General features: G+C 56.4%; 102 protein-coding genes, 3 tRNA genes and 3 pseudogenes. 49 read left to right on the top strand and 59 right to left on the bottom strand.

All coding sequences use genetic code 11. From position 1 onward, the window contains the following. Positions 1-620: 620 nt before the first annotated feature. Positions 621-2,582 carry an ATP-binding protein gene (locus ACRBB0_RS25195; protein ID WP_431377235.1) on the top strand — a complete coding sequence of 654 codons (1,962 nt, stop codon included), beginning with the start codon at positions 621-623 and terminating at the stop codon, positions 2,580-2,582. After that, positions 2,583-2,774 carry a hypothetical protein gene (locus tag ACRBB0_RS25190; protein WP_431377234.1) on the top strand — a complete coding sequence of 64 codons (192 nt, stop codon included), beginning with the start codon at positions 2,583-2,585 and terminating at the stop codon, positions 2,772-2,774. Between the two features lie 20 nt (positions 2,775-2,794). On the opposite strand, the gene hutU is transcribed toward ACRBB0_RS25190, so the two are convergent. Genes hutU through hutI form a run of 4 tightly spaced genes read right to left on the bottom strand, consistent with a single transcriptional unit; the run spans position 2,795 to position 7,969 of the window. Further along, entirely contained in the window at positions 2,795-4,459 is a 1,665-nt protein-coding gene (hutU, locus tag ACRBB0_RS25185; protein WP_431377233.1) for a urocanate hydratase, read from the bottom strand. Further along, the gene (gene hutG / locus ACRBB0_RS25180; RefSeq protein ID WP_431377232.1) at positions 4,456-5,256 is read right to left on the bottom strand and encodes an N-formylglutamate deformylase; all 801 of its coding nucleotides are present in this window, start codon (positions 5,254-5,256) and stop codon (positions 4,456-4,458) included. Before hutG ends, hutU begins: the two co-directional genes overlap by 4 nt. Continuing rightward, entirely contained in the window at positions 5,253-6,788 is a 1,536-nt protein-coding gene (gene hutH, locus ACRBB0_RS25175) for a histidine ammonia-lyase (RefSeq protein WP_431377231.1), read from the bottom strand. Before hutH ends, hutG begins: the two co-directional genes overlap by 4 nt. Further along, complete coding sequence (hutI, locus tag ACRBB0_RS25170; protein ID WP_431377230.1) at positions 6,785-7,969, bottom strand: imidazolonepropionase; 1,185 nt, start codon at positions 7,967-7,969, stop codon at positions 6,785-6,787. The genes hutH and hutI overlap by 4 nt, the downstream gene beginning before the upstream one ends. Positions 7,970-8,051: 82 nt before the next feature. Here hutI and ACRBB0_RS25165 point away from each other — a divergent pair, with 82 nt between their 5' ends. Beyond that, complete coding sequence (locus ACRBB0_RS25165; protein WP_431377229.1) at positions 8,052-9,443, top strand: formimidoylglutamate deiminase; 1,392 nt, start codon at positions 8,052-8,054, stop codon at positions 9,441-9,443. On the opposite strand, the gene ACRBB0_RS25160 is transcribed toward ACRBB0_RS25165, so the two are convergent. The 10 genes from ACRBB0_RS25160 to ACRBB0_RS25115 form a co-directional block, all read right to left on the bottom strand. Next, on the bottom strand, positions 9,440-10,123 hold the full coding sequence (locus tag ACRBB0_RS25160) for a UTRA domain-containing protein (RefSeq protein ID WP_431377228.1): 684 nt from the start codon (positions 10,121-10,123) through the stop codon (positions 9,440-9,442). The genes ACRBB0_RS25165 and ACRBB0_RS25160 overlap by 4 nt on opposite strands. Positions 10,124-10,180: 57 nt before the next feature. Then, positions 10,181-11,317 carry a M56 family metallopeptidase gene (locus ACRBB0_RS25155; protein WP_431377227.1) on the bottom strand — a complete coding sequence of 379 codons (1,137 nt, stop codon included), beginning with the start codon at positions 11,315-11,317 and terminating at the stop codon, positions 10,181-10,183. Beyond that, entirely contained in the window at positions 11,307-11,705 is a 399-nt protein-coding gene (locus ACRBB0_RS25150) for a BlaI/MecI/CopY family transcriptional regulator (protein ID WP_431377226.1), read from the bottom strand. Before ACRBB0_RS25150 ends, ACRBB0_RS25155 begins: the two co-directional genes overlap by 11 nt. 204 nt (positions 11,706-11,909) lie before the next feature. After that, entirely contained in the window at positions 11,910-12,188 is a 279-nt protein-coding gene (locus tag ACRBB0_RS25145) for a DUF2160 domain-containing protein (protein ID WP_431377239.1), read from the bottom strand. Continuing rightward, positions 12,188-12,985: a carbohydrate ABC transporter permease gene (locus ACRBB0_RS25140; RefSeq protein ID WP_431377225.1), complete on the bottom strand. Its 798-nt coding sequence runs from the start codon at positions 12,983-12,985 to the stop codon at positions 12,188-12,190. The genes ACRBB0_RS25145 and ACRBB0_RS25140 overlap by 1 nt, the downstream gene beginning before the upstream one ends. Before the next feature lie 11 nt (positions 12,986-12,996). Further along, the gene (locus ACRBB0_RS25135) at positions 12,997-13,860 is read right to left on the bottom strand and encodes a carbohydrate ABC transporter permease (protein WP_431377224.1); all 864 of its coding nucleotides are present in this window, start codon (positions 13,858-13,860) and stop codon (positions 12,997-12,999) included. After that, positions 13,857-14,942 (bottom strand): ABC transporter ATP-binding protein, encoded by a 1,086-nt coding sequence (locus ACRBB0_RS25130; RefSeq protein ID WP_431377223.1) that lies wholly within the window; start codon positions 14,940-14,942, stop codon positions 13,857-13,859. The genes ACRBB0_RS25135 and ACRBB0_RS25130 overlap by 4 nt, the downstream gene beginning before the upstream one ends. A 1-nt stretch (position 14,943) precedes the next feature. Continuing rightward, entirely contained in the window at positions 14,944-16,008 is a 1,065-nt protein-coding gene (locus tag ACRBB0_RS25125) for an ABC transporter ATP-binding protein (protein ID WP_431377222.1), read from the bottom strand. A 155-nt stretch (positions 16,009-16,163) separates the two neighbouring features. Further along, on the bottom strand, positions 16,164-17,897 hold the full coding sequence (locus ACRBB0_RS25120; RefSeq protein ID WP_431377221.1) for an extracellular solute-binding protein: 1,734 nt from the start codon (positions 17,895-17,897) through the stop codon (positions 16,164-16,166). Between the two features lie 254 nt (positions 17,898-18,151). Further along, positions 18,152-18,550, bottom strand: a complete 399-nt coding sequence (locus ACRBB0_RS25115; protein ID WP_431377220.1) for a DUF983 domain-containing protein — start codon at positions 18,548-18,550, stop codon at positions 18,152-18,154. A gap of 109 nt (positions 18,551-18,659) precedes the next feature. Between ACRBB0_RS25115 and ACRBB0_RS25110 the strand changes: the two genes are divergently transcribed. Continuing rightward, the gene (locus ACRBB0_RS25110) at positions 18,660-20,021 is read left to right on the top strand and encodes a PLP-dependent aminotransferase family protein (protein ID WP_431377219.1); all 1,362 of its coding nucleotides are present in this window, start codon (positions 18,660-18,662) and stop codon (positions 20,019-20,021) included. A 114-nt stretch (positions 20,022-20,135) separates the two neighbouring features. Here ACRBB0_RS25110 and ACRBB0_RS25105 read toward each other — a convergent pair. From ACRBB0_RS25105 to ACRBB0_RS25070, 8 genes are all read right to left on the bottom strand, one after another. Beyond that, positions 20,136-20,210 (bottom strand) — tRNA-Glu (locus ACRBB0_RS25105). A gap of 37 nt (positions 20,211-20,247) precedes the next feature. Next, positions 20,248-20,322: transfer RNA gene (locus tag ACRBB0_RS25100), tRNA-Glu, on the bottom strand. A gap of 227 nt (positions 20,323-20,549) precedes the next feature. Further along, complete coding sequence (gene recJ / locus ACRBB0_RS25095) at positions 20,550-22,295, bottom strand: single-stranded-DNA-specific exonuclease RecJ (protein ID WP_431377218.1); 1,746 nt, start codon at positions 22,293-22,295, stop codon at positions 20,550-20,552. A gap of 140 nt (positions 22,296-22,435) precedes the next feature. After that, on the bottom strand, positions 22,436-23,404 hold the full coding sequence (gene glpX, locus ACRBB0_RS25090) for a class II fructose-bisphosphatase (RefSeq protein WP_431377217.1): 969 nt from the start codon (positions 23,402-23,404) through the stop codon (positions 22,436-22,438). 249 nt (positions 23,405-23,653) lie between these two features. Continuing rightward, positions 23,654-24,343, bottom strand: a complete 690-nt coding sequence (locus tag ACRBB0_RS25085) for a ceramidase domain-containing protein (protein WP_431377216.1) — start codon at positions 24,341-24,343, stop codon at positions 23,654-23,656. Between the two features lie 115 nt (positions 24,344-24,458). Continuing rightward, positions 24,459-25,190, bottom strand: a complete 732-nt coding sequence (locus ACRBB0_RS25080; RefSeq protein WP_431377215.1) for a peptidase — start codon at positions 25,188-25,190, stop codon at positions 24,459-24,461. Positions 25,191-25,279: 89 nt separating this feature from the next. Then, entirely contained in the window at positions 25,280-26,263 is a 984-nt protein-coding gene (locus tag ACRBB0_RS25075; protein WP_431377214.1) for an alpha-E domain-containing protein, read from the bottom strand. Continuing rightward, on the bottom strand, positions 26,253-27,674 hold the full coding sequence (locus ACRBB0_RS25070; RefSeq protein ID WP_431377213.1) for a circularly permuted type 2 ATP-grasp protein: 1,422 nt from the start codon (positions 27,672-27,674) through the stop codon (positions 26,253-26,255). The genes ACRBB0_RS25075 and ACRBB0_RS25070 overlap by 11 nt, the downstream gene beginning before the upstream one ends. Positions 27,675-27,815: 141 nt before the next feature. On the opposite strand from ACRBB0_RS25070, the gene ACRBB0_RS25065 reads away from it, so the two are divergent. The 3 genes from ACRBB0_RS25065 (at position 27,816) to ACRBB0_RS25055 (ending at position 32,910) form a co-directional block, all read left to right on the top strand. Next, on the top strand, positions 27,816-31,184 hold the full coding sequence (locus ACRBB0_RS25065; RefSeq protein ID WP_431377212.1) for a DUF2126 domain-containing protein: 3,369 nt from the start codon (positions 27,816-27,818) through the stop codon (positions 31,182-31,184). A gap of 168 nt (positions 31,185-31,352) precedes the next feature. Continuing rightward, positions 31,353-32,183 carry an SHOCT domain-containing protein gene (locus ACRBB0_RS25060; protein ID WP_431377211.1) on the top strand — a complete coding sequence of 277 codons (831 nt, stop codon included), beginning with the start codon at positions 31,353-31,355 and terminating at the stop codon, positions 32,181-32,183. A 205-nt stretch (positions 32,184-32,388) separates the two neighbouring features. Next, positions 32,389-32,910: a hypothetical protein gene (locus ACRBB0_RS25055; RefSeq protein WP_431377210.1), complete on the top strand. Its 522-nt coding sequence runs from the start codon at positions 32,389-32,391 to the stop codon at positions 32,908-32,910. Positions 32,911-33,013: 103 nt separating this feature from the next. Here the strand turns inward: ACRBB0_RS25055 and ACRBB0_RS25050 are convergent, their stop codons facing one another. Both ACRBB0_RS25050 and ACRBB0_RS25045 read right to left on the bottom strand, forming a co-directional pair. After that, a complete protein-coding gene (locus ACRBB0_RS25050; protein WP_431377209.1) occupies positions 33,014-34,312 on the bottom strand; it encodes a homoserine dehydrogenase in 1,299 nt (432 codons plus the stop codon). Between the two features lie 117 nt (positions 34,313-34,429). Further along, positions 34,430-34,747 (bottom strand): hypothetical protein, encoded by a 318-nt coding sequence (locus ACRBB0_RS25045; protein ID WP_431377208.1) that lies wholly within the window; start codon positions 34,745-34,747, stop codon positions 34,430-34,432. 113 nt (positions 34,748-34,860) lie between these two features. On the opposite strand from ACRBB0_RS25045, the gene ACRBB0_RS25040 reads away from it, so the two are divergent. Further along, positions 34,861-35,448, top strand: coding sequence for a TetR/AcrR family transcriptional regulator (locus tag ACRBB0_RS25040; RefSeq protein ID WP_431377207.1), 588 nt, complete (start codon positions 34,861-34,863; stop codon positions 35,446-35,448). A gap of 151 nt (positions 35,449-35,599) precedes the next feature. Here the strand turns inward: ACRBB0_RS25040 and ACRBB0_RS25035 are convergent, their stop codons facing one another. Genes ACRBB0_RS25035 through ACRBB0_RS25025 form a run of 3 tightly spaced genes read right to left on the bottom strand, consistent with a single transcriptional unit; the run spans position 35,600 to position 39,883 of the window. Continuing rightward, positions 35,600-37,054: a tetratricopeptide repeat protein gene (locus ACRBB0_RS25035; protein ID WP_431377206.1), complete on the bottom strand. Its 1,455-nt coding sequence runs from the start codon at positions 37,052-37,054 to the stop codon at positions 35,600-35,602. Further along, complete coding sequence (locus tag ACRBB0_RS25030) at positions 37,044-38,150, bottom strand: tetratricopeptide repeat protein (RefSeq protein ID WP_431377205.1); 1,107 nt, start codon at positions 38,148-38,150, stop codon at positions 37,044-37,046. Before ACRBB0_RS25030 ends, ACRBB0_RS25035 begins: the two co-directional genes overlap by 11 nt. Further along, positions 38,147-39,883 (bottom strand): NB-ARC domain-containing protein, encoded by a 1,737-nt coding sequence (locus tag ACRBB0_RS25025; protein WP_431377204.1) that lies wholly within the window; start codon positions 39,881-39,883, stop codon positions 38,147-38,149. Before ACRBB0_RS25025 ends, ACRBB0_RS25030 begins: the two co-directional genes overlap by 4 nt. Before the next feature lie 474 nt (positions 39,884-40,357). Between ACRBB0_RS25025 and ACRBB0_RS25020 the strand changes: the two genes are divergently transcribed. The 3 genes from ACRBB0_RS25020 (at position 40,358) to rlmF (ending at position 42,895) form a co-directional block, all read left to right on the top strand. Further along, positions 40,358-40,969: a TetR/AcrR family transcriptional regulator gene (locus ACRBB0_RS25020; RefSeq protein WP_431377203.1), complete on the top strand. Its 612-nt coding sequence runs from the start codon at positions 40,358-40,360 to the stop codon at positions 40,967-40,969. Then, on the top strand, positions 40,966-41,736 hold the full coding sequence (locus ACRBB0_RS25015) for a CPBP family intramembrane glutamic endopeptidase (RefSeq protein WP_431377202.1): 771 nt from the start codon (positions 40,966-40,968) through the stop codon (positions 41,734-41,736). Before ACRBB0_RS25020 ends, ACRBB0_RS25015 begins: the two co-directional genes overlap by 4 nt. Positions 41,737-41,905: 169 nt before the next feature. Beyond that, entirely contained in the window at positions 41,906-42,895 is a 990-nt protein-coding gene (gene rlmF / locus ACRBB0_RS25010) for a 23S rRNA (adenine(1618)-N(6))-methyltransferase RlmF (protein WP_431377201.1), read from the top strand. Positions 42,896-42,991: 96 nt separating this feature from the next. Here the strand turns inward: rlmF and ACRBB0_RS25005 are convergent, their stop codons facing one another. Further along, entirely contained in the window at positions 42,992-44,032 is a 1,041-nt protein-coding gene (locus tag ACRBB0_RS25005) for a LacI family DNA-binding transcriptional regulator (protein ID WP_431377200.1), read from the bottom strand. A gap of 133 nt (positions 44,033-44,165) precedes the next feature. Between ACRBB0_RS25005 and ACRBB0_RS25000 the strand changes: the two genes are divergently transcribed. From ACRBB0_RS25000 to ACRBB0_RS24950, 11 genes are all read left to right on the top strand, one after another. Further along, a complete protein-coding gene (locus ACRBB0_RS25000) occupies positions 44,166-44,354 on the top strand; it encodes a hypothetical protein (protein ID WP_431377199.1) in 189 nt (62 codons plus the stop codon). A gap of 21 nt (positions 44,355-44,375) precedes the next feature. Continuing rightward, on the top strand, positions 44,376-45,521 hold the full coding sequence (locus tag ACRBB0_RS24995) for a TRAP transporter substrate-binding protein (protein ID WP_431377198.1): 1,146 nt from the start codon (positions 44,376-44,378) through the stop codon (positions 45,519-45,521). A 104-nt stretch (positions 45,522-45,625) separates the two neighbouring features. After that, entirely contained in the window at positions 45,626-46,138 is a 513-nt protein-coding gene (locus tag ACRBB0_RS24990) for a TRAP transporter small permease (protein ID WP_431377197.1), read from the top strand. Between the two features lie 11 nt (positions 46,139-46,149). After that, complete coding sequence (locus tag ACRBB0_RS24985; protein ID WP_431377196.1) at positions 46,150-47,478, top strand: TRAP transporter large permease; 1,329 nt, start codon at positions 46,150-46,152, stop codon at positions 47,476-47,478. Between the two features lie 12 nt (positions 47,479-47,490). Then, positions 47,491-48,798, top strand: a complete 1,308-nt coding sequence (gene hisD, locus ACRBB0_RS24980) for a histidinol dehydrogenase (protein ID WP_431377195.1) — start codon at positions 47,491-47,493, stop codon at positions 48,796-48,798. Further along, positions 48,791-49,552: an SDR family NAD(P)-dependent oxidoreductase gene (locus ACRBB0_RS24975; RefSeq protein WP_431377194.1), complete on the top strand. Its 762-nt coding sequence runs from the start codon at positions 48,791-48,793 to the stop codon at positions 49,550-49,552. Before hisD ends, ACRBB0_RS24975 begins: the two co-directional genes overlap by 8 nt. Next, positions 49,549-50,529 carry a zinc-dependent alcohol dehydrogenase gene (locus tag ACRBB0_RS24970; RefSeq protein WP_431377193.1) on the top strand — a complete coding sequence of 327 codons (981 nt, stop codon included), beginning with the start codon at positions 49,549-49,551 and terminating at the stop codon, positions 50,527-50,529. The genes ACRBB0_RS24975 and ACRBB0_RS24970 overlap by 4 nt, the downstream gene beginning before the upstream one ends. Before the next feature lie 48 nt (positions 50,530-50,577). Next, the gene (locus ACRBB0_RS24965) at positions 50,578-50,988 is read left to right on the top strand and encodes a universal stress protein (RefSeq protein WP_431377192.1); all 411 of its coding nucleotides are present in this window, start codon (positions 50,578-50,580) and stop codon (positions 50,986-50,988) included. A gap of 34 nt (positions 50,989-51,022) precedes the next feature. Further along, positions 51,023-51,529, top strand: coding sequence for a sulfopyruvate decarboxylase subunit alpha (gene comD / locus ACRBB0_RS24960; RefSeq protein ID WP_431377238.1), 507 nt, complete (start codon positions 51,023-51,025; stop codon positions 51,527-51,529). Then, positions 51,526-52,080, top strand: coding sequence for a sulfopyruvate decarboxylase subunit beta (comE, locus tag ACRBB0_RS24955; protein ID WP_431377191.1), 555 nt, complete (start codon positions 51,526-51,528; stop codon positions 52,078-52,080). The genes comD and comE overlap by 4 nt, the downstream gene beginning before the upstream one ends. Next, a complete protein-coding gene (locus ACRBB0_RS24950) occupies positions 52,077-53,186 on the top strand; it encodes an alpha-hydroxy acid oxidase (protein WP_431377190.1) in 1,110 nt (369 codons plus the stop codon). The genes comE and ACRBB0_RS24950 overlap by 4 nt, the downstream gene beginning before the upstream one ends. Before the next feature lie 157 nt (positions 53,187-53,343). Here the strand turns inward: ACRBB0_RS24950 and ACRBB0_RS24945 are convergent, their stop codons facing one another. Next, positions 53,344-54,147, bottom strand: coding sequence for a hypothetical protein (locus ACRBB0_RS24945; RefSeq protein ID WP_431377189.1), 804 nt, complete (start codon positions 54,145-54,147; stop codon positions 53,344-53,346). A 407-nt stretch (positions 54,148-54,554) separates the two neighbouring features. Between ACRBB0_RS24945 and ACRBB0_RS24940 the strand changes: the two genes are divergently transcribed. Continuing rightward, positions 54,555-55,013 (top strand): NUDIX hydrolase, encoded by a 459-nt coding sequence (locus ACRBB0_RS24940; protein ID WP_431377188.1) that lies wholly within the window; start codon positions 54,555-54,557, stop codon positions 55,011-55,013. A 91-nt stretch (positions 55,014-55,104) separates the two neighbouring features. Continuing rightward, positions 55,105-56,589, top strand: a complete 1,485-nt coding sequence (locus tag ACRBB0_RS24935) for an inorganic phosphate transporter (protein WP_431377187.1) — start codon at positions 55,105-55,107, stop codon at positions 56,587-56,589. 455 nt (positions 56,590-57,044) lie between these two features. Here the strand turns inward: ACRBB0_RS24935 and ACRBB0_RS24930 are convergent, their stop codons facing one another. The 3 genes from ACRBB0_RS24930 to ACRBB0_RS24920 all read right to left on the bottom strand — a co-directional run bounded on the left by ACRBB0_RS24930 (position 57,045) and on the right by ACRBB0_RS24920 (position 60,940). Next, positions 57,045-59,135: a methyl-accepting chemotaxis protein gene (locus ACRBB0_RS24930; protein WP_431377186.1), complete on the bottom strand. Its 2,091-nt coding sequence runs from the start codon at positions 59,133-59,135 to the stop codon at positions 57,045-57,047. A gap of 975 nt (positions 59,136-60,110) precedes the next feature. Then, positions 60,111-60,521: a c-type cytochrome gene (locus ACRBB0_RS24925; RefSeq protein ID WP_431377185.1), complete on the bottom strand. Its 411-nt coding sequence runs from the start codon at positions 60,519-60,521 to the stop codon at positions 60,111-60,113. A gap of 17 nt (positions 60,522-60,538) precedes the next feature. Continuing rightward, positions 60,539-60,940, bottom strand: coding sequence for a c-type cytochrome (locus ACRBB0_RS24920; protein ID WP_431377184.1), 402 nt, complete (start codon positions 60,938-60,940; stop codon positions 60,539-60,541). Positions 60,941-61,143: 203 nt separating this feature from the next. Here ACRBB0_RS24920 and ACRBB0_RS24915 point away from each other — a divergent pair, with 203 nt between their 5' ends. Beyond that, positions 61,144-61,578, top strand: a complete 435-nt coding sequence (locus ACRBB0_RS24915; protein ID WP_431377183.1) for a DMT family transporter — start codon at positions 61,144-61,146, stop codon at positions 61,576-61,578. A 9-nt stretch (positions 61,579-61,587) separates the two neighbouring features. Here the strand turns inward: ACRBB0_RS24915 and ACRBB0_RS24910 are convergent, their stop codons facing one another. Both ACRBB0_RS24910 and ACRBB0_RS24905 read right to left on the bottom strand, forming a co-directional pair. Further along, positions 61,588-62,271, bottom strand: a complete 684-nt coding sequence (locus tag ACRBB0_RS24910; protein WP_431377182.1) for an ABC transporter ATP-binding protein — start codon at positions 62,269-62,271, stop codon at positions 61,588-61,590. Between the two features lie 98 nt (positions 62,272-62,369). Next, positions 62,370-63,668 (bottom strand): lipoprotein-releasing ABC transporter permease subunit, encoded by a 1,299-nt coding sequence (locus ACRBB0_RS24905; RefSeq protein WP_431377181.1) that lies wholly within the window; start codon positions 63,666-63,668, stop codon positions 62,370-62,372. A 480-nt stretch (positions 63,669-64,148) separates the two neighbouring features. Between ACRBB0_RS24905 and ACRBB0_RS24900 the strand changes: the two genes are divergently transcribed. Next, on the top strand, positions 64,149-65,261 hold the full coding sequence (locus tag ACRBB0_RS24900) for a pyridoxal phosphate-dependent aminotransferase (RefSeq protein ID WP_431377180.1): 1,113 nt from the start codon (positions 64,149-64,151) through the stop codon (positions 65,259-65,261). A gap of 121 nt (positions 65,262-65,382) precedes the next feature. Beyond that, positions 65,383-65,655: a histidinol phosphate aminotransferase gene (locus ACRBB0_RS24895; protein ID WP_431377179.1), complete on the top strand. Its 273-nt coding sequence runs from the start codon at positions 65,383-65,385 to the stop codon at positions 65,653-65,655. Here the strand turns inward: ACRBB0_RS24895 and ACRBB0_RS24890 are convergent. Continuing rightward, a complete protein-coding gene (locus ACRBB0_RS24890) occupies positions 65,636-66,832 on the bottom strand; it encodes a pyridoxal-phosphate-dependent aminotransferase family protein (protein WP_431377178.1) in 1,197 nt (398 codons plus the stop codon). The two genes, ACRBB0_RS24895 and ACRBB0_RS24890, sit on opposite strands and share 20 nt — an antisense overlap. A 203-nt stretch (positions 66,833-67,035) precedes the next feature. On the opposite strand from ACRBB0_RS24890, the gene ACRBB0_RS24885 reads away from it, so the two are divergent. Next, entirely contained in the window at positions 67,036-67,746 is a 711-nt protein-coding gene (locus tag ACRBB0_RS24885; RefSeq protein ID WP_431377177.1) for a fused DSP-PTPase phosphatase/NAD kinase-like protein, read from the top strand. After that, entirely contained in the window at positions 67,743-69,497 is a 1,755-nt protein-coding gene (locus tag ACRBB0_RS24880) for an ABC transporter ATP-binding protein (RefSeq protein ID WP_431377176.1), read from the top strand. Before ACRBB0_RS24885 ends, ACRBB0_RS24880 begins: the two co-directional genes overlap by 4 nt. A gap of 12 nt (positions 69,498-69,509) precedes the next feature. Here the strand turns inward: ACRBB0_RS24880 and ACRBB0_RS24875 are convergent, their stop codons facing one another. Then, on the bottom strand, positions 69,510-70,187 hold the full coding sequence (locus tag ACRBB0_RS24875; protein WP_431377175.1) for a TIGR04283 family arsenosugar biosynthesis glycosyltransferase: 678 nt from the start codon (positions 70,185-70,187) through the stop codon (positions 69,510-69,512). A 61-nt stretch (positions 70,188-70,248) separates the two neighbouring features. Between ACRBB0_RS24875 and ACRBB0_RS24870 the strand changes: the two genes are divergently transcribed. Next, positions 70,249-70,986 (top strand): YgfZ/GcvT domain-containing protein, encoded by a 738-nt coding sequence (locus ACRBB0_RS24870; RefSeq protein ID WP_431377174.1) that lies wholly within the window; start codon positions 70,249-70,251, stop codon positions 70,984-70,986. Positions 70,987-70,996: 10 nt separating this feature from the next. Here the strand turns inward: ACRBB0_RS24870 and ACRBB0_RS24865 are convergent, their stop codons facing one another. Both ACRBB0_RS24865 and efp read right to left on the bottom strand, forming a co-directional pair. Then, on the bottom strand, positions 70,997-71,455 hold the full coding sequence (locus ACRBB0_RS24865) for a GNAT family N-acetyltransferase (protein WP_431377173.1): 459 nt from the start codon (positions 71,453-71,455) through the stop codon (positions 70,997-70,999). A 90-nt stretch (positions 71,456-71,545) separates the two neighbouring features. Beyond that, positions 71,546-72,109, bottom strand: a complete 564-nt coding sequence (efp, locus tag ACRBB0_RS24860) for an elongation factor P (protein WP_431377172.1) — start codon at positions 72,107-72,109, stop codon at positions 71,546-71,548. Between the two features lie 216 nt (positions 72,110-72,325). Here efp and ACRBB0_RS24855 point away from each other — a divergent pair, with 216 nt between their 5' ends. Then, positions 72,326-72,646: a DUF6280 family protein gene (locus ACRBB0_RS24855; protein WP_299924242.1), complete on the top strand. Its 321-nt coding sequence runs from the start codon at positions 72,326-72,328 to the stop codon at positions 72,644-72,646. Positions 72,647-72,778: 132 nt separating this feature from the next. Here the strand turns inward: ACRBB0_RS24855 and ACRBB0_RS24850 are convergent, their stop codons facing one another. The 3 genes from ACRBB0_RS24850 to ACRBB0_RS24840 all read right to left on the bottom strand — a co-directional run bounded on the left by ACRBB0_RS24850 (position 72,779) and on the right by ACRBB0_RS24840 (position 76,257). Continuing rightward, a complete protein-coding gene (locus ACRBB0_RS24850) occupies positions 72,779-74,080 on the bottom strand; it encodes a hypothetical protein (protein ID WP_431377171.1) in 1,302 nt (433 codons plus the stop codon). 72 nt (positions 74,081-74,152) lie between these two features. Continuing rightward, entirely contained in the window at positions 74,153-75,580 is a 1,428-nt protein-coding gene (locus tag ACRBB0_RS24845; RefSeq protein ID WP_431377170.1) for a TolC family outer membrane protein, read from the bottom strand. Between the two features lie 23 nt (positions 75,581-75,603). Continuing rightward, positions 75,604-76,257, bottom strand: a complete 654-nt coding sequence (locus tag ACRBB0_RS24840; RefSeq protein ID WP_431377169.1) for a protein-L-isoaspartate O-methyltransferase family protein — start codon at positions 76,255-76,257, stop codon at positions 75,604-75,606. Between the two features lie 184 nt (positions 76,258-76,441). On the opposite strand from ACRBB0_RS24840, the gene ACRBB0_RS24835 reads away from it, so the two are divergent. Next, positions 76,442-76,515 (top strand) — tRNA-Cys (locus ACRBB0_RS24835). 62 nt (positions 76,516-76,577) lie between these two features. On the opposite strand, the gene ACRBB0_RS24830 is transcribed toward ACRBB0_RS24835, so the two are convergent. Beyond that, the gene (locus tag ACRBB0_RS24830; protein WP_431377168.1) at positions 76,578-77,654 is read right to left on the bottom strand and encodes a tyrosine-type recombinase/integrase; all 1,077 of its coding nucleotides are present in this window, start codon (positions 77,652-77,654) and stop codon (positions 76,578-76,580) included. 240 nt (positions 77,655-77,894) lie between these two features. After that, the gene (locus tag ACRBB0_RS24825) at positions 77,895-78,056 is read right to left on the bottom strand and encodes an Arc family DNA-binding protein (RefSeq protein ID WP_431377167.1); all 162 of its coding nucleotides are present in this window, start codon (positions 78,054-78,056) and stop codon (positions 77,895-77,897) included. A gap of 69 nt (positions 78,057-78,125) precedes the next feature. On the opposite strand from ACRBB0_RS24825, the gene ACRBB0_RS24820 reads away from it, so the two are divergent. Further along, on the top strand, positions 78,126-78,440 hold the full coding sequence (locus ACRBB0_RS24820; RefSeq protein ID WP_093995765.1) for a hypothetical protein: 315 nt from the start codon (positions 78,126-78,128) through the stop codon (positions 78,438-78,440). Here the strand turns inward: ACRBB0_RS24820 and ACRBB0_RS24815 are convergent. Then, positions 78,434-79,042: a hypothetical protein gene (locus ACRBB0_RS24815; protein ID WP_431377166.1), complete on the bottom strand. Its 609-nt coding sequence runs from the start codon at positions 79,040-79,042 to the stop codon at positions 78,434-78,436. The genes ACRBB0_RS24820 and ACRBB0_RS24815 overlap by 7 nt on opposite strands. 159 nt (positions 79,043-79,201) lie before the next feature. On the opposite strand from ACRBB0_RS24815, the gene ACRBB0_RS24810 reads away from it, so the two are divergent. Further along, positions 79,202-79,552 carry a helix-turn-helix domain-containing protein gene (locus ACRBB0_RS24810; RefSeq protein WP_431377165.1) on the top strand — a complete coding sequence of 117 codons (351 nt, stop codon included), beginning with the start codon at positions 79,202-79,204 and terminating at the stop codon, positions 79,550-79,552. A 717-nt stretch (positions 79,553-80,269) separates the two neighbouring features. Here ACRBB0_RS24810 and ACRBB0_RS24805 read toward each other — a convergent pair. The 7 genes and pseudogenes from ACRBB0_RS24805 to ACRBB0_RS24775 form a co-directional block, all read right to left on the bottom strand. Beyond that, on the bottom strand, positions 80,270-81,223 hold the full coding sequence (locus ACRBB0_RS24805; RefSeq protein WP_431377164.1) for a proline dehydrogenase family protein: 954 nt from the start codon (positions 81,221-81,223) through the stop codon (positions 80,270-80,272). 83 nt (positions 81,224-81,306) lie between these two features. Beyond that, positions 81,307-82,116 (bottom strand): AraC family transcriptional regulator, encoded by an 810-nt coding sequence (locus tag ACRBB0_RS24800; protein ID WP_431377163.1) that lies wholly within the window; start codon positions 82,114-82,116, stop codon positions 81,307-81,309. 250 nt (positions 82,117-82,366) lie between these two features. Beyond that, positions 82,367-82,839 (bottom strand): annotated as a pseudogene (locus ACRBB0_RS24795) (tyrosine-type recombinase/integrase); the annotation flags it as partial. Between the two features lie 501 nt (positions 82,840-83,340). Next, positions 83,341-83,970, bottom strand: a complete 630-nt coding sequence (locus tag ACRBB0_RS24790; protein WP_431377162.1) for an isochorismatase family protein — start codon at positions 83,968-83,970, stop codon at positions 83,341-83,343. Positions 83,971-84,146: 176 nt separating this feature from the next. Continuing rightward, positions 84,147-84,887 (bottom strand): annotated as a pseudogene (locus ACRBB0_RS24785) (IS5 family transposase). 132 nt (positions 84,888-85,019) lie between these two features. Beyond that, on the bottom strand, positions 85,020-85,481 hold the full coding sequence (locus tag ACRBB0_RS24780) for a hypothetical protein (RefSeq protein WP_431377161.1): 462 nt from the start codon (positions 85,479-85,481) through the stop codon (positions 85,020-85,022). Between the two features lie 322 nt (positions 85,482-85,803). Next, positions 85,804-86,561, bottom strand: a pseudogene (locus ACRBB0_RS24775) (IS5 family transposase). 353 nt (positions 86,562-86,914) lie between these two features. Between ACRBB0_RS24775 and ACRBB0_RS24770 the strand changes: the two are divergent. The 14 genes from ACRBB0_RS24770 (at position 86,915) to ACRBB0_RS24705 (ending at position 97,754) form a co-directional block, all read left to right on the top strand. Beyond that, complete coding sequence (locus tag ACRBB0_RS24770; protein ID WP_431377160.1) at positions 86,915-87,262, top strand: hypothetical protein; 348 nt, start codon at positions 86,915-86,917, stop codon at positions 87,260-87,262. A gap of 64 nt (positions 87,263-87,326) precedes the next feature. Continuing rightward, positions 87,327-87,908, top strand: a complete 582-nt coding sequence (locus ACRBB0_RS24765) for a lytic transglycosylase domain-containing protein (RefSeq protein WP_431377237.1) — start codon at positions 87,327-87,329, stop codon at positions 87,906-87,908. After that, positions 87,908-88,198 carry a TrbC/VirB2 family protein gene (locus tag ACRBB0_RS24760; protein ID WP_298842840.1) on the top strand — a complete coding sequence of 97 codons (291 nt, stop codon included), beginning with the start codon at positions 87,908-87,910 and terminating at the stop codon, positions 88,196-88,198. Before ACRBB0_RS24765 ends, ACRBB0_RS24760 begins: the two co-directional genes overlap by 1 nt. Positions 88,199-88,205: 7 nt before the next feature. Continuing rightward, positions 88,206-88,484 (top strand): type IV secretion system protein VirB3, encoded by a 279-nt coding sequence (locus ACRBB0_RS24755; RefSeq protein WP_431377159.1) that lies wholly within the window; start codon positions 88,206-88,208, stop codon positions 88,482-88,484. Continuing rightward, on the top strand, positions 88,474-90,840 hold the full coding sequence (locus ACRBB0_RS24750) for a type IV secretion system protein B4 (RefSeq protein ID WP_431377158.1): 2,367 nt from the start codon (positions 88,474-88,476) through the stop codon (positions 90,838-90,840). Before ACRBB0_RS24755 ends, ACRBB0_RS24750 begins: the two co-directional genes overlap by 11 nt. After that, a complete protein-coding gene (locus ACRBB0_RS24745) occupies positions 90,833-90,991 on the top strand; it encodes a hypothetical protein (protein ID WP_431377157.1) in 159 nt (52 codons plus the stop codon). The genes ACRBB0_RS24750 and ACRBB0_RS24745 overlap by 8 nt, the downstream gene beginning before the upstream one ends. A gap of 46 nt (positions 90,992-91,037) precedes the next feature. Continuing rightward, on the top strand, positions 91,038-92,132 hold the full coding sequence (locus ACRBB0_RS24740) for a lytic transglycosylase domain-containing protein (RefSeq protein ID WP_431377236.1): 1,095 nt from the start codon (positions 91,038-91,040) through the stop codon (positions 92,130-92,132). After that, entirely contained in the window at positions 92,129-92,908 is a 780-nt protein-coding gene (locus ACRBB0_RS24735) for a type IV secretion system protein (protein WP_431377156.1), read from the top strand. The genes ACRBB0_RS24740 and ACRBB0_RS24735 overlap by 4 nt, the downstream gene beginning before the upstream one ends. Before the next feature lie 4 nt (positions 92,909-92,912). After that, a complete protein-coding gene (locus tag ACRBB0_RS24730) occupies positions 92,913-93,563 on the top strand; it encodes a virB8 family protein (RefSeq protein WP_431377155.1) in 651 nt (216 codons plus the stop codon). 3 nt (positions 93,564-93,566) lie between these two features. Next, on the top strand, positions 93,567-94,262 hold the full coding sequence (locus tag ACRBB0_RS24725) for a TrbG/VirB9 family P-type conjugative transfer protein (RefSeq protein ID WP_431377154.1): 696 nt from the start codon (positions 93,567-93,569) through the stop codon (positions 94,260-94,262). Then, on the top strand, positions 94,255-95,568 hold the full coding sequence (locus ACRBB0_RS24720) for a TrbI/VirB10 family protein (RefSeq protein ID WP_431377153.1): 1,314 nt from the start codon (positions 94,255-94,257) through the stop codon (positions 95,566-95,568). The genes ACRBB0_RS24725 and ACRBB0_RS24720 overlap by 8 nt, the downstream gene beginning before the upstream one ends. Positions 95,569-95,570: 2 nt before the next feature. Beyond that, positions 95,571-96,566, top strand: coding sequence for an ATPase, T2SS/T4P/T4SS family (locus ACRBB0_RS24715; protein ID WP_431377152.1), 996 nt, complete (start codon positions 95,571-95,573; stop codon positions 96,564-96,566). Further along, positions 96,559-96,735, top strand: coding sequence for a hypothetical protein (locus tag ACRBB0_RS24710; RefSeq protein ID WP_431377151.1), 177 nt, complete (start codon positions 96,559-96,561; stop codon positions 96,733-96,735). The genes ACRBB0_RS24715 and ACRBB0_RS24710 overlap by 8 nt, the downstream gene beginning before the upstream one ends. Before the next feature lie 20 nt (positions 96,736-96,755). Further along, positions 96,756-97,754 carry a type IV secretion system protein gene (locus ACRBB0_RS24705; protein ID WP_431377150.1) on the top strand — a complete coding sequence of 333 codons (999 nt, stop codon included), beginning with the start codon at positions 96,756-96,758 and terminating at the stop codon, positions 97,752-97,754. Positions 97,755-97,844: 90 nt separating this feature from the next. Here the strand turns inward: ACRBB0_RS24705 and ACRBB0_RS24700 are convergent, their stop codons facing one another. The 6 genes from ACRBB0_RS24700 to ACRBB0_RS24675 all read right to left on the bottom strand — a co-directional run bounded on the left by ACRBB0_RS24700 (position 97,845) and on the right by ACRBB0_RS24675 (position 109,287). Continuing rightward, positions 97,845-101,246 (bottom strand): AAA family ATPase, encoded by a 3,402-nt coding sequence (locus tag ACRBB0_RS24700; RefSeq protein ID WP_431377149.1) that lies wholly within the window; start codon positions 101,244-101,246, stop codon positions 97,845-97,847. Further along, positions 101,243-102,421, bottom strand: a complete 1,179-nt coding sequence (locus ACRBB0_RS24695; RefSeq protein WP_431377148.1) for a metallophosphoesterase family protein — start codon at positions 102,419-102,421, stop codon at positions 101,243-101,245. The genes ACRBB0_RS24700 and ACRBB0_RS24695 overlap by 4 nt, the downstream gene beginning before the upstream one ends. A gap of 132 nt (positions 102,422-102,553) precedes the next feature. Further along, complete coding sequence (locus tag ACRBB0_RS24690) at positions 102,554-104,794, bottom strand: AAA family ATPase (RefSeq protein WP_431377147.1); 2,241 nt, start codon at positions 104,792-104,794, stop codon at positions 102,554-102,556. Positions 104,795-105,019: 225 nt separating this feature from the next. Further along, the gene (locus ACRBB0_RS24685; protein ID WP_431377146.1) at positions 105,020-106,909 is read right to left on the bottom strand and encodes a type IV secretory system conjugative DNA transfer family protein; all 1,890 of its coding nucleotides are present in this window, start codon (positions 106,907-106,909) and stop codon (positions 105,020-105,022) included. Next, entirely contained in the window at positions 106,902-108,710 is a 1,809-nt protein-coding gene (locus ACRBB0_RS24680) for a relaxase/mobilization nuclease domain-containing protein (RefSeq protein ID WP_431377145.1), read from the bottom strand. Before ACRBB0_RS24680 ends, ACRBB0_RS24685 begins: the two co-directional genes overlap by 8 nt. Further along, a complete protein-coding gene (locus ACRBB0_RS24675) occupies positions 108,697-109,287 on the bottom strand; it encodes a hypothetical protein (RefSeq protein ID WP_431377144.1) in 591 nt (196 codons plus the stop codon). The genes ACRBB0_RS24680 and ACRBB0_RS24675 overlap by 14 nt, the downstream gene beginning before the upstream one ends. Before the next feature lie 298 nt (positions 109,288-109,585). On the opposite strand from ACRBB0_RS24675, the gene ACRBB0_RS24670 reads away from it, so the two are divergent. Continuing rightward, positions 109,586-110,404, top strand: a complete 819-nt coding sequence (locus tag ACRBB0_RS24670) for an AbiJ-NTD4 domain-containing protein (protein WP_431377143.1) — start codon at positions 109,586-109,588, stop codon at positions 110,402-110,404. Between the two features lie 14 nt (positions 110,405-110,418). Here ACRBB0_RS24670 and ACRBB0_RS24665 read toward each other — a convergent pair whose 3' ends face one another. Together ACRBB0_RS24665 and ACRBB0_RS24660 are read right to left on the bottom strand one after the other, a co-directional pair. Further along, on the bottom strand, positions 110,419-110,622 hold the full coding sequence (locus tag ACRBB0_RS24665) for a hypothetical protein (protein ID WP_431377142.1): 204 nt from the start codon (positions 110,620-110,622) through the stop codon (positions 110,419-110,421). Continuing rightward, the coding region (locus tag ACRBB0_RS24660) for a zincin-like metallopeptidase domain-containing protein (RefSeq protein ID WP_431377141.1) at positions 110,619-110,916 on the bottom strand (298 nt) is incomplete at its 5' end. The genes ACRBB0_RS24665 and ACRBB0_RS24660, both read right to left, overlap by 4 nt.

Below are 110,916 nucleotides of genomic sequence, written 5' to 3'. Positions count from 1 at the left end.
TCCTCAATAATGGCCCAGTGTTCATGTAGCGCGCATACGATTCTTCCACCATCAGGCTACTGTGGTTCAGAGATGCAATGCCACAACAGTCTGAGATAAGAACGTTTCAAATGCAACAACTTTGATCCATGGACCTCGCGCTCATTTCGACGCAGGCACCAATGCAGGTATTTTTGTTTTGTAGCAATATGTTAGAATACATCCACGCTTATGGAAGTGCCCACCCACGCCACCGAAGAAACAACCCAAAGACGAACCGCTGCCGGGAACATCGCCGAAAGGCGACGTAAAAAACAGGCCATGAGCCAAACGTTGTAACCGGCTCAAGTGTTCGACATATGGTGGGAGACCTCGGGTCAAGCCCGCCAAAAAACAATGAAATTGATGGCCGAAAACGTCCCCATCCTCCGCCGCAACCCGTTCTTGCGCCAAGGCAGCCACATCTCGAAAACAGCCCCATTCAGCAGTCGCGCCGTGATCATTCGAAGGGCGACAAACACAAAGATAGCGCTTAGATACACGGCAGAAATATTCTAAAAACGACATGACGTGTCATTTTCTCTTTGGAGATCAATCGGCTTGCGATACCTTGCGACAAAATGATTTGAGAGTAAAAGAGCATGCCAGATAATCCAGGCAGCCTCAAAGGTGATGACCTGAGAGAGGATCTGCGGGGCCATTTTGACCCGCTCTTTCGCGTCATAGCTATCGTTGCCGCCGTTGGTTTGCTCGTCAACACTTACAGAATAGCAATCGACGGCATCATGCTGCACACCGGCGTTCAGATGGTTATGATTAGCATTCTGGCTATCATGCTGGTGTTCCAAAAAAGATTACCGATCAGGGTCGCCTCAGCTATCGTTTTGGTTTTCCTCTTTCTGGGCTGTCTCGCAGGTTTGATGGTTTTGGGCATAGGCGCCGCGGCGCTGATGGTTTTCTTCGTAATACCAATGTTCATTGTCGTGTTATCGACATACAAACACGCCGTTATAGCCTTGTCGCTAATCACGGCGACCATCCTGATTGTTGGCTATTTACATGTCGCGGGGATCATCCAAACAGATCAACTGATCATAGATCGCAACAGCGATATGACCAATTGGATCATCGCGGCAATTGTCTTTGCGCAGACTGCTTATCTCGCTGTCTATTTGACACATCGACTGAGATGTTATTGGGTTGAAACCTATAGCCAACTCAAAGGGCGCCATGAAGAAGTCAACGCGCTGATCGAACACTCGCCCGGTGCTATTTTGATCTATGACTTTGATGAAAAAAGGTTTATCGACGCCAACTCTCCGGCGGCGAACCTCTTCGGATACTCTGTTGAACAGCTTTGCAACAACATGACTGTTTCGGATTTGTTTTGTAATCCGCCAGCGGGCGATCAAAAATCTGACACCGATACCAGTTTACATATGCACGTTTTGGCCGCTGTGACCGGCGATCACCAGGTTCTCGAAACTGACCTAAAACCCGCCTTTGGTCATACGATCCCTTGTGAGCTGTCTCTGAACCAACTGCCACTCGGAGAGCGTCGCTTGGTCTTGTTCACCACCGTGGATATTCGCCACCGCAAGACCGCAGAACAAGAACGCCAACTTCTGGAAGCGCAGCTTGCGCAATCTCAGCGTCTTGAGGCCGTGGGAAAATTGAGCGGCGGCGTTGCACATGATTTCAATAATTTGCTGGCTGTTATTCTGGGCAATGTCGAGCTGTTGCGGGACGGTATCGACGACCCAGATCAGCTTGAAATGATCGAAACAATTTCTGACTCGGTGCAACGCGGGTCCGATTTGACGCAAAACATGCTGAGCTTTGCCCGGCGCGCACGTCTGACGCCGCAAGTCCTCGACTTAAACGATACCGTGCGTGATATCAAAAACTGGGCTGGCCGCACATTGCCCGCCAATGTCGATGTTGAAGTTTCGCTTCTGGCCGGACTATGGCCGGTTGAAGTTGATCCAAGCGCCTTGCAAAACGCCCTCCTGAACCTGCTGATCAATGCCCGCGATGCCATGCCCGAAGGTGGTAAACTGACCATCGAAACAGCCAATCTGCGTATCGAAGACGATGACATTTCGGAACGCGGTGAAGAGGTGCCACCGGGGCGCTACACGCTTTTGGCAATTTCCGACACCGGAGCCGGTATCCCCAAACAAATTCTGGACCGCATTTTCGAACCGTTCTTTTCCACCAAACCTGCCGGCAAGGGCTCTGGCCTTGGTCTGTCGATGGTTTTGGGGTTTATGCGTCAGTCCGGCGGCACAGTACGGGTTTATTCCGAGCCGGGAAGAGGAACCACATTCAAGCTGTATTTCCGTACCAGCACAACCACAGAAGTCCTTGAAAAGCCAAGACGCTTTGGCCAAACCAAGCATATCAAAAGCGGCCATATGGTTTTGGTGGTCGAGGATGAACCAGAGCTACTGATCCTTTTGGTCACAACCCTGTCCAATGCCGGGTACAATGTCGTCTCTGCTTCATCCGGGGATGAAGCATATGAGATTTTCCAACGAAACCCATGCTTTGACCTTTTGCTGACTGACATCGTCATGCCGGGCAAGCTTCAGGGCACGTAATTGGCGCGCAGATTGCGCGCTTTGAACCCGGATTTACCGGCAGTCTTTATGTCAGGCTATGCGGGTGAAGCCTCGGTGCATGGTAACGGATTGCGTCCCGAAGATATCCGGTTGATGAAACCCGTCACCCGCAAAGCCCTTTTGGATGCGTTGGAGACTGCGCTTAAACCCGTGTTGGAACGCAGTCATTAAACCGGCCAGATAGCTCGGCTTTACAAAATCCCCGGCAATGTCAGACCGTGCTCAACAGCGCAGGCCTTGGCCAGATCATATCCGGCGTCCGCGTGGCGCATCACTCCGGTTGCTGGGTCGTTCCACAAAACATTGGCGATCCGTCGATCCGCATCCGCGCTGCCATCACAGCAAATCACCATGCCGGAATGTTGACTGAATCCCATGCCAACACCACCGCCGTGATGCAACGACACCCATGTTGCCCCCGACGCGGTGTTCAGCAAGGCATTTAACAAGGGCCAATCGCTTACCGCGTCCGATCCATCGCGCATCGCCTCGGTTTCACGGTTCGGCGACGCCACCGACCCGCTGTCCAAATGATCGCGGCCAATCACCACCGGCGCGCTCAATTCGCCAGTGCGCACCATCTCGTTGAACGCCAAGCCCAATTTGTGCCGCACCCCAAGGCCAACCCAGCAAATCCGCGCAGGAAGGCCCTGAAACGCAATCCGATCTCGCGCCATATCCAGCCAATTGTGCAAATGCGGGTCATCGACCAACTCTTTGACCTTGGCATCGGTTTTGTAAATATCCTCCGGATCCCCCGAGAGCGCACACCACCGAAACGGCCCGATACCCTTGCAAAACAAAGGGCGGATATAGGCGGGCACAAATCCGGGAAAGGCAAAGGCGTCTTGCAACCCCTCTTCTAGTGCCATCTGCCTGATGTTGTTGCCATAATCCACCGTCGGCACGCCGCGATTATGGAACCCGACCATCGCCGCGACCTGCACCTTCATGCTGGCCCGCGCCGCTGTCTCGACCTCCTTGGGTGCCGTTTCGGCCTTGGCACGCCATTCGGCCACGCTCCAACCTTGGGGCAAATATCCGTTTACCGGATCATGGGCGCTGGTCTGGTCGGTGACAATATCAGGGCGCACACCCCGCGCCAAAATCTGCGGAAAAACATCCGCAGCATTGCCGATCAACGCCACAGATTTTGCCTCTCCCGCCTTGGTCCAGCGCTCAATCAGCGCCAATGCTTCATCCAAAGAACCGGTCTTTTCATCTACATAGCCGGTGCGCAGCCGGAAATCGGCGCTCTTCTCGTCGCATTCCACCGCCAGACAACAAGCCCCCGCCATCACCGCGGCCAAGGGCTGGGCACCGCCCATACCGCCAAGGCCGCCGGTCAAAATCCACCGCCCTGCCAGGTCGCCCTTATAATGCTGACGCCCGGCCTCCATAAAGGTCTCATAGGTGCCCTGCACGATCCCCTGCGAGCCGATGTAAATCCATGACCCGGCGGTCATCTGGCCGTACATCGCCAAACCCTTTTTATCGAGTTCGTTAAAGTGATCCCAATTGGCCCAATGCGGAACCAGATTGCTGTTGGCGATGAGCACGCGCGGCGCGTCACGATGGGTGCGAAACACCCCGACAGGTTTGCCCGATTGCACCAGCAGTGTCTCGTCATCCTCAAGCCCTTTCAGGCTGTCGACGATCACGTCAAAATCCTTCCAGGTGCGCGCGGCGCGGCCAATGCCGCCATACACCACGAGCTCGTTAGGATTCTCGGCAACATCGGGATGCAAGTTGTTCATCAACATCCGGAGCGGTGCTTCGGTCAGCCAGCTTTTGGCGCTAATCTCACTCCCTGTAGGAGCAATGACGGTGCGGGAATTGTGACGCGGATCAGTCATGAAGAGCCTTTCAGAAGCGGGGCCAGCTCGGCCAAATCTTGCAATATATCAGTGAGATGGGCGCGCAGCTTGCCTGCTTTTTCGTGATCGAGTTCCCAAGGCGGGCTCTCTGCGCGCAAATAGGTGGATTGCGCCAGCTCTAGCTGAAGAGCGTGGCGATTGCGGTCCGGCTTGCCATAGTGGCGGGTGGTCCAGCCGCCTTTGAACCGGCCGTTCAAAACCGTGCGATACCCGGTCGCTGCCTCACAGCGCTGGCTGACCGCTGCCTCAACCTGAGGATCACAAGTCACCCCCAAATTGGTGCCGATGTTTAAGTCTGGCAGACACCCGTCAAACAGAAATGGGATCGTGCTGCGGATCGAATGACAGTCGAACAAAATCGCCACCCCATGGATCGCAGACACCCGCTCCATTTGCGCTTCGAGGGCGGCGTGATAGGGCGCATGAAACGCCATACGCCGCGCCTCGATCTGGGCAGAATCCGGTGGCACTTCCCAAATATCCTCCCCGTCAAAGTCCGTCATCGGCACCAGGCCCGTGGTGTTTTGACCGGGATACAGACTCACCCCGTTGGGGTCTCGGTTGGCATCAATCACGTAGCGATGGAAATTGGCCCGGACCGTTGTCGCCCCGGACAGAACCCCCTCATAAAGCTGATCCACATGCCAATCGGTGTCCGCCAAAACGCGCCCTCGGGAGTTTAACCCGGCGCGCACATCAGGGGGCAAAAACGTACCTGCATGCGGCACCCCCAAAATCACCGGCCCCGCACCTTCGATCACCGAAACCGGGGTCATGCCAGTGCCTCCAGCCTAGGCAATTCCAACCCGTGGACAAACGCGCCAGACAAAATCATCTCGCTGGCTTTTGCCAAATCAGGGGCCAAAAACCGATCCTCCGTCAAAGCCGGGATCGCGTTTCGCAGCGTCGTACAGGCCGCTTGCAAGGGCTTAGACGTCTGCAAAGGCAACCTAAATTCAATACCTTGAACCGCACAAATCGCCTCGACCCCCAAAATCCCAGCAAGGTTGTCATTCATGCGCCCTAACCGGCGCGCGGCATGGGCTGCCATGCTGACATGGTCCTCTTGGTTGGCTGAGGTCGGGGTGGAATCCGTTGTGCAAGGATTGGCGAGATGTTTGTTTTCACTCATCAACGCCGCGGTGGTCACCTCGGCGATCATCAACCCGGAATTCAGCCCAGGTTTGGGCGTCAAAAACGGCGGCAAATCAAAACTCAGGCTTGGGTCAACCATCAAGGCAATCCGCCGCTGTGCAATCGCCCCAATTTCGGACAGGGCAACCGCAATCTGATCGGCGGCAAACCCCACTGGCTCGGCATGGAAGTTCCCCCCCGAGACGATGCGCCCCTCATTGACCAAAACCAGCGGGTTATCTGTGACCGCATTGGCTTCGATCTCAAGCGTGCGGGCGGCAAAGCGCAACACGTCCATCGCCGCACCCACCACCTGTGGCTGACAGCGAATGCAATACGGATCCTGCACCCTTGTATCGCCCTCTCGGTGGCTTTCGCGGATCTCCGACCCTTCCAAAAGGGCTCGTTGTGCACGCGCAAAGGCGATTTGACCGGCATGGCCACGCAGGGTGTGAATATCATCGACCAAAGGCGCGGTTGAGCCCATAATCGCATCCGTTGACAATGCGCCGGTCACCACCGCAGCGCGTAGATTATCCCACGCGCCCCACAATCCGACCAAGGCACAAGCGGTCGAAAACTGGGTGCCATTGATCAGCGCCAAACCTTCCTTTGCCCCCAAGGTGATCGGCGTCAAACCGGCTTCTGCCAGTGCCTCGGCCCCCGGCAAGATCGCTCCGTCAAACTCGGCCTCGCCGGCCCCGATCATTACCGCCGCCATATGCGCCAACGGGGCCAAATCCCCCGATGCCCCGACAGAACCTTGCCCGGGCACAACCGGCGTGACTCCACGCTCTAGCAGCGCCTCGATCATCTCAATTGTGCTCCAGGGAACCCCGGACGCCCCACGTCCCAAAGACAGTAATTTCAGCGCCATCATGAGCCGGGTTGTTGACCTGTCCAACCGAGCCCCAACCCCGCAACAATGGCTGAGGATCAGATTGCGTTGCAGCGTCGCGGTGTCTTGGGGCGCGATCTTGATGCTGGCCAATTTGCCAAAACCAGTGTTGACGCCATAAACCGCCTCATCCCCGTCACTGGCGCGGCGCACCAAATCCGCCGCCGCCTCAACCGCAGGACGGGCATTGCGCGTCAAACGCGGCGCTTGCCCCGCACGCCACAGGGTTTCCAAGACAGTCAATCCGGTCTCACCCGGCAACAGTTCCAGCGTCACAACACGCCTCCTTTGATCCGTTTGAACAGCGGGTTAAACCCGATCCGATATGCCAACTCTGCGGGTTTCTGCACGTCCCACACCGCGAGGTCGGCGCGGTTTCCGGCAGCAATCACGCCGCGATCCAAGCGCCCCAATGCCTTGGCCGCATACCGCGTCACCCCGGCCAGAGCCTCCTCTGGTGTCATCCGAAACAGCGTGCATCCCATATTCATAGCGAGGAGAAGCGAGGTCAAAGGCGCGCTGCCCGGATTGCAATCTGTGGCCAGGGCCATGGGCACGCCATGATCCCGAAACGCTTGAACCGGCGGCAGTTGCGTCTCGCCCAGAGTATAAAACGCGCCGGGCAACAAGACCGCCACCGATCCGGCCTGAGCCATCGCCGATGCATCAGCCGCAGTTGCATATTCCAGATGATCAACCGACAGAGCACCATATCGCGCCGCAAGAGCGGTTCCGCCCTGATGGCTAAGCTGCTCGGCATGTAACTTTACCGGCAAATTCAGAGTCTTGGCGGCCTTAAACACCCGTTCAATCTGATCGGGGCCAAAGGCAATGCCCTCGCAGAACCCATCAACCGCGTCGATCAACCCTTCTTGGGCACCACGCGCCATGACTGGCAAAACCACCTCATCCAGATAGGCATCAGCCCTGTGCACATACTCCGGCGGCACCGCATGCGCTGCCAAATAACTGGTGCGGACTGTCACATCGCGATGCTCTTCCAAGGCCCGCGCCACCCGCAACATGCGCAGTTCCGTCTCGGCCTCAAGCCCATAGCCTGACTTGACTTCAACCGTTGTCACCCCTTCGGCGATCAACGCATCCAACCTCACCAGCGCCCCTTGCAACAGCTCGGCGTCTGTGGCGGCTCTTGTCGCTGTCAAAGTCGATAAAATACCGCCACCTGCACGCGCGATCTCTTCGTAACTTGCTCCATTCAGGCGCATTTCAAATTCATCGGCGCGATCGCCGCCAAACACCAAATGCGTGTGGCAATCAATCAACCCCGGCGTCACCAATCGCCCGCCCAAATCCGTCACCTCAGAAGAACGTGGGGCCTGCGAAGACGCCCCAACCCAGGTGATCAGACCGCCCTCGATCTTGATCGCCGCATCCGCAATCAAACCATAGGGCTCCTCACCGGTCAGCGTCGCCACGTGGCAGTTTGTCAAAAGCATGGTGTCTCACTTCATCGGTTTTCGCGGGTTGATTAACGCAATCATTTAATGCTTATGTATAGACATAAAGCGAGTCGAGAAAATGAGTCAAGATCAGACAACAACAGTTTGGGCCAAAACCGCGTTGGTCGGGAATGAGTGGCAAAGCAATGTTCAGCTCACCTTGAGCATGGGCAAAATCACCAGGATCATCGCGAATGCCCCAGCCGACGGTCATCTGGCCAACGGTCATCAAGCCGCGTTGCTGCTTCCCGCACCGGCCAACGGCCATAGTCATGGGTTTCAGCGCGCCATGGCAGGCCTCTCCGAGGCGCGTGGCCCTTCGGGGCAGGATAGTTTTTGGACGTGGCGCCAGCTCATGTTTCGCTTTCTAGATCACCTGACCCCGCTCCAGGTCCAAGCCATAACCGCTTATGCTCAAATGGAAATGCTTGAGGCCGGATTTGGCGCCTCGGTGGAATTCCACTACCTGCACCACCAGCCCAGCGGCCAGCCCTATGATGATCTCGCGGAATTGTCTGCGCGCATCATCGCTGCCGCCGACATCAGCGGCATCGGTCTAACTTTGCTGCCGGTCATGTATCAATACGGTGGCTGCGATGGCCGCGCTTTGGGCCGTGGGCAACGCCGGTTTGGCAATGATCTCGACCGATATTCACAGCTCATGAGCGCCGTAAGAAACGCCGTGCGCATGCTGCCCGATGATTGCCAAACCGGCACCGCGCCGCATTCGCTGCGCGCCGTTGCCGCCCGCGACGTGCAGGCCATTGCCGAACTCGCACAGGGGGGGCCGGTTCATATGCATCTCGCCGAACAGCTTCCCGAAGTTGCAGAAGTTCAAGCCGCCTATGGGGCCCGACCGGTCGAATGGGCGCTCGACAACCTTCCTATTGGCCCAAATTGGAGCCTGATCCACCTAACCCAAATGACACCACAGGAAACCTGCGACATGGCCCAAACCGGGGCGGTGGCGGGCCTTTGTCCTTTGACCGAAGCAAGCCTTGGTGACGGTATTTTTGATGGGGTGCGTTGGTTTGAAAACGGTGGGCGTATGGCCATCGGCTCTGACAGCAACATCCGCATTTCTCTGGCCGAAGAACTCCGCCAGCTCGACACCTCCCAACGCCTGCGCGATCACAGCCGTGCCGCCCTGGCAACCCGCCAGCTTTCAACCGGTCGGCGCATTTTTCAGGCCGCGGCGGCAGGTGGTGCCCAAGCCGCCGGGCGTGGTTCCGGCAGGATCGAAGTTGGGGCTTGGGCCGATCTTCTGGCACTGGACATGTCTCACCCGGATCTGGCCGACTTAAGCCCCAATACCGCGCTGGATACCTTTGTTTTTGCTGGCGGAAACGACATGGTCCGCGATGTCTGGAGCGCCGGACGCCATGTCGTGCAAGACAGACAGCATATCGCCCGCGATGCCATCACAGCCGCCTACCGCAAGGCGATCAAACCGCTGCGCGATGGGCTTTAATAGCGGGTAGTCATGCGGTAACCGGCCTGAAAACACAGGCGTACAAAGGTCACTGGCTGCCCGTCAAACCATGTCGACCGCTCGGTTTGAAACAACGCTTCGCCCGTCGTACAGCCCATAAATTCCGCCAAAGCCGCGTCGGCAACCACGGCCCCAAAACCGATTTCAACATCAGAAAACGGAATGGTCTCGACCAACCATTCATTGGGGCCAGTTTCGGTAAAATCCGAATCCTCTGCCTGTGGCAAAGCCGCGAGATTGATCCACCGATCCTCATGCTGAAACGGCGCGCCGTCCGCGTAATGCATACACGTCAGATGTAATACTTTGACCCCCGCCCCAAGTGCCATTCGCGCCCGCAACCAATCCGGCGCAAGGCACAGGTCCCGCGCCACCAAGGCATAGCGATAGGCCGCACCGCGCCCCTCAATTTCCAACCGTGTCAACGGGATATCAAAACGAGCCTGCCGCAAAGGCGCTCTGCGCACCCGCGTCCCGGACTTGCGTTTGCGGTCCAAAACACCTTCATCCGCCAGCTCGCGGAGCGCCCGGTTCACCGTCGCCCGTGCGCTGCCATATTCATCGCATAGTTCAAGCTCGCTTGGCATCAAATGCCCCGGCGGCCATTGCCCCGAGGTGATGCGGCGCAACACGTCTTCCTTGATGTCTTTATAACTCATCACACCACCCCTTTTGTCTGCACTTTACACATTAAAGCGCAGACAAAATAGAGGGTGTCAGTAAGCAGAAAAAACAAACCCGGCAGGCAAGTCGGCTTGGGCCGGGGCCGCATTGCGCGCCGCCATGCGTTCCAGATTGACGATGGTCGACAGCATCAGTCGGTCATGGCTCCAATCCGCTGGGCGCTGGATGAGCAAAGCCGTGGCAAAACTCAGCGTCAGCAACGCCGCCAACAGCATCAACCAGCCCACACGGGTGTTATCGGCCCGGCGGGTCGCCGTGGCCGCGACGATCCGGCGCTTGAGAGTTGCCCCGCGCCGGGCATTGCGCAGATCAACCAACCCGACGGTTGGCGTCGACAAATGTGCCCCGCGCCGGGCCTTGAGCGCCGTTTCGCAGGCGCGGATAAGACATTCGCAATACGCCCTCGCGTCAAACCCATGCCGACGCACCAATGCCTGATCACAGGCATATTCACGCATCGCGCGGGTCTCTTGCCGCCACATGAAAAACGCCGGATTCCAGAACAAAAAGGGGCGCAACGCCTCAAACACAAACTCAATTTCAACGTCACGATGACGGAAATGTTGAAGCTCATGCGCCACGACCAGCCGTAAATCGGCCCCCGTTTGCAACATGCCCGATGGTAAAACCACATAGCGGTTGCGCAGCCCGCGTGTCGCGAACGCCACCCGCGTTGTGTCCGAGACAAGCAATTGAACCCGGCCGATTTTGCGCAACACATAGGCCCCTTTTAAAATCCCGCGCAGCTTTGATGCAGCCCGTGCCGTGAACAGCAGCGAAAACACCGCCCCCGCCCCCAAAAGCGCCCATAACGTCAATACCAAGGGAGATTGCCCCAACAGGAAATCGCGTTCAAAAGCTTCGCGCGCGCCCAGCAGCCCCTCAAAGGCTGTCGCGCTCATCCCCACATTGCCCGATAAGTATTGAGACACCAACATATCCGACAGGTTCGGCGCATGTGTGATGACCCTTCCGTTCAGCATGTCCGCCGCAAAAGGCGCTGCCACAAGACCCGCAATCATCCAGTTCAACAGGTTTTGTTGCTGGATGAACTCCAACCCCAACGCCGATTTTGACAAGGCCCATCGGAGCGCCAACCAAACTGTCACGCCGGCCGCAAGCAGCAGATTTAAGTCGATATAAGCATTCAGAACAGCATCAGCGTTCATTGTCCTCCCCCAACCTTTCCTCTAGCAGCGCCCGCATCTCCTTGAGCATCTCATCGGTCACGTCCTCGTCCTCCACAAGGCGCGCAACCAGAGTTGCAGGGGCATCGTTGAAAAGCTTGCTTGATAGGTTTTTAAGGCTTGCCTTTTGGTAGTCTGCCTTTGGCACTGAGGGCTTGTAGACCAACGACCGCTCGCGGCGATCACTGGTCAAGAACCCTTTCTGTTCCATGATTTTGAGCACAGTCGCCACCGATGTATATGCGCGTTCCTGAGCCGCATTGGCCTTGGAATGGATCTCGCGAACAGTGCCTGCCCCGAGGTCCCAAATCACGTTCATGAACTCGAGCTCGACCTCGGTCAGAAGGGATTTGTCTTGTTTCTTGCGCATACGCGTTGGTTTCCAGTCAAATCAGGTGTTCGGGCGAACATATACGAACATTGCCGAAGGGCAAAACTATTTCTTTAGTCGAAGCCGGTTGCAGCCAGCCCCTTCAGGCCTTTAGGGCCGCTTCTCCCGCCAATCCCACCCAAGGTTGATCGGGTGAGATCAAGAGAGGCCGATGCGCCCGAAAGCACACCGGAGTTTTTGCGGTCAGACTTTCCAGAAACAGAAACCGCCCCAGAAAATCGACAGGCCCAGCGGTGCCCAGACGGGCTGCCCCACCAATCCCAACCACGCCAGAAAAATGTAGCTGGTGCCAAGCAGCGCGATGAACAATCGGTCGCCGCGGGTTGTGGTCAACCCGAGCACACCTTTGCGCTCATCTCCACCTGGTGTGCGGATTTCAATCGCGATCAAAATTCCAATCGCGGTGAAAATACCGATAAAAATCAGTGCTGTCGGCCAGGTCCATGCCATCCATGAAAACATCATACCCTCCCCATCGCGAAACCCTTCGCGATATAGTTGCGGACAAAATAGATCACGATAGCGCCCGGAATGATTGTCAAAGTCCCCGCAGCTGCCAACAGCCCCAGCTCATACCCCGCGCTTGATGCGGTCTTGGTCATGGTTGCGGCAATGGGTTTTGCAGCCACCGCGGTGAGTGTTTTGGCCAGCAGCAATTCCACCCATGAGAACATGAAGCAAAAGAACGCTGCGACCCCGACACCGGCCTTGATTGACGGAACAAAGATCGTCGCAAAGAACCTTGGGAAGCTATAGCCGTCGACAAAGGCTGTTTCGTCCAGTTCTTTGGGAATGCCGCCCATGAACCCTTCGAGGATCCAAACCGCCAGCGGAATGTTGAACAGGCAATGGGCCAAGGCAACGGCCAGATGCGTGTCAAACAAACCCACAGCTGAGTAGAGCTGAAAGAAGGGCAGCGCGAAAACGGCGGCCGGGGCCATGCGGTTTGTGAGCAGCCAAAAGAACAGCTGTTTGTCACCAAGGAACCGGTAACGCGAGAAGGCATAGGCCGCCGGAAGCGCCACAGCCACCGAAATCACCGTGTTCAGCGACACGTAGATGATCGAGTTGATATAACCCCAATACCAGCTGGGATCAGTAAAGATCACCTTGTAGTTTTCCAGCGTAAAAGTCTGGGGAAACAGGGAAAATCCGGACAGGATTTCATTGGTCGTCTTAAAGCTCATCGCTACGAGCCAATAGATCGGCAACAGCAAGAAGAGGATATAGACGATGGGAACGATGGATCGTTTTTGCATCGGATCGGCCCTCAGTTCAGGTCGTCTTTGGTCATCAGCGTGTAGAACAGCCAGCTGACCAAAAGGGTGATTGCGAAGTAGATCAGGCTCATGGCCGCCGCCGGGCCGAGGTCAAACTGACCAAGGGCGATTTTCACCAGATCAATGGAAAGCAGCGTCGTCGAATTGCCGGGCCCGCCACCAGTGAGAACAAACGGCTCTGTGTAGATGTTGAAACTGTCCATAAATCTCAATAGGATAGCGATGGTCAAAACGTTCTTCATCTTGGGCAATTGAATGAACCGGAACACGCTCCAATTGCTGGCACCGTCGATTTTGGCGGCTTGGTAATAGGCATCGGGGATCGACACCAGACCGGCATAGGCCAGCAAAACCACCAGCGACGTCCAATGCCACACATCCATGGTGATGATGGTCACCCAAGCGGCGAATGGGTCTTGGGTCATGTCATAACTGATGCCCAGAACATGGTTGAGGAAATATCCAAGCAACCCGATATCCGGCAGGGTGAAGATGTTCCACATCGCCCCAACCACGTTCCACGGGATCAACATCGGCAAGGCCATGGTCACAAGGCAAACCGGCACCCAAAAACCCTTGCGCGGCATCGCAAGCGCGATGGCAATGCCCAACGGGATTTCGATAATCAGGATCAAAAAGGTGAACAGGAACTGACGCCCCAACGCCGCATGGAACCGGTCCGATCTCAGGATTTGCTCAAACCAATCAAGACCTTGCCAGAAAAACAGGTTATCTCCAAAGGTCTCTTGCACCGAATAGTTGACCACCGTCATCATCGGGATCAACGCGTTGAAAGCCACCAGCAACAGCACCGGGGCGACGAAGAACCAGCCTTTGTTATTCTCGGTTTTCATGCTGCGGCCTCCTGGGCTGTTGTTGCGATCCAACCATCGACATAAAGCCGGGTCTGATCGGGACGGAATTGCAAATGAACCGTTGTGCCAATTTCCGGGGGCTGGCCGGAAATCACCGCATGTACGCGGGTGCCGGACAGGTCACACTCAACAACCATATGGCGACCAAGATCAGATACTTTGGTGACTTTCGCTGGTAGACCCGCATCGCCCAAAGTCACAAATTCCGGCCGCACGCCAATCTCGGTTTTGCCAGTCGGCGCGCCCGTTATTGCCCCTTCGAGCGGAACCGGCTGCCCCGCCAATATCGCCCGTCCCCCCTGAACATCGCATGGCAAAACATTCATTCCCGGAGAGCCAATGAAATGGCCGACAAAAGTATGCGCAGGCCGTTCAAACAGCTCAACCGGTGTTCCGATCTGAACCACTTCTCCGTCTTGCATCACCACCACCTGATCGGCAAAGGTCAACGCTTCGGTTTGGTCGTGTGTCACGTAAATCATCGTCGCTTTGACGCGTTGGTGAAGTTCTTTGAGCTTGGAGCGCAGCTTCCATTTCAGATGCGGGTCGATCACGGTCAGAGGTTCGTCAAACATCACAACATTGACGTCTTCGCGCACCAAACCGCGCCCCATGGAAATCTTTTGCTTGTTATCAGGCGACAGGCCCGCAGCTTTTTGCTCAAGCATATCGGTGACTTCCAGCATCTCGGCTATGGCCATGACACGGTTCCGCACAGTCGCCTCATCACGACCACGGTTGCGCAGGGGAAAGGCCAAATTGTCGTAGACCGTCATTGTGTCATAGATCACCGGAAACTGGAAAACCTGCGCGATATTGCGCTTGTCGGGGGCCAGTTCGGTCACGTCTTGGCCATCAAACAAGATGCGCCCTTCGGAGGGGACCAACAGGCCCGAAATGATATTCAGCAAGGTGGATTTCCCGCATCCCGATGGGCCAAGAAGCGCATAAGCACCCCCATCGGACCAATCAAGATCAATCTCCTTGAGCGCATAATCCGACGGATCTTTGGGGTTAGGGTAATAGCTGTGACGCAGCTGTGAAAGAGTGATTTTAGCCATGTTACGCCACCCGTGTGCCATCGGGTGCAAAGAAGTAGCACTCCGAAGGGTTCATATGGAATTCATGCAACTCGCCGACCTCGTAGGGATGCACGCCATGAGAGAGTGAAACCCACGACCCCTGCCCCATTCCAAAATGTGCACTGGATTCTGAACCAGTCAATTCGGTCACCTGAACGCGGCCCGAAAGACGGACAGTCGTGTCAGTATTGGCCACTGGCAAAACATGATGCGGACGGATCGCGACCGTATAGTCCCCATCGCTCAGCCCGGCGGCATCACCGGACAAAGACCAGCTCACACCAGCATTCAGCATCACCTGATCGCCTTGCTTGACCACCGGCGCGGTGTTGATGGGCGGATCGGAGAACACCGCTGCCGCCTGTACGTTTTCGGGGTTGCGATAGATATCTGCCGTGGTGCCAAATTGTGTAACCCGACCGTCATCCATCAATGCGGTTTGCCCACCCAGCATCAGCGCTTCTTCAGGTTCCGATGTGGCATAAACCACCACCGCGCCACGCCCGGCAAACAATTCGGGCAATTGCGCCCGCAGCTCTTCGCGCAGCTTATAGTCAAGGTTTGCAAGGGGTTCGTCGAGGAATACCGCCCGGCTTTCCTTGGCAATTGCGCGGGCCAGAGCGCAGCGTTGTTGCTGACCACCGGACAATTCATGTGGGCGCCGATCCAACATCGGCCCCAACTGCAACAGGCTCGCGGCTTCTTCGACGCGGCCTTCCAGCTCGGATTTGGTCATGCCCGCAACCCGCAAGGGGGACGCGATATTTTCACGGACTGTCATATGCGGATAGTTGATGAAAAACTGATGGACGAGGCTGATCTTGCGCTTTTGCGTGCTGAGCTTGGTGACATCGGTCCCGTCCATAAGCACATTGCCCGAGGCGATAGGGTCAAGGCCGGCCATCAGCTTAATCAGCGAGGTCTTGCCAGATCCGGTTGCGCCCAAAAGCACGTTAAAGTGACCAGTCTCAAGGGTCAGGGACACAGGTTTGATGTGCAGATCGCCGCCAACCCGTTTGGTCACCTGTCTGAGTTCGAGTGCCATAAGGCGCTACTCCTTTCACCTATGCCCCCCGGGGGGATGGGCCGGCACGGGCGGTGAATAGTGGGGAAAGTAGGCCCTGATCCTTGTGCGCAAAGATAAGGGCCGAGGGAGTGAGCAGGCCGCAATGGAGGAACCGCGGCCTGCGTCAGGAGGAGTTACTCAGACGCCCAGCGTGCAACCAGCTCGTCATAGTTGACGGTCTGACCGGCGGGTTTCTCGTTCTCCAAAGGAGGCTTGGCGCCGCCATTGGCGTACCAGTACTCGGCATCCTTTTCCTCGTTCAGGCGTGGGCCACAGCCGCCGTAAACATTCGCCTGCTCATCTGCGCGCTGCATACGGGCCATGGTGATGTCCATTTCTTCGGCCAGACGGTTCATCGCTTCCTGCGGGGTAAAGGCACCCGAGTTCACGTCACCAATCTGCTGCCACCAGATTTGCGCCAGTTTCGGATAATCCGGAACGTTCACGCCGGTTGGCGACCATGCCACACGATCAGGCGAGCGGTAGAATTCGACCAGACCACCAAGGTTTTCGGCACGCTCAGAGAAGCTGTCGTGGTTGACCGAGCTGTTGCGGATGAAGGTCAAACCCACGTGGGATTTCTTCACATCAACAGTTTTGGATGTCACGAACTGCGCATAGAGCCATGCGGCCTGAGCGCGATCAGACGGTGTGGATTTCAGGAATGTCCAAGAACCAACATCCTGATAGCCAACCTTCTGGCCTTCTTCCCAATAAGGGCCGTGTGGCGAAGGCGCCATACGCCACAAGGGCTTACCAGCTTCGTCAACCGTGTTGTTGCCTTCGGACTGTGGCTTGACCATGTCCGCTGTAAACGCGGTGTACCAGAAAATCTGCTGGGCTACGTTGCCCTGTGCCAAGGCTGGCAGTGACTGATAGAAGTCATAAGACGCCGCACCGGGAGGTGCATAAGCCCGCAGCCATTCGTCCCATTTGCGGATCGCGTAAACCGCCGCGGGACCGTTGGCCGCCCCACCACGAGACACGCTTGCGCCCGCTGGGTTACAGGACCCGGCTTCCATGCGGATGCCCCATTCGTCGATTGGCACACCGTTTGGCTCACCTTTGGAACCGGCACCAGCCATGGACAGCCACGCGTCGGTCATACGCCAACCAAGGTCAGGCGCGCGTTTGCCGTAATCCATGTGGCCATAGATTTCCGTACCGTCTATTTCTTTGACGTCGTTGGAAAAGAACTCCGCGATGTCTTCGTAGGCGGACCAGTTGACCGGAACACCAAGGTCATAGCCGTATTTGGCTTTGAACTGTTCCTGGAGGTCGGCGCGGTCGAACCAATCTTTACGGAACCAGTAGAGGTTCGCAAACTGCTGATCGGGCAACTGGTACAGGTCGCCATCGGGGCCGGTGGTGAACTGGCTGCCCATAAAGTCGGCCAGATCAAGGGTTGGGGACGTGGTGCCCGCCCAGTCGCCCGCCATTTGGTCGGTCAGGTTATACGCCAGTTGAAGACGCGAATGCGTGCCAATCAAATCGGAGTCATTGACGTAACCGTCATAGAGATTCCGCTTGGTTTGCATCTGGGTCTGAACCGCCTGAACAACTTCGCCTTCGCCAAGGATCTGGTGATTGACCTTGATTCCGGTGATTTCTTCAAACGCTTTGGTCAGAACTTCGGATTCATAGCTATGCGTCGGGATACCTTCGGACAGGACGTTGATTTCCATGCCTTTAAAGGGTTCTGCCGCGCTGATGAACCAGTCAAGTTCGGACTTTTGTTCGTCTTTTGTCAGGACAGACGGCTGAAATTCCTCGTCGATCCATTTTTGGGCCGCTGCCATATCGGCATGCCCCATCGTTCCCGCAATCACAGCAGACGCTGCAACGGCGGTGAAAAGATACTTCCGCATCTTTCGCTCCTCCCTGAATGTAATGCCGCAGATGTTCACCTTTGGCTGCAATATGGGTGTCACATTCGAACGCGCGCTGTCAAACTAATTTTTTAGTAGACCCTCGATGATCGAAATTTCTACGAAATTTCAGCACCTTGCCTCAAACAAAAACAGGCACTCCGGTGTCGGAAGTGCCTGTCAACTTAACCAAAGCGAACAAAAACGCAAATCATTTCTGTCATTTCGAAAGATTCGGAACGCGCATTCAGCGCCTAGAGACCATACATCCGTTTGGCCCATTGAAACCCGATAATCAGCCCTTTCATACGCGGCAGCAACAATAGTGAGCTGCTCATGGTCAGCGCCAGACCGATCATCACAATCGTCATCGGCTCGGGCCGATAGGTGACATAGGAGAAATGCAACCCGAAGGCCAAGATATGTCCAACGATCAAAATCGTCATATAGGCCGGGCCGTCATCGGCCTTGGCTTTGTGCAGTTCCAGTCCGCAACAATCACAGCTGTCGTTCACTTTGAGATAGCTGTGCAGCAATTTGCCCGTGCCGCATTCAGGACACCGAAGCATAAGCCCCCGTCCCAAAGAGCGTTTCATGTCGCGCTCAGACGTCTCTACCATGTCAGTCACCCCTTGGGTTTGCGCATCCGTCATCACGATTCTCCTGCAATGTTGTCACCACATACAATTTCACGATATTGAATGCAATCATTCACCATACAATTTGATTGCACAGCTGCCACAATCGGGGCATGACAGCAGTATGAGCCACTGGACCCCGACACTGACCGACACCGGCATTCCTCTTTATATGGAGATCGCCGAGGCAATCAAAAGTGATATCAGCCGCGGCACCCTGCGACCTGGTGACCGACTTCCACCACAACGCAGCCTGGCCCAGGCCCTTGGCGTCGACTTTTCCACCATCTCACGCGCCTATTCGGAAGCAACCCGGCGCGGCTACACCGAAAGTTTTGTAGGGCGCGGCACCTTTGTCACCACTGCCCAAGTCGCGGCCTCGGCTGTGCGCGGCGTCGAAGATGATCCACGCATGAACATGCCGCCCGAGCCGACCGAACCCGCTCTGCTTGAACAGATGCAAGCCGGATTGACCCAGATCGCCCCGCAAATCACCAGCCTTCTGCGCTATCAATCCACCACCGGCTTGGCCGAAGATCGTGATACGGCCGCCGCGTGGATGTCTCAGAACGACCTGACGCCCGACCCGGCGCGCCTTGCTATCGCGCCGGGATCACATGCGGCGATCTATGCGATTCTGTCCCAGCTTGCCGATCCCGGATTGACCCTGCTCTGCGAAGAGCTGACCTATCCCGGCATCCGCGCAATCGCCGCCAATCTTGGCCTGCGGGTCATTGGCGTCCCGTCTGATACGGATGGCCTCTTGCCCACGGAACTGGGTGAGCTGATCCGAACACATCAGCCCGTCGCGCTTTACCTCAATCCAACCCTGCAAAATCCCAACACCCAAACCATGCCCCGCGCCCGACGCAAAGAGATCGCGGCAGTTTTACAAATGTATGATCTGCCCCTGATCGAAGACGATGCTTATGTCTTCACCGCGCGCAATGCCCCGCGGCCAATTTCAAGCCACATTCCCGGCCTGGGATGGCACGTGGCGGGCCTTTCAAAACTCCTGGGCGCGGGGCTTCGCCTGGCCTATGTCACCGTACCGCTCCGGGCGCAAATGTCTGGCTTTTCCCAAACGTTACGCACGCAACACGTGATGGCATCCCCCCTCAGCCTCGCCTTAACGGCGCGCTGGATCAGCGACGGCACAGCCACAGCCCTGCAACGTTTTATCCGCTCGGAATCCGAACATCGGCAATCACGCGCCGGCGAAATATTGTCCGATCACGTGATCCAATCCGACCCAAACGCCTTTAACCTCTGGCTCCACCTGCCCTCGGGGACAAGCCGCGCCGAAATTCTATCACGGATGGCAGGCCGCCACATCGGATTGATGCCATCTGACGCGTTTTGCACCACGTCCACTCCTCCCGAGGCGCTGCGCGTCTGCTTGGGTGGTCCAATCACCAGGGAACAGCTTGAGTTGGATTTGATTGCTCTGGACGATGCCCTGACCCGCAAAGATTGGCTCGGCTAAACATGTGCCTGATCTTTCGCCTGAACCGCACAGCCTAGCCTTGCGAAACGGGTTTAATCCCAAGATCACTAAACTCGAACATCTGTCGCGTAGAAAATCAGTCAAGGAAAAGAGTGGTACTCCGTACGAGAATCGAACTCGTCTTTCCAGGTTGAAAACCTGGCGTCCTAACCGATAGACGAACGGAGCGCCGTAGCCCTGAAATCTCTCAGGGAAAGCGCGCCAATGGTACTCCGTACGAGAATCGAACTCGTCTTTCCAGGTTGAAAACCTGGCGTCCTAACCGATAGACGAACGGAGCGCCGTTTGGCGTGAAGCGGCTTTTAGATTGCGCGCGCCTCCTTCGCAAGAGGATTCTTGCATCTTTTTCACCCAAATTTTGCAAACCCGCACAAATCCTGCCTCCACTTGGCCGGGCTTGCACAAAAACAGCAACTTGCCGCCATTGCTGCACCTATTCTTGGCCAAAACAACCCGAGCTGTGTGACATAGGTGGACGGCGCACCGCCGCGCTGTCTGCGTGCTTTATCAACCCGCTGCCGGGGCCGCATCCTCCAGCCGAAGTTGCGCCGAGCGCCGACCACCCCATTCATTGATCTCCAGCTTTCCGGCCAAATGGAACCGCGCGCCACCATGGTTGACCAAAGCCTGCCCCATCGGCCCGTCAAACGCGCCAAAGGCGATGCCTTCAAGCCGCCCCCCCATGCCGTCATCACAGGCCACCTTTAGATGCCCAGAGCCGACTTGTTTGGTAAAGGTGATGCGCGCATCAGCAATGGCAAAACGTGGCCCCGGCGCGCCCTGCCCATAGGGCCCGGCAGTCTCAAGCTTTTCGATCAGGTCCACATTGGCGGCACCGGGCATCAACATACCATCCAGCCGCAAATCCGCCGCGCCGCCGGTCCCGGCACCTTGCTTGGCCAGCAATTCGCCCAAACGCTCCATCGCCGGTTCCAGCTTGTCCTTGTCTATCGACAAGCCCGCCGCCATCTTGTGACCGCCGCCCTTGACCAGCAGCCCTTCCGCTGCCAGCCGCTGAATAGAGGCCCCCAAATCAACGCCATTCACAGACCGCCCAGACCCTTTGCCGTCTTCCCCGTCAAAACCGATCACAATCGCCGGGCGGTTGGTCTGTTCTTTCAGGCGCGATGCGACAATGCCGACAACACCGGGATGCCAACCCTCGCCTGCGGCCCACACCAATGGCCCATCCAGCCCACGCTCTTCCGCCTGGGCGAGTGCAGCCGCCCGCACTGCTGCCTCGATCTCGCGCCGCTCTGTGTTGAACCCATCCAAACGTTCCGCCATGGCCTGCGCCTCATGCGGGTTGTCACAGGCCAATAGACGCGCGCCCAAATCCGCTTGGCCTACGCGCCCACCGGCATTGACACGTGGACCCAATACGAAGCCCAAATGATACGATGACGGCGCACTGTCGAGCTTGGCAACATCGCTCAACGCCACCAATCCGGGCCGACTGCGCCCGGCCATTACCTTAAGCCCCTGGCGCACCAGAGCACGATTAACCCCCTTCAAAGGGGCCACATCTGCCACCGTCGCCAGCGCCACCAAATCCAGCATCGCCATCAAATCCGGCCCGCGCGCCCCGGCTTCCCGCAGCTGCCGCCCAGCCTCAACCAACATCAAAAACACCACCGCCGCCGCACATAAATGCGCCAACGCCCCGTCCTCATCCTGCCGGTTCGGGTTCACACAGGCCACACAACCAGGCAGGGTTTCACCGCCCAAGTGGTGATCCAAAATCACCACATCTGCCCCCTTGGCAGCTGCGATTGCATCATGCGACAGCGTTCCGCAATCCACGCAAATGATCAAATCATGATCCCGCGCCAATCCCGCCATTGCCGGTTCATTGGGGCCATAGCCCTCATCGATCCGGTCGGGCACATAGAGTGTCGCACGCCGCCCCATCTGACGCAGCCAATCGACCAGCAAAGCCCCTGACGTGCCGCCATCCACATCGTAATCGGCAAAGACAGCAATTTTTTGACGCTCGCGCACGGCCGTCAAAAACCGCGCTGCCGCCACCTCCATATCCCGTAACGATCTCGGATCGGGTAGCAAATCCCGCAGCTTTGGATCCAGATAGGTCTCTACCTCAGCCGGGGCCACGCCCAATCGTGCCAAGACCCCGCACAGCGCCAAAGGCAGGGCGCTTTGCTGGACCAAGGCCTCAGCCTGACGTTCAACCTCAACGCTCGGCCCAACCCAGCGTCGTCCGGTCAAACTGCTCTCAACGCCAAGATAACTCATCACGCCCCCAAGATGTCTTCTGACTTCAGTTACCCAAGATATACCCGAGCGAGAAGCAGCCTACCAAAATGACAAAAAGCGGCCCACCCTCTCGTGCACCGCTTTTCGAATTTTCGCCGAAAATTCGTCTCCCGACGAGCTTAGGATTTAACCGGATTGCGATACTGCATCCGCCGCACCGAGCCCGTCTTCGAGCGCATCAACAACGTCTCAGTCGTGATCACCCCCGGCTCGCGCTGAATACCCGGCAGGATCGACCCGCTGGTCACGCCTGTCGCCGCAAAAATCACATCTGCGGTCACCATCTCATCGCGGCTGTAAACCTTGTCGAGATCGGTGATCCCGGCTTTGGCAGCACGCGCGCGCTCGTCATCATTGCGGAACACCAGACGGCCCTGCATCTGCCCGCCCATGCATTTCAACGCAGCCGCCGCCAAGACACCCTCAGGCGCGCCACCTTGGCCCATATACATGTCGATCCCGGTCAGGTGCGGTTCGGCACAATGCATCACACCGGCAACATCGCCATCAGTGATCAAACGGATGCTCGCCCCGGTCGAGCGCACTTCCGCGATCATATCTTCGTGGCGAGGACGCTCCAGAATACAAACGGTGATATCGGACGGCTTACAGCCCTTTGCGGTGGCCAAGGCCGACACGCGGGTCGCTGGCGGCATGTCCATTTCAACGATGCCTTCCGGGAAACCGGGGCCAATCGCCAGCTTATCCATGTATGTATCGGGGGCGTGCAGCATCGACCCACGCGGCCCCATCGCAATAACAGTCAGCGCGTTCGGCATATCCTTGGCGGTCAGCGTTGTGCCTTCCAGCGGGTCCAGTGCAATATCAACACCAGGGCCGTCACCATTGCCCACCTCTTCGCCGATATACAGCATCGGCGCTTCATCACGTTCCCCTTCGCCGATCACAACCACACCTTTGATGTCCAAAAGGTTCAGCTGTTCGCGCATTGCATTCACAGCGGCCTGATCGGCGGACTTTTCGTCGCCACGGCCAATCCATTCGGCAGAAGCAATAGCAGCTTGCTCAGCAACACGGGCCAAGCCCAAAGATAGCATACGGTCATTGAAATCGGTGGGCGTGGACATGGGGAGTTCCTCAAGATGAAATGCGTCTGCCGTTTAGCCCAGCGCATAGGTCGGGGGCAAGGGTGCTATCGCCAACGGATGCATATCGTGGTGATATAACACAGGCCAAAACCCACGCTCTGCACCCAACCTAGACCTGTCACACAGGTTCAGCGCCCCCAAGCCACGCTCTTGGCTCCTCAATCCCCGACCAATCAACGCATTCCGAACCGCGCCACTCATCGGGCCGATCTCGCGAACGAATTGGCCCTAAGCCACCCCATCGCGGGCCGGACTACAGCGGATCAACCCCTGTAGCAAAAGCCCAACCATCAGCGCATTCAGAACATGCCACATGAAATGCGTGCCCATTGGCCAAACCGCGCAAAGATGCAAGTCCATGATCCGAAAGCCCAATGACAGCGCAAACACCCCTGTTGCCGCCACAGCCCAGCCGCGGATCGCATGGCCCCGCCACAGGGTAATCGCCGAAAACACCACCAAAGCCAGCAGCGCCGGTGCGTATTGCAAAGAGCCGTTCAAAGGGTCAGCCTCGTGCGAATGGGCCTCTCCATCGCCCGAAGTTGCCAAGACGATAACCGTGGTGATCGCCGCTGAAATCACACCGATCCGTGCCACCTTGCCCGCAGGCGCACCGCCCACCAACGCAATCGCGCTGAGCACATAGAGCGCCACAAAGCTCCAAATCGGAATCACATCGGCATACTCCGACCAGCGATTGGCAAAGGTATGGAAAAGTCCCGATCCAACCCCGATCAACCCCGCTAGCAGGCAAAGAATCGCAACAATCGTGCGTCGTTGCCCAAACCGCCCGGCGCTGTGCCAAGCCCATATCGCGGCCAGTGGAAAAGCCAGATTGCTTAGGGCATTTATTGGCTCGGCCCACAGGCCGATATCGGCCCTCTCACAATACAAATCTATCGGGGCAAACCAATCCATATATCACCTAAGTAAAAGACATTAACATGATGATCTAGCCAGTTTCCCCTGATAAATCAAAGCCAAAACGACATGAAAATCGCGTTTTCAGCAGAAAGACCAAGTCATCCAAACGTCACACGTTCAGGTGTAGCATCTCGTCAAAGGCCCTGCGCAGAGCGGCCGACCATCCCGTCGATAGTTTCTGGAAATCTGGGTCAAATTCTTCGATCCGACGGTTTTGCGCAAAGGTGAATTTATCGGTTTCAAGCACCGCCAAATCCAACGGCATGCCCACAGACAGGTTTGAACGCAACGTCGAATCCATCGACAAAAGCGCAGCCGTGATCGACACATCCAAAGGCGTCTCCGGCGTCAAAACCCGATCCAGAATCGGTTTGCCATATTTGTGCTCACCAATCTGGAAATACGGCGTCTCTTCGGTCGCCTCGATGAAATTTCCCGCCGTATAGACGTGAAACAGTCGATGGATTCCACCGGCGCGCTGCCCCCCGACGAGAATCGAGCTCATGGTGCTTTCACCAGATTGCACCAAACCAGGGCCATAGCGTGTTTGCACAACCCGCATTGCATCGCCCACCAATTCCGCGATGCGAAACATAGATGGGGCGGACAAAATGGTTTCCAGCCCGTTTTCGGGATGGTCGATGTTTTCCTGCAAAAGCGATATAACCGCCTGAGTAATTGCCAGATTTCCGGCAGTCATCAAGGTGACACAACGCTCACCTGAGACTTCCCAAGTGAACATTTTCTTGAACTTAGAAATATTGTCCAACCCGGCATTCGTGCGTGTGTCGGAAAGGAAAACCATTCCGGCATCAAGTTTGATTGCCACGCAATATGTCATAGGTTGCTCCATCACCAACTGCCTCAAGCCTAGCTCTATGCGACAACGCGCGAACCGCCGCAAGTTGCTTGACGCAGCCTTAACCAGAATTATTGAATATTCTGCGAATGCTCCTCAATCGGGGTGATGCCAAATCCAAACGCATCCGCGGTCATTCCAGCCAAGCTGTTGGTCTCAAGGATAAAGCGGGTCAGCCATTCATGCAGCCCCTCGGCAAAAATATCTTTGACACTCAGTGTCGTCAGCATTTGATGATGATAATTAAGGCGGCTCAGCAGCTCTTGTTGCAGGCTGTCATCGCCTTGCGCCAATGTTTCAAGCTCGTATTGCAGATGGTCGAGCGCGCGGCGCAGCGATCTTGGGCTGTGTTCGTTCAAGACCAACAGATCGACGACGCCTTCGGAATCAAGACTGCGGCCATAGATGTGACGAAACGCTGTGGCCGAATTGGCTGCGCGCAAAATTTGCAGCCATTGCAAATAATCCAGCCCGCCGCCCACATCAGTCACCTCAGGCAACAGCACATGGTACTTCACATCCAAAAGCCGCGCAGTGGCATCGGCCCGTTCAAACCATTTGCCCATCTGCACAAACCCAAAGCGGTCATTGCGCAGCATTGTATCCGACACCGTTCCGCCAATCAGCGCAGATCTCGACTGCACCCAATCCAAAAAGGCAGATAGGTTCTTGCGGTCCAACTCTTGCTTGAGATGGAGTTTGAGTTCCGCATGGGTTTGGTTGATGGCCTCCCAAACCTCGGATGTCAAAGACGGGCGCACGGCTTTGGCATTTTGCCGGGCGGCATTGATACATGACACAATCGACGATGGATTTGTGACATCACGGACCAAATGTTCACAGACATCAATGGCATTCGCCGCCTCTGGCCCACCAGCGAAACTCTCGGTGCAGCCCGACGCGATGACAACCGACGTCCATTCGCTCTGTTCTGTGCTTGCGCGGCGCGGCAATGCATCCAAACGGCGCCCGGCATTCAACAAACGGGCGGTATTATCCATCCGTTCGACATAACGGGCCATCCAAAACAAGCCTTCAGCGGTTCTACTCAGCATCTGAAATCCTATCCGACAAAACCCATGTATCCTTGACGCCGCCGCCCTGGCTTGAATTCACCACCAGTGATCCTTCAGTCAGCGCCACGCGCGTCAACCCGCTTGGTATCAGCGTCGTTTTGCTGCCCGAAATCACAAACGGCCTGAGGTCCACATGCCGTGGTGACATCCCATCCGGGGTGAGGATCGGCGATGTCGACAAAGACAAAGTCGGTTGGGCGATATAATTGGTCGGGTTCGCGATGAGCTTGGCGCGGAAGTCTTCGACCTCTTCGGCGCTCGAGGTTGGCCCGACAAGCATGCCATACCCGCCCGATCCATGCACCTCTTTGACCACCAGTTTGGCGAGATTGGCCAGAACGTATTCAAGCTCATCCGGGCGGTCGCAACAATAGGTCGGCACGTTCTCAATGATCGGCTCTTCATCCAGATAGAACCGTATCATTTCAGGGACATAGGTATAGATCGACTTGTCATCAGCAATGCCGGTGCCGGGTGCGTTGACCATTGTCACATTGCCCGCCTTCATTGCCCGAATAATGCCCGGCACGCCCAGCGCGCTGTCAGCACGAAACACTTCGGGATCCATGAAATCATCATCTATTCGACGATAGAGCACATGCACCTGTTCAGGCCCCTTTGTGGTGCGCATAAACACCTTGTCATCTTCGACAAACAGATCAGAGCCTTCGACAAGCTCAATTCCCATAAGGTCGGCCAAAAAGTAGTGCTCGTAATAGGCCGAATTGTACTGCCCCGGCGTCAATAGCGCGAGCGTCGGTGCCCCCTCGCAATTGGCGGGTGCGCAATCTTGCATAGCGGCGGCCAGATGCTCTCCATACCCATCGACGGGGCGCACACGACCGCCCTCAAACAGCTCTGGGAACATCCGAGACATCACTTCGCGGTTTTGCAGCACATAAGACACGCCCGAAGGTGTCCGGCAGTTGTCTTCTAAAACGAAAAACTGTTCCTCATCGGTGCGCACAATATCAACACCAATAATATGAGACCATATATCATTGGGCGGACGATAACCGTTCATCTCTTCTAGATAGGCTGGATTATTCAGGATCATAGCTTCGGGGATTATCCCCTTTTTGATGATCTTACGATCCCCGTAAACATCTGCAATGAAACAATTTAAAGCCTTAGCCCGTTGAATTGATCCACGTTCGATAATAGACCATTCAGACGCATTAAAGACCCGCGGCACCATATCAAACGGAATGACGCGGTCCGGGTCGGTGCCGTCAGTATAGACAGCAAACGTTATGCCATTTCGACGAAACAAGGCTTCGGCCTCATCCTGACGTTCCAATAACGCATTCGGCCCGTGCTTGTTCAACCAAGCATCAATAACGGCGTATTCCTCGCGGAGACCCGATCCGCGAAACATCTCGTTATACATTCTTCTTCCTGTCGTTTTTTTGTGCATATGCCCTTTGATGAGGACCCTTTGTCCGTCCAACGGTTTTCTTTGGTCAGAAAATATCATCTAGTGGACGAAACCAAGCCTCAGGCGGCAATTAAATGAGGAAAAAATACTCCTATGTCTATTAAAGTGGCACTTTCTCACAAGACCACCTACTCTTACGATCGGTTGGTCAATTTGGCGCCCCATGTGGTCCGCTTGCGGCCAACACCTCATGCCCGAACACCGATCAAAAGCTACAGTCTAACTGTTGAGCCAAAAGAACATTTTATCAACTGGCAACAAGACGCTTTTTCAAATTGGCAGGCGCGGCTGGTCTTTCCTGAGCCAACCCGTGAGCTATCGGTCACGGTGGATTTGGTCGCCGATATGGTTGCGATTAATCCGTTTGATTTCTTTCTGGACGCCTCTGCAGACCAGGTTCCCTTTCTCTATGACAAGGCCCTGATCAAAGATCTGCGCCCCTATCTCAAGAAAATCGCGCGCGGTCCTCTGTTCGAAGAATTTGTCGCCAAAGCACCGCCGCAAACCGGGGATACAAACAACTGGCTTGTGGCGCTGAACCAATATGTGGCCGACGCCATTCAATACACAATTCGGATGGAACCGGGGGTGCAACGCCCAACCGAAACCATCAAGAAAGCGCTGGGTTCGTGCCGCGATAGCGCTTGGCTTTTGGTCGCCTTATTCCGCCACTATGGGTATGCAGCGCGCTTTGTGTCTGGCTACCTCATTCAATTGACTGCCGATCAAAAACCAATCACCGGCCCCGCAGGCCCCACCGAAGATTTCACCGACTTGCACGCCTGGGCCGAGGTCTATCTGCCTGGTGCCGGTTGGGTCGGAATGGATGCAACATCCGGGCTATTTGCAGGCGAAGGGCATATTCCGCTCGCCGCCACGCCCGAGCCAAGCTCTGCCGCCGCGATCACCGGAGCCCATGACAAGGCCGAGGTCACCTTTGGGTTTGAGATGTCGGTTCAGCGCATCGCCGAACCCCCGCGTGTCACTCGCCCCCTGTCTCCTGAACAATGGGCCGAGATCGACCGCGCCGGGGAAACCATTGAGACAAAACTCAAATCTCAGGACATGCGCCTGACTATGGGCGGCGAACCCACCTTTATTTCGGCTGATGATCGTGACGGAGCGGAATGGACAACCGACGCGGTTGGCCCCACCAAACAGGCCTATGCAGACGATCTGTTGCGCCGCCTGCAAACCCGGTTCGCCCCCCATGGCGTGCTGCATCACGGCCAAGGCAAATGGTACCCCGGCGAGGCCCTGCCCCGTTGGGCCTATTCCATCATCTGGCGTGGCGACGGACAGCCGCTTTGGTCCAATGTCGATCTGATCGCCAAAGAAGGCACGGGCACCGCCACCGCCGAAACCGCCAGCGATTTCGCCGCCAAACTGGCCGAAAATCTCGGGCTTGAGGATGATTTCGTTCACGACATCTACGAAGACCCGATGCATTTCATCGGCACCGAGGCGCTCTTGCCCGAAAATGTCACCGCCGAAGACAGTGAGCTTTCTGACCCCCAAGAGCGCGCCCGCCTTATTCGGATGATGAACAACGGTCTGACCGAGCCTTCCAGCTTTGCGATTCCGCTGCAACTGGCCCAGGCCAAGGCCGCTGGCAAGCGTCGGTTCCGCTGGGCGTCCGAGCGTTGGACAACCCGGCGCGGCAAACTGTTTTTGACCCCCGGCGACAGCCCGGCCGGTCTGCGTCTGCCGCTTGCCACCCTGCGCAAAAGCGAAAAGGACAAGAAAGGCCGGCGCACCCGGATCGAAAAGCCCTTTGTGCGCGATCCCATGACCCGCCGTCCGCCCCCCGCGCCGCGCCATCTGCAACAATCCCCCTTTACCGGGGCCACCGGCCCAGCGCAGGATTACGACGCCGATTATTGGCTGCGCGATGTGGTGAGCTCTGATGATTGGATCGAAGGCGGTCAAACCTTGTGGTCCGAGGGCATGCCCATCCGCACCGCGCTCACCGTTGAAGTCCGCGACGGGATTTTGCACATCTTTATGCCACCAACCGGTTCGGCAGATGAATACCTTGATCTGATCGAAGCCGCCGAAGACACCGCCGAAGAGATGGGCCTTGCCGTGCGTGTCGAAGGCTATGAACCACCCCGCGATCCGTCAATCAACGTGATCCGCGTCACCCCGGACCCCGGCGTGATCGAGGTCAACATTCACCCGGCTTCCAATTGGGGCGGATTGCGCGAAATCACCGCCGCTCTTTATGAAGAGGCGCGCCAATGTGGTCTCGACAGCTTTACCTTTATGGTTGATGGGAGACTCACCGGGTCTGGTGGCGGCAATCACATCGTTGTCGGCGGTCAAACCCCAAGCGACAGCCCCTTCCTGCGCCGTCCCGATCTTGCCGCCTCGGTGATCCGCTATTGGCAACGCCACCCGTCGCTGTCCTATCTGTTTTCTGGCACGTTTATCGGCCCAACCTCACAGGCCCCGCGCTTTGACGAGGGCCGGTCTGGCAACGTCTATGAGATGGAAATCGCCCTGGCCGAGCTGCAACGCATGCAGGATTCCGGCCAGGGTTTCCCCTGGTTGTCTGACCGCATCCTGCGCCATTTGCTCACCGATCTGACCGGCAACACCCACCGCGCCGAGATTTGCATCGACAAGATGTTCTCACCCGATAGCCCAACAGGGCGCCTTGGTCTGGTGGAATTCCGCGGCTTTGAAATGCCGCCGCATTGGCAGATGTCGATGGCTCAGTCGCTGGTGATCCGCGCGCTATTGGCTTGGTTCTGGGAAAAACCCTATACCGAGCCACTGATCGACTGGAAAAGCGACCTGCATGACAAACACCTGCTCCCGCATCATGTCTGGTCCGATTTCAAAGAGGTTCTGGCCGATCTGTCCACCGCCCATGGCTTCCCTTTCCGCCCCGATTGGTACGACGCCCAGTTCGAATTCCGCTTCCCAGAAGTGGGCCGCGTCGAGGTAGAAGGCCTCACCCTCAGCCTGCGCAATGCCATCGAACCCTGGCTGGTTTTGGGGGAAGAAAGCACCGCAGGCGGCACCTCGCGCTATGTCGATAGCTCGTTAGAACGGGTCGAACTTACCGTCGAAGGAGCTTGGTCTGATCGCTATGTCCTCACCTGCAATCAGGTCGAAGTCCCCTTGCGCGATTACGGCCCCGATCTGCGCGGCGCTGGTATTCGCTTCCGCAGTTGGCAACCATGGTCTTCCCTGCATCCGACCATTCCGGCCCACGCCCCTCTGGTGTTTGACGTCTACGACAAGACCGTCGGGCGTTCGGTCGGCGGGCTGACCTATCATGTTGCGCACCAAGGGGGGCGCGCCCATGAAACCCGGCCGGTGAATGACCTAGAAGCCGAAGGCCGCCGTCGCGTGCGGTTTGTCGCGGGGCAACATACCCCGCTTGGCTTCAACCCGATCCAACCTCGTGCGAATCCGCACCAATACTGGACCACTGACTTGCGGTTCGTTTAAAAACCGGGCGGCGGGCCTGTTGAGCACCCCAACGCATAGCGGCCATGTTCCAGCTATGCTTGACAGGCCCGCCCCCCTCCTCAACAAAGCCCCTATTGCGCCAAGTTCACATTCAACACCTCGGTGTGCCGCACCCCTTGTGTGCCGCCCGCCATTAAGGAAGCCCAAATGTCTAAGCTGACTGCCGCAGGAGCCGCATGTGTCTCCGATATCGCCCGGCGCTATGGCCTCTCCGAACCTGCCGTTGAACATATGGCCCGCGCCGTTTCAAATGGCGGTGGCAGCATGGCACAATTCAACGTCCCCGAACTTGGCGGCTCTGGCCAATGGATGGCGGGCGGCATGACCATGGTTGGCGATATGTTCAACCACGGTTTGCAAAACACCGTTTCCAGCCTGTGCAGCGAACTTGCCAACGCGATGGGGCTCACACAGTTCTTTGAAACAGTTCAAGATATTAGCGGCGGAAGCTGGTGGCCTGATGGGCTTGGCCTCCCCGCATCTACGGGTGGGCAAAATCAGGCCCGCTATGCCTATTTTCCGCAATCCCGCCGCATCGCTTATGATCATGGCGACGGACGTCCTTTGACCATTTTGGACACCGGTGACCACAATATTGGCGGCTTTAGCCAACAACAATCCGGCGGCGGTGACCCCTATTTTGGCGTCTCAGTCTCAAGCCAGTTTGGTCAATTCGCCCTGTCCTCTTTCCCGCTTGCCGACACCTCTCCCAGCCCTGCCCCAGTTCAGGACCCCATTCCGGAATCCCAAGAATCCCCGGCCCCTGCCGCGCCGGAATATGCCGCTCCCGCCGCCCAGCGGGATATGGCCCCGGTCGCAAATGACCCGGTCGCAAATGACATGGCGACAACCGCACATCCTGACCAAACGGCTGAGATTCTCAGCACAATCGAAGGTCTCGCCCGTCTTCGCGACGCTGGTGCGCTGTCCGAGGACGAATTCTCTTACAAAAAGGCCGAATTGCTCGCCCGTCTCTGATCCGGTCCACGCGCGTTCATCACGTCGGCGCTCAAGACAAAGCATCGCATTTTTGGTAGACTGTTCTCATATTTTGTCCGTTTTAAATGTGAGATTTTGCCGTGACCGCGCTGACCCAATGCCCCTATTGCCTGATGGATATCCCGTCCAAGGCCAAGAAATGCCATCGCTGCCAGACAGTTCTCGCTGATAAACCCAAGGGGCTTTGGGCGCGTTTTACCGGCTCAATCAAAGAGATCGCCAGCCTCATTACCGCCCTATCCACTCTGGCCTGTCCACTCTGGCCGGTGCCAGCGCGCTTTGGGTTTATTTGCCCCTTGGCCAAATCTCGGATGTCACCGTTAACGACGCCTCATCGGACCCATCGCAATTCACCTTCTTGTTGCGCAATGACGGCACGCGCTCGGCCTTTGTGGGGCCAGTGCGGATAAAACGCGACTATGAAGATCAATCAGACAGCGCTGGCCACAAAGAGGGTGTGCGCATTCTGGACCCCGAACAAAGCATCGTCCCGCCACATGGCAGCATCGTGCTCCATCTCGACGACGCGCTACAGGACCATTCGCAAGCGCAAACGGATCGTTGTACCGTCACCCTCGAACTTTGGGATTATGGCGCAACCGCCGCGCGGCTCCTGACGTTTGAGCGCCCCTGCTTTGTCGCCCCTGTTGGGGCAAGTTGGTCAACTCCTGAGAATTGGAACCGCAGGCCTCAGGTCAGCAAGTGAGCGCACAAACCGAGTAGTTTGAGGCATATGGCGCTCTTAAGTGCAGGGCGCGCTCTGCCTGCAAACAGATCGCGCGCCGAATGTCCCGCAAAATGCGCCGCAATCAGACTTCTTCGATCCGCAACGCCACAGGTTCGCTTGCCATGACACCGGTCTTGGGCAACGCGCCCAGCGCATCATCCAGCGCGACGCGCGTGGTTTTATGGGTGACGATCAGCACGGGAGCCGACGCGTCTTGGTGGCTATACTGACGCATCCGGTCGATCGACACGCCTGCCTCGCCCAAAACGGCGGCAACTTTGGCCATCGCGCCGGGCTTGTCCTGCAGCGCCATGCGCAAGTAATAGGGCGCAGCAACGGTGGCTTTGGCGGGGGTCGCCGCGCGCAAAGTGCTTGCCGGTTGGCCAAAGGTGGTAATCCGTAACCCGCGCGCAATATCCATCACATCGCCCATCACCGCGCTTGCAGTCGGGCCTTCGCCCGCACCTGCGCCGCGCAGCACAATCTGTCCAACCTGATCGCCTTCCACGACGACCATATTGGTGCCGCCCTGCAACTGCCCCAAAGGGGACGTCGCCGGAACAAGGCAGGGGGTCATGGTCTGTTCCAGCCCACGGCGGGTGTAACGGGTAACCCCCAACAATTTGATCCGATACCCCATATCGGCCGCCTGCCGAATGTCTTCGATGGTGACACAGCCGATACCCTCAAGCTCAACCGCGTCAAAATTCACCTGCGTTCCAAAGGCAATCGCCGCAATCAGCGACAGTTTGTGCCCCGCATCAATGCCGCCCACGTCCAGATTTGGATCCGCCTCAAGATAGCCAAGCCCATCTGCCTCGGCAAAGGCTTCATCATAGGACAGGCCCCCATCTTCCATCCGGGTCAGGATATAGTTGCAGGTGCCGTTCATCACCCCCATCACCCGCTCAATCTCGTTGCCAGCAAGGCCCTCGGTCAGAGATTTGATGATCGGAATACCGCCTGCAACCGCGGCCTCAAAACGCAGCACCGCCCCATGGGCTTCGGCCAGTTCGGCCAAATCCTGCCCGTGATGGGCCAGCATCGCTTTATTGGCGGTCACAACGTCTTTGCCCGCCTTCAGCGCCGCTTCGGTCGCGGCTTTGGCCGGGCCGTCACTGCCGCCCATCAACTCCACGAAAACGTCAACATCATCGCGCAGCGCCAAGGCCACAGGATCGTCTTCCCAAGCGTAATCGCTCAGCGACACACCGCGATCCTTGTCACGGTTGCGCGCTGATACCGCCGTCACCACCACAGGGCGTCCGCCGCGTTGTGCCAACAGCTCGGCCTTTTGACGCACGATCTTGACCACACCGGCCCCGACCGTCCCAAGACCGGCAATACCAAGACGCAATGGGCTGGGTTTTGGATCGGACATGTGGAAGCTCCTTCTGGATGCGATCGAAATGCAAATTATATCAGCCGCCTTAGCGCCAGTTTAGGTCAGGTGCAACGCCAACTGCCCCTTGATCGCCCCTTCATCACCCGGGCGTGGTTACTGTGCTCTTAATTGTGCAGCTTTTTGGCGCAACCGTGCCACACGCTGCGCAATCCCCGCGCCCGACCCGACCCGCATCGTCTGTAGCCGCGCTGCGCGCGCGCGCAAGCCACCGGCCCGCCCCTCAACCTGTCCGACCATTTCAACCGTCGCCACCGGCGCATCCGCCACCAACAGGGTCTCCAAGGGCACCAATTTGGGATAGGGGGCATTGGCCACACCCGGTGTCTCTCCGGCTTCCAACTCAGGAAACTCGGCACATCCTGCCAACAGGCCAATCACGATCAAGGCGCCCACGCGCATCACAATGCTCATCCCTTACTCATGCCGCAACCGCGCCGCGCCCGCAACAGCCCTCCGCCCCAAGCCTTTGCACAATCGGCAAGCATTCGCCTTGCTCTGAACGTCCGTTCAGATAATATCCCCCCATGGCACGTACCCAAGGTTCCCATTCGCAAATCACCGGCCCACGCATCCGCGCCGTGGCGCTTAAACTCTTTGCGGAACACGGTTACGCCGCTGTCTCCATGCGCCAAATCGCCCGCGACGTCGGTGTTCAGGCCGGGGCGCTCTATAATTATACCCCTGACAAACAGGACTTGCTGTTCTCGCTGATGAAACAGCACATGGACGAACTTCTCGAGGCTTGCGCCTCTCGGGTGACAAGCGGCGATGCCATGACCCGGCTACACAACTTTGTTGATTTTCACATCAACTTCCATATGGGCCGCGCCGATGAAATCTTCATCGCCTATATGGAGTTGCGCAATCTCAGCCCCGAGAACTTCGCGACCATCGAAGCCCTGCGCCGCGCTTACGAAGACCACCTCGAAGCCATCCTGATCTCAGGCCAGACCGAACTGGTCTTCGACGTGCCCGACCCAAAAGTCACCACCCGCGCCCTGATCGCCATGCTGACCGGTATCACCACTTGGTATCGCCCCAGCGGTGCTCTCTCGCCTGCCGAAGTCGCAGACCTCTATTGGAACATGACCCGCAAAGCCGTCGCGGCCTAACAGCTCCAAGGCCAAAATCGGCCCATCGGGCCCCTTCAGCACGGGCCTAAGCCCCTGAAATCACTTACACCCTCCAATCTGCCAAACATAACACCGACAATATTCAAACGGCATTCATGGCCGCTCTCAGTGCCGTATTTTAGGCCTGCTCCTATTTGCGGAAAATCCCAAACATCCGGCCACACTTCATCCTGAGCCAAGACAAGACCCTGAAACCGCTGTCGCCCGGCGGGTGATTGTCTTGCGCCTGAGCCGTATGTACGGTCTCAAGATGTTTCGACGCACTTCGAACCAGCACGTCAAAACCTTTGTCCGTTGCCGCTTGCAACGCCCGCTCGAAATGCCCAACGGCCTCAGCCCACATCCCGACACGGGCCTGCGCCACACCCTGATGCAGCATGGCAATCACCCGTGACCGGTCGTTGGTCAGGGCCTGCCACGCCACTTCAGCCTTTTGCAGATCGCCAAGGGCAAGCTCAGTGTTTTGCAGCTCGATATGCGTGCGCCCCCTGGCCTCCAGAGCGACAGCGATGCCCCAATGATCGTCCATGTCTTGTGCGATTTTCAACCTTTTCTGGATGGCCAGAAACGCCTCTTCCGGTTGCCCCGTTGCAAGCAACACATTGGCGAGGTTTGTGAGGCAAGCGCCTTGACCACGACGATCCCCAAGCTCTTCCGTCAACTGAATCCCTTCACGCAACAGCGTGATGGACTCGTCTGGGCGATCGGCAAGCTGGTACAAACGGCCCAGGCCGTTTTTTGCAGCACTCAACGTGTCTTTGTCGGTTTGAACCACCTCCTCATGGATGAGGGCCAAATAGGCCTCCTCGGCCGTTTCAAACTCTCCAATTTCCGACGCGGCGTTGCCGATGCCGTTCAACGCGCGCAACATCCCATCGCGATGGCCAACCTGCGCATGCAGCGCATATGACGTGCGATGCCGCTCCAAACTGCGCTCAAAATTGCCCGCTTCAAAATCGAGAACCGCAAGATTGCCTATGGCAGCACCTTCCTGCCGAAGATCCCCGGCCTCTCGTGCCAGCCTATGTTGCTTGCTAAAATCCGAGCGGGCTTGATCAAACTGCCCCTGCGCTTCGTGGACGATCCCAAGATGCCCCCAGACACCGATTGTCCGCTCAGGGGTGTTGAGCTGGTGGGTCAGCCTGATGGCTTCAAGATGGCATTCCTCGGCCCGAGACCAGTTCCCAGCCGCGAATTCTTCCAATCCCAACAGGTCAACCAAGATGGCAGTGACCTGCACGTTCTGAGCCCCCCGTGCGTTTTCGAGAAACTGAGAATACAGGTACCGACGCTGGTCGATGGTCATGCGTTCGTGCAGAATATTGGCCCCCATCCCCCCAAATTGGACGGATAGATCGCGTCGTCTCTCTGGCATCTCTTGAGCACCGGCGATCCAAAACAAGGCGGCCTCTATGTTTTCGGCGTTCAGGTCATAAAGAACCCGCGCACCGTCATCGAAATCGTCGTCGTAAACGCGTTGGCCATACCCCTGCAAAAGACCAAGGTAATGCGCCGCGAAGCGCAATTGTGCCTGGGCGCGTTCGTTTTGGGATTTGGACAGTGCAGGGTCATGTTTAGGGCGCATGCGCCCCCCCGTCCCGCCCTTGAGCAAGCCGATGGATCAAGGCCTCAGCACTGTCTTTGCGGGGATCATCAACCTTTTCAAACAACCGCAGCGCCTCCTGTGCGGATTGGGCGGCACCTGCGTGATCATCTGCCTTTTCTCTTAACAGAGCTAAGTTGTAGTAGGTGACCGCCAAGGCGGACAGATCACCATAAAACCGATGCACCTCAATGGCTTTGGCGAAATGGCCCTCAGCCTTCTCCATCTCGTCAAGTGAACTATAACAGGCGGCAATGTTCGAATGAGCATAGGCGATCCCGGTCTGATGTCCGAGCGCTGTATGCAAATCCAGCGCGGATTGGTGGAGTTGCAGCGCCTTGTCATGCGCGCCCTGAAAGCCCGCCAATAACCCAAGATTGCCCAGCGCGTTGGCCATGCCAAACCTGTGCTGACGCTCTTGTTCAAGCACAAGCGCATTTTGCCAACATTCTCGGGCGCGATCAAACTCCTGGGTTTTGGCGTAGGAGGTCCCAAGATTGGCCAAGATTGACGCCTGAGTGGCGCGATCATCCACTGATCGCGCCAGATCCAGCGCCTGCTTAAACTTGGACTGTGCCGATTGTTCGTCCCCCAAGCCCGTCAGCGTCAGCGCGATATTCTGCAGGACAATGGCCAGTCCGCGGTCGTTCTTGCACCGCCTTTGAAGCTCCTCTGCGTCCTGCAACTCCTGCAAGGCCACGCGGCGCTGTCCAAGGGCTTCGTGGCACAGCGCCGCGTTGCACAAGGCGCGCCCCTCGGCCTCGGTATCTGCCAAAATCCGGCTCGCTCTGATCTGATGCTGGAAGGTCGTCAATCTTTCGGTCGGAGTTTGCCGAACCAACATAATATGCATGCTCGCATCCGCAAACTCTGAGACTAGCGCATTCCAATCGGCATCTGCCTGCGCGATCTCACCTGCAGAACGGAGAGCAGCTTCTATGTTGTCCCGATCCGCATCAAAGGTTGCCAAGGCCGTCGCCGCCGCGTCACCGCCATCCAGATAGGCGGAATTCAAAGCTTCCAGCTTGTCTTTGCAATGCCGAGCAAATCGAAATTGCGCCAGATTTCTTTCCGTCATGCCGAACCTGTTTCGCGCTTCTCAAACTCTTCTTCGGCAAGGTCCCGCATGAGGTCATGAAACCGATATCGGCTGCTGACGGGGTCGTATTCAAGCATCGCCAATCGTGTGAGTTCCGAGAGCGTTTGCTTGGCGTCATCAACGCCACACTCCCAAATCGCCGCTGCCGCCATAACATCAAAATGGCTTGGAACGACGGACAAAAACCGCCAACGCTGCGCCTTTAGGGGGGTTTCCTCAAGCAAACGATCGTGACTGAGGCCCAACACAACACGCACGTCCCGCTCAAGGTCGTCAGAAGCCAGAGCCTCAAATCGCTCCGATCTGTGTCGCAGCACTGTGACGTAGTCCTGGCCGCTCCAATCGCGGTTTGCACTGAGAAACGCACCCGCCGCCCTAACCGCGAGCGGAAGTCTCCCGCAGAATGAAACAATTGCCTGCTGGTCTGCCTTGGACATCGGCTCTGTGCGACCGGCGATCATCTGTGCAAGCAAGGTCAAGGCGTCTGCCTCATCCAGAAGCGGGACACTGATGCCGATGGCACCATCCAGACTCAGGCGTTTGCGCGACGTGACAAGCAAAACATTGCGGCCTGGGGGGATAAGGGCTTTGACTTGCGCTGAATCTCGGGCGTCATCGGCGATGATCAAACACTTGCGGCGTGCCAAGATCGAGCGGAACAAAGCCTCGCGGTCATCACCGTCGTCCGGGACGATAGTGGCACGATCCAAGCGCCGGATCACTCGGGCCAGAGCCTCCTCAGGGCTGAGCGCAAATGTCTGGCGAATGCCCTTCAAGTCCAGCCAAATGGTTCCATCAGGAAAGGCGGGTGCTGCCTTTTGAGCCACAAGCGCGGCAAGCGTGGTCTTTCCGATCCCGCCCATTCCGTGAAGGGTGCAAACTGTCCCGATGTCACCAACAACAATCGGCGCGACGAGCTCTCTGAGTTGCGTTTCTCGCCCGACAAAATCTTTGGGGGGTGTTGGTGCGGTCCAGATTTGATCAGTCTCGGATTGCAGCCACATGTGGGATAAATTCGCATATTCTTGTGACTCTGTGCCGATGCTCAGGGGCATCTTTGTCACCTCAGCCCGTGCACCCTCTGTGAAGACAATCGAGCCTTGGCGAATACCATCGCCCAAGGCGGCTTGTTCGCCTGCACTCAGTGTCGGAGTAGCCGCCAGTTTGGCAAGGGTTGATGCAAGGGACACTGTCGCATCAGCGTCTGATCCTGCAAACGCCACCTGCGTCGCTTGCACCGAGCGCTTGTAGGCCAACCAAGACAGGCCCGCCGCGAACATGACAATAATCAGGAACAAGGCCCATTGCTCCGCAGGACTAGGAACGCTCAGCGCCGGCAGATGGCACACCCAAGCCGCTTCAACATCGCAGTTTGTCGCCGCCCGCCACCCTTCAAGCGTCTGGAGGATCACCGGTATACCTGAGAAAAAGGCCAGTGCGGACACCGTCACTGTTGCCATGCACAGGGTCACAATTCTGACCCAGGAATGCTCTGCTGACAGGAACAAACCACGGGTCAAAAGGATTCCAACCAAGACGAGAACGAGCGCCGCCAATGCGCCCCCTGCTCCTGTAATCCACCAGCCAAACAGCGGCATCGCGACGAGGGCCACAAGGCTTGTGATAGCATAGCCATAGGTAAAGCGATTGACCGAGCCCTGTGCCATTGTGCGAGTGTTGTTGTCCTGATGGGTCATGATCAGCCTAACCATTGCCTCTGTTAAAGGTGGCTTGAATCTCTGGGATTGATAACACGCTATCATTGAGTGTGGGGGCCTGCCACAAGTTCATTGCATCGCTCTTGTGAGCGGCAGGGCACCGCTCCTGTCCCGCCGTCTCCGCCCATTTTTCCGGCCCGTCTTACTCGTTTTCCGCCCCCACCTCTCGCCCCGCCTCTCGCCCCCGCCTCTCGCCTCTGCATATCCGTCGCACGACAGCGCCCAATCCCCTCACAGCCGCGAGGACGAGCTTTGGCGCTCTGCCGCGTCCAACCTCGCCCCCCAACGAGGGCGGAAAATGCTCATCGTCCGCCCGGCCTCCGACGCGGTTCTGGCCCGTCCACAAAATCCATAGCGCCCGCGCAGTTTTTCTGGCCGGGGCTTCTGGCCGGAGTCGCTGGCCGGGGCTTCTGGGCTGTGTTTCTGGGCATGAATTGACATTACCGACACATGTCGGTAGTAAGCTGTATGCGAACACGCCTTTCCAAATCCGACAGACGAGACACAATTCTGAAGACGGCCCGTCAGCTGATCACAGAAAAGGGTCTGACAAGCACGGAAATGGAAGACATCCGTCTTGCCTGTGGGATTTCACGTGGCGGGCTCTATCACCACTTTGCAAACAAGCGCGCCGTACTCGATGCGCTGGTCGCGGGCGAAGTGGCGTCCCTTGCCGATGCGATGACCTCCAAGGACACCTCTCCGATCCCCGCCTTGCTTTTGGCCGGGTCACGCCATCTTGGCAACGATCCCGGTCTTGCGGCGGCCCTCAATACACCCGCCGAAAAGCGCGACTATCTCTCGGCATTGGACACGGCGTTTTCGTCCCTTCTCACCGGGGTCCTGAGCGACAGGATCACGAATGACGTCCAAGAGGGCACCAACCCCGAACATGTGGCCGAGCTTTTTGTGACCATCAGCGCGCATATCAACCGGCGCGAAATACTGGGTCAGTGGTCAGGCGCGCAATCAGCGGGGTTTGCCGCCACATCACTAGAGGCTCTGGCCCCCCTTCTGGCCTCACCCAAAGAACTTGCACCGATCATCGCAGACCTCAAAAAGAGAGCAACCCAACCTTGATACCCCTGCCCTTTCTTGCGCTGACATTCGCGATTTCTCTGGCTGGGTTTGCCTGCATCCTTGCCCTTCCCGCCGCGCGCTCTCCGCAAAGCGCTCTGGGTCTGCCGGTTTGGATGCTCATGGTGTGGGGACCGTCGCTTGCGGCGATCCTGCTGAGCCTGCGCGACGGACAGCTGATAGAGCTGCTGGGCCGGGCGGTGAGCGTTTCGACCATCCCCATGGCCGTTTGGGCCTTGGTTGTCGCCCCATTGGTTTTGCTCTTCGCGCTGCGTCCCTTTGCGCCGGAGGAAACCACGCCCCTTGGCATCGGTCTGCTGGCCACACTGATCCTCTTCAACTTGATCCTGGGCCCGCTTGGCGAAGAGCTCGGCTGGCGCGGATATTTTCAAGACCATCTCAACAGTCGGATTGGATGGCTTGAAGCGTCGCTGATTATTGGCGTTATCTGGTGTGTCTGGCACCTTCCGCTTTGGGCCATTGACTCCCCGCATGCGCAGATCGCGATGCCGCTCTTTGCGGGCCATGTGATGTGTTATGCCGTCATCATTGGGGCAGCTCACACGATGTCGGGCGGCTCAATTTTGCCTGCAATCCTCATCCACCTGAGCGTGAACCTCGCGGCCAATCTGGCGATATTTGCGGGGTTCCGGGATCCAAACGCCTGGTTCAGCTCAAGCCTCTGGCTGTATCTGGTGCTGTCGCTGGCGGCGATCGGACTGGTCTATGCCCGAACCGGGCAAATCGGGCTGCGGGGGATCGCGTTCTAGGCGCGGCCCGCGACTGGCAATCAGACTGAGTTTGACGAGCGTAAATTTGCGCTTGTGCCGCGATGTCCAATCTGCCCCGCTCCCTATTTTACTATTTGCGTCTAAGGGCCTAAAACCTTCAAACCGGCTGGCGCATGACGTCCACAAACTTATACCAAAGGCGTCCCTCATGGCCACCAATTCCAAGCTGCACCCCCGCAATCAACACTCAGACGGGTACGATTTTGCACGCTTGGTCGCGCAGACCCCCGCGCTTGAGGCCTTTACGATCCGCAATCCACGCGGTCAGACGACGATTGATTTTAAAGACGTCGCGGCGGTCCGCATGCTCAATCGGGCTCTCTTAAAGACGCATTATAACATTGACGATTGGGACATCCCGGCCGGTTACCTGTGCCCGCCAATTCCCGGACGCGTTGATTATATCCATTACCTCGCCGACTTGCTCTCTGACGGCAACGCTCAGAAAATACCCCGCGGCCCGCACATCCAGGCCCTGGACATCGGCACAGGGGCCAGCTTGGTGTACCCTCTCACCGGTCAGAGCGAATATGGCTGGAGCTTCACGGGCGTCGAAATTGATGCCCGTGCCCTCACATCCGCCCAGAAAATATGTGACGCCAACGCGTTAAAAATCCCCCTGAGGCACCAGGTTGAGCCGGAAAATATCTTTCGTGGCGTGATCAAAGCCAATGACTTTTTCCACGTCACCATGTGCAACCCGCCTTTTCATGCCTCCAAGGAACAGGCGCAAAAAGGCACCCAGCGTAAATGGGCAAACCTCGGCAAAGGGAAGTCAAAGAAGCTTAACTTTGGCGGCCAAAACGCCGAGCTTTGGTGCCCCGGCGGTGAAATCGGCTTTGTCGCGCGCATGATTGAACAAAGCGCGGAATTCGCCGAACACGGCCTGTGGTTCACCTCTTTGGTGTCGAAAAAGGACAACCTGCAACCGCTCGCTCGGATTCTGAAAAAAGCGCGGGTTGCCGATTATAAGGTTGTCGACATGGCTCAGGGGCAAAAAACCAGCCGGTTTATTGCTTGGACGTTCAAGACGAAAAAACAACGCGCGATTCAGACCAAAACTCTTCAGACCAAAACTCTTCAGGCCAAAACTCTTCAGGCCAAAACTCTTCAGGCCAAAACTGTTCAGGCCAAGTAAAACCAAATACAAAACCGGTTTGGCCCGTATCGCAACAGCCCCCTTGCCATCAGAGGGCAACACCACAAAAGCAGGCCGGCATAACCCGTCCGGCTTTCACGCCAACTCGTCAGATTGTCTTTCCACATTGGCCAACGACGACCGCGTCACCACATGCGTTTCAATACAAACAGAGCGTCCCTTGGACGTGCCCTCCACCATAGCGATCAGTTCGGCCGCTGCCTTGCGCCCCATCTTACGGTGCGGAACATGCACCGTTGTCAGCGAAGGGCTGACAATCTCGGCCAGTTCGATGTCATCAAAGCCGGTGACCGACACCTGATCGGGAACGGCAATGCCAAGCCGCTTAGCCTCGCGCAGCGCCCCTGCCGCCAAAACATCATTGCCACACATCACAGCCGTGGGCCGAGGACTTAACGCCATCAAATCGCCAAAGGCCTGGGCCCCCTGTTCAATGCCATATGGGGTTTCAATCAACGTCAGCGCATCAAGCTCAAAACCATTTGCGATCAACGCATCTTTGACGCCCTGAACACGGTTAAAAGCCCGATCATTTCCATCCGTCAGCCCAGATATCATCGCAATCCGCCGATGCCCCGCATCCAACACACATTGCGCCAGTTCGGACATGGCCTCGCGGTTGTTAAACCCGACCGAAGGCTGCCGCGCCTCGGGCAAGTAGGACCAGGCCACCAAAGCTGGGACCTGATGACGGTCCAAATATTCGTAAATATGCGCGCCCCGCTCATGCCCGATCAACAGCAACCCATCGGCCCCCCGCGCCAACAGGGATCGTATCTGTTCTTCCTCAATATCAGGTTTGTAAGCCGAGCTTGACACAAGCAGCGTATAGCCATGGTCGCGCAGCTCATCTTGAAAGGCCTGTAGCCCGCGCGCAAAGATGGCATTGTCCATGGTTGGAATAATCGCACCGATGGTAAAAGACCGTTTGGCCGCCATCACACGCGCTGCGAAATTGGGCGTGTAACCAAGCATTTCAACCGCCTGCAAAACACGTTCGCGGGTTTTTGCCACAACTTGATCTGGAGAATTCAAGCAACGCGATACGGTTGCCGTCGAAACCCCGGCTTCCTTGGCGACATCGCTAAGTGTAGGTGATGTCCGGTTTTTTCCCATTTTCTCGTTTTCCGCTCCAATACCAGTATCCTTATCACAAAATCACCCGAAGGCCACTCATCAATGTAAGCGCTTGCATTTGAAATGTAAGCGCTTACAAATGTCATGAAACCGATTCACTCAGGAGTGCTTGATGTCCCTCATCGCCTCGATCCTCGTCTTTGCCCTCTTCTTCGCCAATGTCGCGTTGGGCGCTTTTGCTGATCGTGCCTTTCTCGGAGATGTGGGCGAAATGTTGGTTTTGTTTGCGGCCTCGATCCTGTTCGTCGTCGCAATTCTCAAAAAAGAAGCCGACGAAAAGAAAAACAAAGAAGACGGCTGAAACATCCAGTGGGAGGAAACTATGACGAACGACACAACCGGGTTGAAGTCCGCCGAAAGGCGCAACTTTTTAAAGCTTAGTGCAAGCGGTGCCTTTACCGCAGCCATGGTGGTGGGGGCCGGCGGCATGCTGTGGTCAACCGAAGCCGTCGCCCAAACGGCACGTGAAGAAAAAGAGCGCGAGGCAGCAGCGGATCATGTGATGACCGTGGCCACGGCCTATGTTCTGGGCGCATCGCGCAGCTATCCGATCATGCAGCTGGATCTGAAAGAAAACATCCAGAACGCAACCAACGGCAAGGTCTATGTGAAACTGGCGCCCGGTGGTCAGCTGGGTGCAGGCGGGGCGCTTGTGCAAAAGGTTCAGGGCGGCACCATTCAGGCGGCGCAGCACTCCTTGTCCAATTTCGCGCCCTTTGCCTCGACGGTTGATTTGATCAACATGCCCTATCTTTGTGGCTCTAACCAACGGTTCACCAATTTGGTGACCTCCGATTTTTGGAAATCAAACGTCGAACCCAAGGTTGAAGAAAACGGCTTTAAGGCGTTGTTCTATATCAATATCGACCCCCGTGTTGTGGCCGTGCGCAAAGGCGGAAACGCTGTGCTGACGCCCGGCGATATGGCTGGGGTCAAATTCCGTGTGCCCGGTTCGAAAATGCTTCAGCAATACTACCGTATGGTCGGCGCAAATCCGACACCTGTTGCCTGGGGCGAAACCCCCTCTGCGATCAAACAGGGTGTCGCAGATGCCTTGGACCCCTCGGTTGGCGCGCTCTATGTCTTTGGCTTCAAAGACATCCTGAGCCATGTCACCTTCACCCAAGCGGTCCCCGACAGTCAGGTGTTCTCTTGTAACCTTGAGTGGTTCAACGGGCTTCCTGCGGACGTTCAGGACGGGATCATGTGGGGCTCAGAAATGACCGGGCACCAGAACCTTGCCAAGGTTCCCTCGGCGCGCAGCTATGCCATGTCCGAACTGGCCAAGGCTGGTGTCCAATTCCACTCCCTGAGCGACGATCAGCTTGGCGAATGGAAAGACGCGGGGGGCTATCAGCGCTCCGAATGGGACTCGTTCAAAACAGAGCTGGCCGGATCGATGGATAACTTCGCCAAAATGGAAGAAGCCGCCAGCACCCAAGGCAAATACTACGTGCACGACGCCTGATGACCCACGGGTGAGCGTCGCACAGGGCGCTCACCTTTTTCACACGCGCGCCACACATGCCGTTTGAGCGGCGACCGCGGCCTGCGCAACACTCAAGGCTCCCCATGAACATCTTGCAAAAGATCGACAAAAACGCCGAACGCTGGTTGCTTTTGACCTTTTACGTGATGCTGGTCATCACCATGGCAATCGAAGTCATCCGGCGAGAGCTGTTCGCCTATTCCTCGATCTGGGGCGAAGAGATTGTCCGATATTCCTTTATCTACCTCGCTTGGATCGGTGCTGCGGCGGCGGTCAAAGAGCGGGCCCATATCCGAATTGACGTCATCCTGCATTACTTTGGCCCGCGCACCAAAGCACTGTTCTACATATTCGGTGATCTGGTCATGTTCGTCGTCGCGCTGGTCGCGCTTTATTGGTCCTTTGAGACGGTCCTCGTCTCGGCCAAGTTCGGCTCAGTGAGCCACGGCCTGCGTATTTCGATGGTCTGGTTCCTGATGTCGGTGCCTTTGGGCTTTGCCCTGATGATCTGGCGCTTGTTGCAATCCTTGTGGCGCGATCTGCGCACCCTTCGAGACGGCACCCCCGTCTTCGAAGGCGACAAGCTGTTTGATTAAGGAGGCCGACAATGCTTTGGCAACAAGTCAATCAAACTGTTGAATTGGGATGGGATTTCTATCTTCCCGTGCTGCTTTTTGTCGGCCTGATCGCCATGGCGGTGCCCGTCTGGGCCGCCATTGGTGCCGCCGCAATCACCATGCTTGTCATGTCCGGCGATCTGCCCCTCAGTGCCATCGGCGAAAGCCTGTTTACCGGGATTGATGCCTTTGCCCTGACGGCTGTGCCCCTGTTCATCCTGACCGGCGATGTTCTGGTCCGCACCGGTCTGAGCCGAAAATTCCTCGATGTGGCCGAAGCCCTGACCTGTTGGACAAAAGGCGGCTTTGGTTCGGCCACGGTTCTGGTCTGTGGCATGTTCGCCGCGATTTCAGGGTCGGACGCAGCAGGCGCCGCCGCGGTTGGTCGCATGACAATCGCTCGGCTGGTCGAAAGCGGCTATCCACGGCCCTATGCCTGCGCCCTGGTGGCGGCGGGGGCCTGCACCGGCATCCTGATCCCGCCCTCGATAGCCTATATCATCATCGGCCTTGTGCTGGGAATTTCCGCCTCGACCCTGTTCCTGGCCGCGCTGGTTCCCGGCATTGCCATTCTGGTTTCGATCTTGGTCACCAACATCATCATGAACCGCCTCTACAGCTATGAGACCGGTGGCAATCTTAGCGTTGCAGAATGGTCGACCAACCTTGGCAAATCGCTGAAATCCGGCTGGTATGCCTTTATCGTCCCCGGCATCATCTTTTACGGCATCTTCTCAGGCCGGCTCACCCCAACCGAAGCGGGTGCAACCGCCGTTGTGGTCACAATCGCCATGGGGTTCATCCTTGGCACGCTCAGGTTTTCCGACTTTCCGGCCATGCTGGTCAGCTCGGCCAAGGTGAACGGGGTGATCCTGCCGATCATCGCCTTCTCTGCCCCTCTGGCCGAAGCCCTGGCGATCATGGGTGTTCCGCAGGGGTTCGTTACGGCTGTCACCGGTCTCACCGATGATCCTTATGTGCTGATCCTCTTGATGATCGGTATTCTGATTGCGGCGGGCTGTGTGATGGAAACCACCCCCAATATCGTGATCCTTGCGCCGATCCTCAAACCCTTGGCGGACAATATCGGCATGAACGAAATTCAGTTCTGCATCATGATGATCACCGCCTTGGGCGTTGGCTTCATCACACCGCCTCTTGGCCTCAACCTGTTTGTGGTCTCTGGCATCACCGGAGAGTCGATCCTCAAGATCGCCGCCCGCGCCGTGCCCTTTGTTTTGACCATGCTGATCGTGGTGCTGCTGATCGCTTACATCCCCGCGATATCAACAACCCTTCTTCCAGACATCTATAAATAGGATCCTCCTGCAATGACACGCGAATACCTTAAGCAGGCTTCTCTCACATCCAAGTCAGACGCGTCCAAAACCCACGCGGTCGTCAAAGGGATTCTGGACGATATCGAACAAGGTGGCGATGCAAGCGCCTTGGAATACACCGCCAAATTCGACAAATATGACGGCAATGTTTTGTTGACCGAGCAAGAGATCGCAGAGGCCTGCGCTTTGGTGCCCGAAAAGCTCCGTCAGGACATCCAGTTCGCCCATGACAATGTGCGCCGCTTTGCCGAATTGCAAAAAAGCACCGTCAGCGATGTCGAAACCGAAATCACTCCGGGGTTTGTGACCGGTCAAAAGGTCATCCCTGTGGATGCCGCGGGCTGTTATGTGCCCGGTGGTCGCTATAGTCATATCGCCAGCGCGATCATGACCGTGACCACCGCCAAAGTCGCCGGGTGTCGCCATATCACCGCCTGTTCGCCCCCCCGTCCGGGCGTGGGCGTTGCTCCGGCGATTGTTTATGCGGCCCATATTTGCGGCGCGGATAAGATTTTGGCCATGGGCGGGGTTCAGGGCGTTGCCTCCATGACCTTTGGCCTCTTTGGTCTGCCCAAGGCAAATATTCTGGTCGGCCCCGGCAATCAATTTGTCGCCGAAGCCAAGCGCATTCTCTTTGGCCGCGTTGGCATCGACATGATTGCAGGCCCCACCGATAGCCTTGTTTTGGCTGACAAAAGCGCCGACGCCCATATCGTGGCAACAGATCTGGTGAGCCAGGCTGAGCATGGCTACAATTCCCCCGTCTGGCTGGTCACCGATGATCGCACGCTGGCCCAGGACGTTATGGCCTTGGTGCCCACTCTGATCGACGCGCTTCCTGAGGTGAACCGCGAAAATGCCTTTGCCGCATGGCGCGATTATGCCGAAGTCATCTTGTGTTCGGATCGCGAAGAAATGGCCGCCTGCTCTGACGAATACGCGCCCGAACATCTGACCGTTCAGGCCGATGATCTCGACTGGTGGCTGGCTCGGCTCACCTGTTATGGCTCGCTTTTTCTGGGCGAAGAAACCACGGTTTCCTATGGCGACAAGGCGACTGGCACCAACCATGTTTTGCCCACCTCGCGCGCAGCAAGCTATACCGGCGGCTTATCGGTGCACAAATATATGAAGATCGTCACCTGGCAGCGCGCAACCCGCGAAGGCTCCAAGGCCGTGGCCGAGGCAACCGCCCGGATTTCCCGCCTGGAAGGGATGGAAGGGCATGCCCGCGCCGCCGATGTGCGTCTGGCCAAATATTTCCCGGATGAAACCTTCGATCTGACTGCAAATGGCTGACCCGCGCGCTCTTTTGGACCTGACCGGCAAAGTGGCCTGCATCACTGGCGCAAGCTCGGGGTTGGGGCGGCAGGCCGCCTTGACCCTTGCCAGCGCCGGGGCGCGGGTGGTGGCCGTGGCCCGCCGCGCCGATGCCTTGGCCGACCTCGCCGCCCAAATCGGGCCAAGCGCCGATTTTGTCGCTGCTGATATCGCAGACCGCGATCATTTGAACACCCTGTGTACGTCAATCGTAACCCCCTTTGGTGCCCCCGATATTCTTGTGCATGCTGCGGGGGTGAACACCCGGCAGGCCGCCGATGATGTCACCGCAGCGGGCTGGGATCAAACCCTTGCCCTGAACCTGTCCACACCATTCTTTCTCAGCCAAGCGCTTGTTCCTGCGATGAAAGACAAGGGCTGGGGCCGGATCGTCACGTTTGCCTCCCTGCAAACCACGCGGGCCTTTCCCGGTGGCATCGCCTATGGGGCGTCCAAGGCCGGGATCGGCCAATTGACCCGCGCCATGGCCGAGGCATGGTCACCGCATGGCATCACCGCCAATGCGATTGGTCCGGGCTTTTTTCCGACCGAGCTCACACAGGCTGTCTTTGACGATGACAGCCGCGCTGCCCGCAATGCCGCTCAAACCTGCATCGGGCGAAACGGGCGGCTGGACGACATGGATGGGCCGCTTTTGTTCCTGTGCTCAGAGGCCTCGGCCTATGTGACAGGGCAGGTTTTGATGGTCGACGGAGGGTTTACGGCGAAATGAAAGCTTTGGTCTATGAAGGCAAAGAAACCTTGGAATGGCGCGATGTGCCCATGCCCGTCGCCGCAGCGGGTGAACATCTGATCCGCCTGCGCGCGGTGGGGATTTGTGGCTCAGACATGCATGCCTATCTGGGGCATGATGCACGCCGCCCGGCGCCTTTGATCCTCGGGCACGAGGCCGCCGGGATCATCGAAGACGGGCCACAGGCTGGCCGCCGCGTGACACTTAATCCGCTGGTGACCTGTGGAACCTGCACTGCCTGCCTGTCGGGCCGTGAAAACCTCTGCCCCGAACGGCAGATCATTTCCATGCCCCCGCGCGAAGGCGCATTTGCGCAATTTGTGGCCATGCCCGAGCGCAACCTTGTCACCGTTCCCAAAGACGTGCCCTTGGCCAAAGCGGCCTTGGCCGAACCTCTGGCCGTGAGCTGGCACGCCGCGCGACTTGGGCTTGAGGCGCTCCACCCGTCGATGGACCGCCGGGCGCTGGTGATTGGTGGCGGTGCTATCGGGCTCGCCGCCGCCTTGGCGCTCCGGGCGATGGGGGTGGAAGAGGTCACCATTCAAGAACCCAATGCGTTGCGCCGCGCGTTCCTTGCCGAACGCTGTGGGCAAAGGGTGAGCGAGGCGGCGCAGATGCACTGGCCTTTGGTGATCGACGCCGTTGGCTATGCGGCCACCCGCGCCACGGCTTCCGCCGCCGCCGATCCCGGTGGCGTTGTGGTGCATGTTGGGTTGGGCGACGATACGGGCGGGCTCGATATCCGCCGGATGACACTTCAGGAAATCACCTTTATCGGCACATACACATATACCGCACAGGATTTTCGCGACACAGCACAAGCGATTTTTGAGAACCGCCTCGGCGCGCTTGACTGGATCGACCAACGCCCCTTGAGTGCTGGGGCCGATGCCTTTCGTGACCTGCGTCTGGGCCGTGTCGCCGCCCCTAAAATCGTGCTCGACCCGTGGTCCTAAAAAATCATCGCAACAGATCGCTGAAACACATCACCGAGGAAACAGACAATGTACGACAAGATTCTCGTTGCCATGGCGCTTGATCACGGGGTGTCCCCCTCCACGCTTGAAATCGCGCGGGCCCTTTGCAATCCGGGCGGCCAGATCATCGCCGTGCATGTGCATGAACCCGTACAAGGCTCGGTAGGAGCCTATCTCGACGATGAGGTCGTTCAGAGCGGGGTCGCACAGGCGCGCCAGATACTGGTCGACAAAACCGCCCATCTGGACGGTGTTAAAACCGTTCTCGTTCAAGGGCATATCTATCGAACCCTCATCGACTACTCTGCCCAAAACGACATCGGCTGTATCGTGATTGGCTCGCACAAGCCCGGTCTGAGCGACTATCTCTTGGGTTCTACGGCGGCTCGGGTGGTGCGCCACGCCCCCTGCGCGGTCCATGTCTATCGAAGTTCCTGATCCCTATCTGAAATCAAACAAAGGTCCCCTATCCATGAATATCGACAAGAAGATCGCCGATGATCTTGTCGCAAACGACATCTCTTTCGTCACGACCGTGCCCTGCAAACAGCTCGCCGGTGTGATCGAAGAGGTCGATCAACGCGATGACATTTTCCACATTCCCTCCAACAAAGAAGACGAAGGCATGGGCCTGTGCGCCGGGGCGTGGATGGGGGGCAAACGCCCGGCCATCATCATGCAAAACACCGCCATCGGGGTGACTATCAACACGCTGGCCACCTTGATTCAATTCTACCGCATGCCGTTGCCCATGTTGATCTCATACCGGGGCGAACTGCGCGAACCGGTGGCCTGTCAGGTCGAAATGGCGGTGCATACCAAGGCCCTGTTGGCCCAACTCAACATCCCGACCTACCACTTCCACCACCAAAAAGATGTCGAAGAATTCGACAACATCCTGAAATACACCTTCATGTGCAACAAACCCGTGGCCATCCTCACCGATGCCAACTTCTGGGGAGGCTATGGCGACCAATGATCCGTTCTGAAATCCTCAAAGACATCGCCCCACTGCTGCGAGACCAGCTTGTGGTCTGTAACATCGGCATCCCGTCGCAAGAACTTCACGCGATCGACGATCAGCCCACAAATTTCTACATGCTCGGCACCATGGGGCTTGCCTCGTCGATTGGGCTGGGCTTGGCCTTGGCGCAACCCAAACCCGTGGTTGTGATTGATGGTGATGGGTCGGTGCTGACCAATCTTGGCACCCTACCGACCATCGGCAACAACGCTCCGGGCAATTACATCCTGATGATCATCGACAATGGCTCCTATGGCTCCACCGGGGATCAGCCGACCTATACCGGGTTGAAAACCGATCTCGCTGGAATGGCGCGGGCCGCAGGTTGCGACACCGTCGTTGAAGTCCAAGATGTTGACACCGGCCCCGCGTTGCAAGCTGCCCTCGATAGCGGCAAAGCGACTGTTCTTGTTGTCAAATGTGACAGCGGCAATGCCAAGATGCCCGTGATCACAATGGACCCGGTCGTGATCCGTGATCGTTTCATGAAGGCGGTCGCCGGGTGACACGCGCCGATGCCATCCATTCGGCCCAAGATGCCCGTCGCCTCGCAAGGCGGCGGCTGCCTTGGATGGTCTTTGACTATCTTGACGGCTCCGCTGGGCACGAAACCGGGGCCGCGCGCAATCGTGAAGCGCTGGACAAGATCACCCTGCGCCCCCGGATTTTGCGCGATGTCAGCCAGCGTCATCTGACCTGCTCGCTCTTTGGGGCCACGGCTCAGCGGCCCTTTGGCATCGCTCCGATGGGCATGTGTAACCTCGCCGCTCCGGGGGCCGATCTGATGCTGGCACGGCTCGCGGCGCGCTATCAGATCCCGCATGGGGTTTCGACGGTTGCCTCGACTCCGATGGAAAACATCATCGAAACCGCCGAAGGCCACGCTTGGTTTCAGCTGTATTTCAGCGGGGATGGCAGCGGAACCTTCAAACTGGTCGAACGGGCCCGCGCGGCGGGCTACAAAACCTTGGTGCTGACCGTCGACGTGCCCGAAGTCGGCCGCCGCCCACGCGAATTGCGCCACGGTTTCAAAATGCCCTTCCGCATTGGGCCCCGCCAATTCATAGATTTCGCGCTTCATCCGCGCTGGTCTCTTGCGACGCTCGCCCATGGCAAGCCTCAAATGGCGAATTTTACGCAACCAGGGTATGAGTTTGACCGCACCGAAAGCCGCGCCCGCGCGACTTGGGATACGCTCGCCCGGTTGCGCGACGCATGGCCTGGCAAGCTGGTTGTCAAAGGGGTGTTGGATGTCGCGGACGCCAAAACCTTGGTGGCCCAAGGCGTTGACGCCATTCAAATCTCAAGCCACGGAGCCAGACAATTGGAGGCCGCACCGGCCCCGATCGACATCTTGGCCAAAATTCGCTCCGCGCTGGGCCCTGATGTGCCGCTCTTTTATGACAGTGGCCTGCGCTCGGGCGAAGATGTGCTCAAGGCGCTGACACAAGGGGCCAATTTCACGTTTCTGGGGCGCGTTTGGCAATATGCCATTGCCGCGGACGGCGACCGCGGGCTTGCAAAGATGTGGGATATCATAAGCGACGAGCTAAGCATCGCCATGGCCCAAACCGGGCAACAGCGGCTCTGCGAGGCCGCCAGTCTCGGGTGAAACCGGCCTCTCCTCAAAACTCCTGTGCGCCATGCTGCCGATCCGCGCGCCACACCGCCCGCCCCCTTGGGTTGTCTGTCAACCGGCGTTCGCCTTGGAGACACGGCAAACACCCTCAGCACTGAAAACCTAGGGGCCAGAATCTGAGGGCCAAATCCTAAGCGACAGCCAAACCCAGCGCCGCCAACAGCCCAACCGCTCCAATCGCCAAAGCCCCGGTTCGGACACTCTCGCCATTGCGCAGGTTGTTAGCGATGAGCGGGATTGCAAGCGGCCAACACAACAGCGCAACCGTAAAGGCCAAGGCCCAAGCCGCCAATCTATAGACCGCCGATTTGCCGTCCATCGTTTCCGTTGCACGCGATGCTGCGGCAACGGGGCCGTCTTCAACATTGGACAAAACCAAGTCCACAAATTCCTTATGCGTCCCTTCAGCCGGGCGCGCTGTTGAACGCGGGCGGTCGCGACGCGTTTTGACCGGCGCCCGCTTGATCGGAAAATGCATCAGGAAGAGGTCATCAATTGTTGATGTATCGGGATATTCGCACACGCCCCCATCAATCAAATTGATCACATCATGAATGACCCATATCACGCATTCGGAAAACTCTTGCGCCGTTAAGTGAGACTGCGTGAAAGGCCAGACAACGGTTTCGATGGATTGCCGTTTGACGAGATACTGGGACAGAATTGCCAACTCCAACTGGGCCGCTTCGTCCTGCGCATTAGAGTTTGAAAGGATGATACTAACCTGTGGCGGCATGTCGTCAGCCCGATAGGCCAAGTCAATGCCATAACCATCGGCACTGGCTTCGATATGTCCCAATGCCACGTTGACGGCGGTAAAGGGTGTCACCCCCCGCTCAGACCGGCTCTGGTTCAACATGTTCAGAATACGGGTCAGAACAATTTTGGCATCAGCGCGGTATAGAAGAGTGACCAAGTTTCCCGATTGCGACATTTTATATTTCCCATAGAGACATTCACGGCAAAAGGCCGGAACATGACCATTTTGTAGAAAAACTGTGGTGAACTCCTGCCAAATTTTAGACAAATCTGAGGCGCTTTAACCCGCTGTTAGTTAAATGCTCTTAAATCGGGCGAAAAACAAAAGATTGTCTCTAAACTCGCAACCTAATCCGTCACACCACGGGCCGAACGCCCTGCTTGGGTCATGTCTGGGCCATGTCTGGGGCATGCCTTGGCCAAGCCGCCTTTTGCCCTGTCTCAAACCCATGCCCCGCCTCACCTCGCTCAGCCCGCTGCGGTCCCAGTCTCAGGTGGGGTGAGCCCCAAGAATGGACCTTTGAAGATACTTCGGCTAAACTTGCTTCAATCATAACAAAAAATTTGTCGTGCGGTTTCAATATGCAGTACTATAATCCATCACCTTTTGGCACATTCCTGTCGCTCTTTTTCCGACGCCCGAAACGCTTGCAAATTGCCGCTCTGTGCCATCGCTATCGGGGCAATGCCAAAGAATTCCTGCTGATCACAAGCCGCGATACAGGCCGATGGATCATCCCCAAGGGCTGGCCTATTCGCGGCCTGTCCTCTCGTGAAACCGCCCTGCGCGAAGCTTGGGAAGAAGCCGGGGTTAAAAACAGCAAGGCCTCAGATCACTCCATCGGTGCCTTCTGCTACGACAAGCGGCGCGATAATGGCCTGTCTGTGCCTGTGGAAACACTGGTCTATTCCGTCTCTGTCAAAGAGATCGCCGATGACTTCCCTGAAGTTGATGAACGTGTCCGCAAATGGGTCAGCGCCGAAGATGCGGCGGACATGGTCCAGGAACCAGAGCTCAAAGCAATCCTGCGCGACCAATAGCCCACCTTAACGTCGGCCTGTGCGTCAACTGAATCATTGCACCATGTAACGCGATACCGCAAAAGTCTCCCGTCAAAAGGGAGGCACCAAAATGAACGATAATCAAGGCGATCCACGCCATTTAGAAACCTTGGATCGCGATCTCGCGCGCTTTTCTAACCTTGAAGCGGCAACAGTCATGGTCAGCCGACCCATGATTGGCGTTGGCATATCGCTCATTTTTGTGGTCTTGGCTGGTCTGGCCTCGATGTTGTTTTTTGGCCAAGCAAGCAATGCCTATATCGTTGTGATCGCCGCCTGTCTTGGGGCCTATATGGCGCTCAATATCGGTGCAAACGATGTGGCCAACAACATGGGGCCAGCGGTTGGTGCCAATGCTTTGTCGATGGGGGGGGCCATTGCCATTGCGGTTGTCTTTGAGAGCGCGGGGGCCCTCATTGCGGGCGGCGATGTTGTCTCCACGATTGCCAAGGGCATCATTGATCCTGAACGTATGGGCACTGCCGATGTCTTTGTCTGGGCAATGATGTCGGCCCTTTTGTCGGCGGCGCTTTGGGTCAACCTTGCCACATGGGTTGGCGCGCCGGTGTCCACAACGCATTCGGTTGTCGGGGGCGTCATGGGCGCCGGTATCGCAGCTGCCGGTCTCTCGGCTGTGTCCTGGGGCACAATGTCGAGCATCGCCGCATCATGGGTGATCTCACCTGTTTTGGGGGGCGCGATTGCAGCGTTTTTCTTGTTCACAATCAAGTCACGTATAATCTATCAGGACGATAAAATCGCAGCGGCGCGCAAATGGGTGCCGATTTTAGTAGGCATTATGGCAGGGGCATTCGGGGCTTACCTGGCGCTGAAGGGGCTCAAAAAGATCATAAAAATTGACATGCCGACTGCGTTGCTCATTGGCCTCGCGATTGCTGTCATCGTTTGGCTGGTTATGATCCCGGTCATTAAGAAACAGTCGATCGGTCTGGAAAACCGGAACAAATCTCTCAAGGTTCTCTTTGGGATTCCGCTGGTTGTGTCTGCCGCATTGCTGAGCTTTGCGCATGGTGCCAACGATGTCGCCAATGCTGTTGGTCCCCTTGCTGCGATTGTGCAGGTCTCTCAGTCGGGCGATTTCACAACATCGTTCAGCATCCCGTTCTGGGTTATGATCATCGGAGCCTTTGGTATTTCCTTTGGACTGTTTCTGTTTGGTCCGAAACTGATCCGCATGGTTGGTAGCCAAATCACCAAACTCAACCCGATGCGCGCCTATTGCGTGGCGCTGTCTGCGGCCATCACAGTGATTGTCGCCAGCTGGTTGGGTCTTCCGGTATCGTCAACACATATCGCCGTCGGCGCGGTGTTCGGCGTTGGTTTTTTTCGTGAATGGGACACCGAGCGCCGCATCCGCAAAGCCCGCATCGCCATGCCAGATCGTCCTCAATACGCCCTCGAAGAACGCCGCCGCCGCAAGTTGGTCCGCCGTTCACACTTTATGACGATCATTGCGGCATGGGTGATCACCGTACCGGCGGCAGCCTTGCTATCAGGGACAATTTTCTACCTGATCAACTCGCTGACGTCGTAACCAAACCAAGCCTTCTGCGGCCCATTGGGACCAGGCCGCAGAAGGCGCGATACCACTAGAAAAACCCACGTCTGCTAGGGGCCCAAACGCCCGATTAAACCAGTGGCGATCAGATATCCTTTTGGCCCTCCGGTATCAAAGCATCATGATGTATCAGAGCGTCATGGTCGCAGAGCACCTCAACGTTGCGCCCGACCGTCCCAAGCCGGACGATCTCACGCAAACTGCCAGCCTTAGTCGCAACCGCCCTGCCCCCTAGGCCTCTGACGTCCATCATCCGATGTGCAGCCGCCTCTCCCTGACATTAACGATGACCGCATCCTATGGCTCACATCCTACGGGCCCACATCCAATGCAGCCGCTGCAAAATCCACAGGCAAAACCGCTTAAACCACCATTGGGTAAAGGTGCTTTCGCCCACCAATGCCCCTGACACGCTGGCGGCGAACCCCAAACTATCCGGCCAGCATGATTTGCTCGTCATCCCTATGCTTGCTTGCCTGCCCTGCGCCGCGCCCAATCTGAAAACGCCCCATCATTTCGCCCAGGTTTTGCGCCTCTGCATTCAAACCAAGGGCCAAGGCCGTCGACTCTTCCGCCATTGCCGCGTTCTTTTGGGTCTCAGCATCCATCTGAAGAACACCTGTGTTGATTTCACTCAGACCAGCCGACTGCTGCGCCGCGCCCGTTGCAATGCTGCCAACCAATTGTGAAATCTCGTTCACCTGCGCAACAATGGCATTCAACGCGACCCCGGCCTCGCCCACAAGCTGCGATCCGCGATGCACTTCCGTGGTGCTTTCGTTGATCAACTCCTTGATGTTGGTCGCGGCCTCAGCCGAACGCTGCGCCAAGCCTTGCACTTCGACAGCAACAACCGCAAACCCCTTACCAGCAGAGCCAGCGCGGGCGGCTTCGACACCCGCGTTCAAAGCCAGCAGATTTGTTTGGAACGCAATGTCGTCAATGACACTGGTGATCTTCGAAATCTGTTCCGATGTTTTCTCAATCTGTTCCATTGCCTGAACTGCATTGTTCACAACGGCTTCACTGTTCATCGCTTCAACCCGCGTCCCGTTCACCGTTTCATCAACATTCGCGGCCCCATCTGCGGCGGATTTGACCGATGCGGTTTGCTCCTCCAACGCCGCTGCAGCCTGCTCTAATGTCGCCGCTTGGCTCTCGGTTCGGCGCGACATCTCATCCGCAGCCTGACTGATTTCAGACGCATTCGCCCGAATGCTATGCGACACTTCAACAACGTCGGAAATTGTCGATTTCAACGTCGAGACTGTGTCGTTAAAGCTGGCGCGCAGCGGTTCGTACTCGTCTGAAAAGACTTCATGAATCTCACAATCCAGATTTCGATCCGCCAACAGTCCAAAATGCATTTCAAGAGTTTGCACAACAGACCCGCGATCCGAGATTCTGCTCTCCTCAATCTGCTGCAACTTGTGTTCCGCCTCTTGAAGTGAAAGGCGTGTCTTTTCCATGGATCGGCACAATTGCCCCACTTCTGACTTGGCCTCTAGCTGGCTTGGTTTGAAATCGAACTCCTTGCGCGCCAATTTATCCAGATCGCTTTGAAATTCCACAATTTGCCCGGTCAGTTTTTTGATCAGACCGGCACCGATCAAGGCGCTCGCAATCAATGCAAACAGGGTGCCTGCCGCCGTCACCATCAAGGTTTGTTTGGCATTTTGCGCGTCTGCAACGGCAATCGCAGTCAGCCGGTCCGTAATTTCTTCTTCAATCGTATGCAGATGCGCAATCCAAAGCGTCGACATTGAAAACCATTCCGTCGCTTTCAGGGGCGGCACCACGCCGTCCGGCCCGGCGTCAAGAACCTGTCTGCGCACCTCTGCCAGCTCCTTGACCACTTCTTTGCTGTCCAAGGTAAGATCAGAAAAGAAACGTCCAAGTATCAGGCTCGACACCTCCAATAGCTGGGCTTCCTTCGCTCCTTTTTCGGCAAACAATTGGTAGATGGGCAATGAAAAGACCCCGCCACCAAAGCCACTGGCACCGGCCGCACGTTGCAGCCCGGCGGCTTCTTTGGCGTGCATCAACGACACCATACCATTTCCGATTTGGCTCAGATCAATGTTGCTTTGTTCAATCAATTTATGGCTGACATCGTCCAGAATGGTTTGAATGGCACCGGTATAATAGGATGCCATTTGGGGAACATTCAGGGATTGATTGCTCACCGATGCTCTGACGTTTTCCAGATCATCCAGAATGCCAAGCAGCTCTGCTTCGCTTGCAGGAACTTGCGCCATAGCGGCATTCACCTTGTCGCGCGTTTGGGGCAGTTCGGCGCGAAACACCTTCCCGCCAGATGACAAAAAGGCGGCGGACTGGCCACGTTCAACTTGCAAAAAATGGATGACAGTCACCAAACCAAGCCCGGCTTCTGTCTCGACCTGGGCGTGCTCAGCGCTAATGAGCCGGTCCCAATTGTCCAGCCCTCTCAACGCCCCCAAGACTGTCAGCGCCAAAAACGGTAAAATCATAATCATCAAAATCTGTGTGCGCAATTTCATGGGTGACTCCAAACACGACAAAACAACTGCACTCTTTATTACGTTTGGGGATTACCTTTCTGGTAAACGATCGGCAGGAATGGCCGATTTATTTCCTTCAATTTTGAGCTTTGCAGCTTATTCAAAACGGCATGGTTGTCCGCCTTGGGTTCGCCTAATAAATTGGCATTCTTATAATTGCCTTTACCTTAAAGACACCCTCTCAATAAGCACCTGACACCACGCACAAAAATGAGTGGCCTGTTTGGGTTTATGGCGTTTTCTGCCCGCTGGTTATGAACTTTGTTGACCAAATTGCACCAAAAACAGTCAGATCGAACCCAACACGAGCCGGCAGGCAAAATGCCCCTGTGGGGCGAGAAACCCACGAACATTGGTCGAGACAGAGATGCAAAACGCTCTCAACAAAGAGGCGGCATGCACCGAGCCATTGGCCCAGCGTCGGCATCAATGCCACGCCAGACCCGTCGCTGTGATCCCACTTGGACCGTCTCAAAAGCCGTGGTGATCTTGGCCAAGTTGGCCATCCAAAACGACCTCGCCCCATAACCCGCGCTGTGGTGGTTCATCAAAACCATCCCAGCACGGCGGCCACCCCGAGGTTCGACCATGTCGCGACCCGCGATGTGCCTTTTACGCGGTCTCAACCCGGTGGCTTAGGGCTGTCCGGAGGCTATATTCGGCGGCTATATTCGGCGGCATCTTAACGCTGCCTAACGAGAATTAACCACTTTCATCTGCTACAGCGGGTCATCAACCGGACGCTCAGGGGCAATCTGTCCCAAACACCACGGGAATCGTCCAAATTGCAAGGCAACGCGGGGGATTGGGGCCAAATTGGCGTCGGGCAATCTCCCCCAAACAAGGGGCAAAACCTATGGTTTGCCCCGTTGCACAAACGGCGTTCGGCCCGTTACTGGGCGAACGCCGTCTTTACCCCTTGCGGGAAAAACTCTGAAACTGTTGGTGCTCAGCTTACCGGGTCTGCTGGATGCTTTCGATATATTCAAGCAAAGCCAAAAGCTTACGTGGTGTTGGCGTCTCAATCCCGTCACCGCTGTCATAGGGGATCAAATCACCCTCCAAAAGCGCGCCAAACTCCGGCATTCCCGGCCCGGAGAGATCCGATCTTGCATAGCCATCAATGGTCGATAACACTATGGATTCAGGGAATTTATCGCCGTGGCGTGCTTGGATCAAAGTCAGATCCTTGGGGGGTTTGGTCATCGAGCGCGCCATCGGTCCGTCGCCCTTGCCGTTGGCCCCGTGACACGCTGCACAATTTTCCATGAACAACCCTTTGCCGTCCGCCGCAACGGGCATTTCAGCTTCGACACAAGCGCCCACGGTCATCACCATGGCTAAACCACTGATAATCCTCAGCATATCCTTCACCCCGCCCCTCATTCCTGCAATGTTTCCAAGTAGCTAACTAGGTCCAAAAGCGGTTGTGGTGTCAACACGGTTTCGCCCTGTGGAGATGTCCATTCCACCATTGGCCCGTTCAGGATGGGGCCAAACTCAGGCATCATACCTTTGTGGTAGCGGCCCGGGTATCCATAGATTTGCGTCATTACGTTTGCAGCCGGAAAAACGCCATCATTTGAAGCCTTTAACATGCTAAGATCGGCGGGGGCGGCCGGTAGCTGCGCCGCAATCGGCCCATCGCCATGGCCCTTTGGCCCGTGGCATGTCACGCAGTAGCTTTCAAAAATCACCTGTCCCGCTGAGGGTTTCTGCTCCGCTCCGGCGCATGCCACGAGCCCCGCCGCCACTAGGATCAACCCTATCATTTTCTTGGTCATTTTCTGCTCCGTCGCGTTACCTTTTGCATGCAATAATAACCGCTTAGCTTTGCCAAAAACATGATATGAATCAGGTGCACATGCCACCGCTGGTCGCCGACCTGTGCCGTTTCCGCCTCAGGGACAACACGGCGCTCGACTTTTGCCCGCCCTCATGATGGATTTCCCGCACCCCATCCCGTCCCCCATGCGAAAGAATGCCCATGTCCCACTATGCCTTGATCATGCTCGCTGCAGGCATCGGAGTGCCTGTCCTCGCCGCGCTGAATTCCGCGCTTGGCATCCGGCTTGGATCGCCGATTTCGGCTGCTATGATCTTGTTTTGCGTGGCCTTTTTGGCGACAACTCTGGTTTGGACAATGGGGGGAAGGCCCGGGTTTGGCGCGGCCCCCACTGCCCCAAGGCACCTGTTCCTGGGCGGCGTTTTGGTCGCGTTTTATGTCTTGTCGATCACCTTTGTTGCGCCACATTTTGGTGTCGGAAACGCGGTTTTCTTTGTCCTCATAGGTCAGTTGATCAGCACAGCAGCGATTGACCACTTTGGCCTATTCGGAGCTCAAACCACCCCGATCAATTTGACCAGAGCCGCCGGAATTTCGGTCATGATATTAGGGGTTTGGATCACCCAACGCGCCTAAGATACGCCGCTAGTCTTCTCGCAAATACCCACCATCCAAACGGATACAGCGGTCCATTTGGGCAGCCAGTTCAAGGTTATGCGTGGCGATCAAGGCCGACAGCCCGGTCTCACGCACCAAGCGCATCAATGCGCCAAACACACGATCCGAGGTTTCAGGATCCAAATTCCCCGTAGGCTCATCCGCCAACAACAACTTTGGGGTGTTTGCCATAGCCCGGCAGAAGGCGACACGCTGTTGTTCCCCCCCGGACAAGGCCCCTGGGCGATGGTTGGCGCGTTCCTTAATTCCGACACTGTCCAGCAATTCCAGCGCACGAAGGTCCGCAGATTTGCGGCCAATTCCGTTGGCCAGTTGCGGCAAAGTGATGTTCTCCTGCGCGGTAAATTCGGGAAGAAGGTGATGAAATTGATAGACAAAACCCACTTCTGAACGCCGCATCGCAGTGCGCTTGCGATCTGATCGACCTTGCATTGCCTCGCCCGCGATTTCAACTTCACCCGCGTCAGGGGTATCCAGTAAACCAGCGATATGCAGCAACGTCGATTTGCCTGCGCCAGAGGGGGCAACAAGCGCAACAACTTCGCCACGGTTCACCCTAAGATCGGCCCCGCGCAGCACATGGACTTCGCCCGGCGCACCGCGGTTATAAACCTTTTCAATGCCAGATAGGCGCAACACAACATCAGACATTTGCAGGCTCTCCTTGCCACGGGCGCATCCAAATTCCGTCGACGGAATTTGCAATACTCTTGCAAGAGTTTTGACGCCCAGCCTTGCCGTTCTCAGCTTTACTCATAGCGCAGCGCCTCAACCGGATTCATCCGGGCAGCACGTCGGGCCGGAAAAATAGTGACGACAAATGACAGCCCCAAAGATAAGGACACCGCCGACAAGACATCACCCATCTGCAATTTTGCCGGAAGCGCATAGATTCCCCGGATCGATGGATCCCAGACGCCACCGCCTGCCAGATAATTCACGAAGGCGAAAATCGGATCAATATAAAGCGCAAACAAACATCCAAGGATGACTCCCAACGCGGTGCCAATGATCCCCGTGAAGGAACCGCAAATAAAGAACACCCGCATCACAGAGCCTTCGGTCAGCCCCATTGTGCGCAGGATGCCTATGTCGCGGCCCTTGTTTTTCACCAGCATGATCAAGCCTGACACGATGTTCATTGTGGCGATCAAAACCAGAACAGACAGGATGACAAACATGACGTTATCTTCAATTTCCAGAGCATCCAAAAACCCACCCGACGCGTCCTGCCACGTCCAGATCAGGGCACCTGCCCCCGCCGCCTGGGCAATGGGGGTTGAGAGACTGTCGACCTGCTCAGGATCACTGACAATGACTTCTAATTCATCAGCGACCGCGTCGCGGTTAAAATAGAGCTGCGCCTCCTCGAAAGGCATATAGACGCGTGTCTTATCAATGTCATAGCGCCCGGCGGTAAAGACATACACCACCTCATAAGCCTTAACCCTTGGGCTTGTACCAAAGGCGGTTTTGACCCCATTGGGCGAGATCAGTTTCACCGTATCTCCGACCCCAACCCCAAGGGTCAGCGCCACACCGGACCCGATTGCAATCCCCTCAGCAAACCGGCCCAAATCACCACGTCCGGTTTCTGGGTTTGCGACACGCGGGATCTGCGCAATGTCATCAGCTTGTATGCCAAACACTTCCACCCCGGCGTTCGATCCGGGGACGTTGGCCATCACCTGACCTTTGACCAAAGGTGCCACCCGCAAGACACCGGGCACTTGGCGGACGTTTTCAGCCATGCCCGCATAGTCAGGTAATGTGCGCGTTGCCCGGCCAAATTCATCAAGGCGTTGCATATGATACACCGTCACATGCGCGTTGCTGCCCAAGATTGTATCGACGAATTCCGCCCGAAATCCCGATCTCACTGCCAGCGTCGCAATCAAGGCAAAAACCGCCAAAGTGATCCCGACCAGGCTGATCCAGGTCATCACGCTCACGCCACCCTCGGCCCGTTTGGCACGCAAATAGCGCCAGGCAATCATCCATTCATAAGGCGCGAATGGGGCGGGTTGTCGGGGTGATCCACTGGGCATCTTTGGCCTCATCTCTCTGCTCTGCACCGCCAGACCAAATCTTGGCTCATGCGTCAAGCGTGCAGCGGCCAGGTGCGGTCATTCCGGCGAATATGTGCTACAATTCCCCTATGCGCCCGTTGCGTGACAGCATCGCAAGCGACCCCCAGACCACAAGCTCACAAGCTTGGCCCTATTAGGAGGGAGCGTAGATGTCGGACCGTTCAGACACATCCGCCCCTGCGCCACCAGAGATCCAACATCATGAAATCAAACATACTTATGAAATTTGCCCTGCATTCCGTAAGTTACCACACGATGATCCCAACATGCAGCAAGCAAGATTGAGACAGCAGTGTTGCCCGGTAAAAATGGCCGATGAAACGCGGGTGACACGCAGGCCGGATTTGCAGATTTCTGGTGAGATCTGGCTTGATTTACGGCGAAAATTCTTGAAATTGCCCCCTTGCCCTACGCCCTACATTGTCCAATATGCGCGCCATGACTGGACCTCGCTACCCCTCGCTGATCGCCTCGCTTCCTGAAACCGTGCCCTTTGTCGGCCCCGAAGTGCAGGAACGTGCCCGTGGCGCGGAATTTGATGCCCGCCTAGGTGCCAATGAAAACGTCTTTGGCCCCTCACCGCGCGCCATCGCAGCGTTACAGGCCGAAGCCGCAGAGGTTTGGAAATACGCCGATCCGACCAATTTTGATCTGCGCAATGCCCTGTCAGCCCATATTGGCTGTACCCCCGAACACTTGATTGTAGGGGAAGGTATTGATGGATTGCTGGGGTATTTGACCAGGTTGCTGGTCGAACAGGGCGATGCGGTTGTGACATCGGACGGGGCCTATCCAACGTTTAATTACCATGTGACCGGGTTTGGCGGGGTGCTGCACAAGCTGCCCTATCGTGATGACCGCGAAGACCTGATTGCTTTGCTCGATAAAGCCGCCGAAGTGGACGCCAAGCTGGTCTATTTTGCCAATCCCGACAACCCTATGGGAACATGGATCACCGGTGCCCAGATTGAAGCTGCCTTGGATCGTATACCGGACGGCTGTGTGATGATCTTGGACGAAGCCTATATCGAATTCGCCCCGGACGGGACCGCTCCGACGATTGCTTTTGACGATCCGCGCGTCATTCGTTTCCGCACCTTTTCAAAGGGATACGGGATGGCGGGCGCACGCGTTGGCTATGGCATCGCCAATCCGTCCTTGATCCGCGCCTTTGATAAAATCCGCAACCATTTTGGTATGAACCGATCCGCCCAAGCCGGCGCATTGGCAGCCCTTCAAGATGCGGATTGGCTGGCGCAAACGGTTCAGAACGTCACCGAAGCCAAGACAGAAATTGGCCGCATCGCTGAGGAAAACGGCCTCACTGCGCTGCCCTCTGCCACCAACTTTGTCGCAGTAGATTGTGGGCGGGATGGTGATTTTGCCCGCGCGGTTTTGGCAAATCTGATTGCCCAAGGCGTGTTTGTGCGCATGCCCTTTGTTGCCCCCCAAGATCGCTGCATTCGTATCAGCGCCGGGCGCCCACAGGACATGGCGGCATTTGCAGCCGCATTGCCGATTGCGCTGGAAGCCGCGCAGAATCCAGGCTGATCGGCAAGAATTTACCAAAAATTGACGGCTATGAGGGAAGATTGGCCAAGCTGCCAAGCTTTGTGATACCTTATAACCTGACCCCACAAGGGGCCGGACCCCTAAAGAAGGAGCCGGACACATGCACGATTCAGATCCTCAAACCCCCGTCTCTTATCGAACGGCCAATTTGATTTTGGTCTTTGTGAACCTGTTTTGGGTTTTTCTGGTGGTCTGGTCGACCTGGGGTATCAGCGCGGTTTTGATTCTTGGGGCCGTTTTAAATCACCTGATCACACGTTATGAAATCGGCCTGCGCCGCCGGGCTGCTGATCGTCATGCTGCCGACAGGGATGACGACAGAGATGACGACCAGGGTCATGACGACGACGACCCTAGCCAACCGCAGAACTGATCGCGCGCGCCGCGGCGCTCACGCCGCCCGGCTGATGGGCGATGCCCAATCCATCCAATCCTGCCTCAACACTGCCTAACATGCCCAAGACCATTGTGGCATTCAGATGCCCCATATGGCCAAAGCGAAATACACCGGATCCGTTCGGATCCGTGTCGCTGCCCATGCCAAGACCAATCCCAAGGGTCACGCCTGTATTGGCGCGACACCACGCGCGCAGCCGATCACCATCCGACGGAGACATATGCACCGTTGTCACCGCATGAGAGCGATGCGCAGGATTGGCCACATTGAGCGCCATAGGTGCGCCCCAATGATCGACCGCAGCCCAAATCGCCTGCGCCAGCGCCTTGTGTCGCGCCCAAACGGCTTCGATTGTTTCGGCCCGGATCAGGTCCAATGCGGCGCGCAGCCCCCACAAATGATGGGTCGGAGCCGTGCCGCCAAAGTATTGATAGAAGATGTCCGGCTCCGCCCGCGGGGCCCAATCCCAATAGCCCGAAACCCGTGGCATTGCGGCCCGCTCTTTGGCGGCGCGGTCATTAAACCAGACGAAGCCAAGCCCCGGCGGCACCATTAGCCCCTTCTGGCTCGCCGATACCAGAACATCGACACCCCACGCGTCCATGCGAACTTCGTCGCAGCCCAATGACGCCACGCAATCTCCCATCAAAAGGGCAGGATGGCCGACCTCATCTAAAACGGTTCGAAGCGCTGCAATGTCGTTGCGGATTGACGTCGACGTATCCGTGTGAACCGCCAAGACCGCTTTGATCTTCTGCCCGGCGTCGGCTTGCAAAACGGAGCGGAGCCGTTCTGGATCAATTGGCGTTTGCCGACCATGCTCGATAACCTGAACCTCTGCGCCGATGCTGCGCGCCATTTCGCCCCAACCGTGGCCAAAAACTCCGGTCGTGGGCACCAAAACGGTTTCACCCGGCGCGATGCAATTGCTGAGCGCGGCTTCCCACGCACCATGGCCATTCGCGATATAGATCGCCGCATGGCCATCGGTTTGCGCCACATAACGTAAATCGCGGATCAAACCTTGGGCCAGCTCCTCCAGTTCTGGCGAATATATATCTGGCGCGGGGCGATGCATGGCCTGCAGAACCGCATCTGGCATAACGGAAGGACCCGGCAGGGCCATATGAAGGCGCCCATTGGCAAGCGACATTTGAAATTCTCCTGAGAGCCCCCACCTTGGCCTTGGCTGGATTGGCGCGCGCGTATCGGGGGCTGGTATCGTGGTTTGTAACGGGTTTGTTTCGGGGGGTTTGGTGGCAGAGTATCGTGGCGAATGGTGCCGTCAATAGCCCGCATGCTTGCCAGTTGGTCCCGCAAGCCTTACACCGCGCCCTTGAACCTAAAGGACATCGCATGCTGGCGAAACTCTGGACCAAACTTGACACTGCTGAGCGCCGGTTACGCCGTTCTTTTGGCATGGACATTTCCACACCGTCGGCCCGGCGCTGGTCTCGGCTCCATTATCATGTGTTTGACCATGCCTTTTTGCGGGTGCTTTGGACCAATTTCTACCCCGTGGCCCCCGATGTTTGGCGCTCAAATCAACCGACCCATGCGCGGTTTAAGAAATATGCCGCCATGGGGATTAAGACCGTGATCAATCTGCGCGGCGAAGATAAATATTCCTATTATCTGTTCGAAAAAGAGAGCTGCGATGAGTTGGGTCTGACTTTGGTCAACACCAAGCTATGGGCACGCGAAGCCGCCCCGCGCCGCCGCATTGTTGCGGTGATTGACGCCTTGCGCGCCGCTCAAAAGCCGCTGATGTTTCATTGCAAATCCGGTGCGGACCGCGCCGGTTTCATCTCATCGCTCTATTTGCTGATTTTTGAGGGCGCTTCGATTGAAACCGCCAAAAAGCAGCTCAGCCTGAAATATATCCACCTGGATTTCACCAAAACGGGTGTGCAGGATTACATTTTGCGGATCTTCGAAGCACGCCAAACGGTTGGGGAAATCGGTTTTGAGGACTGGATACGCACAGAGTATGACGCCAAACCGATCCAGCGCGCATGGGAAGCCCGCCGCGCCGAGATCGAGATTGCCAAAGAGCTGATCGTATGACGGACGGGTCAGAGGCGTCGTCTTGGGTACTGTTTAAGTGGCTCTGGCGTGGTTATCTGAGCCGCTACGTGTGGTATCTCGCGGTTGCGTTGATGTTTATGATGCTCGAAGGCGGGTTAACCGCGAGCTTTAGCGTCATGATGAGACCGCTTTTTGACGACGTCTTTTTAGGGGCCAAACAAGAGGCACTGATCTGGGTCGGCTTGGCAGTTCTTGGCATTTTTGTTGCGCGTGGTTTGGTCAGTTTGGCGCATAAAGTCATTCTGACCAACGCATCGCAACGGTCTATGGCCGACATTCGGCAAGACATGTTAACCCATCTGATGAAGCTGGATGTGGATTTTCACAGCGCCCATGGCCCCGGCCACTTGATCCAGCGGGTCGATGGCGATGTCGGAGCCATTGCGAAAGTTTGGAAAACCTTGGTGACCGGCGCAGGTCGGGATGCGGTGACCTTTGTCGCGCTGCTCGCGGTGGCGTTTTGGACGGATTGGGTTTGGACATTGGCCGCTTTGGTTGGTGTGCCATTGTTGATCGGCCCAGCCACGCTGTTACAGCGCTTCGTGCGCAGCAATTCGCGCAAAGTCCGCGTGATTGCAGCGGACCAATCAACCCGATTGAATGAGATTTTTCACGGGATTTTACCGGTCAAATTGAACCAGCTGGAAAATCACCAAGACAAAAGCTATCGCAAATTGCAGGTTCAACGGGTCAAAACCGAAGTGCGTGCCGCTGCGGGGCAGGCCTCGTTGCCGACCTTGATCGACGTGATGTCCGGCCTTGGGTTTTTTGGCATTTTGTACATGGCTGGCAGCGAGATCCTCGCTGGGGAAAAGACCGTGGGCGAGTTTATGACATTCTTCACCGCGATTGGGATGATGTTTGAACCTCTGCGCCGCCTTGGTGCCGTGAGTGGCGCTTGGCAAATGGCAGCGGCGGGGATTGAGCGGATCAAAGCGCTGCTTGAAACCCCCTCGCAACTTCCTGATCCCGCCGCCCCTGTCCCAGCCCCGACTGGCATGCCCGGTATTGTTCTGGACGACCTGCGCCTGAATTACGGAGATGCGGAAATCTTGCGTGGGTTAAGCTTTGAGGCAGAGCCCGGCAAAACCACAGCGCTTGTCGGGGCCTCGGGTGCCGGGAAGTCCACGGTTTTCAACCTGCTGACGCGCCTTGTCGATCCCAGCTCGGGCACGCTGCGCATCGGTGGTGTCGCCCCATCCGAGATGACGGCCAAGGATTTGCGTGGTCTTATTTCCGTGGTCAGCCAGGACGCCATGCTGTTTGATGAAACGCTGCGCGAGAACATCGTGCTCGACCGGGATGTGTCCGAAGAGCAGTTGCAAGATGCGCTTGAGGCCGCGTTTATAACCGACTTTTTGCCGCGTCTGGAACATGGGCTTGATACGCCAGTTGGCCCGCGTGGCTCAAATTTGTCGGGTGGTCAGCGTCAGCGCGTCGCGATTGCCCGCGCCTTGCTCCGAGACACTCCGATTTTGCTGTTGGATGAAGCGACCAGCGCCTTGGATGTTCAATCCGAAGCCAAGGTTCAAGCCGCTCTTGATAAGCTCGCCGTAGGGCGGACAACGCTGGTGATTGCCCACCGGCTGTCAACTGTGCGAAACGCCGACAAGATCGTCGTCATGGACCACGGCCGCGCGATTGAGGAAGGCACACATGAGGTGTTGATCGCCAAGGGTGCGGCCTATTCGGATCTGTGTCGCCTGCAATTTGACAACAAATCCAGCTAACACCGGGACGACTTAACGCCGGTAGTCCTGGGCCAATGTCTCTGGGTCCGCACCCATCAGATAGCGCGCCAGCGTCCACAGATTGCGACCACCGCGCGTGATCCAGCCCTGTTTTTCGTACTTCTGGGCCGAGGTAACCGCGTGGACGGGCAGACACACGAGCTGCCCCCGCAAGGCGCGGGCCATGGCGACATCTTCCATCAGAGGTATATCCTCATAGCCCCCAACGGCCTCATAGGTGGGGCGAGCGATCAACAATCCTTGATCGCCATAAGGCAAACCAAATCGGCGCGAGCGCATATTGGCCCAAGCGGCGACGCCCCAAGGAGCCCCCCCTCGCACATCAAACTTCAGCTGACAGTAATACCCGCCGGGCTTCCCCAACGCCTTTGAAAACGCGGCGCTCCACCCCTCCTCAAGCACAGTGTCGGCGTGTAAGAACAACAACCACTCCCCCTGTGCGGCCTCAGCACCGCGCCGCAACTGCCCCCCGCGTGACGCAGGCCCGCGCACAACCTGCGCCCCGGCAGCTTCGGCAATCTTGAGTGTCGCATCATTGGACCCACCATCAGAGATCACCAACTCACGGATCAACCCCGCCTGAAGCCCCTCACCCAATGCTGCCAAACAGCGCGGCAATGGCTCTGCTGCGTTCAAAGTTGGGATGATAACTGAAATCGGTGCGCGCATAGGGTCTGTTCGCCGTGGTTTTCCCGGCCTATATGGCAAGTGCGGACAGAAGGAAACGGTCATGACAGATGAGACACGCAAAGTATTGCGCCTAAGTGGCACTGATGTGCGCCAGTTCTTGCAAGGGTTGGTCACCAATGATGTCGAAAAGCTGAGCCACGGCATCGTCTACGCTGCGCTTTTGACACCGCAGGGCAAATACCGGGCCGATTTCTTTTTGGTACCGGATGGCGATGACATCTTGCTCGACCTGCATGCGGATTTAGCACCCGGATTGGTGCAAGCCCTGACCATGTATAAGCTGCGCTCGGATGTGGTGATCGAAGACACCAACATCACCGTGACCTGCGGGCTTGGCAACACTCCGAATGGGGCCTTCGCCGATCCGCGCGATGCCTCTTTGGGCTGGCGCGCCTATGATGGTCGCCCCGGTCAAGAGGTCGATTGGACTGAGCTTCGTGTCGCCGCCTGTGTCCCCACAAGCGGAGTCGAACTTAACTCTGACACCTTCATCCTTGAGGCCAATTTCGAAAAGCTAAACGGCGTCGATTTCAAAAAGGGCTGCTATGTTGGCCAAGAAGTCACCGCGCGGATGAAACATAAAACTGAGCTCCGCAAGGGACTGGCGGTTGTTGATCTCTCGGGCAAAGCCCCAGTGGGAACAGCCGTCTTCGCAGGCGAAAAACCCGCCGGAACATTGTTTACACAATCGGGCAACCGGGCCATCGCCTATTTGCGCTTCGACCGCGCCCAAGGCCAGATGACCGCAGGCGCAGCCACGCTGAACTACAGAAACTAGGCCACGTTACCTAAAGATATTTGGCCAAGAACAATGCGCTCGGCTCTGCTCCGACCCGAACATAAAAGTCGGTGGCGGGTGTGTTGGTCGCATCCTGTGCCACAACCCAACGCCTAATCCCTTGCTGGCACATGTCACGTTCCATCGCAGCCACGAGGTGATGGCCAAGCCCACGTCCGCGATGCGTTGGGGCAATGTACAGGTGATCAATTTTAATTCTCTTGCCGCCCCGACGCAGACCATCCCCCGCAGCATCTTCTGGGATCGCCAATAAATAGGCAACCAAGCCCCAACCAGCATCCTGCGCATAAATCGTTGCGCCGTGATCGCACTGCGTTTGCAAATGCGCCAGGTACTCCGCGTCAGGGCCGTCTGAGTGATATATATGCGGAGACAAGCACACGTGGAAATTGTGCAGCGCCCGGAACAACGGCAGCACGTCCTGCAAGGGTGGATTAACAACAAGCATCAAAAAAGGCCTCCTTGGCTTGCGCCGGAGGCCTTTCGTTTTTGACAATCAAACCCCCAGCAATTCGGGGATGTGCGCGCGACCCCGTGGTTAGGCGCGCTCAGAATACGACATGGTTTCAGTATTCACGACAATCGCTTCGCCCTGCCCCACGAAGGGAGGCACAGAGATGCGCACGCCATTGTCGAGCACGGCCGGCTTGAAGCTATTGGCCGCCGTTTGTCCTTTGACAACTGGCTCGGTCTCTTGGATCACGCAGGTGACTTTTTGCGGCACGGTTGCGCTCAGCGCTTCTTCTTCGTGGAACTCAACAACGATGGTCATGCCATCCTGAAGAAACGGGCGACGTTCGCCCAGAATAGCGGCTGCGATTTGGACCTGATCATAGGTTTCAGTGTCCATGAAAATCAGCTGACCATCATCCTCGTAGAGGAACTGCATGTCCTTTTGCTCAAGGCGCACTTTCTCGACCTTGTCGGCGCTGCGAAAGCGTTCGTTCAATTTGGAGCCATTGCGCAGGTTGCGAAGTTCGACTTGTGCAAAGGCACCGCCCTTGCCTGGCTTGACGTGGTCGACCTTAACGGCAGCCCACAGGGCATCATTGTGCTCAAGCACATTTCCGGGACGGATCTCGTTTCCGTTGATCTTTGGCATGTAACAAAACCTTGACAAAAGGTTGAAGGAAAGTTGCCGCTTCCTATATCTGGCAGGTCGCCCCAAAGCAAGGCTACGATATATCGTAGTCGCCCAATCTAAGCTATGCGTTAACGGAATGGGTGCTATGCACATGCGGGGTATCCGAATCGGTTTGAATAGGTCATAACCGCCCTCACGCCGAAAAAGACAAGAGCAATAATTATAGGTCGAGATATGAGAGATTTCGTTGACGGCACCGCGTTTAATGCAGAGCAGGGAAACCGTGCTCGCAAGCTGTTCGCAGCTGTGGTGCTTGCTGCCCTAGACGACGCAATCGCTGACGACAAGAAATACGGCAATGGTCCGGAACAAATCGCCCGTTGGGCACGCTCGCGCGATGGTCGCGAAGTGTTGTCTTGTGCTGGGATTGATCCGAACGAACGTGTTGTTTCTGGTTTGATGGATTTTGTGTCCAAAGGTGTCCGCACCTCGGTTGCGCTGTCGCGCGAAGAGAGCGAACGTCGCAATGCGGCGCAGCAGGCTGAAGCCGCATAAACGCGCTTCTAGTCTAAACAAAAAACGCGCTCCGACGGGGCGCGTTTTTTGTTGTTTTATGGTCATTCTAATTGTTGATTAGAAACAGCCGATATTAAGCCGACGCGTCGAACAGGCCCTATGCCTGTCTCGTCAATCGAAATCCTGGCTCATCAAAACCCGGTGGATTTCGCGCCTAACCAGCTTGCGAACATTGCGTGTAATCCGCTCTCCCAAGGCGCCCTGAAGCTCTTGACGAACAATGTCAGACACCATGCGCCGCAACATCGCTTCGTCTGATGTGACCGTGCCGGCCGCAGTCGCGCCTTCATCAGGACTTGTTTCGTCTGGCTCCCGCTCAGGTTGATCACCATCCACCGCATCGGCTACATCTCCGGCGGCGTGCTCTTCTGGCAAGTGGTCTTGCCAATCCAAAACATCAGACGAGCGTTTGAACACCGGAGCCTCGGGCATGGACTGCTCAGGCTCCCAGTCTTCCGCGTGGCTGCGCCCAACCAATTCCTCAAGCGCTGCGATCTTGCTTTCCAGACTTTCTCCGACCTCTGTGTCGAGTGTCTGCGTTGCCGGATCAGTCACCGGCGCATCTTGCTCCGCCATGTCTGCCAACACATCCTGAAGATCACCAGTGGTCGAGCCCGCGTCGCTTTCGTCAAGGACAACCGCATTGATGCTCTCTGAACTTTCGTTCTCAGAGGGAACATTCTCTGGCGTGGCGTTATCTGGCGTGGCGTTCTCTGCGGCGGCAGCTTCTGGCTCAGCGTCCAGATCAAGGTCTGACAGGGCTTGTTCGACCTCATCTTCAACCAATCTGCTAAGCAACTGCGAGGTCAAATCGTCGACATTCTCATCAGGTTGAACATCCTCAAGAGATGCCTCAACCGCATGGTCACCGCCGGTCGCCTCAGCAGTCTCTTCGATCTCGGAAACGCCTGCCTCCTGATCCGTTGCAACAAGCGCCAGGTCAACAACGCGCTGCTCCAAGGTGTCCTCTTCAACAGCAACAGACGCATCGGCGCGAGTATCAACCGCTGTATCCGATGTCGCCTCTGTGAGATCCTCTTCGCTGTTCTGAAAAGACACAATGCTATCGTCAATTTCAGTCAATTCGTCTGCAGTTTCCACATCGTCACTGACTGGTGTGGCCTCATCAATCAAAGGCGCGAACTCTGTCAGCAGAATCGGGGCATCATCCTTTTCCTGCGATTCGACCGGATCAGGAACAGGTGCCACGTCACGCGCCCCGACGTCTGGCGCGGGGGCCTCAACGGTCGAAGGTCCTTCGCCGGTGACCCGCAAGGCCGGTGTTAGAACCAACCTATCAGGCTGTTCTACACGGGGCGCTGGGGGTTTTGCACCACGCGCATCGTCAGAAACCAATCGACGAATAGAGGATAGAACATCCTCAATTTCTACATTCGTAACAGGGTCGGTCATTCTTTGTACCACTCTTGCCTCAGGCCAGAGTGTACCCGCCCTGCCCGATTCAGACAACAGATGCTGAAAAAGTTACTCTTTTCCAATCGCACGCAGGACACGGTCCAATTCGCGGCCCTGTTTGCTGATCGCCGACGGCGCATCTTTGACCAGTTTGTAATACTCAGCCGGGTCATATTTCGGAACGTTGAGATGCAGCGAATCCGACGTCAACAGCCCCATAGACGCAAGGATTGTGTAAGCGGCAATCGTTTCATCGACCTGCGCGGAAATCAGGTTCGCACGCGCATTAATGAGCTCCTGCTCGGCGTCAAGAACGTCCAGCGTGGTACGCGCGCCCAATGTGGCCTCTTCACGCACCCCATTAAAGGCAACTCTCGCCGCTCGGACTTGGGATTCGAAGGATCGGCGGCTGGCCTGTGCGACGGAGCGTTGCACAAACGCATTCCCAACGCCTTGGGCAATAGCATGGCGCACCACATGAAGGTTGCCACGTGACGCATCCCGGTTCGCTCGGGCCTGACGAACAACCGAGCGGAGTTTTCCGCCCTGATAAATCGCACCACCCGCGTTGAGCGAAATCGACCCACCATGGGTAAAGGACGAGTCGTCAAAATCTTCGGTAACACCATAGCGCCCCTGAAGGGAGACGGTCGGTTTCATTGACGCTTCTGCAATTTTAATCGCAACTTCATTCGCGGCAACCTGATGCTGGATTGCGATCATGTCCGGGTGGCTGCGCACGGCACTGGCCTTGGCGCTCTCAACCGTGGATGGCAGTTTAGGATCATGTTTGGGGCGAATCAAATTCCCCGGCCTGCGTCCAACTGCAGCGCGATATTCTTCTTGCGCCAGAACAAGTTGCCCGCTTGCTGCCGCCAATGCCGAAGCTTCTTGTGCGAGCCGGGCTTCCGCCAAGGCCACATCCGTTCTGGTGACTTCACCAACTTCGAACCGATCTTTGGCAGCACGAACTTCTTGCTTCAGAACACGTACACCATTCCGGCGCAAATCCACGATCTCAACGGCGCGCTCAACTTCCATAAAGGCATTTACAGCACGCAGCAAAACTTGCTGTTCAACGGAAACAAGGCTGGATCTTGTCGCAAGCACGGCTTCTTTGGCCGCGGCGATTTTGAGGCGATTTGCGCCCCCCGCGTACAGGGTGATTTCAGCAACCACGCTCATGCTTGTGGTGTTTGTCGCACCACCTGAGGTGACAAATGCATTTGCCGAACCGACAAAGGAGCGGCGGTTCGCGAACTCCCGTTGGATGTTACCAGCCCAAGACAAAACCGGGCGCAACGCCGAAATGGCCTGCGCCACATCTTCGTCCGCAGCACGCAGAACGGCACGGTTTTGTTCTATCAATCCGCTATGTTTGTAAGCCCCAACCAGCGCATCCGCCAGGCTTTCCGCCCAAACAGGTGCGGCAGACGAAACCGAAAGCGCTACTACCGCAGCACTGTTCACAAAGAACCGTCGAAACCCAAAAGTCATTCTGCCCCGCTTTCGCTCCTGCTCTAGAGCGCGAATTCCGTTTCTTTTTTAAAGTCTTGCAGTATGTTGGCCAATCCGTTGAAGGCGTGGCGCCAAACGATTTGACCATCGCGTTTATGGCCAAGCTTAACGGTTCCAAGCGCATTCTCAACAAAAATGCATACGATCCGTCCACCTTCTTTGAGTTGGTCCGAAATCGCCACTGGAAGCGTTTCGATTCCGCCCTCGACAATGATCACATCATAAGGCCCATGTTCAGGGGCACCGGCCGCAAGAGCACCGGTATGCAAGATAACATTATCTGAGTGGTTTTCAGTCAAAAGCGATTGCGCTTCAGAGACTTGGGTCTCGTCATCCTCGACCGCGACCACCGCTTCGGCGATGCGCGCAATAACCGCGGACGAGTATCCCATCCCTGCCCCGATATCGAGCACGAGATCGTCATTCCCGAGGTCCAAAACTTCGAGCATTTTGGCAAAAAGCCGCGCATCCAAAAGCTGGCGGCCCGGCCAAAGATCAACATGATCGCCAGCATAGGCGGCTTCAACCTGTTCAGGCGGAACAAACGCTTCACGCGGCACGGTGAGCATAGATTCGATGATGGGAAATTCAGTCACGTCCGAAGGGCGGACCTGAGTATCAACCATCATGCGGCGGCGGGTGGCAAAATCTGTCATGAACTAAACTCTTTCGTTCAGATGCTTATCATATGTATTGCCACATCTCAGCAGCATCGGCAATGACTGAGGCTGTGCAATATCGCACAATGCGTCAGCGTGACCATTTTTTAGGTATATCGCGATTTTCCTAAGATATTCGCTTGACGCGACAACGCCAAGAACTTAGTCAGGCCCCCACTCTGGCGAGTTGGCGGAGTGGTTACGCAGCGGATTGCAAATCCGTGTACACCGGTTCGATTCCGGTACTCGCCTCCATTTAAAAACAATCACTTACATCACTCCTTGCCGTGTTTGGGGCCCCGCGTTTACAGGGGCGTTTACATTTTTGTGTCTTGAGACAGTGATTTTGCTCGATTGAGCTTGCGCAGGACCGCATCGCTTTCGTCCGGGCTGACCTGCGCATAATGCTCGATTACCTGCGCTGCGTAGCGAACCGACCACCCCATTAGCACCGCGATCTGGCGCAAAGAAAGATCCGCATTCAGCAATCGTGTCGCCGCCGTCCCGCGCGTATCAGACAGAGTCTTCTCCCTGCCGTCGATCCAAGGGGGGATCTGAGCTTCGCGCCGCCACTTGGTGATCTGGTTCGATGCCCACCGGGCCGTCAAGGGCCTACCAAGCTCTGACACCAGCAACACCTCTTGGCCTACTGGCGTCTCTGCGATCAATTTCTCAAGCGCCCATGTGGCAGGGATATATGCGATCTGGCCGCGCTTACTGGTCCTGAAACGAAGGCGCTTGCCGTGCGGCGTATCTTCGAACTGGTCCATTTTGACCTGAACCAGATCGGCCGCTCGCAAGCCGGTTTCGCATCCGGCGGTCAGGATCCTCTGGACCCACTTGGGCGCATGTTTGTTGAACTGTGCGATATCGCCGCTCGTCCAGATGATTTCTGTGCGGTTCGATTGGTAGAGCTTCTTGAGCTTGTGGCAGTGATGCTCTTTCAGCTTCCCCTCTTCTACCGCCCAATTCAGAACGCGTGTCGCATGGGTGCCCGCCATATCATGCTGCTTGGGCGAATGAAGCCACTTCTTGCGCCAATTATTGACCTCACCCCTTGAAGCACGCTCTTCGAACATCACGACAGGATCTGCGCCGAACTCCTCGCGGAACAACTCCAGCCATTTGCGGATATCAGCCTTTGAACGCTCAGCCTTGGGCAAGGATGCACTGGATAGAAAATCGTCAATTAGTAGCGTCGTCAAATATTCAGAAGGGCTTACCGGTTTGCCACATTCCGTGAATGCATAGAAAAATTCCGGCTCCTTCGGGTCTGGATCGGTTCCTTCCCAAAACTTAGGGCCACCTCGCCATGCATAGAAATGATAGCGGGTACCGGCCATAACCCTGCGCCGGACACGATGAACGCCCTTGGGAAGGCTACTTCTGGGCACGGCGTGCTCTTCGCTGAGCAACAAGGCTCAGTACCGTTTTATCCTCGGATCTGGAAACATCGATCCCTTGAACTGCGTCTAATCGTGCGCGTACAAGTTTTGGATCATACCACCCCCGACGGCCTGGAACCGGCGATATACCGCTGCGGCGACAAAAATCATAAAATGAATTCGTTGGCTCACTATAGCCAAACATCAAGGCCAATTGGGGCGTCGGGATGAGCTGCAACTGATCCTGCATCACTCTTCCGCCCCGTCATGCACTGTCGCCTGTCGCGACATCGCAGCCCGCAAGCAAGACACAACTTGCGAGCCCTGAGAACGAAGGTTGCGAACCGCTTCTTCTTCGAGCCAAAGCTTAACGTCAGCTGGCAAATTCAATTTGAACTGGGTTGTTTTCATTTCAGCACCTCAAACTAGGGACATAAATTGTCCATATCATTAGGGACAAATATTGTCCATAGTGCTGTTATGAAGAATGAGAACCTGATTCAGTTTAAGCTTTTGCTCCCCGCCGCCCTAAAAAAGCGGTTAGAGACCCATGCATCCCTCAACAGGCGCAGCCTTTCGCAGGAAATTGTGGTCGTGCTTGAGGAAAAGTACCCAACTGATGCCGCCGACACGACACAAGACCCTGCGGCGCGCTTGCTGTTGTGGCTTGCAAAGAGAATTCGCCGAAGAAAACCCAAGCCAGGATCTGCACGAGACAAACAAGCCGCACTTTATGAGCGGATAGCAGGTGATATTTCTGATCGCATGAAAGATATCGGGACCGACGATCAGTAGGCGACCCACTCATACCCATGGTTGCCCTCGTGATCTTCCCACTCCACACCAACACCGCGCCGCGTGTTAGAAGATGAGCATCTGCGCGAGGGGATGACCCATGTGGGGGCTGAGGCAGGCGTTGTTCTTTGCCAGCTGAAACCGCCCTGCGTGCCGTAGGTGCCTAGATTCATGCTGTAGCGTTCTGAGCAATCATCGTCACGGCCTCGCTCTCGGTGACTGTAATGGCGCACATCCCAGACGCGGATGGAACGCACAAAATCAAATTCAAACCCGCTGATGTCGATGTCTGCGCCACCGCTCTCGGACAGCTGCGCCAAAATAATCCGCGCTGGATTTCCGCGGTCTTGCAGTGGTGTATTCACGGATACCCCCATTGGACAACGCCAAATCTGCAAAGGTGGCTCGATCGGCCAAGGCGTAATCCGCCTGATAAACACAGCCCGTGCATGAGCACATTCTGCTGAAGCTGGCCACCCACCAGCAAGGCAAAGCAGAATGGCACAATCGACCTGATAGGCTTTGGCTGGCTGCGGCGACGCAATGGAAAGGAGAGCCGCAACCGACACCCCGAGGCCACATTTCCAAACTAATCTACGCATCCAATAACCTCCGTGAGCTTACCTGAGCCGACAAATTTGGCTCGCTTTTGCCAAACACTTCTCGAGGTCGCGCACCCGATCAAGCACATTCTTCGGAGGCCATCGCTTTGTGGAATATATCCCGTAGAGACGACTGGGCTAATTGGCCGAAATCAGGTCATGATTTTCAAAGTCCGCATAGGTTTAAATATTCAAAACTTAAGGCATTCCAGAGGGGTGAGCCAAGAGCAACTAGCGTTAGCTGCTCAGATCGACCGCAGCTACATTAGTGAAATTGAACATGCAAAATCGTCTGTAACCGCCGACAAAATGGAGCAGATTGCCCGCGCCTTGGGCGTTGATCCAAACCAACTAACCCTGCCGAGACATGGTTCCGTGACGTCAATCGAGAAAAACCGCTTGAACGCCAAGCCTGTGGCAAAAATAAACTGCATTTTTACAGGTGCAGAAATTGGCTTATTGTATCAATGGGAGAACGGCGAAACGCAGTTGGCGCTGTATGAAGTATAAGCTTGAGTGAATTTACGGCGGGCAGAAGACACACTGTGATGCAAGTTGCTGAGTACTGCATCTTTATTTAGGTTTTTCAGTTGCTTCAAACTTCCAGGGATCAGTCCTCATTGCCAGAATAATATGGTTGCGGCCTGAACGATGGCTGACAGGAATACCTTGGGGCATCAGTCATAACTGGTTGCGATACGCCCTCATTCTTCAGTCCGCCAAACATGGCAGCGAAACCGTTGTGCTACTTGTTTCTACAAATGTTATTATTGATGGGCTTGCTCCACGACTATCACTCCGAGCTACAGGGCGATTTCTCCATATCTACAGGGTCCTCACGGGGGTTACTCACAAGAGCACGAGCCCAGCACAATCGCGGATCTGGCAACAAGTCATGAAGAGAGCCGTTAGGGTGCCTTACCGCGTCGGTCACGGCATACAATTTGGTGCTCCCATCGCCCTTGGCCTGTCCTATCGGCGGTAACGCCCCTTCTTTTCCAAAGACTAATCACTGCACGATGTGCCTCAAGAGATGTCGCGTCATTTGATATCGTTCTAGTATCCGGCGCTTCAACGGCGAACCCAACCCTGATCCGCACAAATACAGCCAAGCCGGTCCATCTGCTCTTCGATCAGCCAATAAAGACTGCTCATACTACGCCCCCGAAATTTGCGATTTTGAAATATGCTACCAGGATAGCATCAACAGAATTAATGGGTCTTGAGCTAACTGAACAGCGAACGTGTCAGCAGTACAGCATTCCTCGGATTTTCGCCAATACGGCGCACTGCATGCGGCCACCAATCACGACCAAATGGAACATAAAGGCGGACACGTTCTCCCTGGAGCGCTAGATTTCGTGCGATGTCTTCGCGCACCCCAAGCAACATTTCGAACTCGTACTCTCCTTTAGACCAACCATTCTTCCTAGCCACCAGGATTGCGAAGTCATGCAAATTCGTGTCGTGGGTAGCAATGATTGGATAGAAGCCCTTTGATTTCGCCGTTTTGGAAAACATTAACTCAATAAGTTGCCTGGAATTATGTTTGATTTCGTTAGTACCCTGAAACGCTAGTTTTGGTCCCGCTGCAAATGCGCCTTTGACCAGTCGGACTCGGCTACCACGCTGCACTTGCTTCTCCATGTCTTCCATTGTGCGCCGCATATAGGCTTGAAGCGTCAATGCTACCGGCAAACCTTGATCTTGGAGAGTATTGTGCAGCGCAATTGTTGGGTCATTGAGGCTTGCGTCCTCCATATCAAACATCAAGCAATGGATACCTTGGGATTCTTCTGCCAGGCGTTTTATTTCTTTTGCTAGTTTTAGAGCGTGCCCCTGTGTTTGCTGGGGTGAAATGACATATCCGATTTGTGTCGGATCGACGGAAATGTGAATGTCAAGCTGGCGCTGTGCAATGGCTTCGGCCGCATCGTGCTTTTGTTGTACCGTTTCCGCAATCAGAGCTGGATCATCGACATACTCGCCCATAAAAAACAGCGATGAGCGGATCCCGTTCTTTTCAAGTAAGGCAACCGCACGCTCGGCTCCTGCTGTGACAGTCTCCCCAGCCACATATTTATTCCGCAAGAATGATGTCGCACGACTGTTTTGCATAAAGGATTTCATGGCGCTAGATCGCGCAAGCCCGATCATGCTTGCTTGCCAAATGCGTCTCATCAATATGTGTTCCTTCGTCTTTTCCTCTATCTGGACAAGACATATGACAACACGGCGTTTCGGAGCTTGGACAAAATTGACCTTCAAGTGTGTTGAAAGACAACGCTCGGGGTTACCCCAAAGTGGCGGCGATACTGGCGGATCATATGTGCTTGATCGCAGAAGCCTGCAGCCAAGGCCGCCGAGGCAGCTGAAGTATTCTGGAGCAGTAGTTGATGTGCCTTTTCAACGCGAGCGCGCACGACCAATCCGTGAGGGGTCAATCCGGTGGCGCGACGGGTTATACGGATCAGGTAGGATTGGTTGAGTTGCGCGGTGTCGGCCAGTAGCGACAAACTGAGATCTGCACCTGATTCAACACCTGCTGCTATTTGTTCGCGCAACCTTGAAACTGCGCAGTGTTCCGCCCCTGCTGGACGCAGTTCAGTGCGGCCGTATCGGCAAAAAGATTTAGAAAGCACGTCGTGAACGGCTTCTTCAACACTGAGATGCCAATCGAGCGATCGTTCTGAAGTCAATCTGGCCGCTAATGCCGAAAGAGCTTTAGAGAGCGCAAAACCTCTGTCCTTTGGAGCGACAGTTGAAAACCCAAGTAGGCTGCGCACACCCAAAATATCGCAAACGGCAACCTCAGAAACGTAGAGCATATTATAGCGCAGCCAACGCGTATCCGCGTAGCCGGTATGTGCTTCTTCAGGATTCATCAGGGAAAGCGACCCAGCGGGAAGCACCATTCTCTCTCCGCGACAGAAGTAGCCGCCAACCCCTTCAGCAATGGCCCCAATTGCAAACCCCTCGTGGGCATGGCGCGCAAAGGTCTGCGTACTAAGTGACGCTTCAAAAAGCTCAATCCCATGCAGCCAAGAGAGATGATGATATCGGTTCGAATTCATAAGGAGATAGGGTCGGATAAAAACGTATTAATGACAACACACATTCCAAAGTAACCGTCCGGTCTGCCCGCACTGACGGTGATCGTTAGTGAGGGATAATGTCCATTAGCGAACAAATGGACATTATTGAGGTTGGGCATGGCAAAGCGGCGCAGGCGTCGGAGTTGGTCTGAAGACGAGAAGCGCATGATTTGCGCGCAGACGCGGGTGCCCGCGGCCGCCACTCCAACCTTCGGTCCCGCAGTTGCGCAAGCAACTCGTACGGGCTGTCGGTGTCGCCGACCTTGAGATTACAGACTTCTGACGCGCGAAGCCCGGTGCCATAGGAAATGCTGAGCGCTGCGCGATACTTCAGCCCCGGCCCCGGCGCGAACCTGAGGATCTCGAACACCTCTTCGGCGCTGAACACCACGGGCAGCTTGCGCGGCTCCGTGCGAAAATGTAGGCAGTCCTTCATCTCAGGGCGCTTGCACGTCGTCTCGAAAAGAACCACAGCCCGACAAATCGCGCGTTGTAGGTCGATGGGGTGACGTTCGTGTCGACCATGTGAAGCTGATAGGCGCGCAAGTCTTCTGCCGTGGCAGTGTCCGGTGATCGCCCAAGGAACTCGGCAAGGTACCTGACCGCTCTGATGTGCGCTTTTTGGGAACTCTCGCCCAGCCCCTTTATCCGCATATCTTCGATCATCCGCGCACGCAGCGGTGTGGTCTTGGTGTCCGCCATGGGACCCTCCTGTCTGTTGATTGAGAAACCCCAATCGTCAGACAGAAATGCCCATTCCCAAAATCCCGGCGCTCAGATTACAGCGCCCCCTCGCCGCAAGCGCCCCTGCCGCGGTAGCGGCTTCGTCCTTGTCCACATCTTGATGGTTCGTGGGTCATGTGGCGAACGACTGGTGTACAGATGGGGCAGGCCATATGAGAATTGTACCGTACCATTTGTATGAGACACAAAAACGCTGATTATATGTAGAGTATGCAATGCGGGCAGCAGTAACGCCGAACGATCCCCTTATGATACGAACCGACCCCTTAGCGGGGGATTTACCCATCAAGGGCATTGTGGGAGGATTGTCACGTGGTCCTAGTGCCGTCCACACGCCGCCTCTTACATTGATGAGATAGCGTGCGATCGGTACAAGCATTGCCTGGATTACAAAGACCAAAAGGGCCATCAATATCCAAAAGATCACTGTATGAGTCCCTGCTTTAGATGCGTGCTCAATTATTCACCAAGCTGCGCGCTTGCTCTAACTTGATGGACCAGTGTGGCCCAATCCATACCGAGGGCTTCGTAAACAGGGCCGGCTAACGGACTTGCGTTGTCCGCCAAAATTTCGACAATCAAACTGGCGCCATCAGCAACAACAACACCACTTTGGATAAGTCGGGCGATACCTGTTTCCCGTTTGGTTTGGTTGAATGTACCGCAGGCATCCACCGCGACAAAGGCGTTATACCCTGTGTTCTGAGCTGTCATCGCAGGGAATGCAGCACAAACTTCTAGTGATATGCCTGCAAAAATCAGGTTGCTGCATCCGGTGTCACGGATCGCATCTGCAACGCGGTCATCATCCCATGCATTCACGGTAGTGCGGTCAATAATTTCTTGCTTTGGCAGGGCCGTGGTCAGCTCTGGAAAGGCAGGCCCCCACATAGTAGCAGCTGACGTAGTTGTCGTGACAATTGGCATCCCAAGAATTTCAGCCGCTTTGGCCAACCCCACCACGTTATGCTTGAGCTCATTGGGGGAATAGTCACGAACCCCTGTCATCAACCCGACCTGATGATCAACGAGAACGAGCGCTGTGTTTTGGGCCAATAATTTTTGCGATGTGTTTGCGGTTTTGGTCATGTTGTTTCCATCTATTTGGGCTGACCTTGGCTGCCGGAGTGTGCTGACCAAGGCATCGGTGAGAAACCAACAAGTAACGGTGTCCTACGACCAAAGATAATATCAAAGCGCCACCATCACGATCGCAAATATTGATTGTGATAGATACCGGCCACACCCAAAGCTAGGCTCAGGACTCAAAACCAGAAAATGACTGTTGCGGCGAGTGCGATTGCTGACAGAAATACCTTTGGACATCGGTCATAGCGTATTGCCACCCGTCGCCAATCTTTCAGGCGACCAAACATGATCTCAATCCGATTACGTCTTTTGTAGCGACGCTTGTCGTACTTGATAGCTTTGTCGCTCGACTTTCTGCCTGGAATGCAGGGCGTTATGCCCATGTCTGCAGGGGCTTCGCGAAACTAGTCCGCATCTTAGCCGCGATCCCCGAGCAGCCAGTCCGCTGCTGGCAGGCTACCCACAAGAGCTCTCGCCCTAGTGTAGTCGCTCACTTGACCGGCGGTTATGAAGAACCGAATGGGCCGCCCAACCGTGTCAGTCACAGCGTGCAGCTTTGTGTTCATGCCACCTTTGGTTCGCCCGATTAGGCGTCCTCGCCCCCCCTTTTTGACCGACAAGCTGGACGCTGTGCGGTGGGCCTTGAGGTAAGTCGCGTCGATTGAAATCGTTTTATGGTCAGGCGCTTCAGCGGCAAGGCCCTCCATAATCCGGGCAAACACGCCAATATCGCTCCACCGCTTCCAACGATTATAAAGCGTCTTAGGTGGACCATACTTCTTTGGCGCATCGCACCAACGTAAGCCATTGAGATTGATGAAGATAATGCCACTCAATACCCGCCGGTCATCGACGCGTGGCACACCATGGCTCTTCGGAAAATAGGGCCGAAGCCGCGCCATTTGATCTTCGTTCAGTCAGAATAGATTACTCATACAACCCCCGCAGTTTGGGAGAGTGAATCACGCCGTACCGACAAACTCAATCAGATTAATAGGTCCTGAGCCTAAGAGCGGAGTTTTCACCGAGTAGGTGCTTTGGGTGTCTGATCAAAGTTTGGTAATTCGAAAACACGTGTCAAACCCTTCACTTGTTGATGGTGGCTCGAACCGCTCTGCTACTGCTACAAGCGAAGATTCGGGCACCACATGATCGGCGCGCCGGGATTTGTTTCTCTGCTTCGCCATTGAAATGGGTGTATCAATCCATACGCTGACCAACTTTTTGCAATTTCCTCTGGCCAATTGGATCAATGGCATACGGTGTTCTCGGGCGGGAAGTGCTGCATCAAAATAGATTTCATTGTCGTTGTCTGGTCGATTTTCAACCCAAGTTGTTTTTCCAGCACCTTGCATCCCACAAACGAGATAAACGGTGGCATTTCCGTTCCGTGCTGTAAGCGCCGCCTCGAATCCGGCATAGGCAGATGCCCAAGCACGCTCACTACGCTCCGCGGTCCAAAGCCTGATACCATCAACATTGAGATAATGATCTGGATTAATATGATGCATTGTATCGAGTTCACTCCAGATAGACGAGTCCGTTTTGTTCCTGAAAATTAGGCACCGATGGGTGAGTGAAGCTTCGGATATCCCAACATCAGGCTATCTGCGATCTACCTACATTCAAAAGGTTTCAAAGGGTTCCACGTTTGCAATCAATACTTGGTATACCTTTTGCAATTTCCCCCCCCTGGAAATATAATTCGGCCAGCTTGTCGTCCAGACACTTGTTAAGTGTCAATACGTCTGAATCAGGATGTTCGCCAATGAATTTGACTAAATTTACTTCAGGTAATTTTGGCAATATCACTGATGTGTCTAGGGTCAGGATTCATAACCAGTAGATCACGGCAGCAGCGAGCGCGATGGCTGAGAGGAAGACCTTGGGACAGCGGTCATAGCGTGTTGCCACGCGTCTCCAATCCTTGAGCCTGCCAAACATTATTTCGATCCGGTTGCGCCGTTTGTATCGGCGCTTGTCGTATTTGACCGTCGTCTTGCGCTGGTTTCGACCGGGGATACAGGCGTGTATCCCTTTGTCTTTCAACGCTTCTCGGAACCAGTCAGCGTCATGGCCACGATCTCCGAGCAGCCATTTGACGTTTGTCAGGCCGCTAAGCAGTGCCCGTGCGCCGATATAATCGCTGACCTGTCCGGCGGTGACGAACAGATCGATTGGTCTTCCCTAGCTGTCACAGATTGCGTGCAGCTTGGTGTTGATGCCGCCCTTGGTGCGACCGATCAGGCGACCACACCCCCCTTTTTAGCGGCCATGCTGGTCGCTGTGCGATGTGCCTTGAGGTATGTCGCGTCGATCATCACAGTCTTCTGTTCGCCGTGCGCCGCAGCGAGCCCGGTCATCATCCGCGCGAAGATGCCTTTCTCGCTCCAACGCTTCCAGCGGCTGTAGAGTGTCTTGTGTGGACCATAGGCGGCAGGAGCGTCGCGCCAACGCAAGCCATTGCGATTGATGAAGATAATCCCGCTCAACACACGCCGATCATCGACGCGAGGCTTGCCGTGCGACTTCGGGAAAAAAGGGGAAAGCTTGGCCATCTGCTCGTCGGTCAGCCAGTAAAGGTCGCTCATGTCACCGCTCCGTTTTCCGAGCCGTGAATCACGCAGCGCTGCGAAAATCAATGCATCCTGATCCTAACCAGATCGGCATAGGTGCGGATCACCTCTTTGCTCTCTGGCGCAAAAAGCGGGATCGGCGGCAATCAGCTTTTGTGCCAATCCCATTTGTCCGGCGCAAATTGAACTCGCCGCGATCATTGCCCCTTTCTTGATCGTCGCTCCAACTGCCTTGGTTTGTGGATTATATTCCGATAAATGTCTATTAAGGCATTCATAGCGCATCAAGTCACAACCAATCTATTGAATGCGATATTATAGCAATGCAAGGGTTTGGCAGTCCATGAGGGACTACCGGGCTCTGCACCATGTCGCGAGGCTCGGATCTCTTGAACTTAATGCAAGATGCCCCGAATGTTGTTAGTGAAGACGGGCTGCGTGTGCTGCTCGCTGAGGGTCATTCAGCGGATGTCGTATGCCGCTCCACGCCTAATAGAACCTCTGCTCAATGGTCCGGTGTCTGGACCGTGCACTGCATTTCGCCGGATGGTGAGACGCGGCGTTTGCTTGTCACTGCGCGCAATAATATGGCGGCGCGGGAATTTAAAACCATCAACGGGTTGGTCAGTTTCTTGGTGGGTCTCGATCTCAATACGGCATCTATCCCGATGGTCGAAGGCAAAGTCACCTCGCACAAGCTGGGCAACGCAGGTTAAATCACTCGCGCTGATCACCACTGCTTTGGCGAACACGGCCTCGGCCGAAGGCTTTGTCCTTGCGATGCAAACAGACGGCCGCCTCAGCTCAGGTACGCCACAATACAGTTTTGTACGAACCTATGGGGGCGGCCTTGACGTGGCGGGCTCTGCGCCGGTCGTGTATTCTCAACCCGTCGAGCCTGAAACACCTCGCCCCGTACCCGCCCGCGCAGTTCCTCGCCCCGAGATCCTCGCCGTCCTTGAAAGCACTGCGCAACGTTACGGCGGGCACCCAGCTCTGCGCCGTGCTGGCCTTTCGGTGACGGAATGGCAGACACTATTTCAAGCCAATATCGAGATCGAAAGCGCCTATCGCCCGAATGCGCGCAGTTCTGCAGGCGCGATTGGCCTCGGGCAGCTGATGCCCGCGACGGCCGCGCAGCTCGACGTAGATCCGCATGACTGGCAGGCCAACCTCGACGGCTCTGCTCGCTACCTTCTGATGATGCTGGCGCAGTTCGGCACGGCCGAACTCGCGCTCGCTGCCTACAACGCAGGGCCTGACGCGGTCGCGCGCTATGGCGGCATCCCTCCCTACCAAGAAACCCAAAATCACGTGCGCCGCGTCATGGCGGTGCGTGACCGACTGACTGGAGCCTCCTGATGCACATTCATTTCCGCACGATCCTGTCGCTGGCTCTGGCCAGCTTGATGATTGCCAACCCCGCCTTTGCGCAGAGCATTGACCTTTCGCCGGTGCAGAACCTGTTGCAAGGTATCGTCGACACGATCACCGGCCCCTTGGGTATTGTCATCGGCACCTTGGCCCTGATCGGTGTGTTCCTCTCTTGGCTCTTCGGCATTCTGGATTTCCGCCAAGCCCTTTGGGTGCTTGTTGCGATTGCAGGCATCGCAGCTGCACCGACCATCGTGACTGCAATCTGGGGCGCGTAAATTCGGCATGGCAACGCAAACCCGCCTCTTCCTGGGCCTGATCCGGCCACCAAAGCTAATCGGCTTGCCCATCATGTATGCCATGGTCTGGCTCTTCGGGTTTGTGTTGCTGTTTCTCTGGGTTCAGAGCTGGCCGGTGATCGTCATCGCCGCTCTGGCCTATCCTGCACTTTGGAAAGCGGCGGATTGGGACCCTGCCTTTCTTGAGGTGATGGTCACTACGCTGCAGGAAACGCCCCCGACGCCAAACCGTAAGATCCATTCGGGGGATAGCTATGCTCCGTGATCCGTCGGATGATCTTGCAACGCTGCCGGACTGGGCGCGCAAAGAGCGCCCAATGGCCAGCATGCTGCCCTATGTCAGCCTCGTGAATGACGTGACGGTCCGCACGCGCGGCAATGCGCTCTTCCAATGCATCCGTCTCGATGGCGTCAACAGCATGACCAGCGATGACGCGCACCTAGAGAAAATCCGAGCACTCTTCGCTGCCATCATCGCGCAGATCGGGCCGGAATATAGTTTCTATTTGCACAAAGTTTCAAAGGCGATCGAGACCACGCTGCCACCAGTGCCCGACGGGGGATTTGCGCAAGCACTCGATACCCGGTGGCAAGCGGCCATGGCGCAAGCGGGCCTGCGCGACAAGACCCTCACACTAACAGTTCTGAAGCGTCCGCCCCTAGGCGCGCGGCTGCGCCTGAAACGCTCAGACTCGATCTCCCAGCTCAAAGACCAGACCGCCAAGCAATTGCGCAAGCTCAGCGAGGTCGTTGGATTCCTACTGTCTTCCTTTTCAGAGATGAACCCGCGTCTGCTCGGAGCCGAAAGCGGCGAGCTACTCGGGTTCCTCGGGGCACTCAATATCGGACAGGAGCGACCGCTCTTCGCAAAATCCCGCTTTGGCGTCATTGCCGAGGATGTGGCAAACACCCGCGTCACGTTTCAGGGGCGCGGCTTTTCGCTCGACGACGGGACGGCGGGCAAGCGGTTTGGTACGAGCTTTGCGATAAAGACTTATCCGGCCAAAACCAACTGCACCATGTTTGATGAGCTGAACCTGCCCGTCGATATGGTCGCCACGCATTCCTTCACGCCAATAAACAGCAACATCATGGCCAGCCGGATCAAGCGCCAACAGCGCCTGATGAAGGCCAGCGATGACGGCGCGATTTCTCTCGCCGAAGAACTGGTCGACGCTCTGGACGATCTGGAGTCCAAACGGTTGAGCTTTGGCGATCATCACATGACGGTGACGGTTTTTGCAGAGACCGAAGAAAAGCTGGAAACCATCGCCGCCGAGGTGCGCAACATCGCTGCCAGTGAAGGTGTTAATCTGGTGAATGAGAGCTTTGCGGCTCGGACCCATTATTTCGCGCAGCATCCGGGCAATGGACAGATGCGCAGCCGCAAGGCCGCCATCACCAACACAAACTTTGCCGATCTCGCGGCGCTCCATCGCGGTCAACTGGGAAAACCCGGGCACAAAGTGCCTTGGGGCAAACCAATCTCCCTGTTCCCGACGCCTGAACGCTCGGGCTTCCTGTTCAACTACCACGAGGCGGGTCAGCCGGACAAAGAGCCGACAGGCGGGCACACCTTGATCCTCGGCCGTCCTGGCTCAGGCAAGTCAGTGCTGTCGGCTTTCCTGATGACCCAAGCCCGTCGCTGCGACGCGCGCGTGTTCGTGTTCGACTATCGCGCGGGTATGGAAATGGCCGTGCGGGCCAATGGCGGGCGCTACAGCGCCATCAAAGCGGGTGAAGCAACCGGTCTCAACCCGCTGCGCACCGAAATCGATGGGCGCGGGCAAGCCTGGCTTTCTGATTGGTTGGCCACCCTTTTGCATCGCTCCGACAAGCCTCTGAGCCCGGTCCAGATCAACCGAATTCAAGAGGTGGTGCGCCAGAACGCCGGAGCGAGCGATGCCGCCCTGCGCAACTGGCAGGATCTGGCCTCGCTGTTTGTGGCGGGGGCAGATGAAGGGGACCTGTTTGAGCGGATACAGGAATGGACCGCAGACGGTCGATATGGCTGGATCTTCGGGCAAAGTGCTGAGGATACCTTCTCGCTCGATGGTGATGTCGTGGGCTTCGACCTTACCGGCATTCTCGAGAGCGAAAGCGAAAAGGAACGCATGGCTGTCCTGTCCTACCTGTTTCGGCGGGTGGAACGCGTCATCGAGGACCGCAAGCCGACATTGATCATCATCGATGAGGCCTGGAAAGCGCTCGACAACCCGTATTTCGCAGATCGGCTCAGCAACTGGCTGGTCACGGCGCGCAAACAAAACGCGGTTGTCGTGATGATGACCCAATACGCAAGCCAGCTTGAGAAAACCCGCACTGGCAAAACGATCGTCGAGGCTGTGCCGACGCAGCTTCTGCTACCCAACATCCGCGCCTCGGCCAGCGATTACACCATGCTGGGCCTTTCTGAGAAAGAGCTCAGCGTTTTGCTCGGCACCGGCAGCAACTCCCGTCTGGCGTTGGTGCGCGAAGATCAAGGTTCGGTGGTGATCGACGCTGATCTCAGCGCCCTTGGCCCCTACCTCACGATCCTTGGCGGCATGGAAAAAGGCGAAGCGCTGGTTAGCGCGGATTATCGTCAAAACCCCGATTTTTGGAGACAAATTGATGCTTAGACTTTGCGTACTGACCCTCACCCTTTTGACCCTGACAGCCTGCGCGGAATACCGGCCATCAGAAGCGGAATGCTTCAACTCCTTTGCCGAGGTCAGCCGCAGCAACTGCAATTTCGAGCTGCTCGGGCCGATTGGTGGTCTCGGTGAGTAAGCACCGCCTGCATATCTTTGCGGGCTTAGTCTGTTTCGCCGCGTCAATGGCCTTTGCCCAAGGCGTGCCCACATTCGATGCGGGCATGTTCTTGCAGCGCGAGCGCGTGTTGCAGCAGGGCGAACAAGATCTGGCGCTGCAGCGGGATCGTTTGACCAAAGAGGAAAAGCTCGAAGCGCTCGAGCAGGAACAACTCCAGGCGCTGGAAAGCATCCTCGATGCCTCGACCCTTGCCAGCGGAAATTCAGGTGCGCTGGTCGCGAGCTTAGAAGCTGGTTCATCACCTGAAAGCGCTGCTGGCACGCTTTACAGCCCGGTCGATCTAAACCCCGGCGCTGCTCAAATGTTCGGCGACGCCTCCGGCTCGATCGAAGAGCTGATCATTCGCGCGGCTCAGGAAACGCACCATATGTCCGGCGTGCGCGCAGCGGGCCTGTCGCCCAAGCAATGGCGCTGCCTGTTGCAGGCGCTGATCTGGCAAGAAAGCCGCTTCACCATCGGAGCGCGCTCCCCAGTCGGTGCATTTGGCCTGACCCAGATAATGCCCGGCACCGCACAGGATCTCGGGATCTACCCCGCCTACGATAAAAACCCCTACATCCAGGTCACCGGCGGCGCGCGCTATCTGGCGCAGATGCTGGCGATGTTTGACGGCAACATCATTCACGGGCTCGCGGCCTATAATGCCGGTCCCGGCAATGTGCAGCGCTACGGCGGCGTACCCCCTTTTGCCGAGACCCAGCACTACGTTCAGGTGATCCCCAAGCGCTACAATCTCTACCTTGCCAGCGTCGGCGGCGTGGACGCGCTTGGCACCATCGATCCGGTCTTGCTCGCAAACTCGACCATGAGCCTCACCTCGTTCGGCGCAGGGGTCTATGGCGATTATTCCATGGTCTCGGTGCAAGCGGCCGCGCAGCGCGTTCAGGACATCATCAGACGCATTGGCGAAACTGACGACATTTATGCGGCCATGTCGCTCAACACCTATGCGCGCGCCGAACTCGCCCGACTGATCGCGATCCGCACGCGCCTTAAGGCGGCCCATACCCGCCCGCTTAGTGCGGCAGAGCTGGCCATGGCGGCCGCGCAGGCACGCGAACAAGACTTCATGCAATTCGATCTGGAGGCCCTCCGATGATCCGCTTTCTTTCTGCCGTAGCGACCTACGCATTGTTGGTTGCGTCTCCTGCAACTGCTCAAGGCGTGCCGACGGTCGACACGCGCAACATCGCGCAAGAAATTCGCCAGCTGCAGCAAATGCTGGAGGATTTCGGGATCCAGACCGACCAGCTCGACACGCTTCTCGAGCAGCTCGATCTGGTGCAGCAGCAACTCGACACGCTCAACGAGACCTACGCCGCCCTGACCGGCGCATCGGATATCATCGAGATGGCCATGGGTGGTGATCTCGACGGGCTTCTCGATCAGGAATTCGGAAATCTCCTCGGCACCATCCGGCAAATCCAAAGCGGCGATTTCAGCGGTCTGATCGGCAATGCGGCCCCACAGATGGAAGGCCGCATGACGCAAGCCTTGGAGGACGCAGGATTTGACCAAGAAAGCCTGTCCGACATGGCCAGCAGCGGCAATCCGGGCGCGGAACGCATTGCCAGCCAAGCGGGCACCGGGGCGGTGATGTCAGCGGCGGCCGAAAATAGCTATGACGAGGCCGCGCAATCCCTCGAGCGGGTCGAACAGCTGGTCTCGCTGATCCCCAACATGGAAACGCTCAAAGAAGCCGTGGATCACAACACCCGCGTCACGGCCGAGCTGGCCATCGCCATGACACGCATGTGGGAGCTCGAAGCTATTCAGACCGTCGGTGCGGGCCAGTCCGGCGTGGTCGATGCCGCGACGCTGGCCGAAGAACGCCGCTACATGGACTTCACCCTGCCAGACTTGCGTACGGACTGACCCCATGATCAGCGAGGCAGAGATCATCGAAGAAGAGCTCGTCTACGGCGCACGACGACGCGAGCTCATGTGGCAGAAACTGGGGCTGACAGGCATGGCCTTTGGCATGACAGGCTGCCTCGCCGCAGCACTTGTGGCCCTGTTCGACGTGGACCCGCCGCCCATGATCGTGCCCTTTGATAGCGAAACCGGCATGGCCCTCCCCAATGCCGTGGTTGAAGCGGTCTCACTCACGGAACGCCCCGCTATCATCGAGGCACAGGTCTACCGCTATGTCATAGATCGAGAGACGTACAACCAGCTCGACAATGATGTGCGGGTGCGGCGGGTCCTGGACCAGTCGGACGGCGCGGCCGCCGCAGGGCTGCGCGCGCTTTGGACCAGCGGCCATGAGGCCTATCCGCCGGACAGCTACGGCACAGATGCCCGGCTTGAAGTCGAGGTTTTGTCGATCACGCACATCAGCGCCAACCGTGCCCAAGTGCGCCTGCGCAAGCGGCTCAACTCACGGCGCGGCGCGCAAAATGGGCTCTTCACTGTAACGCTGATGTTTGAATTTCGGCCGGAGAATAGCCGGTCGATCGACGATGTCTGGCAGAACCCCTTTGGCTTCACCGTCACCGAATACGCGATCCGCTCGGATCGTTTGGAGTAACCCATGCGCCGCCTGTTCCTGATCCTCGCCTTCCTAATTCCGCTTGCTGGCACCGCCTATGCAGAAACCCAGCCGCGCCAAGGCCCCTATGATGCCCGCGTCCGGCTGGCCACCTATCAGGATGGGCAGGTCTACCGTATCCGCACTAGCCTAACCCATGTAACCAGCATTGAGTTTGGCCAAGGCGAGACCATCCGCTCAATCATTGCAGGCGACACCGAAGGGTTTCTCCTGGACGGCGTGCCCGGTGGCCAGGCTTTTGCGATCAAGCCCGTCTCGCGCGGCGCGCATACCAACATCACCGTCTATACCAACCGGCGCAGCTATTATTTCAACGTGACCGAGGCGAGTTCGCCGACTTTCTATGTCATCCGCTTCACCTATCCGGAGTCCGCTCCCCAGCAATCGCGTGTGGCGGCAAGCCAACCTGCCAACCACGCCTATGGCGTCAGCGCGCGATCCGAGATCACCCCGCGTGAAATCTGGGACGACGGCACCTTCACCTACTTCCGCTTTGCCGCAAACGCACCGCTGCCTGCGATCTTTCGTTGGTCCGGCGGCAATGAGCGCAGCGTGAATGCGCTCGCGCGACCGGATGGAGTGATCCGCCTGTCAGGTGTAAGCGATCGATGGGTTCTCAGGCTCGGCGAGGACGAGATTTGCATCCAAGAGATGAGCGAGGCAAATCCCGATGAGTGAAACAGCTGAGCTTAAGAAGCGCCTCGAAGCGCTTGAAGGAAAACCACAAAACCGAAAATCGCGGCCGTCTGCTGGCACGATTGCCCTAGGCATTGCGGCAATCGCCGCACTTGGCGGCCTCTTGCTGTTGTTCTCTGGCGGCTCTGACCCCGATAGCCTGGAAACCGCGTCCCCAGATGAATTCCAAGCGGCAGGTCCGGGGTTTGGAGACCTTGAGCCAACCCCTGCACCGATAGACACATCACCACCGCCGGAGCCGGAACCAGACAGCGAAACAGAAGAGCTGCGCGCGCAAATGGACGCCATGCGGTCCGAGCTGGAAGCTCTGCGTAATGCACCTGCACCTGAAGCCCCAACCGTCGACCTTGAGGCATTGGATACCTTGGGCGCAGAGATCGATGCGTTGCGAAGCGAGGCAGCAGCAACGCAAGCCGCCTTGCGCGAAGAGTTGGAAGAACGTGCGCGGCAAATCCAGCGCCTGCAGAACGATCTTGAGCTTGCAAGCCTGGAAGCCCCGCGCTCGCCTGCACCAACCGGCCCGACGGCCGAGGAACTGCGCCTTCAGGAGCTGGAACGGCGGCGGCAAGCCGAACTTGAAGAGCTGCAAGCCCGTATCGCCAGCCCAATCATTGCTTTCGGCGGCTCGGGCAGCGGCAACAATGAAACCGCCACGCAGCAACGGCGGCTTGATGGCGACACAGACTTTGTCCGCAATGGTGCTGAACCTGCCGAGGTGACACAGGCCCAGTTGATCGTGAACCCGGCAAACACAGTCGTTCAGGGCACGATGATCCAGGCCGTGCTGGAGACAGCAATCGACAGCTCGCTCGCCGGTCAGGTCCGCGCGATGGTATCGGAAGATGTCCACGCCTATGACGGCTCGCGGATCCTGATCCCGCGCGGCGCGCGTCTGATAGGACGGTATCAATCTGGCCTCGACATCGCGCAGCAACGCGTGACGATCGCCTGGGACCGGATCATTCTTCCGAGCAACCAAACCGTTGAAATCAGCGCTTTTGGTGGAGATGAGCTGGGGCGCTCTGGCACGACCGGTTTCGTCGATAGCCGTTTTGGCACGCGGTTCGGGTCCGCCGCCCTAATATCGCTGATCGGAGCCTTGCCTGCCGTCGCCGCGCAGAACACCGAAGGTGAGATTGCCTCGGATGTCCTCGAGGGCATTGGCGAAGACCTGCAAGACAGCGCACAAAGCGTGATTGGCGAGTATCTCTCCGTCTCGCCCGTCATCTATGTCGATCAAGGTGCCCGCGTCACCGTAATGGTCGACCGCGATCTGGAGATTTTCTGATCATGGCGGCCAGCTATCTGCAAACTTCGATGGACAAGATCAACGAGGCGCGTGATCCGAAGCTGATCGAACTTTGTATCAATCCTGACGGCGCGCTGTGGGCCGAGTTCCAAGGAGATCACTTTATGAGGCCCGTCAATCGACGGCTCTCGCAGAATGATATCAAAGACTTGGGCAATCAGATTGCTTTCGCCGCGAACACCACGCTCAGCCGGGCCAAGCCCATCGTGTCGGTCAGCATCGCCTACCGTGACCGCCCAATCCGAGCGCAGGTCATCCAGCCCCCCGCCGTTGATGGTGGCTATGCGATTTCCCTGCGATTCTTTGCGGACCTGCCATTGGACCAGATCAAGCTTTCTTACTTGTTCGGAAAAGAGCGCAGCAACGAGGGCGCACGACGCAAGCGCAATGCTGAGCTGCGCGATGTCGTGGCCACCGGCGATATCGACGCCGCGATCAAGTTCTGCGTCACCCACAAGCTCAACATGATCGTGTCCGGCGGGACCTCGACCGGCAAGACCGTCGCGGCGCGCAAGATCCTCTCCTTCGTTCCCGCTGACGAGCGCATCATCACCATCGAAGAAGCCGCCGAGTTGCGTCCGACGCAGCCCAATGTCGTGACGCTGATGTCTGATCGCGATGAAGCCACGCGCCGCGCTGATGTCCTGCTGACCTCCACCCTGCGCATGCGGCCGGACCGCATCGTCTTGGGCGAAGTGCGCGGCAAAGAGGCCATGACCTTTCTCGAGGCGATCAACACCGGCCATGGTGGCTCTCTCACCACGCTGCACGCTGAAACACCGCAACTGGCGGTTCAACGCCTTGCCATCGCCGCCCTGAAAACCGATGCGCCCATGACATACCAGGACATGAACGATTACATCACTCGCTCGATCGATGTGATTATCCAGGCCGGTCGCTATGAAGGCGCGCGCGGCATCACTGAATTCTACTTGCCGAACGACCCGGCCCATTCAAAGGAAACAGCCCATGTTTGAATACAAGATTGAACAGATCAACACCGCCAAGACAAAGCCGCCAAAGATCGAAGCACAGCTGACAGCTCTTGGCCAAGACGGCTGGGAACTGGCCTCGGTTGTGCCGGATTTCAACGGTGAGCACATCCTGAAGGCCTTCCTGAAACGTCGCACTGGTGACAACGCCTAAAACAAAGCGAGGAAGATCCGATGGGCGTTGTCACCTGGATGGTTGAGACAACCGACAACTTTCTGGGCGACGCGGCCCAAACCACTTTTGGTAACGTCGCCGGTCAGCTTGGCGGCGTCATCGCCGTGGCTTCGACGCTCGCCGTGATCGGCATCTTCCTCAACATGGTGCTTCAGTACAAATCCATGGATGGGCGGACCGCGTTCTGGTTCGCCCTCAAGCTCATGCTGATCTCCCTCTTTGCGTTGAATTGGGTCCAATTCAACGCGATGGCCAGCGCCCTCATCAACGGGCTCGACCAGCTCGCAGGCGGCATGGTGGCAGGACTTGGCGGCGGCGGTGCAGGTGCGTCCTACTTTGCCGAGGCCTTCGACGATCTCATCGAAGAGTTCGGCGACTACCTGAACGCGGCCGGTGACAACATGCATTGGATGGCCGGAGCCCTGATCGGCGCGATCGGCGCTTTCCTCCTTGGTGTGATCGGCGCGCTCTGCGGGCTTGTCCTGATCTTCGCAAAGATCATGCTGGCCTTCATGATCGGTATCGCCCCAATCATGATCGCACTTTCGCTGTTCGATGTCAGCAAGGACTATTTCCATCGCTGGCTGTCCAGCACGGTATCCTATGCGCTCTACCCACTCGTGATTGCGGGGGTGTTTTCCACCGTAGTCGGAATGTCGCGCTCACTCATGACCGAACTCGGAGACCCCTCCGGCGCAAGCAACATCGGCGCGCTGGTCCCCTTCTTCATGATGATGTTTCTCGCAGGCGGCATGATCATCGCCACCCCGCTAATCGTCCGCTCAATCTCTGGCAATTTCATGATGGCCGGACCGCCAAGCATTCCGGGGCCCGGCGGCTTCGCCAAGGGATTGGTCGGCACCAAGGGGTCCCGGGCGCGAGCACGTTTTGGGACAAGGTCGAATGCTGAGATCGCTGGGGCTGGAATACGTCAGGCAGGTGGCGCGACCGTTTCGATGGTTCAGAGAGTTGCTGAACGGGCGAAGCGGTTGGAATAATGGTCATGGGGCAAGTTGGTCTTAGAACGCTACAGCCAGATTCCAGGATTTTGCGCGGCAGTCTCGTCATTGTTGCAGACTAAAGCTCTTTCAGTCGGGCATGTTTACGATCGCCACCCCATCGATACTGTCTCGCGCCAGTTCGACTAGATGTGCGTGGTGGGTGAAGAGGATTGCTTGTCCGTTCGCGCCGATCTCGGCACAGAGTTGCAAGGCCGCTCGTGCCCGCACATCGTCAAATGTCTCCATGATATCGTCCAGGACCATCGGCAGTGGGCCAGGGTCACGCGCAAAGCTGCGATATCCAGCAAGACGCAACGCAAAGTACAGCTGACCCATTGTGCCCGTCGACATCTGCTCCACAGGAACCGTGTTTCCATCTGGCTGAATACCGACGAGCTTTTCGCCTTCGGACTGTGTCCAGACATCAACACCGGTCCAGGCCGGGGAGGTCATGGTGACGAAAGCCTCTTCGACGTCGCGCAGCATGCTGCCGCGCCGCTCTGCCGCAAGGCGACGCAGCGCCCCTCGTGCCGCCAGCACTCCGAGTCTAGCCACAGCCGCCTGACGCGCGCCGCTCCGTAGCTCTTCCAGCAGTGTCGCTTGTTCGGTCGCGAGGTCGCTGCGGTCAGCGGCTTGAAAAGCTTCGCGATATAACCGGTCAGCTTCTCGCTGAGCGTCGCGGGCGGCGTCCCGGGTGAGCTGTGCGTCTTGCTGCGCCTGTTCCAGCTCTGTCGAGCGCGTTGCGTCAGGCATCCGATCTAGTTCCTCGGCGAAAAGAACGGCATCGACTCCTTCACGGGCTTTTTGGCGATCACGTGCCGCAGTTGCCTTTTCCGCTCGCAGACGATCACGTTCAACCAACTTTGCAACACGATCGCGAGGTATCAAGTCCTGACCACCTTGCCCTTCGAAACAAGATTCTAGGTGGGCGTTCGCATTCTGGAGCTCCGTCTCTGCGCGACGTTTGAAACGGTCAAGTTCATCCCGTCGCAGAACCGCCTCTTCCCGTTTTTCGTCTGCCCGCACGGCCAAAGCTTGACGCGAGCGAGCGCGGTCGATGATCTGGACAGGATCTGCATCGTTTTCAGGATCCCCCAAAATTCGGATCAAGCGCTCTGCGCTATCTGCCAGCGCAGCGATCGCTTGCTCCAAGGCCCCAATCCGCATTGAGAGCTTTCTATGCTCTCCATAAAGCTGCTGCAGGCTTCGAAGGTGCGGCAAAGCGGCTCGAATACCATCAAGCGAACAATCCGGCAACGGTAACGCAGAGGTTAATTGTTCAAGCTTTTTCAAAGCGAAGTCGAGATCGTCGCGCGCTTGCTCAGCCTTTTTTTCCAACTCAGCAATGGTCTTCTCACCATCCTGCCATTTGGCCCAAGCCTCGCGATCGCTTTTTTCCAACGTAAGCGCTCTCTGAATTTGAGTGGGCAGATCACCTTGCGCGGGATCATACCCAAGGGGACGCGCCGCTCCAGTCAACGCATCGCAAGCCTCAGCTTGTTGCACAAGACGGTCTTTCAACGCTCTTTCAGCATTGGAAACATCGGCCGCGGCTTCGGCAGCCGTCGTCAGAGCTTGTTGGCGAGCGTTGAAGGCCGAAACGGGCGTGCCTGCTTCAAACCCCAGTGCCAGCGCCAATCTTGAACAGCTTTCTGACAAGCGGTCATGTCTCACTTTCAAGTCGTCGTGACGGATCTTTGCAGTTTCATGCCGGGCTTCAGCGCTCCGCACCTGTCCCTGTGCGGCCAGCAGCCGCTGCCGAGCCTCAGCACCCGTAAGGTAATGAGCTCGGGCGCTGTCATCAGCGTACATCGCCTCCTCGAACTGGTCAGCCGTCTCACTTGTCAGATCGCCCCGATGCCGCTGCCATTCGAAATCACGCCGACGCCGCGTCTCTTCGGTCTTAATAATGTCAACGGCGTCAGGTGCGGCCTCGTGAGTAGTTAGATCCGCCCGCGCCTCCACCAACTCGGCTACACGGGCCTCGAGGTTTTTCCGGGCCGACGCAATATCGGCAGTTAGGGTTGCCCAATCCTGACTGACTTCGTCGAGCGTTTCTCGCGCAGGTAGGCCTGCTGCAACAAGGTCCATCCAAGACTGCGGCAGACCAACTGCGACTTTGGTCAGGCGCGCCAAGGCTTGGCCATGGGCAACTTCGAAAGCGGACATATCCGCCACGGCTTTCCATTTTTCGAAGGCGTGTTTCAGAGTCGTCAAATCTTGCGGCTCACAGGGCGCTTTGGCATGTTGTGCGAGAGCGACTTCAGTGGCCTCCTTTGCAGCACCGGCTGAAAGATTGGCCGTCAAGCACTCCTGGACTACGGTGGCGAGGTCCTCCAAATCATTTGCCTCTAAGGCGATTGTGGATGGCGGCGTATCCGGCACCTCGAGGAGAACCAAAACTTTGTCTATTTGCTGTCCGAGGTTATTCAAGTCTACGCGGCGACGGTCGAGGTCTGCCCGCGCGGTGCTCGCGCGCCCCAAAAGCGATGCACCATCAAAAGTTAGTTGATCAAGCCGTTCCAACTCTGCCGTCAAAGGCTGGGTCAAGTTGTCGATTGGGTGGTCTTCGATGATCTGATCTAGTTTGACGATTTCTTCTTCCGATTCAGCGACTCGGATCGACTGAGCCGCGATTTTCTCGACCAAGCCAGCGACACGCTCTGCCGCATCGGGAACAAGGTCGGGACCGCCGGGAAAATCGGCCAAGGCTTCGGTCAGTTGCCGCATCTTCTCAGTCTGATCATACCATAACTCCGCAGCCTTAGACGCTGCTTGTCGTTGATAAACTTGTCGAAGCTCAGCATCTGCAGTTTCGAAATCGGCTACTGTCCGGTCACGATCTTCGCGAAGTTTGCGCTCTCGCTCAGTCGTCAAGTGATCAGCACGCAAGTCGCGACCAATTTCTTTGAGGCGATCACTGCCGGTCTTCAATACCGTACCCCGACCGCGTTTCTTGTAAAATTTGTCTGCTCGCTCGGCCAAGGAATCCAGCGTTTGAGCCATCCCTGTCAGACCGGAGAGACCTGCATGCAGCAGTTGGCCAAGGTCACCCTGCGCTCCGGCTATCCGCTCGCCGCCTTCTCGCAGACCTTTCTCATTGAGTGAAAACCGTTCCTCATAGCTGTCTCGAGTAAGGCCGTGCAGAGCACCAGTCAAAATCGCCTCGTTGATTGGGCGTTCGTTCGAGTCCAGCAGTGATTGGGTTCTCTTACTGTTGCGACGCAATACTGTGGTTCCACGTTCAGGCAGATCAAGCTCTGCACCCACTACAAGATCACTTCGATCGAACCGGAAAGCGTAGGGATGTGCCCCGCCTTTGAAACCGAAAAGCAATTCCAGAAAACCATTGAAAGCGGTAGACTTGCCTGCCTCGTTCTGTCCGAAAACCACCGTTACATCAGGCTTCCCATCGGCCGATTTTGGAAAACAAATATCGGCATCTTTAAAGCGCCCATAACGGATAAGATCCAACCGGTTCAATCTCATTGGGAGGTACCCGCATGCAGAGTTAGAGAGACTTCTGCAATCGCTTCTTCGAGAAGCGCATCCAATCTCTCCTCAGCAACCTCGTCTGTGATTTCTGACGGCATAGCTAGACGCAGTTCTTCGAGCTGTTGGAGAGCGGCCTGTCGAAAACCATCTTCGGAGAATTCCACCTGCATCAAGCGAACCAAATCGTCAGTCTCGGCACTGGCTTGGCTGAGCAGAGGTGCCGATTTAACCTTGTCGAGGAATACACCATCAATACTGTCCAGGACTTCTGACGCCAGTTCTGCAACAAGCTCCGTGCCATATCGATCCGAGGTAGTGCTAAGGCGCATCGCCACATCGCGCCCAGGCACTTGCGCAGTCATCAATCCGTCACGCAATTTTCTAAGTACCTCTTGTTGGTCAGAACAGGCACTTAGGTCAAGAGAGCATTCGGAAAAGCCAAGTCGCCCAACCGCTCGGCGTTCAAATTCCGGGACCCCATCCCCCATCGAAACCAAGGTCACAGTTCCCCCGTGACGCTCGCCAAAATGACGCGGTTGCGGGATACCTGGCATAACCACCAGAACCGATCCATCCAATCGCTCAAACGGCGCGTGAATGTGCCCCAGACACCAAAGATCGAAACCGTGCCCCATCAGATCCTGTTCAGCGCAAGGCGCATAGGGATCATGACCTGGGGCACCATCTAGCGAGGTGTGCATAAGCCCAATATTTCGTTTTCCCGGAACTGGAACCGGATAGTCAGGTAGGAAGCTCTTCGACACATGCGCCTTATCGAAGGACAAACCATGGAACGCAGCATCACCGATTTCCACCGTGGGCGCGCCTTTGTGCAAAAGGTGGATGTTCGGTCCCAAGCCTCCATGTGCATTGTGATCCAAAAGCGCGTCGTGGTTGCCCCTGATCAGCACCGTGGCGACACCGGCTTCTGCGGCACGCGATAGTTGAGTAATCAAGAAGGCGCGGGACTTAAGATCCGGGTAGCCATTGTCAAAAACATCACCCGCCAGCACAAACGCATCGACCTGTTCCGATATCGCGAGGTCAACGATCTCGACAAAGGTATCACGGCTGACCTGCTTCAAGCGATCTCCCAGGTCTGGATTGCGTAGTGCTATAGATCTTATGGGGGATCCGAGGTGAGTGTCAGCTGAAACTAGTAGGCGCATAATTGTTCCGTCCGTATTCCGCGAATGGTGCGGCTCTTACCCCGATCCAACAGTTTCGCTGTTGGCCTGAAATCGTAGTGCCTCCCTCGCAAATAGGGGTAAGACCATCCAACTGTTCGAGATCGATCCCAATCAGCTTTCCGCACCAGTAAGAGCCTTGTAGTGCACTGGTGCAACGGTTTGGATCATCTCTAAGAGGTGCTTAATATTTGTCTGAGTTTCTCCAACCAATGCTGGGTCAAGGCCCGACATAGTCGGATGCGATAAGTCATTGGTATACTTATACAAAGATGACTTGACCTGCTCATCATAGTCAAGGTTCTCCAGCTTCTTGAAAAAAGACTTCCCGGTAGAATGCTGGTCTAGAAAGGTCTCTAGCACTTTTCTTGCTATGTTTGGGATTGGATATGACTGAGCAATCGTTCCATCTGAAACAAATTCCGCAAGAGTTCCAAACAGATATATATATTCGTTTCGGTTTTCTATGAGAACTTTATCCAACGGCTTAAGGTCAGTCTCTCTGGCACCAGGGCTGGTATTGGTGCAGTGCAGCATCCAATACGACTTATCTTTCTGATTTCCATAGGTAAACCATCCTAGAAGAAGCTTTAGGAACTCAAAATTGTGTGTCAAAAGAAAGACTTGCCGCGCATCTTTCACTGCACTCTTCAAATAGGAAAAGGCCTGATAAACTGAACTGGAGTCCAAACTGGAGATCGGATCGTCGATCACAACAATCCCATCTTCAAGGTCAAAATCTTGGTCATTCAAACCGACAACGAAATACAGGAAGGTGATGGCTGTTTTCTCGCCTTCACTTAGCCTCTTTGCCGCACGGCCAAAACGCATTACTCGATAACCCTCTCCTTCAGGTTCAAACCTTAGATCATCACGGCCCAAAAAAGAGGCCAATTTTTGAGATAAGTCAGCGGCCGCTTGATGGGAGTTTGATATTCTAGCTCGGTTGTCTTTGATGCGTGTCTCTAGATCCTTAGTACCCAGAGTGCTGTTCTTCGCATCACCGTCAGTGCACGCCTTAATCTCGCCATCCAAGACACTGATTTCATCTGAAACATCTTGAACATCTTGTTGGATCGCCGACAAGAAATGTGTTTCGATCTTCGAAAAATTGCTGTCGAGACGCTTCTGGTAATCATCAGTTTCTGCATTGTGGCGTCTGATAAGTGAGTTGAGTGCTTCTACTGCCGCATCCCAGGTTGAACTGCTGAGTGCGGGAATCGTCACCTCATAGCTCTCTGTACGCCTAGTGAGCTTGTCTTTAAGCGCTTCATCCATTTCTTTCAGGTTTGACAGTACCTGGGCTTGTTCTTCGGAAAGGACCTTTGAATTCTTTGAGAATTCTTCCTGAAGTTCAGGGTAAAGATTTTTTTCACTCAAGCCTTTAATACGTTCAATTTCGTCTCTGGCTGCACGAACTGAGGAAATCGCACTCTCGATCTCTAACTTTAGTTTACTATCAGATTCGTTGAAGTGTGCAGCTAATTCCGCTTCACGGTCCTCGGGGATTTTTTGCAGGCAGTACTCGCAAATCTGGTCATCTTTCCTATCGTGAAGATCTCTCCCACGTTCGACCCAATCCGCCAATTCTGGATTGGTTTTTATGCGCTCTATTGCAGCAGATGTTGCACTTTTTCGCCCGAGGTTTAGGATAACGTCTCTCAGCAGTTTTAGCGTTTCAAAGAGAGTTTGCTCACCTTTATGAGTTTCCATTTTAACAGCTGGAAACTCATGCAAACGGTCTAGAGCAGTCTGTTTCATTTCCGCAGACGTGACGGCCAACTCATCGATGGAAAGCTGCTTGGCACTGGACAATTCACCATAGGCTTTTTCTGCGTTCCGTTTGTTATAAGTCCTAGTGACGGCCCCTTTGGAGGCTTCGGTAATTTTGGGGGCCACATCGGTGAAGACCTTCCCCTTCTTTTTTACCAACTTATCTCTTTCAGACGACTTTTCCTCAAGCTGCTGTTTCAACAAGGCAAGCTGATCTTCGTCCGACTTCACAGTCTCAGCAAGTGCCTTATTTTCTTCACCTATGACATATATTGGATTGAGCGTGCCTTCGAGTTTGCCAATGTTGGCATCCACATACTCCGCATTGAATACTCTTATCTTGCGCGAGTAGGGGGCTCCCTGTTGAAAATCTCCGTCTTCGGTCTTGATCTTGTACTTGAGGTTGGGGAAACCTTCCGCTTGTCCCGTATTCAAGTCTGCAAAAAAACGGGACAGTGTCGTCTTTCCCGAGCCGTTGAGCCCGTAGATCAAGTTAAATCGCTTAAAGGGTTCCATCCCCACAGGCTTTTTGTAGTTTGAAAAAACGCCAAGATTTTCAATTTTCAAGAAGTGTTGGATCATCTAAATATTCCAAATACTCAAATTCTACGATGAAGTTCATTGTCACCTCTCACTATGTGTCAGCGGCCAGTGAACTGGCAACCGAAAACTCGCGCCAAAATTGTACCCCTGTTCATCAGCAGCAACCCCGAGAAAGTGTCTTCGATGACTTAAGACGCCATAGCTCACCAAACTGACTGTACATCGGGCCTGAGAGCTTCTGTGCAAAAAAGCCTCCCAGTCAAACTACCGGAACGCATCTTCAAAAAAACGATCCAACCTTTCTGTTCCAGACCGATAATCATCCAGACTAGCTTCATCACTGGACTGCGCGCCCCGCCCGTGAGACGCCAGTTCTTCGATCTCTTCGCGCCGTTCCCCACCAACTTTTGATCCCTCAGCAGCAACCACCTTAGGCACCTCAAGCGCACCAATCTTCACCTCCAGCGCCTTGATCTGCCCTTGCAGCCCGCGCATCTGGTCACCAGCTGACGGATATGGCAGATCGCCGGTTTGCTTGTCGAAGATCTGTTTAAAGAACCGATCCTCATAGTACTTGATCCGCTTAGCGCGGACAGGCATTTGCGCGTCGACGACCAACACGATGTCATCCAGATCCATGCGTCGAGCCTCATCCTCGGGTAGGAGCGCGGTTTCTTCAGTCCGTTCAGACATGCTGCGCCCCGCGAAAGGGTTTCGGCCGACGGAACGCGAGCGGGTCACAACGCGCTTGGTTGTTTTACCGACGGCTTTGCTAAGCTCTTCGATGGTCTTTTCATCTGAGGGGGTCAGATAGAGCTTAATGCCTGCGTTGCCCTGCAAAGCGCGGCGGGCATTTTCGCCGTAGATTTCATCTAGCGCCGGGATCGTCTGTGTGACAATCGCGAGGTTTGCCCGATATGATCGCAGGGTTTCGATGCTGTCTAGCACGATCGGCATTTTGCCCAAGCGATTGAACTCATCGAGCATGATCATCACCGGCCAGGGCTCATCCTTACCAGGTTCATGGTCCTGCAACGATGCCAGCAAGTCCGAGAAGAACAAGCGGATCAGTGGCGCAAGGGGTTTCACCATCAGCGGCTCGACCACGAGATAGACAGAAAACGGGGTTTTGCGGATGTCTCGGAAGTCAAAGTCTGAGGTTGCGGTTGCGCGGTCGATTGCAGGGTTCGACCATTGCTTGAGGCCCGAGGTCATCAGCAGCGACAGGTAGGACGTCAACGTATCGTTGTTGGTCGAGGACATGCGCATGAAGATCAGTTTGGCGGCTGGGTTGACCACCTCGTCGGCGCGGCGGCGATATTCCTTCTGCTTGTCGCCACCTGATGCGGTGATGCGGTAAATCTCACCGAGGGTCGGTCGCTTGCGCTCGAAAGCTAAAAGCCCTGCCGCCACGAATAGATCAATCCCGCCATCGAGGAGCCCTTGGACGCGATCGTTATCTGCTTGCAGGAACAACGAAGCCAAGAGTTGCAGCTCCATCTGCTGGCGGTCGACGTTTTCCAGCGCCGATATTCGCAGCAAGGGATTGTAGCGGTGCGAGCGGCCGTCCTTCCAATCAGTGGGCGCGAACCGAAAAACCTTGTCGCCCTGCAATGCTCTGTGACGCGCCGTCGCCTCGAAGTTTTCGCCCTTCACGTCGAGAACCACAGCACTGCCCTTATAGGTCAGTAGGTTCGGGATGACAAAACCCGTGGTCTTGCCGCGCCCGGTCGGAGCCACAATCAGGGCGTGGGGAAGGACTTTAGACATGACAAAGGGTCTGCGGCTCCGCGGCTTGCCCATTTTGCCGAGGACAAACCCGTGGCCAGGCTTGCCGAAAAAGCCGTTCCTCTTCATCTCGGACGTGTGTTGCCAATGGGTTTCCCCGAATTTGGTCAGCGCATCGTTCATCAAAACTGCGCTAAGCAAAACACCTCCCCCGGTGCAGATCCCGACAAGCAAGTGAACGATCTGCATATCGACCGGATGGGTCGTTCGGAGAACCCCATAGCTGCGTGCCAACATCAGAAAATCGATATCCGCCCCAACCCCGAACCAGCGGAACGTCAGAAAGGCCGACGCCAGAATATACCCCAGCACCGCGCCGAGAAGAGCAAAGCTCATGACGCCGAGTGCGATCCGTGCCTTACCCATGCGTCACGCCCTTTTCGCCATCGGCATCGACGTGCCGCTCACGTTGCAGGTCAATTTCTTCATTGGCGATCTCGTCGAGGACATGCTCCATCGCCACACTGTTTGCCAGCGCAACATCGCTCTGCAGATAGGCCTTGGCCGCATACAGCCGGTCAAGGCGATCGCTCATATGTTCCTCAAGCGTGGTCTCATCGCCGATCGCCAAGTCCGGGGTGCTTTCTTCACCGACCAGTTCCTCCAGCTCGGCACGCAAGGCCCCGCGTTCCAGATCACTGTGGAAAGGATCTGCGGTTGGGTCGTCCTTCATACGGCTCAGGATATCAACGGTGGTCGGCGGCAACCTGTCGGCTATGGCTTCCTGCCGGTCGGTTTCCACCGCCCCACTGTCTTTGAGAACCTCAGCATCTGCTAACAAACGGCCTAGATCACTGTGCACCTGGTCGAGGCGGTCAATCGCCTTCTCCAGCTCTTCGGCGCGTGACAGGTCAAAGCCCTCTTTGTCGGCAATCACTTTCAAATCCTGTCCGAGCCATTGCCGCTCCAGCGCGGCATTGCCCGCACCGATTTCGACGCGACGCGTCACATCCTGCGCATCAATGCCGGTGCCTTTCAAAGCCTGCTCAAGACGTTCGGCAAGCGCTGGATCCTGTAAGGCACCTTGGGCCTCGGCCTGAATGTTCGCGACCGAATAAATCCCGCTTTTGGACGCATCCTCAAGCAAGGTATGGGACTGGACTCCCATTGGGCTAAGATGTGACAAAGAGCGATAGATGTCGTTCAACTCGTGCTCGAGCGCCGCGCGCCGATCGACCGGCGCCTCAGAGACAATGCGCTCGGCTTGGTTGATCTTGTCGTGAAAGGCATCCACGACCTCATCAAACGAATGTTGTTCTTCGGCCATGCCATATACCTTTCCATCTGCTTCAATCGGTTTGCCTTGCGCCAAAAGCGTCGCGGCCTTGTCCAAGGCTGCTGCAATGTCATGCTGATTTTCGCGCGAGGCTTCGGCCGCCAATCCGCGATAGAGCCGCGCGTTCTGCGCCACTTCAGCCAACGCGCGGTCCAACTCTGGCCCCATGCGCTCGCGCTCAGTCAGCCTCTGGTCCGAGGCTTCCGCGCGACGCTGGTCTACATCGCTTGGCCTCTTCGTCGTGACCCCACGCTCAAGCTTTCGGGTCGCCTCGAGCCGCAGCCCATACCGGTCCGACACCTCGACCATCGCCTCGCGGAAACTGTCGTAGTTGAAGTGGTGCCCTTCTTTCAGGAAGAAGAACTCGCCGTCCTTGCTGCGCCGGTTCAGAACGATATGCGCGTGCGGGTGGTCCCGGTCCTCATGCACGGCCGCGACATAGTCAAAGTGGCTGCCTTCACCCAGAAAGAACCGCTCGCAAATCTCGCGCGTGATCTCGGCGACCTCCTCGCCACGTGTGCCAATCGGGAAAGCCATCAGGAGATGAGAAGTGTGCCCCAGCTTGGGATGAAACCCCTCATTCCATTGGGCTGAAAACCGGCGCGTGACCTGCTCGATCTCTTTGGCCGACAGGACGCTTTGGCCGTCGTATGTGCCACGGCTGTCGATGATAAAGCTCGACTTGGTGGCCAGGTATTCCAGCTGGTTGCGCAGCTGCGTTTTGTTGTGTGTGCCGCCATCGCGAATGGCTTTGAAGATCGCGGGTGAATGCCCCATGGCAGCGCGCGCCATTTGCTTGGCACGGGTACGCGGCACGCTTCCACGAATGCGGCTCCAGTCGCGATCAAAGAAGGCCTCCTGCGCGTCAGCAACTGCGCTATTGCGGGCCATCGGCAAAGCCTCCCAGAACGCGGGCAACCTCGCCAGACAACGCGCTTCGACGACGCTGCGCCATGTCCTGAACCTGGTCCGCGATGTCGAAGATCAGCCCGGCCAAAGCACGAACCTGGCCATGGGCAGAGTTGCCATAGGGCGGCGTTTTTTCCTGGCGTTTTGCCTCGTTCAGGCGCTGTGCAATCTGGTTGATGTTGTTGCCTGTGCGATTGAGCGAGGCCGACAGCCCCTGCATCTGGTTCGCCAGTTCATCGTCGGGAACAAACAGATCGTTCGACGCATAGATCAGCCGCCGCAACCCCTCCGCCCTGCTGGCGATATCATACCGCGTCAGCACGGAATCAAAGCTTGCCAGCTCCTTAGGCGACAGCCGGACATTCACCAGCTCGGAGCGCACGCGCGCATCTAGCTTGCGGCTTTGATCGGTCTTCAAGGTGTAGAAGATACTGCGGGTCGTGACGCCGAATTCGCGCGCCAGATCCTTGATCGGCACCCCCTCGGCACGCTTGCGCACGATGGCAAAACGCTGGTTCTGCGTCAGTCGCTTGTGCCGTGGTGCGCGCGCTCGGCCCATGTGAAGTAATCACCCCTATTTCTTGCCAGCATCATACAGGCAGCCCTGTTATGGCATTTCGCCATAATTGATTCAATATTATAATATTGTGTCAGCTGCCTGTATCCCGTTTGGAGCAGCCATAGGCTGCGACCGCCGGGCAAAGCCCGGCCGTACTTTGCCCAAGCTGAAAAATGATGTGCTGCTCAATGGGGCGGCTTCTTGTGCCAAAAGCAAATCGACGCGATAGTGACGCAACAATTCTTAGAAGAAATTCAGCTCGGCAATAAGACTGGCAAAGGCCAGATTCGGTGGATCAATGAACGACGAACTCCCCTCATTTTCAGAGCGGCATGGCTATGAGCCGGATGCAGCAGAAATCACCATCAGAGAGGATGCACCCGAAGCCTTGCGCGTCGGCTTGATCTCCTTGGCCCTCCGTTCGGGACTATCATCAGACACGATCCGAGAAGTCGTGTGCCAGGTGCTGCTGAAAAGGCCGGATCCCAACAACTGGTCAAAGTCGAATGTCGATTTTGAAATCGCCAACCTCATCGACGACGCTAGCTGGTACAGAGTGTACGATGTTGCGGAACAGCTGCATCGCAAGTTGGGACCAAACCAATTCGCGGGGTATGAAAGTCCTGAAGCCCAAAGATTTGAGCAAGGGTTCAACCAGCTTTGTCGAGAACATGGTATCGGTTGGAAGATGGAAAACGGCGGCATCTTTGCCAGAGGTGGCGAAGGTTTCGAGCTAGCGGTCCAGCAAGCTAAGCAAACAATGAAGGACCACGGCAACAACACAGCCCGCGAAGAATTGCACGAGGCACTACAAGACATTTCTCGAAGACCCAAAGCCGACGTAACTGGGGCGATACAACATGCCATGGCGGCACTCGAATGTGTTGCACGCGATGTGGGTCAAACAAAAGAGACACTTGGCAGAGCAGTAAAATCACTACATCTACCAAGCCCTCTAGACGCCACTGTTGGGCAGTTGTGGGGGTTTTCGTCAAATCAGGGACGTCACCTTCTAGAAGGAAACGAACCTGATTTTGATGAAGCCGAACTGGTAGTCGGGCTCGCCGCCTCGCTAAGCGTCTACATTCTACGCAAAGGCAAAGGACCTAATAGCTAAACCTCTGCGCAACGTCATCGCAGCGCCTCCTCAAGGATTGCGAGAGCGCCAAGACAATCGTCGATATAGGGCTGCTCCTCACCCTCCATATCGTTCAGTTCCAGCCGGTGCAACACCGCGTAAAGCGTGGCGCGCGCCTCACGGGCGGCGCTTCGCAAGCTCACCGTGTCTTCCAGACGTGCGGTCGCAAAGTCATCGCTGTGATAATCAGGGGTCATGCTGCCACCTCCTTGCTCTGACTTGCTGCTTGCAAAACAAAATCGGCTGCCTTCTGCGCCTCAGACGCCGCGCGAAAAATCGCCCGTTTGTCCTCTTTGAGCGCTTTCAACCAGCCTTCAACATAGGCGGCGCTTTGGTCGAATTCCGGCGCAACGCCAATCTGAGCACCAAGGAAACAAGCGCCAATTTCTGCGACCAGCTCTTCAAAGGCATAGGCCTCGCGGTTCGCAAATTTCTTGATCCGCTCCAGCCGCCTTTCGCTGCCGGTCCAATGGATTTTATGCCGATGTCGG

This window comes from Pelagimonas sp., assembly GCF_050633425.1.
In the GTDB taxonomy this organism is placed as follows: domain Bacteria; phylum Pseudomonadota; class Alphaproteobacteria; order Rhodobacterales; family Rhodobacteraceae; genus Pelagimonas.
The sequence above is the reverse complement of the archived record's forward strand: the minus strand, read 5'-3'. Positions and strand labels throughout refer to the sequence as shown.

Bases quoted from the DNA above. Each gene is read 5' to 3' on its own strand.
- ACRBB0_RS25195 (WP_431377235.1), top strand. From the start codon at position 621: ATGCCAGATAATCCAGGCAGCCTCAAAGGTGATGACCTGAGAGAGGAT.
- hutU (WP_431377233.1), bottom strand. From the start codon at position 4,459: ATGACTGATCCGCGTCACAATTCCCGCACCGTCATTGCTCCTACAGGG.
- hutG (WP_431377232.1), bottom strand. From the start codon at position 5,256: ATGACCCCGGTTTCGGTGATCGAAGGTGCGGGGCCGGTGATTTTGGGG.
- hutI (WP_431377230.1), bottom strand. From the start codon at position 7,969: ATGCTTTTGACAAACTGCCACGTGGCGACGCTGACCGGTGAGGAGCCC.
- ACRBB0_RS25165 (WP_431377229.1), top strand. From the start codon at position 8,052: ATGAGTCAAGATCAGACAACAACAGTTTGGGCCAAAACCGCGTTGGTC.
- ACRBB0_RS25160 (WP_431377228.1), bottom strand. From the start codon at position 10,123: ATGAGTTATAAAGACATCAAGGAAGACGTGTTGCGCCGCATCACCTCG.
- ACRBB0_RS25155 (WP_431377227.1), bottom strand. From the start codon at position 11,317: ATGAACGCTGATGCTGTTCTGAATGCTTATATCGACTTAAATCTGCTG.
- ACRBB0_RS25150 (WP_431377226.1), bottom strand. From the start codon at position 11,705: ATGCGCAAGAAACAAGACAAATCCCTTCTGACCGAGGTCGAGCTCGAG.
- ACRBB0_RS25145 (WP_431377239.1), bottom strand. From the start codon at position 12,188: ATGTTTTCATGGATGGCATGGACCTGGCCGACAGCACTGATTTTTATC.
- ACRBB0_RS25140 (WP_431377225.1), bottom strand. From the start codon at position 12,985: ATGCAAAAACGATCCATCGTTCCCATCGTCTATATCCTCTTCTTGCTG.
- ACRBB0_RS25135 (WP_431377224.1), bottom strand. From the start codon at position 13,860: ATGAAAACCGAGAATAACAAAGGCTGGTTCTTCGTCGCCCCGGTGCTG.
- ACRBB0_RS25130 (WP_431377223.1), bottom strand. From the start codon at position 14,942: ATGGCTAAAATCACTCTTTCACAGCTGCGTCACAGCTATTACCCTAAC.
- ACRBB0_RS25125 (WP_431377222.1), bottom strand. From the start codon at position 16,008: ATGGCACTCGAACTCAGACAGGTGACCAAACGGGTTGGCGGCGATCTG.
- ACRBB0_RS25120 (WP_431377221.1), bottom strand. From the start codon at position 17,897: ATGCGGAAGTATCTTTTCACCGCCGTTGCAGCGTCTGCTGTGATTGCG.
- ACRBB0_RS25115 (WP_431377220.1), bottom strand. From the start codon at position 18,550: ATGACGGATGCGCAAACCCAAGGGGTGACTGACATGGTAGAGACGTCT.
- ACRBB0_RS25110 (WP_431377219.1), top strand. From the start codon at position 18,660: ATGAGCCACTGGACCCCGACACTGACCGACACCGGCATTCCTCTTTAT.
- recJ (WP_431377218.1), bottom strand. From the start codon at position 22,295: ATGAGTTATCTTGGCGTTGAGAGCAGTTTGACCGGACGACGCTGGGTT.
- glpX (WP_431377217.1), bottom strand. From the start codon at position 23,404: ATGTCCACGCCCACCGATTTCAATGACCGTATGCTATCTTTGGGCTTG.
- ACRBB0_RS25085 (WP_431377216.1), bottom strand. From the start codon at position 24,343: ATGGATTGGTTTGCCCCGATAGATTTGTATTGTGAGAGGGCCGATATC.
- ACRBB0_RS25080 (WP_431377215.1), bottom strand. From the start codon at position 25,190: ATGACATATTGCGTGGCAATCAAACTTGATGCCGGAATGGTTTTCCTT.
- ACRBB0_RS25075 (WP_431377214.1), bottom strand. From the start codon at position 26,263: ATGCTGAGTAGAACCGCTGAAGGCTTGTTTTGGATGGCCCGTTATGTC.
- ACRBB0_RS25070 (WP_431377213.1), bottom strand. From the start codon at position 27,674: ATGTATAACGAGATGTTTCGCGGATCGGGTCTCCGCGAGGAATACGCC.
- ACRBB0_RS25065 (WP_431377212.1), top strand. From the start codon at position 27,816: ATGTCTATTAAAGTGGCACTTTCTCACAAGACCACCTACTCTTACGAT.
- ACRBB0_RS25060 (WP_431377211.1), top strand. From the start codon at position 31,353: ATGTCTAAGCTGACTGCCGCAGGAGCCGCATGTGTCTCCGATATCGCC.
- ACRBB0_RS25050 (WP_431377209.1), bottom strand. From the start codon at position 34,312: ATGTCCGATCCAAAACCCAGCCCATTGCGTCTTGGTATTGCCGGTCTT.
- ACRBB0_RS25045 (WP_431377208.1), bottom strand. From the start codon at position 34,747: ATGAGCATTGTGATGCGCGTGGGCGCCTTGATCGTGATTGGCCTGTTG.
- ACRBB0_RS25040 (WP_431377207.1), top strand. From the start codon at position 34,861: ATGGCACGTACCCAAGGTTCCCATTCGCAAATCACCGGCCCACGCATC.
- ACRBB0_RS25035 (WP_431377206.1), bottom strand. From the start codon at position 37,054: ATGCGCCCTAAACATGACCCTGCACTGTCCAAATCCCAAAACGAACGC.
- ACRBB0_RS25030 (WP_431377205.1), bottom strand. From the start codon at position 38,150: ATGACGGAAAGAAATCTGGCGCAATTTCGATTTGCTCGGCATTGCAAA.
- ACRBB0_RS25025 (WP_431377204.1), bottom strand. From the start codon at position 39,883: ATGGTTAGGCTGATCATGACCCATCAGGACAACAACACTCGCACAATG.
- ACRBB0_RS25020 (WP_431377203.1), top strand. From the start codon at position 40,358: ATGCGAACACGCCTTTCCAAATCCGACAGACGAGACACAATTCTGAAG.
- rlmF (WP_431377201.1), top strand. From the start codon at position 41,906: ATGGCCACCAATTCCAAGCTGCACCCCCGCAATCAACACTCAGACGGG.
- ACRBB0_RS25005 (WP_431377200.1), bottom strand. From the start codon at position 44,032: ATGGGAAAAAACCGGACATCACCTACACTTAGCGATGTCGCCAAGGAA.
- ACRBB0_RS25000 (WP_431377199.1), top strand. From the start codon at position 44,166: ATGTCCCTCATCGCCTCGATCCTCGTCTTTGCCCTCTTCTTCGCCAAT.
- ACRBB0_RS24995 (WP_431377198.1), top strand. From the start codon at position 44,376: ATGACGAACGACACAACCGGGTTGAAGTCCGCCGAAAGGCGCAACTTT.
- ACRBB0_RS24990 (WP_431377197.1), top strand. From the start codon at position 45,626: ATGAACATCTTGCAAAAGATCGACAAAAACGCCGAACGCTGGTTGCTT.
- ACRBB0_RS24985 (WP_431377196.1), top strand. From the start codon at position 46,150: ATGCTTTGGCAACAAGTCAATCAAACTGTTGAATTGGGATGGGATTTC.
- hisD (WP_431377195.1), top strand. From the start codon at position 47,491: ATGACACGCGAATACCTTAAGCAGGCTTCTCTCACATCCAAGTCAGAC.
- ACRBB0_RS24975 (WP_431377194.1), top strand. From the start codon at position 48,791: ATGGCTGACCCGCGCGCTCTTTTGGACCTGACCGGCAAAGTGGCCTGC.
- ACRBB0_RS24970 (WP_431377193.1), top strand. From the start codon at position 49,549: ATGAAAGCTTTGGTCTATGAAGGCAAAGAAACCTTGGAATGGCGCGAT.
- ACRBB0_RS24965 (WP_431377192.1), top strand. From the start codon at position 50,578: ATGTACGACAAGATTCTCGTTGCCATGGCGCTTGATCACGGGGTGTCC.
- comD (WP_431377238.1), top strand. From the start codon at position 51,023: ATGAATATCGACAAGAAGATCGCCGATGATCTTGTCGCAAACGACATC.
- comE (WP_431377191.1), top strand. From the start codon at position 51,526: ATGATCCGTTCTGAAATCCTCAAAGACATCGCCCCACTGCTGCGAGAC.
- ACRBB0_RS24945 (WP_431377189.1), bottom strand. From the start codon at position 54,147: ATGTCGCAATCGGGAAACTTGGTCACTCTTCTATACCGCGCTGATGCC.
- ACRBB0_RS24940 (WP_431377188.1), top strand. From the start codon at position 54,555: ATGCAGTACTATAATCCATCACCTTTTGGCACATTCCTGTCGCTCTTT.
- ACRBB0_RS24935 (WP_431377187.1), top strand. From the start codon at position 55,105: ATGAACGATAATCAAGGCGATCCACGCCATTTAGAAACCTTGGATCGC.
- ACRBB0_RS24930 (WP_431377186.1), bottom strand. From the start codon at position 59,135: ATGAAATTGCGCACACAGATTTTGATGATTATGATTTTACCGTTTTTG.
- ACRBB0_RS24925 (WP_431377185.1), bottom strand. From the start codon at position 60,521: ATGCTGAGGATTATCAGTGGTTTAGCCATGGTGATGACCGTGGGCGCT.
- ACRBB0_RS24920 (WP_431377184.1), bottom strand. From the start codon at position 60,940: ATGACCAAGAAAATGATAGGGTTGATCCTAGTGGCGGCGGGGCTCGTG.
- ACRBB0_RS24915 (WP_431377183.1), top strand. From the start codon at position 61,144: ATGTCCCACTATGCCTTGATCATGCTCGCTGCAGGCATCGGAGTGCCT.
- ACRBB0_RS24910 (WP_431377182.1), bottom strand. From the start codon at position 62,271: ATGTCTGATGTTGTGTTGCGCCTATCTGGCATTGAAAAGGTTTATAAC.
- ACRBB0_RS24905 (WP_431377181.1), bottom strand. From the start codon at position 63,668: ATGCCCAGTGGATCACCCCGACAACCCGCCCCATTCGCGCCTTATGAA.
- ACRBB0_RS24900 (WP_431377180.1), top strand. From the start codon at position 64,149: ATGACTGGACCTCGCTACCCCTCGCTGATCGCCTCGCTTCCTGAAACC.
- ACRBB0_RS24895 (WP_431377179.1), top strand. From the start codon at position 65,383: ATGCACGATTCAGATCCTCAAACCCCCGTCTCTTATCGAACGGCCAAT.
- ACRBB0_RS24890 (WP_431377178.1), bottom strand. From the start codon at position 66,832: ATGTCGCTTGCCAATGGGCGCCTTCATATGGCCCTGCCGGGTCCTTCC.
- ACRBB0_RS24885 (WP_431377177.1), top strand. From the start codon at position 67,036: ATGCTGGCGAAACTCTGGACCAAACTTGACACTGCTGAGCGCCGGTTA.
- ACRBB0_RS24880 (WP_431377176.1), top strand. From the start codon at position 67,743: ATGACGGACGGGTCAGAGGCGTCGTCTTGGGTACTGTTTAAGTGGCTC.
- ACRBB0_RS24875 (WP_431377175.1), bottom strand. From the start codon at position 70,187: ATGCGCGCACCGATTTCAGTTATCATCCCAACTTTGAACGCAGCAGAG.
- ACRBB0_RS24870 (WP_431377174.1), top strand. From the start codon at position 70,249: ATGACAGATGAGACACGCAAAGTATTGCGCCTAAGTGGCACTGATGTG.
- ACRBB0_RS24865 (WP_431377173.1), bottom strand. From the start codon at position 71,455: ATGCTTGTTGTTAATCCACCCTTGCAGGACGTGCTGCCGTTGTTCCGG.
- efp (WP_431377172.1), bottom strand. From the start codon at position 72,109: ATGCCAAAGATCAACGGAAACGAGATCCGTCCCGGAAATGTGCTTGAG.
- ACRBB0_RS24855 (WP_299924242.1), top strand. From the start codon at position 72,326: ATGAGAGATTTCGTTGACGGCACCGCGTTTAATGCAGAGCAGGGAAAC.
- ACRBB0_RS24850 (WP_431377171.1), bottom strand. From the start codon at position 74,080: ATGACCGACCCTGTTACGAATGTAGAAATTGAGGATGTTCTATCCTCT.
- ACRBB0_RS24845 (WP_431377170.1), bottom strand. From the start codon at position 75,580: ATGACTTTTGGGTTTCGACGGTTCTTTGTGAACAGTGCTGCGGTAGTA.
- ACRBB0_RS24840 (WP_431377169.1), bottom strand. From the start codon at position 76,257: ATGACAGATTTTGCCACCCGCCGCCGCATGATGGTTGATACTCAGGTC.
- ACRBB0_RS24825 (WP_431377167.1), bottom strand. From the start codon at position 78,056: ATGAAAACAACCCAGTTCAAATTGAATTTGCCAGCTGACGTTAAGCTT.
- ACRBB0_RS24820 (WP_093995765.1), top strand. From the start codon at position 78,126: ATGAAGAATGAGAACCTGATTCAGTTTAAGCTTTTGCTCCCCGCCGCC.
- ACRBB0_RS24815 (WP_431377166.1), bottom strand. From the start codon at position 79,042: ATGCGTAGATTAGTTTGGAAATGTGGCCTCGGGGTGTCGGTTGCGGCT.
- ACRBB0_RS24810 (WP_431377165.1), top strand. From the start codon at position 79,202: ATGATTTTCAAAGTCCGCATAGGTTTAAATATTCAAAACTTAAGGCAT.
- ACRBB0_RS24805 (WP_431377164.1), bottom strand. From the start codon at position 81,223: ATGAGACGCATTTGGCAAGCAAGCATGATCGGGCTTGCGCGATCTAGC.
- ACRBB0_RS24800 (WP_431377163.1), bottom strand. From the start codon at position 82,116: ATGAATTCGAACCGATATCATCATCTCTCTTGGCTGCATGGGATTGAG.
- ACRBB0_RS24790 (WP_431377162.1), bottom strand. From the start codon at position 83,970: ATGACCAAAACCGCAAACACATCGCAAAAATTATTGGCCCAAAACACA.
- ACRBB0_RS24780 (WP_431377161.1), bottom strand. From the start codon at position 85,481: ATGCATCATATTAATCCAGATCATTATCTCAATGTTGATGGTATCAGG.
- ACRBB0_RS24770 (WP_431377160.1), top strand. From the start codon at position 86,915: ATGTCGCGAGGCTCGGATCTCTTGAACTTAATGCAAGATGCCCCGAAT.
- ACRBB0_RS24765 (WP_431377237.1), top strand. From the start codon at position 87,327: ATGCAAACAGACGGCCGCCTCAGCTCAGGTACGCCACAATACAGTTTT.
- ACRBB0_RS24760 (WP_298842840.1), top strand. From the start codon at position 87,908: ATGCACATTCATTTCCGCACGATCCTGTCGCTGGCTCTGGCCAGCTTG.
- ACRBB0_RS24755 (WP_431377159.1), top strand. From the start codon at position 88,206: ATGGCAACGCAAACCCGCCTCTTCCTGGGCCTGATCCGGCCACCAAAG.
- ACRBB0_RS24750 (WP_431377158.1), top strand. From the start codon at position 88,474: ATGCTCCGTGATCCGTCGGATGATCTTGCAACGCTGCCGGACTGGGCG.
- ACRBB0_RS24745 (WP_431377157.1), top strand. From the start codon at position 90,833: ATGCTTAGACTTTGCGTACTGACCCTCACCCTTTTGACCCTGACAGCC.
- ACRBB0_RS24740 (WP_431377236.1), top strand. From the start codon at position 91,038: ATGGCCTTTGCCCAAGGCGTGCCCACATTCGATGCGGGCATGTTCTTG.
- ACRBB0_RS24735 (WP_431377156.1), top strand. From the start codon at position 92,129: ATGATCCGCTTTCTTTCTGCCGTAGCGACCTACGCATTGTTGGTTGCG.
- ACRBB0_RS24730 (WP_431377155.1), top strand. From the start codon at position 92,913: ATGATCAGCGAGGCAGAGATCATCGAAGAAGAGCTCGTCTACGGCGCA.
- ACRBB0_RS24725 (WP_431377154.1), top strand. From the start codon at position 93,567: ATGCGCCGCCTGTTCCTGATCCTCGCCTTCCTAATTCCGCTTGCTGGC.
- ACRBB0_RS24720 (WP_431377153.1), top strand. From the start codon at position 94,255: ATGAGTGAAACAGCTGAGCTTAAGAAGCGCCTCGAAGCGCTTGAAGGA.
- ACRBB0_RS24715 (WP_431377152.1), top strand. From the start codon at position 95,571: ATGGCGGCCAGCTATCTGCAAACTTCGATGGACAAGATCAACGAGGCG.
- ACRBB0_RS24710 (WP_431377151.1), top strand. From the start codon at position 96,559: ATGTTTGAATACAAGATTGAACAGATCAACACCGCCAAGACAAAGCCG.
- ACRBB0_RS24705 (WP_431377150.1), top strand. From the start codon at position 96,756: ATGGGCGTTGTCACCTGGATGGTTGAGACAACCGACAACTTTCTGGGC.
- ACRBB0_RS24700 (WP_431377149.1), bottom strand. From the start codon at position 101,246: ATGAGATTGAACCGGTTGGATCTTATCCGTTATGGGCGCTTTAAAGAT.
- ACRBB0_RS24695 (WP_431377148.1), bottom strand. From the start codon at position 102,421: ATGCGCCTACTAGTTTCAGCTGACACTCACCTCGGATCCCCCATAAGA.
- ACRBB0_RS24690 (WP_431377147.1), bottom strand. From the start codon at position 104,794: ATGATCCAACACTTCTTGAAAATTGAAAATCTTGGCGTTTTTTCAAAC.
- ACRBB0_RS24685 (WP_431377146.1), bottom strand. From the start codon at position 106,909: ATGGGTAAGGCACGGATCGCACTCGGCGTCATGAGCTTTGCTCTTCTC.
- ACRBB0_RS24680 (WP_431377145.1), bottom strand. From the start codon at position 108,710: ATGGCCCGCAATAGCGCAGTTGCTGACGCGCAGGAGGCCTTCTTTGAT.
- ACRBB0_RS24675 (WP_431377144.1), bottom strand. From the start codon at position 109,287: ATGGGCCGAGCGCGCGCACCACGGCACAAGCGACTGACGCAGAACCAG.
- ACRBB0_RS24670 (WP_431377143.1), top strand. From the start codon at position 109,586: ATGAACGACGAACTCCCCTCATTTTCAGAGCGGCATGGCTATGAGCCG.
- ACRBB0_RS24665 (WP_431377142.1), bottom strand. From the start codon at position 110,622: ATGACCCCTGATTATCACAGCGATGACTTTGCGACCGCACGTCTGGAA.